General features: G+C 46.9%; 96 protein-coding genes. 41 read left to right on the top strand and 55 right to left on the bottom strand.

Translation table 11 applies throughout. The annotated features are described in order from the left end of the window. Positions 1-29: 29 nt before the first annotated feature. Positions 30-176: a lmo0937 family membrane protein gene (locus tag JT717_RS16915; RefSeq protein WP_205511687.1), complete on the top strand. Its 147-nt coding sequence runs from the start codon at positions 30-32 to the stop codon at positions 174-176. A gap of 164 nt (positions 177-340) precedes the next feature. Here JT717_RS16915 and JT717_RS16910 read toward each other — a convergent pair whose 3' ends face one another. Both JT717_RS16910 and JT717_RS16905 read right to left on the bottom strand, forming a co-directional pair. Next, positions 341-685, bottom strand: coding sequence for a hypothetical protein (locus JT717_RS16910; RefSeq protein WP_205511686.1), 345 nt, complete (start codon positions 683-685; stop codon positions 341-343). A 230-nt stretch (positions 686-915) separates the two neighbouring features. Further along, entirely contained in the window at positions 916-1,383 is a 468-nt protein-coding gene (locus JT717_RS16905) for a ferritin-like domain-containing protein (protein WP_205511685.1), read from the bottom strand. A gap of 340 nt (positions 1,384-1,723) precedes the next feature. Between JT717_RS16905 and JT717_RS16900 the strand changes: the two genes are divergently transcribed. Further along, the gene (locus JT717_RS16900) at positions 1,724-1,999 is read left to right on the top strand and encodes a DUF6496 domain-containing protein (RefSeq protein ID WP_205511684.1); all 276 of its coding nucleotides are present in this window, start codon (positions 1,724-1,726) and stop codon (positions 1,997-1,999) included. A gap of 545 nt (positions 2,000-2,544) precedes the next feature. Here JT717_RS16900 and JT717_RS16895 read toward each other — a convergent pair. From JT717_RS16895 to JT717_RS16885, 3 genes are all read right to left on the bottom strand, one after another. After that, positions 2,545-3,636, bottom strand: a complete 1,092-nt coding sequence (locus tag JT717_RS16895) for a DNA topoisomerase IB (RefSeq protein ID WP_205511683.1) — start codon at positions 3,634-3,636, stop codon at positions 2,545-2,547. Further along, the gene (locus JT717_RS16890) at positions 3,636-4,109 is read right to left on the bottom strand and encodes a low affinity iron permease family protein (RefSeq protein ID WP_205511682.1); all 474 of its coding nucleotides are present in this window, start codon (positions 4,107-4,109) and stop codon (positions 3,636-3,638) included. Before JT717_RS16890 ends, JT717_RS16895 begins: the two co-directional genes overlap by 1 nt. Before the next feature lie 210 nt (positions 4,110-4,319). After that, a complete protein-coding gene (locus JT717_RS16885; protein WP_205511681.1) occupies positions 4,320-4,979 on the bottom strand; it encodes a YciE/YciF ferroxidase family protein in 660 nt (219 codons plus the stop codon). A gap of 182 nt (positions 4,980-5,161) precedes the next feature. On the opposite strand from JT717_RS16885, the gene JT717_RS16880 reads away from it, so the two are divergent. Continuing rightward, complete coding sequence (locus JT717_RS16880; protein ID WP_205511680.1) at positions 5,162-5,674, top strand: pyridoxamine 5'-phosphate oxidase family protein; 513 nt, start codon at positions 5,162-5,164, stop codon at positions 5,672-5,674. Between the two features lie 253 nt (positions 5,675-5,927). Here JT717_RS16880 and JT717_RS16875 read toward each other — a convergent pair whose 3' ends face one another. After that, positions 5,928-6,974: an AraC family transcriptional regulator gene (locus tag JT717_RS16875; RefSeq protein WP_205511679.1), complete on the bottom strand. Its 1,047-nt coding sequence runs from the start codon at positions 6,972-6,974 to the stop codon at positions 5,928-5,930. Positions 6,975-7,492: 518 nt separating this feature from the next. Between JT717_RS16875 and JT717_RS16870 the strand changes: the two genes are divergently transcribed. Both JT717_RS16870 and JT717_RS16865 read left to right on the top strand, forming a co-directional pair. Further along, complete coding sequence (locus JT717_RS16870) at positions 7,493-10,456, top strand: T9SS type A sorting domain-containing protein (protein ID WP_205511678.1); 2,964 nt, start codon at positions 7,493-7,495, stop codon at positions 10,454-10,456. 266 nt (positions 10,457-10,722) lie between these two features. Next, positions 10,723-11,904: a glycoside hydrolase family 5 protein gene (locus JT717_RS16865; protein ID WP_205511677.1), complete on the top strand. Its 1,182-nt coding sequence runs from the start codon at positions 10,723-10,725 to the stop codon at positions 11,902-11,904. Between the two features lie 220 nt (positions 11,905-12,124). Here the strand turns inward: JT717_RS16865 and JT717_RS16860 are convergent, their stop codons facing one another. Together JT717_RS16860 and JT717_RS16855 are read right to left on the bottom strand one after the other, a co-directional pair. Beyond that, complete coding sequence (locus JT717_RS16860; RefSeq protein ID WP_205511676.1) at positions 12,125-12,571, bottom strand: nuclear transport factor 2 family protein; 447 nt, start codon at positions 12,569-12,571, stop codon at positions 12,125-12,127. A 99-nt stretch (positions 12,572-12,670) separates the two neighbouring features. Next, positions 12,671-13,555: an alpha/beta hydrolase gene (locus tag JT717_RS16855; RefSeq protein ID WP_205511675.1), complete on the bottom strand. Its 885-nt coding sequence runs from the start codon at positions 13,553-13,555 to the stop codon at positions 12,671-12,673. Between the two features lie 239 nt (positions 13,556-13,794). Here JT717_RS16855 and JT717_RS16850 point away from each other — a divergent pair, with 239 nt between their 5' ends. From JT717_RS16850 to JT717_RS16820, 6 genes are all read left to right on the top strand, one after another. Further along, a complete protein-coding gene (locus JT717_RS16850) occupies positions 13,795-14,202 on the top strand; it encodes a winged helix-turn-helix transcriptional regulator (RefSeq protein WP_240348175.1) in 408 nt (135 codons plus the stop codon). Positions 14,203-15,056: 854 nt separating this feature from the next. Further along, positions 15,057-15,710 (top strand): hypothetical protein, encoded by a 654-nt coding sequence (locus tag JT717_RS28970; RefSeq protein WP_240348173.1) that lies wholly within the window; start codon positions 15,057-15,059, stop codon positions 15,708-15,710. Positions 15,711-15,858: 148 nt separating this feature from the next. Continuing rightward, entirely contained in the window at positions 15,859-16,719 is an 861-nt protein-coding gene (locus JT717_RS16835; protein ID WP_205511672.1) for a hypothetical protein, read from the top strand. Positions 16,720-16,869: 150 nt separating this feature from the next. Beyond that, positions 16,870-18,636, top strand: a complete 1,767-nt coding sequence (locus JT717_RS16830; RefSeq protein WP_205511671.1) for an OmpA family protein — start codon at positions 16,870-16,872, stop codon at positions 18,634-18,636. Between the two features lie 13 nt (positions 18,637-18,649). Continuing rightward, positions 18,650-19,432 carry an ABC transporter permease gene (locus JT717_RS16825; RefSeq protein WP_205511670.1) on the top strand — a complete coding sequence of 261 codons (783 nt, stop codon included), beginning with the start codon at positions 18,650-18,652 and terminating at the stop codon, positions 19,430-19,432. Beyond that, entirely contained in the window at positions 19,429-20,220 is a 792-nt protein-coding gene (locus JT717_RS16820) for an ABC transporter ATP-binding protein (RefSeq protein ID WP_205511669.1), read from the top strand. The genes JT717_RS16825 and JT717_RS16820 overlap by 4 nt, the downstream gene beginning before the upstream one ends. A gap of 92 nt (positions 20,221-20,312) precedes the next feature. Here JT717_RS16820 and JT717_RS16815 read toward each other — a convergent pair whose 3' ends face one another. Next, a complete protein-coding gene (locus JT717_RS16815) occupies positions 20,313-20,828 on the bottom strand; it encodes an outer membrane beta-barrel protein (RefSeq protein WP_205511668.1) in 516 nt (171 codons plus the stop codon). 362 nt (positions 20,829-21,190) lie between these two features. Here JT717_RS16815 and JT717_RS16810 point away from each other — a divergent pair, with 362 nt between their 5' ends. Further along, positions 21,191-24,259 carry a glycosyltransferase family 117 protein gene (locus tag JT717_RS16810; RefSeq protein ID WP_205511667.1) on the top strand — a complete coding sequence of 1,023 codons (3,069 nt, stop codon included), beginning with the start codon at positions 21,191-21,193 and terminating at the stop codon, positions 24,257-24,259. A 122-nt stretch (positions 24,260-24,381) separates the two neighbouring features. Here JT717_RS16810 and JT717_RS16805 read toward each other — a convergent pair whose 3' ends face one another. Next, on the bottom strand, positions 24,382-24,834 hold the full coding sequence (locus JT717_RS16805; RefSeq protein WP_205511666.1) for a hypothetical protein: 453 nt from the start codon (positions 24,832-24,834) through the stop codon (positions 24,382-24,384). 206 nt (positions 24,835-25,040) lie between these two features. On the opposite strand from JT717_RS16805, the gene JT717_RS16800 reads away from it, so the two are divergent. From JT717_RS16800 to JT717_RS16780, 5 genes are all read left to right on the top strand, one after another. Continuing rightward, a complete protein-coding gene (locus tag JT717_RS16800; protein ID WP_205511665.1) occupies positions 25,041-25,628 on the top strand; it encodes a peptidylprolyl isomerase in 588 nt (195 codons plus the stop codon). A 300-nt stretch (positions 25,629-25,928) separates the two neighbouring features. After that, positions 25,929-26,135 carry a hypothetical protein gene (locus JT717_RS16795; RefSeq protein WP_205511664.1) on the top strand — a complete coding sequence of 69 codons (207 nt, stop codon included), beginning with the start codon at positions 25,929-25,931 and terminating at the stop codon, positions 26,133-26,135. Between the two features lie 277 nt (positions 26,136-26,412). Further along, positions 26,413-26,889, top strand: a complete 477-nt coding sequence (locus tag JT717_RS16790) for a (2Fe-2S)-binding protein (protein ID WP_205511663.1) — start codon at positions 26,413-26,415, stop codon at positions 26,887-26,889. Between the two features lie 42 nt (positions 26,890-26,931). Further along, positions 26,932-29,103, top strand: a complete 2,172-nt coding sequence (locus tag JT717_RS16785; protein ID WP_205511662.1) for a xanthine dehydrogenase family protein molybdopterin-binding subunit — start codon at positions 26,932-26,934, stop codon at positions 29,101-29,103. Positions 29,104-29,369: 266 nt separating this feature from the next. Then, complete coding sequence (locus JT717_RS16780; RefSeq protein ID WP_205511661.1) at positions 29,370-31,073, top strand: DUF2341 domain-containing protein; 1,704 nt, start codon at positions 29,370-29,372, stop codon at positions 31,071-31,073. A gap of 107 nt (positions 31,074-31,180) precedes the next feature. Here the strand turns inward: JT717_RS16780 and JT717_RS16775 are convergent, their stop codons facing one another. From JT717_RS16775 to JT717_RS16740, 8 genes are all read right to left on the bottom strand, one after another. Continuing rightward, a complete protein-coding gene (locus JT717_RS16775; RefSeq protein ID WP_205511660.1) occupies positions 31,181-31,840 on the bottom strand; it encodes a Rossmann-fold NAD(P)-binding domain-containing protein in 660 nt (219 codons plus the stop codon). Between the two features lie 227 nt (positions 31,841-32,067). Then, positions 32,068-33,087: an LLM class flavin-dependent oxidoreductase gene (locus tag JT717_RS16770; protein ID WP_205511659.1), complete on the bottom strand. Its 1,020-nt coding sequence runs from the start codon at positions 33,085-33,087 to the stop codon at positions 32,068-32,070. Positions 33,088-33,150: 63 nt separating this feature from the next. Beyond that, positions 33,151-33,693: an RNA 2'-phosphotransferase gene (locus tag JT717_RS16765; RefSeq protein ID WP_205511658.1), complete on the bottom strand. Its 543-nt coding sequence runs from the start codon at positions 33,691-33,693 to the stop codon at positions 33,151-33,153. A 12-nt stretch (positions 33,694-33,705) separates the two neighbouring features. Beyond that, on the bottom strand, positions 33,706-34,650 hold the full coding sequence (locus tag JT717_RS16760; RefSeq protein WP_205511657.1) for an ADP-ribosylglycohydrolase family protein: 945 nt from the start codon (positions 34,648-34,650) through the stop codon (positions 33,706-33,708). 58 nt (positions 34,651-34,708) lie between these two features. Further along, positions 34,709-35,536, bottom strand: coding sequence for a TIGR02452 family protein (locus JT717_RS16755; RefSeq protein WP_205511656.1), 828 nt, complete (start codon positions 35,534-35,536; stop codon positions 34,709-34,711). Positions 35,537-35,552: 16 nt separating this feature from the next. Continuing rightward, entirely contained in the window at positions 35,553-36,992 is a 1,440-nt protein-coding gene (locus tag JT717_RS16750) for a nicotinate phosphoribosyltransferase (protein WP_205511655.1), read from the bottom strand. Positions 36,993-37,035: 43 nt separating this feature from the next. After that, the gene (locus JT717_RS16745; protein WP_205511654.1) at positions 37,036-37,935 is read right to left on the bottom strand and encodes an NUDIX domain-containing protein; all 900 of its coding nucleotides are present in this window, start codon (positions 37,933-37,935) and stop codon (positions 37,036-37,038) included. A gap of 638 nt (positions 37,936-38,573) precedes the next feature. Continuing rightward, on the bottom strand, positions 38,574-39,266 hold the full coding sequence (locus tag JT717_RS16740; protein ID WP_205511653.1) for an NUDIX hydrolase: 693 nt from the start codon (positions 39,264-39,266) through the stop codon (positions 38,574-38,576). 234 nt (positions 39,267-39,500) lie between these two features. Between JT717_RS16740 and JT717_RS16735 the strand changes: the two genes are divergently transcribed. From JT717_RS16735 to JT717_RS16725, 3 genes are read left to right on the top strand one after another with little or no spacing between them, the layout of a single operon-like run. Then, a complete protein-coding gene (locus JT717_RS16735; RefSeq protein ID WP_205511652.1) occupies positions 39,501-41,093 on the top strand; it encodes a class I SAM-dependent methyltransferase in 1,593 nt (530 codons plus the stop codon). A gap of 44 nt (positions 41,094-41,137) precedes the next feature. Continuing rightward, positions 41,138-42,154, top strand: a complete 1,017-nt coding sequence (locus tag JT717_RS16730) for a hypothetical protein (protein WP_205511651.1) — start codon at positions 41,138-41,140, stop codon at positions 42,152-42,154. After that, positions 42,111-44,369 carry a hypothetical protein gene (locus JT717_RS16725; protein ID WP_205511650.1) on the top strand — a complete coding sequence of 753 codons (2,259 nt, stop codon included), beginning with the start codon at positions 42,111-42,113 and terminating at the stop codon, positions 44,367-44,369. The genes JT717_RS16730 and JT717_RS16725 overlap by 44 nt, the downstream gene beginning before the upstream one ends. A 72-nt stretch (positions 44,370-44,441) precedes the next feature. Here JT717_RS16725 and JT717_RS16720 read toward each other — a convergent pair whose 3' ends face one another. The 5 genes from JT717_RS16720 to JT717_RS16700 all read right to left on the bottom strand — a co-directional run bounded on the left by JT717_RS16720 (position 44,442) and on the right by JT717_RS16700 (position 51,811). Continuing rightward, on the bottom strand, positions 44,442-45,581 hold the full coding sequence (locus JT717_RS16720) for a VWA domain-containing protein (RefSeq protein WP_205511649.1): 1,140 nt from the start codon (positions 45,579-45,581) through the stop codon (positions 44,442-44,444). A gap of 3 nt (positions 45,582-45,584) precedes the next feature. After that, positions 45,585-47,840, bottom strand: a complete 2,256-nt coding sequence (locus tag JT717_RS16715; protein WP_205511648.1) for a DUF5682 family protein — start codon at positions 47,838-47,840, stop codon at positions 45,585-45,587. Positions 47,841-47,930: 90 nt separating this feature from the next. Further along, positions 47,931-49,010 (bottom strand): ATP-binding protein, encoded by a 1,080-nt coding sequence (locus tag JT717_RS16710; RefSeq protein ID WP_205511647.1) that lies wholly within the window; start codon positions 49,008-49,010, stop codon positions 47,931-47,933. 14 nt (positions 49,011-49,024) lie between these two features. After that, positions 49,025-50,479, bottom strand: a complete 1,455-nt coding sequence (locus JT717_RS16705; protein ID WP_205511646.1) for a DUF5691 domain-containing protein — start codon at positions 50,477-50,479, stop codon at positions 49,025-49,027. Positions 50,480-50,509: 30 nt separating this feature from the next. Further along, positions 50,510-51,811, bottom strand: coding sequence for an SWIM zinc finger family protein (locus tag JT717_RS16700; protein WP_205511645.1), 1,302 nt, complete (start codon positions 51,809-51,811; stop codon positions 50,510-50,512). Between the two features lie 409 nt (positions 51,812-52,220). On the opposite strand from JT717_RS16700, the gene JT717_RS16695 reads away from it, so the two are divergent. Then, positions 52,221-53,495 (top strand): hypothetical protein, encoded by a 1,275-nt coding sequence (locus JT717_RS16695; RefSeq protein WP_205511644.1) that lies wholly within the window; start codon positions 52,221-52,223, stop codon positions 53,493-53,495. Positions 53,496-53,569: 74 nt separating this feature from the next. Here the strand turns inward: JT717_RS16695 and JT717_RS16690 are convergent, their stop codons facing one another. The 3 genes from JT717_RS16690 to JT717_RS16680 form a co-directional block, all read right to left on the bottom strand. Further along, on the bottom strand, positions 53,570-54,043 hold the full coding sequence (locus tag JT717_RS16690) for a Dps family protein (RefSeq protein WP_205511643.1): 474 nt from the start codon (positions 54,041-54,043) through the stop codon (positions 53,570-53,572). 13 nt (positions 54,044-54,056) lie between these two features. After that, on the bottom strand, positions 54,057-54,911 hold the full coding sequence (locus tag JT717_RS16685; RefSeq protein WP_205511642.1) for a pirin family protein: 855 nt from the start codon (positions 54,909-54,911) through the stop codon (positions 54,057-54,059). Between the two features lie 179 nt (positions 54,912-55,090). Beyond that, positions 55,091-55,609 carry a DinB family protein gene (locus JT717_RS16680; RefSeq protein WP_205511641.1) on the bottom strand — a complete coding sequence of 173 codons (519 nt, stop codon included), beginning with the start codon at positions 55,607-55,609 and terminating at the stop codon, positions 55,091-55,093. Between the two features lie 282 nt (positions 55,610-55,891). Between JT717_RS16680 and JT717_RS16675 the strand changes: the two genes are divergently transcribed. Both JT717_RS16675 and JT717_RS16670 read left to right on the top strand, forming a co-directional pair. After that, positions 55,892-57,670: a PQQ-dependent sugar dehydrogenase gene (locus tag JT717_RS16675; protein WP_205511640.1), complete on the top strand. Its 1,779-nt coding sequence runs from the start codon at positions 55,892-55,894 to the stop codon at positions 57,668-57,670. A gap of 84 nt (positions 57,671-57,754) precedes the next feature. Beyond that, the gene (locus JT717_RS16670; RefSeq protein WP_205511639.1) at positions 57,755-58,450 is read left to right on the top strand and encodes a carbohydrate-binding family 9-like protein; all 696 of its coding nucleotides are present in this window, start codon (positions 57,755-57,757) and stop codon (positions 58,448-58,450) included. A 73-nt stretch (positions 58,451-58,523) separates the two neighbouring features. Here the strand turns inward: JT717_RS16670 and JT717_RS16665 are convergent, their stop codons facing one another. From JT717_RS16665 to JT717_RS16655, 3 genes are all read right to left on the bottom strand, one after another. Next, positions 58,524-59,030 carry a DinB family protein gene (locus tag JT717_RS16665; RefSeq protein ID WP_205511638.1) on the bottom strand — a complete coding sequence of 169 codons (507 nt, stop codon included), beginning with the start codon at positions 59,028-59,030 and terminating at the stop codon, positions 58,524-58,526. A 14-nt stretch (positions 59,031-59,044) separates the two neighbouring features. Next, entirely contained in the window at positions 59,045-59,470 is a 426-nt protein-coding gene (locus JT717_RS16660) for a VOC family protein (protein WP_205511637.1), read from the bottom strand. 102 nt (positions 59,471-59,572) lie between these two features. Continuing rightward, positions 59,573-59,782 carry a hypothetical protein gene (locus JT717_RS16655; protein ID WP_205511636.1) on the bottom strand — a complete coding sequence of 70 codons (210 nt, stop codon included), beginning with the start codon at positions 59,780-59,782 and terminating at the stop codon, positions 59,573-59,575. A gap of 351 nt (positions 59,783-60,133) precedes the next feature. Here JT717_RS16655 and JT717_RS16650 point away from each other — a divergent pair, with 351 nt between their 5' ends. Further along, positions 60,134-61,120, top strand: coding sequence for a GlxA family transcriptional regulator (locus tag JT717_RS16650; protein WP_205511635.1), 987 nt, complete (start codon positions 60,134-60,136; stop codon positions 61,118-61,120). Between the two features lie 45 nt (positions 61,121-61,165). Continuing rightward, on the top strand, positions 61,166-61,372 hold the full coding sequence (locus tag JT717_RS16645) for a hypothetical protein (protein ID WP_205511634.1): 207 nt from the start codon (positions 61,166-61,168) through the stop codon (positions 61,370-61,372). 39 nt (positions 61,373-61,411) lie between these two features. Here JT717_RS16645 and JT717_RS16640 read toward each other — a convergent pair whose 3' ends face one another. Further along, positions 61,412-61,750 (bottom strand): ArsR/SmtB family transcription factor, encoded by a 339-nt coding sequence (locus JT717_RS16640; protein WP_205511633.1) that lies wholly within the window; start codon positions 61,748-61,750, stop codon positions 61,412-61,414. A 301-nt stretch (positions 61,751-62,051) separates the two neighbouring features. On the opposite strand from JT717_RS16640, the gene JT717_RS16635 reads away from it, so the two are divergent. Both JT717_RS16635 and JT717_RS16630 read left to right on the top strand, forming a co-directional pair. Continuing rightward, entirely contained in the window at positions 62,052-62,423 is a 372-nt protein-coding gene (locus JT717_RS16635; RefSeq protein ID WP_205511632.1) for an SWIB/MDM2 domain-containing protein, read from the top strand. 404 nt (positions 62,424-62,827) lie between these two features. After that, entirely contained in the window at positions 62,828-64,453 is a 1,626-nt protein-coding gene (locus JT717_RS16630) for a L,D-transpeptidase family protein (RefSeq protein WP_205511631.1), read from the top strand. A gap of 55 nt (positions 64,454-64,508) precedes the next feature. Here the strand turns inward: JT717_RS16630 and JT717_RS16625 are convergent, their stop codons facing one another. Together JT717_RS16625 and JT717_RS16620 are read right to left on the bottom strand one after the other, a co-directional pair. Further along, positions 64,509-64,967: an SRPBCC family protein gene (locus JT717_RS16625; protein WP_205511630.1), complete on the bottom strand. Its 459-nt coding sequence runs from the start codon at positions 64,965-64,967 to the stop codon at positions 64,509-64,511. 28 nt (positions 64,968-64,995) lie between these two features. Next, entirely contained in the window at positions 64,996-66,066 is a 1,071-nt protein-coding gene (locus JT717_RS16620) for a WG repeat-containing protein (RefSeq protein ID WP_205511629.1), read from the bottom strand. A gap of 168 nt (positions 66,067-66,234) precedes the next feature. Between JT717_RS16620 and JT717_RS16615 the strand changes: the two genes are divergently transcribed. The 3 genes from JT717_RS16615 to JT717_RS16605 all read left to right on the top strand — a co-directional run bounded on the left by JT717_RS16615 (position 66,235) and on the right by JT717_RS16605 (position 69,500). After that, on the top strand, positions 66,235-67,254 hold the full coding sequence (locus JT717_RS16615) for an alpha/beta hydrolase (protein WP_205511628.1): 1,020 nt from the start codon (positions 66,235-66,237) through the stop codon (positions 67,252-67,254). A gap of 3 nt (positions 67,255-67,257) precedes the next feature. Continuing rightward, on the top strand, positions 67,258-68,280 hold the full coding sequence (locus JT717_RS16610) for a pectinesterase family protein (RefSeq protein ID WP_205511627.1): 1,023 nt from the start codon (positions 67,258-67,260) through the stop codon (positions 68,278-68,280). A gap of 839 nt (positions 68,281-69,119) precedes the next feature. Then, entirely contained in the window at positions 69,120-69,500 is a 381-nt protein-coding gene (locus JT717_RS16605) for a response regulator (protein ID WP_205511626.1), read from the top strand. Positions 69,501-69,503: 3 nt separating this feature from the next. Here JT717_RS16605 and JT717_RS16600 read toward each other — a convergent pair whose 3' ends face one another. After that, a complete protein-coding gene (locus tag JT717_RS16600; protein ID WP_205511625.1) occupies positions 69,504-70,001 on the bottom strand; it encodes a GNAT family N-acetyltransferase in 498 nt (165 codons plus the stop codon). 223 nt (positions 70,002-70,224) lie between these two features. Between JT717_RS16600 and JT717_RS16595 the strand changes: the two genes are divergently transcribed. The 3 genes from JT717_RS16595 to JT717_RS16585 are packed head-to-tail and all read left to right on the top strand — an operon-like array spanning position 70,225 to position 73,785. Next, positions 70,225-70,713 carry an acyl-CoA carboxylase biotin carboxyl carrier protein subunit gene (locus JT717_RS16595; RefSeq protein WP_205511624.1) on the top strand — a complete coding sequence of 163 codons (489 nt, stop codon included), beginning with the start codon at positions 70,225-70,227 and terminating at the stop codon, positions 70,711-70,713. A 24-nt stretch (positions 70,714-70,737) separates the two neighbouring features. Then, entirely contained in the window at positions 70,738-72,222 is a 1,485-nt protein-coding gene (gene accC, locus JT717_RS16590; protein WP_205511623.1) for an acetyl-CoA carboxylase biotin carboxylase subunit, read from the top strand. Positions 72,223-72,240: 18 nt separating this feature from the next. After that, positions 72,241-73,785 carry an acyl-CoA carboxylase subunit beta gene (locus JT717_RS16585; protein ID WP_205511622.1) on the top strand — a complete coding sequence of 515 codons (1,545 nt, stop codon included), beginning with the start codon at positions 72,241-72,243 and terminating at the stop codon, positions 73,783-73,785. Between the two features lie 64 nt (positions 73,786-73,849). Here JT717_RS16585 and JT717_RS16580 read toward each other — a convergent pair whose 3' ends face one another. From JT717_RS16580 to JT717_RS16515, 14 genes are all read right to left on the bottom strand, one after another. Next, positions 73,850-74,716, bottom strand: a complete 867-nt coding sequence (locus JT717_RS16580; RefSeq protein WP_205511621.1) for an ester cyclase — start codon at positions 74,714-74,716, stop codon at positions 73,850-73,852. A 143-nt stretch (positions 74,717-74,859) separates the two neighbouring features. Next, positions 74,860-77,436, bottom strand: coding sequence for a ShlB/FhaC/HecB family hemolysin secretion/activation protein (locus JT717_RS16575; RefSeq protein ID WP_205511620.1), 2,577 nt, complete (start codon positions 77,434-77,436; stop codon positions 74,860-74,862). A gap of 99 nt (positions 77,437-77,535) precedes the next feature. Continuing rightward, positions 77,536-78,480 carry an endonuclease/exonuclease/phosphatase family protein gene (locus JT717_RS16570; RefSeq protein ID WP_205511619.1) on the bottom strand — a complete coding sequence of 315 codons (945 nt, stop codon included), beginning with the start codon at positions 78,478-78,480 and terminating at the stop codon, positions 77,536-77,538. 13 nt (positions 78,481-78,493) lie between these two features. Continuing rightward, positions 78,494-79,891 carry an FAD-dependent oxidoreductase gene (locus JT717_RS16565; RefSeq protein ID WP_205511618.1) on the bottom strand — a complete coding sequence of 466 codons (1,398 nt, stop codon included), beginning with the start codon at positions 79,889-79,891 and terminating at the stop codon, positions 78,494-78,496. A gap of 60 nt (positions 79,892-79,951) precedes the next feature. Beyond that, positions 79,952-81,229, bottom strand: a complete 1,278-nt coding sequence (locus JT717_RS16560) for an MFS transporter (protein WP_205511617.1) — start codon at positions 81,227-81,229, stop codon at positions 79,952-79,954. Positions 81,230-81,248: 19 nt separating this feature from the next. Then, entirely contained in the window at positions 81,249-82,325 is a 1,077-nt protein-coding gene (locus JT717_RS16555; RefSeq protein ID WP_205511616.1) for a metallophosphoesterase, read from the bottom strand. Between the two features lie 103 nt (positions 82,326-82,428). After that, entirely contained in the window at positions 82,429-84,090 is a 1,662-nt protein-coding gene (locus JT717_RS16550) for a RagB/SusD family nutrient uptake outer membrane protein (protein ID WP_205511615.1), read from the bottom strand. Between the two features lie 19 nt (positions 84,091-84,109). Continuing rightward, the gene (locus tag JT717_RS16545) at positions 84,110-87,142 is read right to left on the bottom strand and encodes a SusC/RagA family TonB-linked outer membrane protein (protein WP_205511614.1); all 3,033 of its coding nucleotides are present in this window, start codon (positions 87,140-87,142) and stop codon (positions 84,110-84,112) included. A 455-nt stretch (positions 87,143-87,597) separates the two neighbouring features. Further along, the gene (locus JT717_RS16540; protein WP_205511613.1) at positions 87,598-88,683 is read right to left on the bottom strand and encodes a hypothetical protein; all 1,086 of its coding nucleotides are present in this window, start codon (positions 88,681-88,683) and stop codon (positions 87,598-87,600) included. Between the two features lie 114 nt (positions 88,684-88,797). Continuing rightward, positions 88,798-89,118: a hypothetical protein gene (locus JT717_RS16535; RefSeq protein ID WP_205511612.1), complete on the bottom strand. Its 321-nt coding sequence runs from the start codon at positions 89,116-89,118 to the stop codon at positions 88,798-88,800. 328 nt (positions 89,119-89,446) lie between these two features. Beyond that, a complete protein-coding gene (locus JT717_RS16530; RefSeq protein ID WP_205511611.1) occupies positions 89,447-89,944 on the bottom strand; it encodes an SRPBCC family protein in 498 nt (165 codons plus the stop codon). Continuing rightward, on the bottom strand, positions 89,941-90,261 hold the full coding sequence (locus tag JT717_RS16525) for an ArsR/SmtB family transcription factor (protein WP_205511610.1): 321 nt from the start codon (positions 90,259-90,261) through the stop codon (positions 89,941-89,943). Before JT717_RS16525 ends, JT717_RS16530 begins: the two co-directional genes overlap by 4 nt. A 180-nt stretch (positions 90,262-90,441) precedes the next feature. After that, positions 90,442-92,826 carry an ABC transporter permease gene (locus JT717_RS16520; protein WP_205511609.1) on the bottom strand — a complete coding sequence of 795 codons (2,385 nt, stop codon included), beginning with the start codon at positions 92,824-92,826 and terminating at the stop codon, positions 90,442-90,444. Between the two features lie 187 nt (positions 92,827-93,013). Next, positions 93,014-94,051, bottom strand: coding sequence for a helix-turn-helix transcriptional regulator (locus JT717_RS16515; RefSeq protein ID WP_205511608.1), 1,038 nt, complete (start codon positions 94,049-94,051; stop codon positions 93,014-93,016). A gap of 531 nt (positions 94,052-94,582) precedes the next feature. Here JT717_RS16515 and JT717_RS16510 point away from each other — a divergent pair. The 4 genes from JT717_RS16510 (at position 94,583) to JT717_RS16495 (ending at position 99,576) form a co-directional block, all read left to right on the top strand. Beyond that, positions 94,583-96,811: a hypothetical protein gene (locus JT717_RS16510; RefSeq protein WP_205511607.1), complete on the top strand. Its 2,229-nt coding sequence runs from the start codon at positions 94,583-94,585 to the stop codon at positions 96,809-96,811. Positions 96,812-96,938: 127 nt separating this feature from the next. After that, complete coding sequence (locus JT717_RS16505; protein WP_205511606.1) at positions 96,939-97,700, top strand: nucleotidyltransferase domain-containing protein; 762 nt, start codon at positions 96,939-96,941, stop codon at positions 97,698-97,700. Further along, positions 97,690-98,748 (top strand): DNA polymerase beta superfamily protein, encoded by a 1,059-nt coding sequence (locus JT717_RS16500; protein ID WP_205511605.1) that lies wholly within the window; start codon positions 97,690-97,692, stop codon positions 98,746-98,748. Before JT717_RS16505 ends, JT717_RS16500 begins: the two co-directional genes overlap by 11 nt. Before the next feature lie 150 nt (positions 98,749-98,898). Then, positions 98,899-99,576 (top strand): TIGR02117 family protein, encoded by a 678-nt coding sequence (locus JT717_RS16495; protein WP_205511604.1) that lies wholly within the window; start codon positions 98,899-98,901, stop codon positions 99,574-99,576. A 36-nt stretch (positions 99,577-99,612) separates the two neighbouring features. On the opposite strand, the gene JT717_RS16490 is transcribed toward JT717_RS16495, so the two are convergent. From JT717_RS16490 to JT717_RS16475, 4 genes are all read right to left on the bottom strand, one after another. Next, complete coding sequence (locus tag JT717_RS16490) at positions 99,613-100,704, bottom strand: SGNH/GDSL hydrolase family protein (RefSeq protein ID WP_205511603.1); 1,092 nt, start codon at positions 100,702-100,704, stop codon at positions 99,613-99,615. A gap of 35 nt (positions 100,705-100,739) precedes the next feature. Continuing rightward, positions 100,740-101,960, bottom strand: coding sequence for a YdcF family protein (locus JT717_RS16485; protein ID WP_205511602.1), 1,221 nt, complete (start codon positions 101,958-101,960; stop codon positions 100,740-100,742). Positions 101,961-101,965: 5 nt separating this feature from the next. Then, positions 101,966-102,835, bottom strand: coding sequence for an exodeoxyribonuclease III (locus JT717_RS16480; RefSeq protein WP_205511601.1), 870 nt, complete (start codon positions 102,833-102,835; stop codon positions 101,966-101,968). Positions 102,836-103,016: 181 nt separating this feature from the next. Then, positions 103,017-105,410, bottom strand: a complete 2,394-nt coding sequence (locus JT717_RS16475; RefSeq protein WP_205511600.1) for a hypothetical protein — start codon at positions 105,408-105,410, stop codon at positions 103,017-103,019. Between the two features lie 174 nt (positions 105,411-105,584). On the opposite strand from JT717_RS16475, the gene JT717_RS16470 reads away from it, so the two are divergent. Then, positions 105,585-107,828 carry an ATP-binding cassette domain-containing protein gene (locus tag JT717_RS16470; RefSeq protein WP_205511599.1) on the top strand — a complete coding sequence of 748 codons (2,244 nt, stop codon included), beginning with the start codon at positions 105,585-105,587 and terminating at the stop codon, positions 107,826-107,828. Between the two features lie 56 nt (positions 107,829-107,884). On the opposite strand, the gene JT717_RS16465 is transcribed toward JT717_RS16470, so the two are convergent. Continuing rightward, complete coding sequence (locus tag JT717_RS16465; RefSeq protein ID WP_205511598.1) at positions 107,885-108,385, bottom strand: CAP domain-containing protein; 501 nt, start codon at positions 108,383-108,385, stop codon at positions 107,885-107,887. Between the two features lie 234 nt (positions 108,386-108,619). On the opposite strand from JT717_RS16465, the gene JT717_RS16460 reads away from it, so the two are divergent. The 3 genes from JT717_RS16460 to JT717_RS16450 are packed head-to-tail and all read left to right on the top strand — an operon-like array spanning position 108,620 to position 112,708. Continuing rightward, complete coding sequence (locus tag JT717_RS16460; protein WP_205511597.1) at positions 108,620-110,419, top strand: tetratricopeptide repeat protein; 1,800 nt, start codon at positions 108,620-108,622, stop codon at positions 110,417-110,419. Between the two features lie 41 nt (positions 110,420-110,460). Beyond that, positions 110,461-111,741, top strand: coding sequence for a vanadium-dependent haloperoxidase (locus tag JT717_RS16455; protein WP_205511596.1), 1,281 nt, complete (start codon positions 110,461-110,463; stop codon positions 111,739-111,741). A 7-nt stretch (positions 111,742-111,748) separates the two neighbouring features. Then, a complete protein-coding gene (locus JT717_RS16450) occupies positions 111,749-112,708 on the top strand; it encodes a homocysteine S-methyltransferase family protein (protein WP_205511595.1) in 960 nt (319 codons plus the stop codon). 91 nt (positions 112,709-112,799) lie between these two features. On the opposite strand, the gene JT717_RS16445 is transcribed toward JT717_RS16450, so the two are convergent. From JT717_RS16445 to JT717_RS16435, 3 genes are all read right to left on the bottom strand, one after another. After that, on the bottom strand, positions 112,800-114,041 hold the full coding sequence (locus tag JT717_RS16445; RefSeq protein ID WP_205511594.1) for an MFS transporter: 1,242 nt from the start codon (positions 114,039-114,041) through the stop codon (positions 112,800-112,802). Positions 114,042-114,125: 84 nt separating this feature from the next. Further along, complete coding sequence (locus JT717_RS16440) at positions 114,126-115,070, bottom strand: helix-turn-helix domain-containing protein (protein WP_205511593.1); 945 nt, start codon at positions 115,068-115,070, stop codon at positions 114,126-114,128. A 72-nt stretch (positions 115,071-115,142) separates the two neighbouring features. Further along, positions 115,143-115,343 (bottom strand): hypothetical protein (locus JT717_RS16435; protein ID WP_205511592.1); only part of this gene is annotated, 201 nt, incomplete at its 5' end.

The raw sequence follows: 115,343 nt of genomic DNA, 5'->3' as shown, positions 1-115,343 counted from the left end.
ACATATTACGCAACCTAAAATTGTACACCATGAGAAGTATATTGTATCTTATCGCAGTGATCTTAGTAATAGGCTGGTTGTTAGGTTTCTTTGTATACAGTGCAGGCGGCTTGATACACGTGTTGATCGTTCTGGCTGTTATTTCACTGATCCTTGGCTTAATGCGTAGCACCTAGTTTTATCCTTTATATAGTAAGGTTTCAATCAAAGCCAGCCCTGACGGTTCCGTCAGGGTTTTTTGTTTGCTTGCCGCTGAGCACGGCTGAAAAATAAAAAGGCTGTCCCGACAAAAACCGGGACAGCCCTGTATCATGGTGTATATATAATGGAAAGTCTTTGTTTAATTGATCAGGACCTTCTCGTTCCGCGCTTCCACATCCAGGATAAACTTATAAACGAAGGGATCGGCTAAACTTCCACAACCATCGATCAACGTTCCTTTTACCCCATCGGCTGTTTCTATCACATATAATACGGCGCTATCGTGTGGATCGGAAAAACCTTCAAAGCGAAAAGAAGTGATCACTTTAACTTCATTGGGTCCGTAGAGCTTTCGGGTACTGGATGACTCTAATCCCTCACGAGTGGCTACAAAGTCTTCCTTGTAACCATCATCCACCACTTTACTCAAACACGACACCATACTTTGGATGTAAGGGGTTGAGCTATTTATGTCTGCTTTCATACCGTTGAATTTGCTTGAACATTATTAGAAAATTGTTTGCCAGCGCATTTCAGGGCCATTTTAGCCAAAGAGTGCATTTATTTCCACACACACATACCGGTTTTCCGTTATATTTTCAACAATTTGGTGTTACTTCAACATCTATTACACAAACAGGCCAGGTAAGAGATCTTACCCGGCCTGCGTTTTTGCTCTACAGTACTAAAGCCACTATTTTAGTTATTTTAGCATTATTTAGCTATTTCATGCATATCTCTGTACTTTTTGATCATGTCGTGGGCATTTTTGAGGGATGCCTTCTGACTGGTGATCAACTGCCTGATATCGGTAGGCAATGGAGCGTCGGAAGCCAGTGCGTCTTCGTATGCGCGCTGTGCGGCATCTTCACCATACTCGCAGGATGCCAGCAGTGAATGCCGGTCCTTACCTGTAAACATATCTTTAACATTCATCCAGGCTCTGTATAATTTACCAGATGTAGTGGTACCAGTTGCAGGTTCACCACCCAGGCGGCCTACCTGCGAAGTTAATTCAATTGCGTTCTGACGGCTGTCGTCGGCCAACCGTTCAAATATGGTTCTAAGGTCAACGTCAACAATTTTAGTATCTTCTGCGGCTCTTGTGTAACCTGCAGTACGATCATTATTGATTTGAATAAGATCGTTCAATACTTCGATTACTTCCTTATTTTGTGCCATATTAAAACATTTTAAGTTTCAAATAATTTGTTTGAATATGTAAGGATTATACAACGTGATGCATCAAACGTAAATCCTGCCAGCTTTCATCTGCCGCTGGTATTCATGAGGTAAACACCACGTAAGCATAATGACCCAATAGTTAATTAAAAAATTATTCCGCCCTGTTTTACAATCCGGTATGATACAGGGGTATTTTGAATGGGAAACCGCTTCTACACTTTGCACCTTCATTGCAACAAACTTCCTTTAGGAACATTGATGCCGCAGGAACAGTTGATGGCATGGTAATTTTCGCCGCTATAAGTAGTATTTGTATTAGAAAAGTAAATAGTAGATTATGGCTAAATACTCAAAAAAATCACAGGAGACGGTTGGAAGCGCTATGCGTCGTAAAAAGAAAGGCACGTTGCGTAGTGGCAGCAGTGGCAAGAAGGTGACCAGCCGCAAACAGGCAATTGCCATTGGATTAGCTGAGGCAAGAGAGAAAGGCGCCAAGGTGCCCGCACCAAAGAAAAAGAAAGCCGCTAAAAAACGAGGTACAACCGCCAGAAAGAAAACGGCGAAGAAAAGAAGTACTTCCAGGAAAAGAAGCACTGCAAAGAAGTCGAGTTAACCAGTTGACTAATTAATGTGGTTTATAAAGCTGAAAGCGGAAGCAAGGCATTAAATGGTCATTGACCATTCACCAATGACCATCCATTGTCCCAACCAGCTCGAGATTCCCCATTGACCATTAAACAGAAAGTCCGGAAACATGCATACACGTTGTTTCCGGACTTTTCCTTTTTAAAGCGTTCGGGCTACATTATCCTTACTGACAAATTTGAGATCAGGCGTATTGAGCAGACGCAAATTTCAACGTTGCAGCATTGGCGTTGCCGCTTTCGAATGGGCAATGCAGCCCCGTATATTTCGTCAGTGACAAGTAACTGGTATAAAAGAAAAAACCCGATGTAGAAACATCGGGAGTCCTTGGTTAAGGCCTGATTTGTAGCGTAAGTTTATAATAAGTTTAAATCGTCAAAGTTTTTACCGGCATTCTCCTATTACTTTCTTCTCTTTTTCAGTGGCCGGCTACATATATATTTTTATAAAAACTATGCCTAAAATTTTAAACGGGAATATTTTGTGTCTGTAGAAAATAGTTCCCAATATTGGTCAGCTTTTGTGGAACGACTGTAGAATTTTCATCAAAACTTCTTCATCTGGATGCAAACCGAGCGCAGGTGCCGCTGTTCCTTCCTCACCATTGAGTTCAGTCAGGTACTTGTTCAATTTATTCTCTTCGTACAGGGCTATCAGTCCCGGGTGTACGTAATATTTCTTGCACACAGTGCGTGTATTCCCCAGCTTTAGGCTTACCGCGTCGAGCGCCGCCACAATATTCCTCTTCGCATCCGCCGCTGTAACTGCTTCACCCATAGACTTCAGCGATCGCAGCAGGTTTAACGAACCGGCCCAGGTCCTGAAATCCTTCGAGGTGAAGTCCATTCCCGTGGTCTCTTTGATATAACTGTTAATCATGCCCGAATCGATCGGCTGCCGGTTGCCTTGCTCATCATAATACTGAAAGAGTTCCTTTCCCGGCAATTCCCGGCAATTCTTCACAATGCGGGCAAGCCGTTTATTTCTCAGCGTTATGTCATGACATACCCCTTTTTTCCCTGTAAAGGAGAAGCGAATGGTGTCGCCGGCAATTTCTACGTGCTTGTCTTTCAAGGTAGTAATGCCATGAGAGCCATTTTGTTTTTCATACTCACAGCTGCCTACCCGAATATAGGTACGCTCCATTAAACTGATCACTGTAGCGATCACCTTTGAAGCGTTCAGTGTTTTTTGGTTCAGATCGCTTTCGACCTTGCTGCGCAAAGCCGGCAATGCTTTTCCAAATTCATACAGGCGGTGAAATTTAGTTTCATTCCTGAAGACCGACCAGAGCGGATGATAGCGGTATTGTTTGCGTTTCCGCAGATCTAAGCCGGTTGCCTGAATATGTCCGTTCGGCAAGGCGCAAATCCATACCGAAGACCAGGAAGGCGGAATGGCCAGGCTGCGGATGCGCTGCATATCTTCTTTTTTACGCAATGGCTTGCCCTCGTACATATACACGTAGCCACGGCCTTTTTTATATCGTAAAATCCCTGGCTGAGTATCCGATACATAAATGAGATCGGCCACCGTGGCTGCTTTAGCATAATCCCGGTACAACTTCAAAAATTGCCTGTGCGTCACTTTAGCCACTTGTCCCATCACTTACTCATTTTACTGTGACTTTGTCTTTTTATCCTATGCAATGTTTCCGCCTCACTTAGTGAGTGGGAAACCCCAACACCGTCTTCTTTTTCTGCCAGATCAGCCAGTTTTATATAGAATCTTTTGATCAAAGCCAGTTCTTCTTCGGTGAGGTCTTCCACATCGATCAGGCGGTTGCTTGCCCTCTCATGGCAGGCTATCAATTCGTTTAATTTCAATTGAATAGCCATTGTATCTTTATTCTGCGACTGTTGAATGATAAATACCATCAAAAAAGTTACGATGGTAGTGCCGGTATTTATCACCAACTGCCAGGAGTCTGAATAACCAAATATCGGCCCTGTTACCGCCCATACAATTACGATGGCAGCAGCTGTTATAAATGCGTAAGGCGAACCAGTAGCCCGGGTCGCTTTATTGGCCAGTTTCTGAAAAAGTATGGACAGCTTATTCCTCTTCTTTTTTCGCATAACTTATTTTTTTTAAAATATTGCGGGAATAGAAATGCGCCGAAATAAAAAGGAGGAGTATAGGCAAAAAAAAGTCAGGCCAGGAATGGCCCGACACCAGTAGACCTTAAAAAACCCCTAAATCTATAACCAGAACTAAAAAAGTTGTACCAGCCCCCTCGTTCAGGGTTATCACTGGCTGTTTTTAATCATTCTTTAATGACATACCGCTTATTCTTCCTCTCCTTCATTTCCTTCTTCCTGGGCGCCTGCTTCATTGACATAACTTTCGGCAATATCAGTAAGTAGTACGTCTGCTTCTTTTTCTTCCTCCAGCGTTTGCTGCAAAAGTTCGGCTACATCGGTTTGCCCGAGGGTTTTTGCCAGTTGCACCAGACTTCCGTAAGTAGCAATTTCATAGTGTTCTACCTTTTGGGCAGCCATAATGATCGCTACATCGCGGGTGGCAGATCCATCCTCTGTATCTTCAATCACCGTATGTGCTTCTTTGGTCAACCCTTCCATGGCTTCGCATTTCTTGGCCTTGGCGGTTTCTTCCATCATTTCAAATACTTCCTCTAAGCGGGCAACTTGTTCCTCAGTAATGGATGTATGCTCTTCCAGCGCAGAGATCACATCTTCAGATGTAGCTGCCTTTTGTAATTTGGGCAACTCTTTTACCAGGTGCTTTTCGGCCCAGTAAATATCCTGCAGCTGTTCAACGAAAAACTCTTTTAATAATGACTGGTTATCCTTTTTACCTGTTGTTCCTTTACTACCGGCTCTACCTGCGGTACTCCCAGCTTTACTACCCGTGCTCCTCGTATTACCTGTACTGCTTTTTGTAGTTTTTGCTGAACCCTGATTTTTTGAACTCCTTCCTCTTTCCATAACGCATTGTTTTGTGGTGATAAATCGGATTGTAATTGAATTATAAAAAAACAAATGCCACGGATATCTTCGGCCATTCCATGCTTGTGTAGAAAAAACTCTACGTGCAATCAGCAGCCACCACCCCATGGGTATATTCCTTTCTTGGTATCCAATTTGAATTTTAACTCTAAAACACACATATGAAAGCCGCCAATAGCATACCTTTTTTACAGGACAAAATACAGGGAATTGGCAGTGCGTTGTTTTATAATCTGAGCGGAGGCGTGTTAAAATTCCCCACAACCATCGTTTCTATTATAACCGTAGATGAACTGGCGAATATCTGGTTCTTCACCAACCGGCCTGAGCAACAACTGAACGAATTTGACCGTCAATTTCCGGCCCATATGCAATTTTACCGCAAAGGGAAAGGCTACTACCTGCAAATAGTCGGAAAGGCGTATATTATAAATGATCCCGAAGAATTGAACAGCCTGATCGGCCTCTCGGAAGAAGTAAAAGCAAAAGCCTTTAAAGAAATGGTGCTGATCAAATTCAAGATCGGAAGCGCCAAATATTATACATTTCAACCAAAATTTACCTACAAACACAATGTGTTTGGCTGGCTGAACCGTTTCTATAACTGGTTCTTTAAAGAACCCGCCCGTACAGAGCCCTATGTGTTCAGGCCAATGCCGCAACTGGGATTCTAAAATCGATGTGCTGATGTGCTGATTTGCTGATGAAATACACTGGCAATATGCTGACTTGCTGATCCCGACTAAAGTCGGAACGCTTTCCATGGTTGGCGCCATCACTCCCATATAAGCAAGCGCATTACTCCAATACTCCAATACTCCAATACTCCAATAAAAAAGAACCCCACAAAGCACTTGGCTTCGCAGGGTTTTTATTGCACGCCGACTTAGGGGACGAGTGTGAATAATGTGCTGATTTGCTGATTTGCTAATGTGCTAATGGGAACCGTGAATGGCCTGATAGCTCAGGCTGCTTTTTCTTGATAGCGCCCGGCGAACAGCCATGATGCTTTTTAAATATTTCAATGAAATGGCTCACTTTCTCATAACCCATTAATTCAGCCATTTCGTTTACTGAATAGGAATGCTCTATCAATAATGCTCTTGCCATTTCCATCTTCCTGGTGAGGTAATATTCATACACACTTTTACCGTATACCAGCTTGAAATACCGTTTTAACGTAGATTCACTGAGCGCCACCATTTTGGCAATCATTCCCATGCGGGGCGGCGATTGCTGCAGATGGTTCATTAAAATGCGTTCAGCATCCTTTATTTTTTCATAATACAGTTCGAGATGGTTGCTGTTTTTTTCCGGCTCCACCCTGGAGACCGCGTGTAGAAAATCTTTTATCAAAGCACTGGCCACCGGCACGATCTGCCCGGCCTCTATTTTCTTTTCGCCTGTACAATCCATGATACTGGCCACCAGTGAATCCGCCTTCGTTGAAAAAGACCCTATCAGCACCGGCATGGCATTCTCGTCGGCAATGCCATCCTCGAAATACCGGGCAACCGAAAGATAACCCGGTTGTTGCTTCAACCAGTAAGAAGAAATAGAAAACTCTATCAATTGTACCGGCCAATGCGGATGGAATTGAAGAACCACATTTTCTGAATCCGGCACCAGCGCCGATCGCTTTTCACGTACTTTATTGAATTGCTGATGCTGGTTAATGCTTTTCAGATCTATAGACTGCGGCGTAGCGATACATAACAGGCTAAACCCATTATTGGTGACATATACAGGCAAAGCCTCTTTTATCAACTCCACTGGTTTGGTGAGGCAAAGATCCCAAATCCGCATATACAAACCCGCTTCAAGGTGCCACTCTTTCACCTGCCCGCGGCCGATATCAGCGGCAAAACGGATCAAGGTATTGCTGTCTTCTAATACGCTACCGGTTTCAAGCGCCAGCTGATTGAATACCGCTTCGCGGTCAATACTGTTTACACGAATTGAATAGCATTTCATACTCCTACTACTTTTGTTTTTCGTTTAAGATCCTCAACAAACCGCCACCTGGTGAGGCAATTAAAAGCTGCCTCCTTGTAATATATATACACCCGTGTGATACGTATGCACCTTGCAAACAATGCTGTATTTGACCATTTGAGCAGAAACATTCATTAGAGATAAGCATTTTCTCTTATCAGGTATCGCCATGTAACCATTACTGATATATATCATTATTTACGAGCCCCTATTTCATAGAGAACTAAGGGTTTGTTGACCCGATCCCGGTATTCTTTGAATTAAAAGCGGTAAAAGGAAGATGCATTGCATACTAATTTTACCGTCAGACAATCGCATCGAACCTGCTTCGACCCCCCTTCCAATATTGCAGAAAAGCCTGACCCGGGCTCTCATTTAATTCCAATATTTCTTTTCCATTGATCAATTTACCAGGAATGCCTGCCATGTGAATGCCGGCTGGCGATGCCAGTGCATCGGGCATGATGGCTTTTTGTTTACCTCTAAAATTATTACCATTGAAACTACACCTTTACATAGTGGTGATGGTTATTGCATTGCCATATGCAACCACCGTACATGCACAATTTAATGAGAAGGAGGCCGCCCGTCAACCAGCAGCCAATATCTCCACCGATTGGTATCACCGGGCTTTAAAGGGCATACAAGCGTTCGAAGATCAAATCCAAGCGGCAGATACCGAGGGTTGCTTTAACGCCACCAATATGCGCAGCCATACCGGTTTTACTCTTTCTCCCAGCGGCTATACCGTACAAGCTCCGCAAGCAGGTTGGGCCGTCAATTTCCAACTCAGGGGTATTGGCCGTTCAAGCATTCAATGGGTGCCCGACCAATCCTGCACCATCACGCATGCTGTCGATCAGCTTTCATACAATTTCAATAACATTCAAATAGAATACATTAATAACAAGGAAGGTTTGCGCCAGAATTTTCTGGTGAAAAGGAAAATGCCAGGCGATGGCGATCTTAAGGTTACCATAGAACCCATTACTGATCTGCAACCACGTTTGCTTGGCCCTACCAGCCTGGCATTTTTTAATGCCAGTCATCAACAGATGCTGGTTTATGAAGACCTGAACGTGTGGGATGCGAATAATAAAAAATTACCTGCAGCAATGCATTACAACAATGGTTTGCTCACCATTGAAGTAGATGACAGCGGGGCCAGCTATCCCCTGACCATCGATCCATTGAACAGAACACCCGAGTGGAGCACATCGGCCGACGGGTTGCTGAGCAGCCTCCCTTCCCTGCAAATAAATTCCGCTTTATATGGGTATGCCGTAAGCGGTTTGGGCGATGTAAATGGCGATGGGTATGGCGATGCCGCCATCAGCGCGCCCGGCCTCACCAACATCTTCAGCGGCAACGGATCATTGCTGAGCGTAGGCGCCGTATTTGTATTTTACGGTTCACCAACAGGTTTGTCAACTACTCCGGCCAAAACATTGCAACCGAATACATGCGTTGCAGGGGCCCTCTTCGGCACCAGCGTTGATGCCGGTGATGTTACCGGTGATGGCATCAATGATATCATTATAGGCGCTCCGCTCGATGCTTATAGCACCACCGTTGCAGGTAGCCTGGGGACCGTGAATGTGAAAGCAGGGAAAATATACGTTTATCCCGGTGGCAATACCCCGGCCACCAATCCGGCCGGTTTCATTGAGATCAAATTACAGGGCGCTACCTTTTTCAGTAATGGCATTGCCGGCTTATTAGCAAGCAACATATCGGCGAATGCACTTTTTGGTTTCTCCGTAGCCGCTACAGATGACCTGGATGGTGACAACAGATCAGATATTGTAGTGGGTGCTCCGGGATACCTGGGCGTTGGATTAAATGCTGTACAGAACGGCGCCGCCTTTGTGTATTTCTCCGGAAATTTAAGCACCACCTCGCCAGTGCACCTGCAGGCGCCGGCTGCCTCTTTGTTTGGGCTGACTTCTTTCCCCAACCTGCTGAACAGTGGTTTATTATTTGGCTTTAGTGTAGATGGTGCAGGTGATTATAATAGCGATGGAAAAGCCGACATTGTTGTGGGTGCTCCGGCCGGTATGGATCTCTCCTCCCTGGGTGGTCTTTTCAATGGTCAGGTCCTGGGAGGAACCGCGCATATCTATTATGGGACCGGCGCCGGTGTTAACAATACTGCAGGCACTACCCTTAAAGCCGGCAGCGGCAGCCTGATGGGTAATGCTGCCAACTTATTCGGTTATAAAGTCAAAGGCATAAAAGGAGCAGGGGGCGCCCGCAACGGAAATGTCGCCATTGGCGCCCCTTTAGGTGGATTACTTTCGAATACACTGCATCTAACCATACAAAGTGGCAATGTGCATATCTTTAGGAAGCAGGCAGGCGCACCTGCTGGTGCTGTTACGAGCGACCAGGTGCTGGAATCGCCCCGCTCGACCCATTTGTTATCGATCCTGAATTCGCTCGACCTGAATGTATTGTTTGGCGCCGCCATCGACAACGCGTATGATGTAAATTGCGATGGTTATCCCGATCTGGTAATAGGTGAACCCTTATCATCGGGTGCTACCCTCTTACAGCTGCAGGCAAATGCAGTAGGCGGTGCCGTGTATGTTTTCCTGGGCAATGCCAGCGGTACTTACGGTTCTGCACCTCAATACACCGTATTGGCCCACCATGGCACTGAATTCCTCTCGGTAAATGCCGTGTCGCTGTTTGGCTTTAGTGTGGCCGGTGTTGCGCATACACGGGGCGTTCTCTCTGCGCCCCGCATCCTGGCCGGTTCACCGGCAGCGGCGCTCGATTACGATAACAGCCTGCTGAACCTCGGCAGCACGCTTGGACTGACTTTCAATTTCCTGGCGGGTGATAACGGTACCGGTAAAAGCTTTTTGTTCAATCCTCAATTGTGTATAGGAGAATCGCCTTTGCCGGTTATACTATCGGCATTTAAAGGCGAGGAAAAGAACGGGGTCATTAACCTGTGGTGGAAAACCAGCCGCGAAGAGAACCTGAACCGGTTTGAAGTAGAACGCAGCCGCGATGGCATGAATTATGAACCCATCGGCATCGTGTTCCCCTCGGAAAACGCCACGCATGTTGATTATGCCTTTTCCGACAAAAACGCCCATTATGGCTCGCTTTATTACCGGTTAAAAATGGTAGACAATGATGGTAGTTACAAATACTCGAACATCCTTACATTCAGTGTAACGGAAACAAGCATGGCAAAAGTAGCCGTTGCGCCCAATCCTGTTGTTGACAGGGTCTGTATCCATTTCACAGGGTTAAGCGAAAACACTTACCGTATTGAGCTGCGGAACATAGCTGGTCAGAAAGTTGCAGAGCGGCCGGTTACCATTACCCGGTACAGGCAAACGGAATACCTCATGCGGACTGCCTCGATGGCACCGGGAATTTATTTTCTAACACTCTTCGACAAAAGTTATAAACAAGTAGCTACAAGCAAGGTTATTGTTCCTTAGGTTAACATGGTGAAGTTTAGGCCACCTTCGGGTGGCTTTTTTATTTGTTATCAATAATACGTAAACGTTACCTGCAAATAAGTAACGACAAATATTATCAGCTATCAATACACCAAAGCATTATGACGGTTTGACAAGGCAACAAGGCCCGATTTTTCAATTTACAGAAACCTTGATAATGCACTATTTTGGTACATTTCATGCATATCAGTAAGGCGGTTCCTTATAGCGGAACTTTTTTCACACTTTTAAAATTCCTGGATTGTATGACACTGAATAAAGGCCTGAAGCGCCGTGCATTCCTCAAGCATGTAGGGATGGCTACAGTTGCACAGCTGGCGGCATACACAAAAGTATTACCCGAAATTGCCTCACTCAACCAGAAAAATAATCCCACAAAAAACAAACTTCCCAAATGGAAAGGGTTTAACATCCCTGATTACTTTCAGCCCGATCCCTGGTATGTAGGCGCTCCCACTGCCGAAGATTATTTTAAGTGGGTCGCTGACTGGGGATTCGATTTTATCAGGATACCGATGGCTTATCCTACTTACCTGAAGATGACGCCTCATCAGAAGTTTATCAAGGAAGAAGATGTGTACAAAATAGATGAAAAGAAGGTGAACGCTATAGAGAGAACCATTTACCTGGCCCAGAAGTATAAGCTGCATGTGAGCCTTAACTTACACCGGGCGCCGGGCTATTGTGTAAGCACAGGTTATAATGAACCTTACAACCTGTGGAATGAGAAAAAAGCACAGGATGCATTTTGTCATCATTGGAACTTCTGGGCAAAGCGCTTTAAAAATATGTCAACCAGTAAGATCAGTTTCGACCTGGTGAATGAGCCCAGCTACCGCGATAATGTAAATGATAGTATGTCGAAGACCACCGCGGTTCCCGGTGCTTTGTACCGTAAGGTGGCCCAGGCGGCAACAGCAGCGATCCGTAAAGAAAATCCCAATTTTTATGTGATTGCCGATGGCAACAACGGCGGTGCTGACGCCGTTCCCGAACTGGCTGATCTGAATATCGGCCAAAGCTGCCGCGGTTATTTTCCTTATGAGATCTCGCATTATAAAGCACCCTGGGTATATCCCGATCCGGCCTACCAGCCAAAACCACTCTGGCCTGGCAACATTGGAGGCCGTTTCTACAACCGGGCTGTGCTGGAAGAATATTACAAACCCTGGCTAGACCTGGTGAAAAAAGGAGTGGGTGTTCATTGCGGCGAATGCGGCTGCTGGAAAGAAACACCACACGATGTATTCCTGGCCTGGTTTGGCGATGTGCTCGACATTCTTACGTCTAACGGCATTGGCTTCGCGTTGTGGGAATTGAAGGGAGATTTTGGTATCCTGAATTCGAACCGTGCCGATGTGCAATACGAAAACTGGTATGGCCACAAGCTTGACAGGAAGTTATTAAAGATGCTGCAGAGTAAATGATCTTGGTTGTTGAGTTATTCAGTTATCGATTATTTGCCTATCAGAGGTATTAGTTATTGACCATTCACCATTGACCGGCCGCCAGTTACCGGTCGCCCGTTTCACGGCGATGTGTATTGACCATTGACCATTGACCTTTTCCTGTCCGTTACCAAAATTCAGTGCGAAGGCCGGAGCAATTTTTCTTCCGGGCTATTTATTGTCACCACTTCCTGCACAATTATTTTTGTTTCGCGCTCATCCTTTCCGTTGCCCTTTTGGGAAGATCCATATTCCCGCTTTGCTTTAAAAAATTAAACCTGAATTCACGGATCAGCCACTCATTGCCGGTAAGCACAAGTTTTACGTCATAATTTCCCTCCACCGTCCAGACTTCACTATCGATATAATGATTGGCCGTCCCATCTAAATGAGCCGTAGCCGTGTTCCCCTCTACTTTAACAACAAAACCACCTATACGATGCTGCGTACTGTCAAACCCAGGCAAAAAAGAGCTCCAGCTATCGATAATATCCTGGGCATTTAGCGTAGCGGCAGGATGACCAGACATGGAGGAATAATCCAGCAGCACCTGCTTATCCATTGTTGCTTTCACCCGGTTCCAGTCTCTCGCATCAACGCCCGCAAAGAGGTTATTACATTTTTGTATTATTAACTCCTGTTCCATTTTCTTGTTTTGCTTTGCCTGAGTAATTGTTTGTGCGCATGCTGCCGTAAACGCCGGAGCTATAGCAATCGCAATGTATAATAATATTTTCACCGGGAACTATTTACTGTCAAAGAAATGATCAATTTGACCAACCGCTTCATCGACCTGCTTTCCATCATAAAAAACGAACTGGCTACCGGTTGTCCAGTAAATTTCTTTAGGCGTAGAGGCGATCGAAGCAAAAAACTTTTTCACATTTTCAGGTAAGGCAGCACCCTCGGAATGAACCATCAGCACCGGACAACTGATCCTGGCGGCATATGGGTTGGGATCATAGGTAAGCCAAGGTTCCCACGACATCACAGCGAACTTGCCGATCTCCCACTCAGGGATCAAGCCTCTTTTCTCATCGAGGTAGTAACTGAAATCGCCATACATTGCAGCAGAAGGATCGGTGAGACTTGCTTTGGGAGCATATTCAACCTCACCACTTTGTTCAAACCTTTGTTGTGCTGCTTTTGATTTTCGCAGTCTCTCTGCCACTCCTTCTGCGCCACCATAAAACAATTTCACAGCTTCGGCATCATGCAACCAGGAAGCTACCAGGGCCAATTTCCTGATCTTCGGATTATCAGCAGCAGCCATCACCACATGGCCGGCGCCGGCACAAATACCCAACATATAGATCTTATCAGCATCCACTTCCGGCACTGTTTCTGCAAATAGCACGGCGTTTTTAAGATCGGTCACTTTATTGAGCGGCAGTTCAAGATTTCTTGGAGTTCCGCCGCTTTCACCATAATTCCGGAAATCGAAAGTGAGCGTAGCATATCCCAGCTTTGTGAGCTTTTCAGCGTAGATCGCTGCGAATTGCTCCTTTACATTGATCCAGGAGGGCGCAATAATAACAAGTGGAAATTTTGTTCCGGTATTTTGAGCGGGTGTTCGCAAAACACCAACAATTTGAACACCTTCACTGCTGAATTCAATTCTTTGTTTCATCACAATACATTTCAATACTAGAGAATAATTATAACAAGCGGCAAACTTAAAAGCTTCTCATTGAAATATCAAGTAGTTACCTAAAGGTAACTACCGCATTTTCTTTATCACAACCCTGCAGTTGCCCGGATTACCTTGAGTTAACTAGCTGCTTGGCGCTGCATCTTCCTTTTAATTTGCCGCTTATTTGCACACCGAGGGTGACCATGCGTTATTTTTGAATCAAAATAAGAAAAGACATGGACAGGATAGCATATTTGAAGAGCCTGCAGCAGAGAAAACAATCCGCATCATTCGATCATTTCCTGAGTATGGTGAACAAGGTGGGCAATTGCCCTGTACGTATCACCAACCATGTTATTGGCGGCAAATGGAAGCCTGTCATCTTTAACCTCATCGTTCACGACGTCAACCGCTTCGGAGAGATCTTCCGGATCGTAGAGGGCCTCAGCAAAAAGGTGCTGACCACTCAGTTGAAGGAACTGGAAGCCGACGGATTGATTGTTCGTAAAGTCTACGATGTACTGCCGCAAAAGGTGGAATATGAGCTTACTGAAAAGGGCAGATCCTTTATACCCGTAATTCAGGAAATGTGCAACTGGGCCATACAAAACTTTCAGATCGCAGAACAGTCAAGCCCCAAGTAGTCTGCCACTTAACCACCGATTTCAGCACTTAGCCCTCTATTTTTCCACTTATCACACATACTTTACCGGCTGGCAAAGAAAACTTACCGCTCGTGCCGGATGCGTCAAATGAAATGTTAACACCCTTATACCTTTGTTCCATCAATCAAACAGGAGACCCTTCTCCACCCAACATGAACCACTACTTAGAGTTTCTCTTCGCACGCTACCGCCAAAGAGTGAAACCACCAGCAAATCGCCGATCTTAATCTTCCCAACTTACTAAGCCGGGAAACCATGCCCAGCCATTTACCATGCAGCCCACCAGGTTGCGTGCTGCACCTGCCATGCCCGATGTCGAAACGACGATCGGCATGGGAAAGAAATACAGTTATCTAAAAATACGTCCTGTTATTATCATGCTGAAAAGCAATAAAAAAGATCAGTGATGAAATTAAAAATCTGGATCGGTCCGTTACTGGTTGTAATAATTCTGCTAACGCTGCGACAGATGCTATACGATGCAAAGGAAAATGAACAACAACGGTCAGTTATACCCGCAATAACAACATTGAAAAGATCGGAGCCCGATCCTCCTATGGCCGGTACCCGTTTGCACAGGGATTCACTGCCCTTCTGATTCATTCAGCACAATAACAAGGCAGCACTGCAATAGACATAACAGTATTGACTGTTATAGTGACCGTACTATGCGCAAAGCAGTAAACATGCGGTTTACTTCCCGGCTTGCCGGGGAGAACAGGAATCCCTTGCCCTGACGATATATTGACACATTGAAAATCTTCTCCGCGCAGATCCCTTGCAAAAACGGACAGGGAAGTCTTTTGCCCGGGGAAATCATAAAACAAACAACTATGGCCAGCTTAGGAAAAAAGATCCTGTCGGCTTTCGTGGAAGTGAATGACGACAAAAAACCGGAAGCAGCAAAACCGCTTCCTAAAGAAGAACTGCCGAAAGCAGCGCCGGAACCTGTATTCAGTTTTACCAGCAATGCTGGTGGTAACCCCTATGCCTCAGCGGTAAACAGCAAATTTGCCGCTTATTTCGACAAGCTGTTCCACGAAGCCAATATTCCTGGACCTGACTATTATGAGTTCAGCAAAATGATCGAAGCCATGCAGGCGATCCCTGATGAACAGGTGCGTTACCTCACCGCTTATGCAGGGCTGAGTGTACAGGGGCTCGACAAACAAAAATTGTTAACAACCGCCAGCCAGTACCTGCAATTGCTGGAAACCGATGCCAACAACTTCCTTAACTCCGTTGATGCAGCGCTCAGGGAAAAAGTGCACGAAAAGAAACGGCAGCTGGAAGAAAAAGATAAACGCATTCAACAGCTGGCGCAGGAGATAAGCGCCTTGCAGAACGAACTGCTGACGCTGCAGGGAGAAATAAAAGAGAATGAAGCAAAGATCGAGGCCAATACCGGCGGTTATAAAAACGAAAGTGAAGTGATGAAGAACCGGATCAACCATGATATGGAAAAAATAAAACGCTATATACAATAAACCAACAAAACATGATCAACCCAATTCAAAAAGCAAAAACACCCGGCTGGTTCTCTGAACCCAGGAACATAGCCACAACGGTCATAGGTATATCCTTATTTGCCGGACTGGGCTACCTTTTTTTTTAACCTACGTACTGCCCTGGCTGGTGACTGTGACCTGGAACCTGGTGAACCTCATTATCGGTGGCGTGATCCTCGGCTTCATACTGATGATCGTTACCAATAAAAAATTCTGGCGGGCATTGAAATACCTCTCAGAATTCATCGCCAACTATACCATTGGCATTGCCATCGAGCTGAACCCTTTCAACATCCTGCAAGCCAAAATTGAGCAGGGTTATAAAGACAGGAACACTTTATATCAGCAGGCAGCCAAATTAAAAGGCAAACAAAGTGAACTGGTAGACAAACTGACCGACAAGGAAAAGGAGCTGCAGCTGAACATTCAAAAAGTAAAGATCCTGCAGGCCGAACAGGGCAGAAACAGCCGGCAGATCGACCTGTATGCAAACAATGTATTGCGCTGCCGCGAATACATTGACAATGTAACACCCATCGTAGGCGACCTTAACAAGCTGATAAAATTTGCCGATGCAGCTTATGAAGAGAGCGGTATTATGCTCGAAGACGCCAAACTTGACCTGGAAGCCAAAAAAGACCTCTACTATTCGGTAACCACCGGTCTCTCTGCTGTAACCAGTGCGATGAAAGCGTTCAAGGGCGATGATGAGTTGAACCAGGATGCTGAAAAAGCGCTGGCCATTTTGAAAGTGCAGATCGGCGAAAAGATCGGCCACATCAAATCGGCCATTGACGTCACCTCGCGTTTCATGGACGACAAGGTGCTGGAAGATAAAGCCAAGTCGGCCCAGGCTATTGAGCTTATTAACCAGTTCAATATGGACAACGACTTTAACTATACGCAAAATGCGCTCGATAAAAATAGCGATAGTGGCAAATTGAAAGGCATTCCGGCACCAGATAGATACCGGGGGCTCCTTGACTAGCTAAGCGGGGCGGTTGCCGGTTACCAGTTAGCGGTTACCAGTTACCAGTTGCCGGTTACCCGTTCCGCGGCCCGCGATGTGTATTCACCATTGACCATTGACCATTCACCATTGAACAAGAACTAACAACTAAAAACACAACCATATACAATGGCACTAAAATTAAGACCCGCCGGAAAAGTATTGATCATTGCAGCAGTTGTAACTGCCGGCATATTCGCTGTACGATGGTATCAAAACCGTCCGAAAGATGTAAACGGATCCATTGAAGTAGGTAAAGTAGCGCTGCCCGATGCACCGGAAGCTTCTTTACAAGGCAACGCTGTTAAACTACCATTACCAGGAAATGAAGAGGCCGTGAACGGCGGTACCCAGATCATTTGGGAACGTATGGCCTGGAACAGCCAGTTCGGAGGCATGTATGCGAACGGTGGCGTTCGCACTACCAAAGGTTCCTTATTCGACAAAGCGCATCTGGATGTTACGTATATCCGCCAGGACGATTGTAACAAACAGATGGCCGACCTGGTAAAATTTGCCAACGAGTATAAAAGCAATCCCAACACCCCGGGTGTATTGATCACCTTTATGGGCGATGGCATGCCGGCCTTTATGACCTCGCTCGCCAAAGAGCTGGAATCATTAGGTCCCGAATACCAACCCATAATCATCCCCGTCAGCCACGGTAAATCCTATGGGGAAGACCAGGTGATGGGTCCCGTGTCATGGAAGCAGGATGCGAAGAACGCGCTTGGCAAATGTGTGGCCGGCGTATTGCGCGACGGTGACATCAATATCCTGCTGAAATGGGCCGGCGACAACGGCCTGAAAGTGAATCCCGATGAAACCACCTATGACGGTAATGCCATCAACCTCATTGCCGCCAACGACTTCCTTGACGCGCCTAACAAGTATATCACCGGTTACACCGAAAAAAGGAAGCTGATCGTAAACGGCAAAACCACCGGCAGAGATACTACCGTAGGGGTGGATGCAGTAGCCACCTGGACACCCGGTGACGTAAATGTCGCTACTAAAAAGGGCGGACTGGTAACGATTGCCAGTACCCGGCAGTATGCTTCGCAAATGAGTAATCAAACCATTGCCATTAAAAAATGGGCCTATGATCACCGCACCGATATAGAGAACATGATCATTGCCCTGGCGCAGGCCGGCGACCAGGTACGTTCGTTCAATGAAGCCAAGGAATTTGCGGCCGAAGTGAGCACCAAACTATACCAGGAGCAAAATGCCGCTTATTGGTTAAAATACTTTAACGGGGTGGAAGAAAAAGATATCCAGGGCCTGAAAGTGAATCTCGGCGGCTCTGCGGTCTTCAATCTGAACGATATGGCCAACACCTATGGTTTGGGCGATGATAAGGTAGACCGCTATAAAGCCGTGTACAACACTTTCGGTAACCTGATGGTGAAAATGTACCCGAACATCATGCCCAGCTTTTTGCCTTACGAGAAAGCCGTTGACAAATCCTTTTTGTTCAGCGTGATCTCGAACCACCCTGAATTATTACAAGGCAAGGCCATTGAAACAAAATATGCCGAACAGATCACCGAAGCTGTTTCAACCAAATCCTATGCAATTCAGTTTGAGACCGGCTCGGCCGCGATCAAACCTGCATCCTATAAACTGCTCGATGAAATATTTGAATCGGCTGTTGTTGCAGAAGGTTTAAAACTGGGTGTATATGGCCACACCGATAATAAAGGCAGCAATGACGTAAACGGTCCGCTATCACAAAAGCGCGCAGAAGCGGTAAGAACTTACCTGCTTAGAAAAGGTTTGAAAGAAAACCAGATCGAAGCCAAAGGCTATGGCGCTGAAAAACCGGTGGCCGATAATGATACAGAAGCCGGCAGAAGCAGGAACCGCCGTGTAGAAATTGTGTTGGGAGAATAAACCAATCAAAAACATGAAAAAATTAATCCAGCCGTTTGCAACGATCAAGCGGCAGACTTTTATGCTCCTGGTGGCCGGGCAGGTGCTCACTACCTTAGTGGTATGGCATGGGCTCTCGGCTGGTTTAATACCCGGGCCCGCCAAAGTAGCTGCCGCTTTTTTTCAGTTGCTGGGCAGCAGGCTACTGCTCGACAATATCCTGGTAAGCCTGCTGCTTACTTTAAAAGCCATGTTGTTCTCCATTTTAATAACCCTTGGATTCACTTACCTGTCGGTGCTCCCGTTTTTTAAAAGCGTAGCTCTGTTCATTGTCAAATGCCGCTATTTAACCCTTACGGGACTCATATTCATTTTCACCCTGCTCACCCGCGATGGCAGCGAGCTGAAATTATCATTGCTGGTATTTGGCATTGTGCCCTTCTTTGTAACCTCTTTCCTGTCGGTGATCGTACAGATCGATCCGCAGGAATATGACTTATGTAAGACCCTGGGCTATAACAACTGGCAAACCTTGTATGAGGTGATCATCGTTGGCAAAGCCGACCAGGTGTTTGAGATCCTTCGCCAGAACTTTGCCATCTCCTGGTTAATGATCACGATGGTCGAAGGCCTCAGCATGAGTGAAGGCGGCATCGGCACCTTGCTGATAAAATACAACAAGTACAACGACCTTACCAATGTACTGGCATTACAGCTGGTGATCTTTTTGATCGGTTTGTGTTTCGACTATTTGCTTGGAACCATCCGGCATTGGTTATTTCCCTATAGCAAATTAAAAACGGTGAAAGCAACATGACAGCACATACCAAGGCAGAAATAATATTGGAAGTAAAAGATGTGCAGCTTACATATGAGCGCCCGGTACTGCGCGATATCAATTTTTGTATCCGCAACATCGTGCGGCCCGGATTTTCACAGGGACAGGTGGTCACACTCATTGGCCGGAGCGGCATTGGCAAAACACAGTTGTTTAGAATAATGTCGGGTTTACAAACGCCTACTGCCGGTCAGGTGCTCATTCATGGCAACCAACCCGTAAAAGCCGGTGATATGGGCGTCATCTTCCAGAACTATTACCTGTTCGAATGGCGAACCGTATATCAATCCCTGTTACTGGCCGCCAAAAAGAATAAGCATTTGTTTGGGGTGGAAAAACAAACCATAGAACAGTATGCAGAACAATTCCAGCTTTCCGGTCACCTGCATTTGTATCCGCAACAATTGTCGGGCGGGCAACGTCAACGGGTCAGTATCATGCAGCAGCTGTTAAAGGGCTCCAACTTTATACTGCTCGATGAACCCTTCAGCGGCCTCGATGTGTGCATGCTCGACAAAGCCGTTGAGCTGATATTACAGGTATCGTTATCAGATGAATTAAAGACGCTCATCATTGTTTCGCACGACATCGAAACGAGCGTGGCCATTTCAGATACGGTATTTATCCTGGGCACAGAACCCGGCAAAGCCGGCGCCACCATTAAAAAAGAAATTGACTTAATTGAACGCGATCTGGCATGGCAGAAAGGGATCAAACAGGAGAAACGTTTCCTGGAAACGATTGAAGAAATAAAAGGTTGTTTGTAATTATTACAATGTAGGCGTTGATAAGTTGACTAGCCAACCAGCTTGATTAATCAATTCAACAACAAATGAACTGAGAACTTTGAACTGTGAACTTATAATCCAAACCGCCAACCCGCCTTAAAGGCAAGCCATGAGGCATATCCATCAGCACCAACACGTTTGAATCCATCATAGGCGATACCTACTTCCAGGGGACCCAATTTAGCACCGGCGCCCACATCGGCTGTAAAGCGGGAATAAGAACTGTTGGTGGTTTTATCCTTAATATGACCAATACCCGCATCTGCATGCAGGAACAATAGATTACCTGGTAAAAAATACCTGCGGAAACCTACCTTTACAGGTACATAGGTAATATTACCCAGTTCTTTTGACTTCGCATCGAAAACCGTATAACCGACTGTACCTACCAGTTTGGTCTTACCCGGACCAATACCTACCCCGGCTTCCGCGCCCAATCCGAAATTATAATCATTTTTAAAACTGCTTTGCACCGGCGAGGCGTATTGCCCGTGTGCAAACACAAATAATAATTTTTGCGCGTTCGCACCATGAGCGGCCAAAAGCAGCAGGGCGATTACCACTAAAGAACGAGTACCATTGTTCATATTGGCAGGTTATTGATGTAACAGGAAAAGAAAAATTTATGCCATTGTACAGCTACTGTATGATCCTTAATTCACATATCTGCCTTGTTATGATCTGAATTAGCTGCTTAGGTTGCCCGCTTTGCCAACAATTAACGTTTCTATAGGATATTGATCACATCCCTTGAAATGGAATTGGCAAAATATATTCGAAATTTAAGAATCTGTTAGAATATCATCTTTGATGGAAGTTTAATTAAGAAAGGCGCTTTCTAATTACCAGGAACACAGTAGGGATTAAAGTTCCACCCCGTGAAAACAGGTGGGCCGGATGTGTATTGTATAACCTATATAGGAACACACTCAACTTTAAATCCAACAAAATGAACTTCAACAAAGTGAACAACTGGGCAGGATGGGCAGTATGCGCCATCGCCTGTACGGTGTACCTGCTCACCATGGAACCAACCGTTAGCTTATGGGACTGTGGCGAATTCATTTCAACCGCTTATACCTTAGGCATACCCCACCCACCCGGCGCCCCGCTCTTTCTCCTGATCGCCCGGCTCTTCATCATTCTCTTTGGCAATGATCCGCATACGGCCGCCATTGCGGTAAATAGTATGAGCGCCATTGTGAGCGGGTTCACCATCCTGTTCCTTTTCTGGACCATTACCCATTTTGCCCGTAAACTGGTGCAAAAGAACGGCGAGGCGCTTAGCCGCCAGGCAATATTCACCATTATCAGTTCAGGTGCTGTAGGAGCGCTTGCATATACCTTTTCAGATTCTTTCTGGTTCAGTGCTGTTGAAGGCGAAGTATATGCACTTTCCTCCTTCTTCACGGCGCTGGTATTCTGGGCCATATTAAAATGGGAACAACAGTGCAGGCAGCCGGGGGCCGACAAATGGCTGGTCTTTATCTTTTATATGATGGGTCTTTCCATTGGTGTTCATCTGCTGAACCTGCTTACCATACCGGCCATCATCATGGTATATTATTTCAACCGCTTTACAGTTACCCGTCGAAATACCATCCTTGCTTTCCTGACCGGGTGCATGATCACCGGCTTTATCATGAAGTTCATAATTGTTTATACCGTGAAAGGCGCGGGTGCCCTGGATATCTATTTCGTAAATGAACTCGGCACACCATTCTTTTGGGGCTTTGCATTCTTTTTCCTGCTTATAGCCGCCGGTATAAGCTGGGGCATCAGGCTGGCCAATAAAAGAAGATGGCAATATATGAAACTCGGCCTGTGGAGCACCGCCTTTATGCTGCTGGGTTATTCTACTTATCTCACCACCATGATACGCTCCAATGCCAACCCCGGTGTTGACATGTATAATATCGACAATCCCATTAACCTCGAAGGTTACCTGAGCCGGGAAAAATATGGCGACTGGCCCATCTTGTATGGTCCCGATTTTACCGATAAGGCGCCTTTCGTTAAGACGGGAGAGCAATATGTTAGAGGAAAAGAAAAATATGAAGCAGCGGGTTCCCGGTACAAACAGGATTGGGGCAATACGCCTTCCTCGCATTTCTTCCCGCGGATGTACGATGACAGTAACGAGCGTGGACAAATAGATTGTTACCGGCAGTTTGCCGGCCTGGGCCCTGACGATTCTCCTACCATGGGCGACAATATAGAATACTTTATGAAATACCAGGCCGGTTGGATGTATATGCGTTATTTCATGTGGAATTTTGCCGGCCGCCAAAACGATCTCCAGGGCTTTGGCAACCCACGTGACAGTAATTTCATCAGTGGCATTTCCTTTATCGATAACGCCATGTATGGGAGCCAGCAGAAAATGCCAGACAGTACTCATATCGGCAACAAAGCCCATAACAAACTATACATGCTGCCGCTGCTCCTGGGTGTTGCAGGCATTTTGTTCCAGTTCAAACGCCAACACCGCGATCTGCTGGTAAACAGCTTACTCTTCCTGCTTACCGGTGTGGGCATCGTGATATTCCTGAACCAGGCAGGTTACCAGCCGCGTGAACGGGATTATGCCTTCGTGGGTTCCTTCTATGCTTTTTCTATCTGGATAGGACTCGGTGTATTATGGGTAAAACAGGTTCTGGAAAAAATGGTAAAAGCACCCATGGCAGCTTATCTGGCCAGTGCTATTTGTTTCCTGGCGGTTCCGGCGCTTATGGCGCAGCAGGAATGGGATGACCATGACCGCAGTAAAAAAACCCTTGCCCTCGATCTGGCTAAAAATTACCTGGAGAGTTGTCCGCCCAATGCCATCCTCTTTACGGCAGAAGATAACGACTCCTATGCCTTATGGTATGCACAGGAAGTAGAAGGCATCAGAAAAGATGTACGGGTAGTAGTTACTACCCTTATTGGTACCGATTGGGGCATCGATCAGCTGCGTTACAAAGTGAATAACAGCGCTCCCTTCAATGTTGTGTTCACACCGGAGCAGGTGGCAGGCGATAAATTGAATGTAGTGTACTACCAGCAAATGCCCGGTTACGAAACCGGCAAATACTACGACCTGCACCATATTCTTAAAAATATAATAGGCAGTGATGATCCCAGGTACACCACTATGTCTGAAGACGGCGATGTATACCATTTATATCCCGCGCAAAAATTCAGTGTGCCGGTGGATCTGAAAACGGTGACAACCAATGGCACCGTAAACGCCGGCGACAAAGTAGTGGATGCTTTACAAATAGACCTCAGCAAAAAGAACTACCTGTTCAAGAATGACCTGGCCATTCTGGCCGTTATTGCCGGCAACCAGTGGAAGCGGCCAATATGCTTTACGAACAGCGGCACTGCGCAGGACCTGGGCCTGGAAAAATACACCCGTCTGAACGGGCTGACCTACCAACTGGTGCCGGTAGACAATACGAATACCAGCGGCGTAAATACCGATGTGGCCTATAAGAACATTATGCAAAAATTTGGCTACGGGCATGCGCATCTCAAAGGCGTTTATTTCGATGAAGAGAACCGACGCCGTTTGAATACCATTAAAGGAGCGCATGCGCAGGTAGCCCGCAGCCTGGCCCTGGCGGGCAGAAAAGAAGAAGCCCGCCGCATTTTATATCGCTTCGATGACCATGTTAATGAAACCAATGTTCCATACGGTTTTACATCGAACCGGGGCAATATGCACAATATATTTTCGCTTCAGTTTTTAGAAGCATGTTATCTTTCGGGCGATTGGCAACTGGCCGCTAAAGTAGCCGCATCCCTGAAAAAAGACCTGCAGCAACAAATGCAGTACTATCATTCCCTGGGCGACCGCAGCTTCAACCAACAACAACTTGTGAACAATGCCTGGCTGCTTCTGCAGGGTAAAGGTGCTGAGCTTTCGTACCGTCAATCTGCTTTTGCACAGGACATTGTATCGAGTTACCAGTTGCTGCAGCAAATGGCGGAATGGGAACAGGAGTTTCAGCCTAAAAAAACAGTCATGTAAGCTGCACCGGCAACAGATCGGGTATGCCACACTTAAACATATAAAAAAGAACCAGCCATCCACTGCTAGCGGATGGCTGGTGTCATTTATAACCCTTCAAAAAAGTACGAATTCAAACCCAATTAATATCTGCTGAAGCGGTAACGGCCGATATAGTTATTCGCGTAATTAGTGGCTACGAAGGAGTTGCCATAGATCTTCACATTATCGAAGTACATATCGATGGCATCATCGCCATAATAGCTCGACACATGGATCGACAGGTCCTGGTGTGAATTGGTAAAATAAACGCCGAACTCATCATAATACCCATCGGTTATGGTGCGGATGGTCCAGGTACCTTCCAGCGTTACCCCATTCTCCGTATAGCGGGCCCGGCCATTATTGTAAAAGTGGAAAACGCCATTTTCAATACCGGTATTAACGGCATACCATCCGTAGGCATCTTTGTGAGCAGCATCGGTAAGTACCCAGGAACCGGTAATAGCAGGTTGTACATCTACCACAACTTTTGTACAGGCAGAGAAAGAAGCTATGGCAATAAACAAAAAGGTTAAGCGTAAAATCGGTTTCATGACCAGGTGTTTTAAAAGTGAATAAAGAGTGGTCATATATAAGAAGTGTTATTGTTCTCGCGGTTTATTCAGGGTTTGAAATCACAGGCCATTTGTGAAAGCCTTAACAGCGGCTTGATGATTCTTTAACATGGCGAATAGAAACTGCCTTATTAGTATACAACATATTCTGCAAACCATTTAATTTGCATTGTTAAAACCAACGCATGCGCAAGCTATACCTTCTTATTTTAACCATCTCTTTAATGATGGCGGCCTGTGGACCCAGGTATAAAAACCCGCATATTGAAATACAAACCAAGCTGGGTGATATTGAAGTGGAATTATATCCTGATCAGGCGCCGAAGACGGTAGCGGCATTTCTTTCTTATGTAAAAGCCGGTTATTATAAGAACAGTTCGTTTTACCGTGTATTGAATAGCGATAATCAGCCTTCCAATGCAGAAAAGGCGGAACTGATCCAGGGAGGTTTGTACCGCTCCAATCCCAAAGTGCACGATACGCTTAGCGGCATTCCCCATGAGACCACACAACAAACCGGTTTACAGCATAAGAATGGCGTTATTTCATTAGCCCGCCTGGCGCCGGGAACGGCCACCAGCGAATTCTTTATTTGCCTGGGCGATCAACCCGGTTTCGATTTTGGCGGCGAGAACAATCCCGATAAACAGGGCTATGCAGCTTTCGGTAAAGTGGTAAAGGGGATGGACATTGTAAACAGGATCTATAACCAGCCGGAAGATAACCAGTCATTCGACCCGCCGGTGCCTATTTTTGATATTGTTCAATTGTAATCTGCAACTATTTAACAACTGTAATCGGAAAGCAACAAAGCAGTTCACCATTATTAAAATAAATATCTGATAAACATCGGTAAAAGCTTGCACTATTAAGATTTGGATGCCAAATTTGTAAAGCACACAGGCTTATTGCCCCTGGCCTGTATTTAACTGCCCGTTCTGTTTCCAATTTCCTTACGCACATGTAACCGTTCCATTTCCCGGAACCAACCAGCAAATTGTATTGGTATGTTATCAGCCTGTGCTGATAAACAAATGCGTATTTATTCATTCATCATAAACCAACCGTACCATATGAAAATTGTTTACCTGCTGTTAGAACTGGCCTGCATTGTCGTTAGTTGTATTGTAAGTGCTATCCTGTACCTGAAAGGCGAAGTCAACCTGTCGAGTTTAATGATCCTTACTTCTCTTATTTCACTTACCCTATGGGTGAAATCGAATGGCTTCCTGGAAGACAAAAAGATAAGGAACGATGCGAGCCCGCAAGAAGCTCACTAAAAGGTGCGCAGATTCAGCTTTACCATCTAATCAATATTCATTACCGGTTATGCTTTAGCCCTGTACGTGTTGCAGCTACAGGCGCTAAAGCCGGTAATTGCCTGCGCGTTCCGGCAAGCGCCTGTATTGGGCACATTAAAATTCTCCTCCTGTTTTTTAATGCCTGTAATAATCAGCTCCCTGGTGCGACTCACCTCTTTTGGACATAATTTCCTAACTTATGGGAATTATTGCCATTGGCATACAGCGGCAAAACCGCCTGAAAATTCTTGTCATCATGAACAGCACCATCCAATTGCAGGTAAACGGGAAAAAGCATACCCTTGCTGTTGACCCGGCTACTCCCCTGTTATATGTTTTAAGAGATCAACTGGCCCTGAACGGTCCAAAATACGGTTGTGGATTACAGCAATGCGGCGCCTGCATGGTACTGCTTAACGGCAAAGCGGAACCGAGCTGCCTCGTACCCGTAGCCGCCGTAAAAGACAAGGACATTATTACGCTTGAAGGACTGGTGCGGCCAGATAATACTTTGCACCCGGTGCAGGAAGCCTTTGTTGAGGAACAGGCCGCGCAATGCGGGTATTGTATGAACGGAATGGTGATCTCAGCCGTTGCCCTGCTCAACGAAAAGTCCCAACCCAGCGATGCAGAGATCAGGGCCGGCTTGCAACGCGCCCTTTGCCGCTGCGGCACCCAGAGCCGCATTATTAAAGCTGTAAAAAAGGCTGCCGCCAAACAACAGGGAAAATAGTTCCATATAAACTTTCGTTGCACTAAAACCTACGATGGGGTTATGAACAGAAGAAACTTTTTAAAGAATACCGGGTGCCTGGCCATCGGTTTCACTATCAGCGGATCGTTCATCGATGTGCCGGCGCCGATGTTCCAGGATTTGCCGCAAAGTTTGAAAAGACATCCAAATATCAATGCCTGGCTGGAGGTATTAGCGAACGGCCAGATCCGCATTTTCACCGGCAAGCTGGAATTAGGCCAGGGTATTGGTACCGCCATTGCACAGGTAGCCGCCGAAGAGCTTGACTTTCCAATAAAAAATGTAGAGGTGGTGCTGGCTGATACCGCCCGCACACCCGATGAAGGATATACCGTTGGCAGCGGTTCTATTGAACAGAGCGCCATGGCGGTGCGTTATGCTGCAGCCGCCGCCCGCCAGAAATTACTTGTACTGGCTTCCCAACAGTTCAACATTCCTGTTGATCAATTGACAATTACTGACGGCAAGATCTGCACGCTTTCGGGCGACCGGGTTTTTACCTTTCATCAGCTGTTGAACGGTAAACAGCTCACTGATAATGTGCAGGCGCCTGTTGCCCTGAAACCAAAAGACAAATACAAACTGGTTGGCAAAGCCATTCCGCGTAATGAGCTCAACCATATGGTACGCGGCGAAGCGTATTATGTGCAGGACCTGCGTTTCCCCGGAATGGTGTACGCGAGCATTGTACGGCCGCCAGCATATGAAGCAAAACTGCTTAAGTTCGATGAAAAAGCATTGCAGAAAACGAATCCCGGGGTGTTGAAAACAGTGGTGAATGGAAGTTTTGTTGGCATCATTGCCAAAGAAGAATACCAGGCCATAAAAGCACAGCGATGGTTGCAACAAAACAGTAAATGGTCGGCCGGCGCCAAATTACCTGCAGCCAGGGACCTGATCACTTATTTGAAATCTTTGCCTGAGCAACCAGATGAACCAAGTATAAAAGGAACGCTGCCAGGGAAGGATGCCGCCTGGATCAAAGCCCAATATTTTAAGCCCTACCACATGCATGCCTCTATCGGCCCTTCCTGCGCCGTGGCCATCTACGACAATGGGCAACTGCATGTATGGTCACATTCCCAGGGCATTTATCCTTTGCGCAACTCCTTATCGAAACTCTTGCAATTGCCCACAGAAAAGATCCATGTTACCGGTGTGCCCGGCAGCGGCTGTTATGGGCACAATGGAGCCGACGATGTAGCAGCCGATGTGGCATTGCTGGCCATGGCTTACCCGGGGAAACACATTAAACTGCAATGGACCCGGGCCGATGAACATGCGTGGGAGCCTTACGGCAGCGCCATGATCATGGAGGCTGCTGCCGTGCTGGATAGCGCAGGGAATATAACCAGCTGGAAATACGACCTGTGGTCAGATACCCACAGCATCAGGCCCGGTGGTGAAGCCAACAACCTCATCGCTGCACAAAGTATAGCCACGCCACTCAAAGCAAAACCAGGACATGGCGGTGGCGCTGCGCGCAATTCAGAACCATACTATACAATTCCCAATCAGCTGATCACTGCACATATCGTTCAGGGTCCATTGCGGGCATCTGCCTTACGCAGCCTGGGCGCTTATGCGAATATCTTTGCCATTGAATCATTCATGGATGAACTGGCGGAAAAAGCCGGAAAAGATCCTTTTGCTTTCCGCCTGGCGCATTTGGCTGATGAACGGGCCAAAGCCGTGATTCGAAAAGTGCAGGAACTAACGGCTAACATCAGCTTACCGGCCAATACAGGTTTGGGAATCGCTTTTTCCCGGTATAAAAATACCGCATCCTATTGCGCCGTAGCGGCGAAAGTCTTTGCAGAACCAGCAAAAGGAATAATACAGGTGCAAAAAATGTGGGCGGCTATCGATTCAGGTGAGGTGATCAATACCGATGGCGTGATCAATCAAACAGAAGGTGGTTTGATACAATCGGCCAGCTGGACCCTGCTGGAACAGGTTAAATATGATGCACAACATATCACCAGCCGCGATTGGGTATCTTACCCCATCATGCGTTTTAACGAGGTTCCCGAAGTGGAGGTGGTCGTATTGGATCAGCCCAACGAAAAGGCCATGGGCGCCGGAGAAGCAGCCCAGGGGCCGGCTTCAGCCGCTATTGCCAATGCGGTGTATAAAGCCTGTGGCAAACGGATCAGGCATTTACCGATGTTGGAAAACCTGATGAAAAGCTGATTGCATTACAGCTTATGCAATAAGACATTAAACATATACAAGTTTATAATGCATTCCTGCATCCTGTTCCTGCTTAATACTTTATATACATTTTCCATTACGCCTAGGTACTTGTTGACATATATCAAATAATAAAGGTTTCCCTTTATATTCCGGGCCTTCCGGGCAATTTTTTTATAATTCCATCGGTTATAAACCCTGACTTCGCTTTTCCTGCTACATGAGATTCCGTAACAAAGCAGAAGTTTATTAATTGGTTAAGGCCCATGAAACAGTTCAAAGTAAAGAGTAGCACTTTGAAGAAGGGATTCTTCTGTCTGCTCGTCCCAACCATGCTTTTCACCCAAAAGCTAACTGCACAATTATCAGGTTACACGTATGGAAAAACCATCACCATACAAGGTTCGCGCATAGCCGGTCCAGTAACCAATTTTCCTGTATTGATCAGTTTTACTGATCCTTCTTTAAGAACAACCGGCAATGACGGCCGTGTTCAAAATGCCAATGGCTATGATATCGTTTTCACGCTGCCCGACTGCAGCACTATTCTACCCATGCAAATAGAACGGTATGTAGCCAGCAGCGGAGAATATGTTGCCTGGGTTCAACTACCCTCACTGACAAATGGCAGCAATACGATGATCTATATGTTCTATGGCAAAACGGGCGTTGTTGCCAATCCTTCCACTGCTTCGGTATGGGACGCCAACTATATGGGCGTTTACCATTTTAACAGCAGCGTAACCGATGGTACGGCAAATGGCAGGAACCTGACTGATAACAGTACCGCCAATGTAACGGCCAAGATCGGAGAAGGCCGCCGGTTGAATAATAATTCTTCTCCTTATCCTACAGGAGCTGCCACCCGCCATCTGCAATTACCGAGCAATATATTCAACACCGTAACGAATTTCACGTTCGAAGGATGGGTGTACCTGGAAACAGTGAACACCAGTTGGGAACGTATTTTTGATTTTGGCAGAAATACCACCTTCAATATGTTCCTTACTCCCAGTATGGCTGGTAATGGCGTGAAACGGTTTGCCATCACTATCAATGGCAATGGAACCGAGCAACAGGTATCTTCAGCTACTACAACCGGCACCGGCGCCTGGCACCATTTTGCAGTAACCATTGATGCCAGTACCAATACAGGAACACTTTATTATGACGGCGCTGTAAATGCCACCAATACGGGATTAACCCTGCGCCCAAGCAACTTGGGAACAAATACCGCCAATTATTTCGGAAGATCACAATATGCAGCAGATGAAGGTTTCTATGGAAATTTTGATGAGTTCAGGATCTCCAGCACAGCAAGAAATGCGAGCTGGATCACGACTTCCTATAACAATCAAAACAGTCCGGCTACTTTTTATACAGTCTCTGCCGAAGTAGTGGCAGGAGCACTATGCGCGGCCCTTCCGGTAACCATAAGCGCTTTTGACGCCAAACCCGAAGCTGATGCCGTTACGATCAGCTGGACGGCAGAACAGGAATCGGCAGGTGATACATATATCCTGGAACGATCAGGCAATGGCAGCAGTTGGGAAGCGATCAATACGATCACTGCAACAGGTAGTTCAGCTGCTCAAAAACACATTGCCAAAGATCCGGCGCCTCTCTACCCGGTTACCTATTACCGTTTACAACAGCGGCACGCCGGCGGTTCAATCAGCTATTCACAAGTTGTCACAGCTAAACTGGATGATGTTTACAATAATAACAAACTGGTCGTTCATCCAAACCCGGCCCGTGATCATGTACAGATCAGTTTGCAGGAAAATGTATCGGCGCAACACCTGCAGGTTGAATTGCTGAGCAATACCGGCATCAGTATACCCCTTCAACCCGTGCTTATCGGGAATATGATCAACCTGAAATTGCCGAAACTGGGCAATGGGGTTTATTTCCTGAATGTTTATATCAAAGGCCGGAAATATAGCAGTAAGATATTGATCGCCCAATAACAATTTTATGCGGCACATTAATCCGTTAGAGACCCCTGCACCTTCAATACTCTTTGAAAGCTAACCAATGACAAGCGCTGCTTTTGGATCCCGCCCGGCGGGATCTTTTATTGCGCCAGCTTCACAATATCCTTTACTTCCAACACCTGCTTTTCGTATCCCCGGGTGGCCGCATGAATCATCGCCAATCCCAACTCGCGTAAAGTGGAAACATATTTGGGAAACAGGGGCCTTACTACCGGATATAACCAGCTGATGAATTTGTATGCTTTTAATGTATTCTTCAATCCTTTGGTAGGCTTCATAAAACCCGGCCTGAACATATAAGCGGCTTTGAAGGGCAATCGCAGCAGGTCATTTTCTGTTTGTCCTTTTACGCGGGCCCACATCATTTTCCCATGTTCGGTACTGTCAGTACCTGCGCCGGACACATAACAAAAGGTCATACCGGGATTCTGGTCGGCCAGTATGGTCGCCATATGCATGGTAAGATCATACGTAAGATGATGATACTCTTTTTCCTTCATGCCTACGGAGGAGACGCCTAAACAAAAGAAGCAGGCATTATAGCCCCTCAGCTGATCTTTAACAGGCGAGAGATCGAAAAAATTATTATGCAGTATTTCTTTTAGTTTGGGATGGTGCACCCCTGCCGTTCTTCTGCCAACAACCAGCACTTCCTCTACATCGGGATGCAGGAGACATTCATGCAAAACCCCTTCACCTACCATACCGGATGCACCCGTTACAATAGCTTTAATTTTCATATATTCCTATACGACTAGTTTAATAAAAAAGATTTGCGACTCAGCGTTGTTTTCTCAGTCTACTGGTTGGTTTGGGTTTCACGGGGATAAGGTAATAAGACGTCAGTCAGGTGGTACACTGGCGATCTTCTGTTTGTTTCACAAGGAAATAAAATTTACCAGTAAAAAGAAGAGGCTGTCTGGAATGACAGCCTGAAATGCATTATAATGCAGTACCGGTAAGGAAACTATTTTTCCACATTAGCGGTTAAGCTAAAAATTTCCGCCAGCAATTCATAACTGCGAAACCGGTCTTCTTTGGTTTCTGCAAAAGTAGCCAGGATCACTTCGGGAACATCCAGCTCAGCGGCCAATGCTGTTATCTTCTCCTGAACAATATCTGGTGTGCCTACAATGGTACGTTGCCTGTTGAACAGAACACGCTGCCATTCATTTTCGGTATATTTATATGCACTTGCCGCTTCATATGTAGGGATCTCATCGTACCGGCCTTTTTCAAAGCTCAACAAGCGGTAATCCATAACGGCCTGCACCTGTTCTGCCTTGTGTGCATCTTCTGAGCAAAATGCAAAAACGCCAACACTTGCTTTAGGGGATGTTAATTGGGCCGAAGGTTTAAAGCGTTGCCGGTAGATAGCGATGGCGTCTTTTCCGCCAACCGGGTTTATGAACTGCGCATAACTTAAAGCCATTCCGCTATGTGCGGCCAGGTAAGCGCTTTCGCCGCTGCTGGTGAGCATCCACATTTCCGGAACGGTATCGATCTGTGGAATAGCCCGCACTTTACCCTGGATATTATTGTAGTTAGGATGATCGGTTAAAAAATCCTGCAGATCGCTGATCTGCTGAATGTATTCCTGCGGATCGAATGTATTGGAAGGATTCAGTAACTGGGCGGTGATGCGGTCGCCACCCGGCGCGCGGCCCACACCCAGGTCGATCCGTTGCGGATACAATGCTTCCAGCAATTTAAAATTTTCCGCCACTTTCAACGTGCTGTGATTGGGAAGCATGATGCCCCCTGAGCCCAGCCGGATCCTTTTGCTCTCAGCCGCCAGGCGGGCAATTAATACTTCCGGCGCAGCGCCTGCTAATGTTATGGTATTATGGTGTTCACTGAGCCAGTACCGGGTATATCCCAGTTTATCGGCCAGGCGTACCAATTCAATAGATTCCTGTAAGGCCTCCGCAGCATTGCTGCCCCGGCGAATGGGGGTTTGGTCCAGGACACTTAATTGTAGCGACATGCATATAGTAACAGGGAAGCGAAAAAAAGGTTTACTGGTTTAGTAAGCGGCATTTAACATTTCTTACTCGAACAATATAAATGCGGGCGGCACAAAATCAGTCAGCCATACGCCGTTGGCCGACAAATAAAATTTATGTCCCTGCTCATGCAGGGCCAATGCCTTTATTACCAGAATTACCGGCCTGCCACGGCGTTGTCCCACCTGGCGGGCGGTTTCGATATCAGCCGTCAAATGCACATGGTGCCTTTTCATCTTTTGCAGGCCATGCTGGCGGATGGCGTTTATGTATTTATCGGCGGCGCCATGATATAAAAATTCCGGAGGTGTTTGTTCTGGCAGATTCAGATCAACCTCAACAGTGTGACCCTGGCTGGCCCTGATGCGGGTTTTATCTTCATTAAAAGAAAACCTCTTTTTGTCGTTCGTATCTACTACCAGTTGCAGCATGGCAAAATCGAGTCGTACGCCTCTTTGATTGAATTTTTCGATCAGTTCCGGCACGCTGGCCCAGCCTTCCTCATTAAGCGTGAGTCCCATATGTTGCGGCTCATGACGCAGCACCAGGCTCAAAAATTTACCAATATTTTTTATTTGTTTTTCCATAAAAAATAATCCTCATGTTAAACCCATGGCCTTAGAGAGCCGGTCGCAAAGGTCATGGATCTCATTACTTCTTTTAATTTCTTTTCTCCATTTTTCGGGAATGGATTCAAATCCATAGTACAAACCGGCCAAACCTCCGGTTACGGCAGCGGTGGTATCAGTGTCATCACCCATATTCACGGCCATTAAAACGGCGTCGCTGTAATTGTCTGTTTGCATAAAACAATACATAGCTGCCTGGATGGTAAGAACCGCCTGATGGGTCGTTAGAATGGACGCGCTGCTTCGCTTTGTTATATCCTCGAAAAGCAGTGGTGTTAATACATTCCTGGCCTGCTCACCAAGGCTGCTGCCTGCCAAAAAATCAGCAACTGTTTTTGCGGTATTGTCGTATGCCATTTGCTTCTGGCTGCCCTGTAAGAGTTCGAGCGCAAACTCGAGGTAATAAAAACAAGGCAATATCGTTTGCATGCTTCCATGTGTTATGCAGGCCACTTCCCTGGTTATTTCATAGCGCTTTTCTATTTCAAAGTCCATCACATAAAATAACAAAGGAAGAATACGCATCAATGAACCATTGCCACTGCAACCTTCATCGTAGTTGCCTGAGTCAGCGGGTGAAACGCCATCCCTTAACTTTGTTATTGCGATCTCTGTTGTTTTACCAACACCAAACACAACACCACCGGCCGTCCAGTATGCTTCAAAGAAATATTTTACAAACCGTTCTCCGACATCATGCAGGTCGTATCCGTTGCACAATGACTCGGCCAGACAAAAAGTGAGGGAGCTGTCATCAGAAAAAGTGCCGGCTGGTTGATTATGTTGTTTATAGCCTACAAGATCCCTAACGGGGTCTTGCGCCAACACATCCCGCTTTATCATTTCTACCGGTACGCCCAATGCATCACCGATGGCTACGCCAAACAATGCGCCGTGAACGGGGGTTACTTTCATACTGTTGATTTAAAAATTCGTTGATACTGCAATTAGTTATTTAAACCCTTTGGTTACTTTAATTCCTGAACCTCTTCGCAAACGGTTCAATGATCTCTTCCTTATTCGTCTTAACCGCAAACAAAACCCGGTCAAACTGGTTAGCAAATGGCCCGGTCAACGCTTCGTGGAATAATCCGGCTATCATATCGGGATCATTACGGAATACGCCGCATCCCCAGGCGCCCAGTATCAGGGTAGTATGGCGGTAGTGCATACAGAGTGCTAACAATTTTTCGATTCGCGCCTTCATTGCAGGGATTATTTTATCGGTGCTGCCACCATCATCTCTTTTGATAACACCTGCATTTACGGCCGGAGCAGTAACGATACTGATACATACCGGTTCATCCAGTTCAAGTCCGCCTTCATCTTTAATGATAGGCACGCCGGGTGAATAGATCATATGGTCAGAGTACAAACCGCTCCTATGCATGCGGTGGTATTCGTAATATGCTGCCGCCTGCAGAAGGGTGGGATACAAACCGCTTGCCCGTGCAATACATTCCTCCTGCGCCAGGGCGCCACCCAAAAAACCACCGCCGGGATTCTTCGCCGAAGCAAAATTCAAGCACATGATATGCTGTACGCCTTCTGCTGCCAAACGGCGCGCCGCATCGAGCGTGGTTTCATTGGTCACTTCATATTTCGTTTCAAAGCTGTTATCTTTCTTCAGCCTGTCCAGTAATTCATCCAATTCCTGCGGCCTGAACAAGCGGGTATTCTCTTCTGCTTTCTTTTGAATAAGAGCCAGATCTACTTTTTCGCCTCGTCTATTAGTATAAAATCCTTTTTCTAAGATCTGTAATGTATCTTCTGCTATTGCTTTTCTTTTAGCTTGATTCATAATTCATATTTTTTATCTACATTAACTGCACCTCTTTCGCAACCACCGCTCTTTCCCTGATCTCTTCGAAACTGTTGGTATTGATAATTTCTCCATTCTCGAATACGGTGATCATCTGGTCTTCATAACCGGGTGATGTTTCTTTTCTCACCGTTTGATAGCCGGCATCGGTGCGGATCAATTTTAACTGTCCGGCTTTTGATCTTTTGAATGATTGCACCAGTTTACCATGTGCATCTACTTCAACCGGGTGCTTTTGCACATCTACCGGCTTGCCACTTACTTCGGCATAAGAACATTTAAAAGCAAACTTCTGCGTATCCCTGTCCACCTTTTGCAATAAAGCGCCCCCCATACCCAACAGCAGGTTCTCTGCACTGATGCCATTTACTTTCAATGCCCCGTAAATACTGCGGATGGCCTGCACATTAACGCCATCGCCCTGTAATACACGCACCTGGGGTGGCAATACTTTGTATCCTTTTTCATTGATCGTATAACCGAACTTGTTCAACAAGATGTCGAATACCCGCAATAAGGTAAATACAGGATCACCACTGTCTGGCCGGATCACCAGCACGCCATCCCTGCCTAATACCAGGTCTTTTAATTCAGTGCCCCAGTATTCACTGCAGGCCCTGAAAATGTCGAATGAGTCAGACACACAGGCTACGATACCCGTTGGAAAGGTTCTCAGGATATGTTTGAAGATCTCCAGTTCGCCTTCTTCGCCCAACAGGGTACAAACCGAGTGCTCGGTTGCGGGCACCGATAAGCCGTAGACTTTCTGCGCCTCGTAATAGCGTTGTGCTACAACACTGCCCATCAGGGTGTCGCTGCCCATGAAATTGATCAGGTGGGCCGCACCGCCCAGGCCGGCACTTTCTACAGAACTGGCGCCCCGGAATCCAAAATCGTTCAATACGAAATCAATAGCCGCTTTTGACGCTTCTGACGCAGTTTCTTCGAAATACTCTTCCACGATCTTTCTCACTTCCCGGGAAACAGTAGCTACGGTACAGGGATACCAGACCTGCATCAACAGGGTTTCGAGGAAGTTTGATAACCAGAAACATTCCGGATCGGTATTTTCAATCGTCATTAAGACATTATTTACCGGTACTACGGTTCCCTCGGGCACCGCTTTGATGCGAACGGGTAAACGCCCATTGTATTTTTTCAGAATGTAATCGAACTTGCTGCGGTCAAACACATCGGTTCTGCCAAATACCTGCGTTAAAAATGTTTCGGCCGCATCGATCTTTTCTTTGGTGATCACATTGCCTTCGAGATAATATTTTAAAAAGTATTGCAGCCCGAAAAAAATGGTTTCATTGAATTGTCCACCGCGGCTTTCGAGATAAGAATAGATCTTTGTCGTTCCGGGATAGTATAATTTATGGTGAGAATATTTATAGGCGTCGGCCAGTAAGACAATGTTCTCCTGCGTTTTCATATGATGTAAGTTTAAATGTTATTAAGGGTTATTAAGGGACGCTTTATAATATGTTCAGGTTTTTCAATAACAGGTTTACCAGTACATGGTGTTCTTTGGCAATGGTTCCCTGTTGCATCATTGATGAAAGTTCCCGTACCGGGAACCAGGCCAGTTCTTTCAGATCGTCGTTGGCCTGCGCCTGGCCAAATACCCATTGGGTCTTAAAGAACATAGTAATGATCTTATCTTCCTCAGAACGATATCGCCAGTCATCTATTTTGGCAGAACCCACATATTGCATAGCACTCACTTCGATATCGCCACATTCTTCCTGCAGCTCACGGCGGGCAGCCGCTTCATAATCCGCATCTGTCGGATCTGCAAAACCTCCCGGAAAACGCCATTGGGGCGAATTACTCTTTTTGCCTAACAAGAGCTGCGTATCGTTGTCCTTCAAAACGGCGATATCAACAGTAGGATAGACCTTTGAATACGTGTTCTGGTAAGCATAGTTAACGCCCATTCTGAAATCTGTCGTATCCAATACCTTGTCGCTATTTTCGTTCCGGATAGCGGTAGCGGAATATTCGCCAAATTCCGGCAAGGCCACTACCTGTAAATGCCCGCTGTAATAAGGAATAAAACAGTCGCGGCTGCCGTAGAGTATAAACGATTCCTGCGGAAAGGTATTTTGCAGAAGCGTATCTAACTGTTTGCTCCAGGTTTCATCGGAAGGATGATCGCTCAGGGGCAATACCATCAATTCAGGGGCATATTGTTTTAATAAACGCTCACGGGTATAAAAATCGAATGGATTGCGGCGGCTGCCTTTTACCGGCGATACGCCCAGCACCACCACTACTTTATTGTGTTTGGAACGAATTTCATCCAACAAATATTTATGTCCGTCGTGCAGGTAAGGGGTTTGAAACCTTGCTATAATAACACCAGTTGCTTTCATTTTGCGTTATTTATACGCAAATTTATAACGCGCCATTGGATTATCCAAATTTTGCGTAAAACAAACGCAAAATAAATGTTACCGGTCGTCCTTAATTAGTTGATCCTAAGGAATGCGGAAAGCGTATTCGCAGGAAAGGCGCAATTGAGCCGGGAATTCGCCCTGGGAGAAGATGTGCCAAAAAAATAAACGCACAATTAATAATTTTAAACAATGCGCTAAAAACTATTAACGACCCGCTTCGAGCTATAAACCATACGTCACAAACTCTTAGAGGCCGGTTTCGAGCTCGAAACTGTACGCCACAAACTCTTCAGGCACCTTTTCGAGCTATAAACGGTATGCTAAAAACTATTTACGACGAACTGGCCGATTACGTAGCAGTAACCAGCAAGAGCGACAGAGCGCTGATCCTTAGAAGGTTTTGACGCTAACAACAGCAGCAGCAATGGCTACCATCTGCCACCATCGATCGAAGTTCCCGATGTTCAGTTGAACAGACCAGGAAAGGCTACAACGTGTATTAAGAATGTAACTGGTGTCAAAGGTTACATACATCAAGTAACTAAACCTATCCAATGGCGTTCATCGCTTATTGTACTTCCGGTGTAAGATGCCGCGTTGCGCCAGCAAATATTTTATATCTCAAAATTAATCCCCTCTTTCACCAATTCCTGGTAGCGCTTTTTATTGAACTGGTACATTTTGCCTGGCCGGCCTTTGCCTTCACTTTTTGCCAGCTCATCGGTTTCATCAAGAATGCCCAGGGCCATTACCTTTTTATAAAAATTACGCCGGTCTATTTCGCGGTCAAGCAAACTAACATAGAGCTTTTCCAGGTCGGCAAACGGGAATTTACGGTCGAGTAGTTCAAAACCGATCGGCTGATAGCGGATCTTGGTGCGCACCCGCTCGATGGCCAGGTTCAGGATCTTCTTATGATCAAATGCCAGCGGCGGCAGGGATTTGAAATTGAACCATTGTGCATTCTCGGCATCAGTACTGGCCTTCAATTGCTGAAACTGGCTGCTTTTTACCAATGCAAAATAGGCAACGGAGATCACCCTTTTGCGCGGATCGCGATCAGGATCGCCAAACGTATATAACTGTTCCAGGTAATTTACTTCAATCCCGGTCTCTTCCCGCAATTCGCGGCGAACTGCGTCTTCCAGCGACTCTTCCGGCAGTACAAAACCGCCCGGTATCGCCCATGAATTTTTGAAGGGCGGATACTTCCGTTGAATAAGCAAGATAGATACACCTTCGTTCTTAGAATACCCGAACACGATGGCGTCTACAGCAACTTTGATCTCTGAACCGGATACTGACATGGACTGCAAGATAAAACATTCGGCTATAGTACCAACCTGTGCATAATGCGATAATATGCTATTTGAAAATACAAAGTTTTCCACCCCTCCGGAATTTAGTTAATAACCTCACGAATCAGTTCTGGCATTCGCTTAAGCGTTAAATAGGTGGTATAAATCGCACAGAAAGCATTAGCACATCAGCATATCAGCTAATCAGCACATTAACCCGTATCTTTAACGCAAATCTGATTCATGTACCTGTTGATTCCCGGACGCCACCAATTGCTCACCCGATTTCAGTTTCACTATATTCAACGGCTTATACAAAATGGCCTGGAAAAAGAAAAAGATGTATTTGGCAAGACCATTGGCATTACTGAAAACATTGAGGCCGTCGTTTTTGCCGTTACTTCCGCCAACCACTCCAATACCCGCCGCAACCCATTGCCCTTCTACCTGCGCGCCATAGCCATCGAAGATTTTGGCAATGCCCTGAACTGTCCGACCTATATGTATGGCATCGACGATGTTGGACAGGTTCCCAATTTTGCGGGCTACACACTCAAACGTATTCAGCACGACAGCGAAGGCCTGTTCCATTGCACACCGGCCAATACCATTATCATTTGTTCTACCCCGGTATTAAATATGTACCACCAGCTTGGCTTTACTATCCTGCCGGCTGAGTTGCAGGACCTCACTACCTGGCAGCACCATACGCCCATGCCCTGGGATGTGGTAGAACATATAGCCAACAGCCATCACTGGCAAAAAGATCCCTTCGTCCAGGAACATATGCATGCTTCGGCCTATAATGTCTGGCGCAAATACCGCTGCGGCGAAAAAGTGCAAATGCTGTTCAGGGATGCCATGATCAGCAGTGACGGCGATCTTACCGAAACCCGCGACTACAATGTATACGTTCGCCAGATGGATGAGATCGCTGAAATGAAATACCACGATACAGCCGGTTTCATTCAACCCGGCCGTATCGGCGACATCGGATGTGCAGTAGGGTCATGGATCAAACTCGCCTGTAAAGATGAACGCCTGCGCGAATCTGATTTTTATGGCATCGAGGTGTCGCGTTATTTATATGTGCTGTGCCAGCAACGGAAAGAAAATGGCGAGTTCATTAACCCCTTCGTTTTCTTCTCGCAGAAAAACGCCGTGACCGGACTGGTATTTGAACGCAATTCCATGAACACCATCCACAGTTCCTCCCTCACCCATGAAATTGAATCGTACGGAAGCCGGAATGACCTGCTGCAATTCATTCAAAACCGGTATGAAGAGCTGGCGCCCGGCGGTGTATGGGTCAATCGCGATGTCGTGGGTCCGGCCAACAAAGACCAGATCATATACTGCTGGCTCAACGATGCAGATGGCAGCAACGAAGACCCGTACAAAACATTCAGCGATAAACAGGTCTTTTCGCAATACCTCAGCGGCTTGTCAACCTATGCCAGGTTCCTGCGTTTCGCCCGTGATTTCAGGCAGATAGAAGGGTATGTATTAGAGTACTCAACAGCTACCATCCATCATAAAAACTATATTATAACGAGTTTACGCAACGTGATGGAATTCCTTAGCCGGAAAGATTATACCGACAACTGGCAAAGCGAAATGCATGAAACCTTTTGCTTCTGGGATTTTGATGAATGGAAAACGAACCTGCTGAAAGCGGGCTTCACCATTCATGCTGCGTCGCGGGCCTTTACAAATGATTGGATAGTGCAGCATCGCTGGGAAGGGAAATGCGCTTTGTTCACCATGAATAATGAGCAGCTGGAACCATTAGATTACCCAGTCACCACGATGATTTTAATTGGTGTAAAAGCGTAACAGCCTTTATCTTGCAGGGGCCATTTCCTTAACCCCTGTCGGCAATGAAAAAGTATTGGTGCTCATTGGTGTTCTTCCTGGTATTGATTGCCGGCTGCCGGCATCAGCCCAAACCACTTTCCTTTTATTATTGGAAAACACAGTTCTCCCTCAACGAATACGAAAAAAACGTCTTAAAGGAACATGCCGTTACCTCACTGTATGTACGGTATTTTGACGTCGACTATAAAGAGGGGGAAACGCAGCCCATGCCGGTATCACCTGTCATCCTCGATTCAACCGTACGCTCTTACAGGATCATTCCGGTAATTTTCATTATAAACAGGACCTTCGAAAGGCTCGCCGCATCAGAGATCTCCACATTGGCCCGGAATGTAGCCGGCCTGGTGACCCAGATCAATCGATCCCAACAATTAATGACCCGGGAAATACAATTCGACTGCGACTGGACGGAACGCACCCGCGATAAATTCTTCGAATTCATCCGCCAGTACCGGGCTATAACGAAGGCCCAACTAACCGTCTCTGCTACCATCCGGCTTCACCAGGTAAAATACAAGGAAAGAACCGGCATTCCGCCGGTCGATTATGGAGTACTGATGTATTACAATATGGGCGCTATTACCGGTGATAACAATAATTCCATTTACGAAAAAGCGGTGGCGAACCGGTACAACAGTTATATCAAATCCTACCCTTTGCCCATGGATATTGCCCTGCCCCTTTTCTCCTGGGCGCTAAAAATACGCGATGGCAAGGTGGTGGAACTGCTGAATAAAATTAAGACCGGCCAGTTTGAAAATGATTCTAATTTTATCAGCGCAAACAACGGATCGTATATCGCAAAAAACGCCTGTTTCAAGGCCGGTTATTATTTTAAGGAAAAGGATCTCATTAAACCGGAGCATGTTCCAGCCAATGACCTGCTCGATATTACAACCCAGATCAACCAACATACAAATAATCGTATAGGCAAGTTGATCTTTTATGATCTTGACAGCACTAACCTCGTTCAATATGAAAAAGATATTTTCAAAAAAGTACTTAGTAACATTCGCTAGTTCATTCGCTGTTGGCACCGGCATTATAGTGGCCTGCGCAGGCGACTGGGGCCCTGAATATGGCGATTCAAGTTTCACCCCCGAAGCATTTGTAGCCGATGCTTACCGCCCCTTCTTTTATTCTGATGTGTTTTATTATGGCATCGGTCACGATACTGAACACAATACCCGCTTCAATGGATCCAATATAAACGATTGGACCAGCTACCTGGGTAATGCAACGCCCCGCAGCGAGCTCGAATTCCTGCTGCTCCATGCTCCTGCAGCAACCATCGACAGCCTGGCTGCCTACCAGGCAGGTAAACTGAAAACGTTGCCTTTAACCACGCAATCATTTTCCTTGTTCCGGAAAAACGACAAAAAGACCGCAGACTTTATCAGGTATTTGACACTCGCGAAAAAAAGCGAGGCATTCGCTGTTGTCAACCTCGAATATGCCTGGGATTATGAATCGAAGAAAAAGCCCGTGCAAATAAACACCGCAGCATTGAACAAAGAACTGCTGCAGGAATTTACGCAGGCAAAAGACGCATTTTTAAAACAACGGTACTGGTTCCAACTGGAACGTTCTTATTTCTTTAACGGCCCTGCACAACATGCGCTGGACCTTTTTGAGAAAAACGAGCAATCCTTTGAAAAGAATGAGATCTACTATCGCACGATGGCCTATGCAGCCGGCGCCTGTTATAAATTAAAGAATTTTCCCAAAGGCGCTTATTATTACAGCAAGGTGTACGACGGCTGCGATGCCCTGAAAACAGTCGCGCATTGGAGCTTTGGCCCTAAAGAAGAAAGTGAATGGAAAGCCACCCTGGCCTTATGCGCCAATAACGACGAAAAGGCAACCCTGTGGCAAATGCTGGGCATATTCTATACCGATGAAAAAAGGGCCATACAGGAAATTTATAACCTGAACCCGCGCAGCGAAAAGCTGAACCTGTTATTGACCCGCGCAGTAAATAAAGAGGAACAAAAATTCAGCAGCTGGGACCATGAATACACCAATAAAAGCCTGCAATTCAAAAAAGACACCAGCACCAGCGACCTGCTGGCCCTCGTAAACCGCATTGCACAAGCCGGTAATACCCATCAGCCTTATATGTGGCATATGGCAGCCGGTTACCTGCACATGCTGAATGGTGATTTTAAACAGGCTTCCAGCTCCTATGCCGCTGCAGAAAAGAAATTGCCTAAACAGGAACTGGTGCAATGGCAGCTGCGGTTATTGAAACTGGTAAATACCGTTGCCGGCACGCCGAAGGCAGACAGTAAACTGGAAAATAAAGTACTGGCAGACCTGAACTGGTTGCAAAATATGAAAGCACCGGATGAAACTTTCCGCTATACTACCGCTTATCAATGGATAAAGAACACCCTCGCCGGCCGGTACATTAAACAAAAAGAATTTGTAAAAGCAGTTTGCTTCAATAATTACCCGGCATTTTACACCAGCGATGCCAATATAGAAGGCATGAAAAGCTTTCTGAACAAAGCGAATAAAACGCCCTTTGAAACGCTGTGTGTGGCATTGTATCCGCTTACCGGCAATGATCTGGTGGAATACCAGGCCATCCGTTTAACCTATGACGACAAACTGGAGGAAGCGATCGCTAAAATGGAAACAGTACCGGCCAGCGCCCCGCTGCCGGGCAACCCCTTCAATGGCCGCCTGCAGGATTGCCACGACTGCGACCACGAAGCGCCCCAAAAGATAAAATACACGAAGCTGGACCTGCTAAAAAAAATGAAAGAAATGGAGGACAAGATCAAAGCCAACAGCGAGGTGTACAGCAATGCCATGCTGGTAGCGAATGCGTTTTACAATATCACCCATTATGGCAATGCCCGCGCTTACTATGAAGGCAAAATAACAGGTTCATCCCATTATTCACCTTTTGCCATTGATAGTAGTTATCGCGACTTCCTCATCGATATGAAAATGGCTGAGAAGTATTACAGCCTGGCATTGAATGCGGCCAAAACCAATGAACAAAAAGCAAAATGCCATTTCATGCTGGCCAAATGCGACCGCAATCAATGGTATAACCAAACCTTGTATAAGAACCGGAATTACCAGTATGGCGACCAGGCAAAGCTGCCTGATTTCCTGCCCTGGAACGGATTCAAAGCATTGAAACAACAATACAGCAATACCCAATTTTATAAAGAAGCGATCCGGGAGTGTGGTTACTTAAGTATATACTCGCAACAATAGCGTAATAAACCGTGCCACCGTTTTCCCTGGCGACCCCAACGAACGGTGGCACGGTTTCAAATAAGCTTACATCTATTTCTTCAACACCAGATCTTCTTTCGCCGCCCACAGGCCTATATCCTGTTTGCCCAGGGCTGCCGCCATCAGGTCGGGAAATTTATCGGGTGTACAGGCAAAAACAGGAATGCCCAGGTTGGAAAAGTATTGTGCATTATTATGGTCGTAGAAGGGAGCGCCTTCATCATTTAAGGCGAGCAGTACGACCACCTGTACACCGGCCGCTACCAGTTCAGCCGCCCGCTTACGCATTTTATCTTCATGGCCGCCTTCATACAAGTCAGTGATCAATACCAAAACGGTATCATTGGGTTTGGTAATAATCTGCTGGCAATAGGTAAGCGCCATGTTGATATCGGTTCCTCCGCCTAACTGCACGCCGAATAATAATTCAACCGGGTCATTAAGCTCCTCCGTGAGATCTGTTACGGCAGTATCAAATACCACCATTTTTGTTTTGATAGCCGGAATAGAGGCCATCACCGAGCCAAAGATGCCGGAATACACAACGGATGTGCCCATCGATCCGCTTTGATCGATACATAGAACCACATCTTTTAATGAACTACGTTTCCGTCCATACCCGATCCTTGTTTCAGGAATGATGGTCTTGTAATCGGGCTGGTAGTGTTTCAGGTTTTTCCGGATGGTAGCATGCCAGTTGATCTCGTTATGCCGGGGCCGGCGATTGCGTGCACTTCTGTTCAAACTGCCGATGATCGCCTGCTGTGTTGGCTGCGACAGTTTACGCAATAATTCATCTACCACTTTGCGCACCACCATGCGGGCAGTGTCTTTTGTTTTATCAGGGATCACTTTGCTCAATGTCATTAAGGTGGCTACCAGGTGAACATCGGGTTCAACATGCTGCAACATTTCCTTTTCAAATAACATCTGCGTAAGATTCAATCTATGTAAGGCATCCTGCTGCATCACCTGCACAATCGAAGAAGGGAAAAAAGTACGGATGTCGCCCAGCCAGCGGGCTACATTGGGCGAAGAAGGTCCCAGGCCGCCCTGGCGGGTGCTGTCATATAACGCTTCCAGCGTTTTATCCATTTGCAGATCGCGTTCGTTCAGCGAAATGCCGGTGCCATCGTTTTCCTGTCCGCCCAGGATCAGGCGCCATTTGCGGATATGGTGTTCATTGATCATTGCTTAGCTTTTTATACCCAATAATTGCAAAATAACCGGGATGCCCTGCCTGGCCCTTTCTTCATCCAGGCTGGCATCTGCCAGCGGCCTGCCGGCAGCGCCGGCGCCGCCGGTTTTTACCTTCTCGCCCAGCTTTTTTCTTTCGGGGGAAGAAAAACCCGAAAAGGTCCTGCGCAACAATGGCAAGACGCTGGTAAAGGTTTCTTCATCCAGGATATTCACCCAATTGTTCACCAGGCTCCAGAGCTCTTCGTCAACCAACAAAATAGTACCGCTGCCTTTTAAAAACCCTTCCAGCCAGGCAGCTGCTTTATCGGGCGGCGTTGCGGCCGACATGGCGTAATGAAAGACCCGCACCAGCGCATCGCCTTCCAGTAATCTAAAATCGGCCAGTAACCTGGTGGCATAACCGGCGATCATTGGCGAGGTATTATCTGCCGCTGCAATGGCCTGCAGGGTTTGCTGCCATTGACCGGTAAGGTCGGGCTGCTGTAGAACATTCACCGCATCATTCAATTTGAAGAAAAGCTCCAACAGCTTTTGGGCTGCCTCATCGGTCAGCGCCGTACAGGCGGCAGGCAGGCTAACGTAAATACGGGTGAGCATACTGTTTACAATGCCCAGAACCAGGTCGGCGTCGGTCTTTCGCACACTGCCATAGCGGCTTACCTGCACCAGGCCTGGCACCACTTCCATCAGCTGTATCACATCGCCGCTGGCGGCTGCCAGGTTATTAATGCTTTGTATGCATACTTCTACCGCCCGGTGTAATTCTGCGGGGATGGTATGCTCCAGCAAACCGGTAACGGTACTGAGGGTGCCAGCCTCACCGGCTTTTGCGATCACAAATCTCTCCGCCGCTTCTGCCACGGTATTACCCCAATTGCCCTTTTCAATGATATTGATCGACAATTCAGGATTCCATTGCAAACGCCATAATTCTTTAAAGGTGCCTTTGCCCGACACCTCATGCTGTTCGCCCCAGTTTATATCGAGTAACTGCAGGCGGTGTAAGAAGATGCTTCGCTCCAGATCGTTTTCCTTACGCAGGTCAAGCGTATAATCTTTAAAATCGGCGGTTGCCGGCAAGCGCAGTCTCTTCTGTAATTTTTCTATATCCAGCTGCAAGGGTGGTTTGGGTATTTGCTGAGGCACTTCACCGATCCGGTTGCTTACGATCAGTTCATCGTTGATCAGCTGCATCAAAATACTTTCTCCATTACAGAGTACGGTTTGGGTAGCTTCGTTCAGTTCTTCCAGTCCCGCCTTGTACAAATTGCGCAGACTGGCCAGCGATTCAGCCAGGCGCACCGCTTCAATAACATGCGCTACGGAAGTGTCCATTTGTTTTGTCCGGAACAATTTGGCCACTTTCGCCATCCAGCGGGTGCCATCATCAGCGGGATGATGCCAGATATGATCGTACCAGCCCGGCGATCCGATACCGGCGCCATAACCACTGTAGTAGCTAAGCCGGCTATAGGTCCAGGGGATCCAGGTGCATTCTACTTTTACTTTAGGCAATCCTTTCAACAGCTCATTGTCTTCTTTGGGCTTCGGCATCGATACCAGCGCCGGGGCGTGCCAGGCGCCGCAGATCACCGCTATATTTTGAAACAACTCCTTTTCCGCCTGCCTGATGGTCTTACGCATCCAGGCTTCCCGCAATTGTTCCATGTGGTCTTCGGGCTGCGGAAAAGCTTCGCGCAAGACCTGCATGGCTTCTGTGACCGCATCAAAGACCTGTTCCCGGTTTTGCCGGTGCTCAAACATGTGTTCCCACCATTTTTCGCCATCGTCATAACCGGCGGCTGCTGCGAGGTAGGCGATCGGGTCTTTTCGCAATGCTGTTGCTGCGGCCACTTCATTATTGCGCCAGGCATAACTATTCACCGATGGACCGGCAGCGCCCGGCGCTTCATTTACCTTTTTAGTTTCGTTTTCGAGGGCAAGATGATGGCCCATGGGCAGGTCCATAAAGCGCACATGGACCTTATTCCTGCGGGCATATGTTATGGCCTGCCACTCAGGTGAGAATTCGGCAAAGGGATAAAAGGAAGAACGTTGCAGATCATCGGGTTGATACACCAGGATAGCAACCGGCGGTTTCAATTCCGCATGGGTTACCCATTCCAATAATGGATCTGCTTCGGGCGGCCCTTCTACCAATACGATATCCGGCTTTACTGCTTCCAGAAAATCCTTTACATTTTTGGCCGAGCCGGGTCCGTGGTGCCGTATGCCTAAGATGTGAATCATGGTGAATGGTGAATGGTCAATGGGTAATATTCGTTGCTGGCCGCGAAACGGGTAACCGGCAACTGGTAACCGGTAACTGGTGAATCGGGCTTATATCAGATCCCGGCAGGCGCGATAGATATCTTTCCAGTCTTCCCTTGGCTTTACCACTGTTTCCAGGTATTCCTGCCATACCAGTTTGTCCTGCACCGGATCTTTTACCACAGAACCGATGATACCGGCAGCCAGGTCTGCCGCCTTCAACTGGCCATCACCGAAATAAGCAGCCATTGCCAGTCCGTTATTTACCACGGAAATGGCTTCTGCCGTGCTGAGGGTACCACTGGGTATTTTGATCCTGGTCTTTCCATCGGTGGTAACGCCGCTGCGCAGTTCGCGGAAGATGGTCACGATCCGGCGGATCTCCTGCAGCGCTGGCGGTTCAGCCGGTAATTCCATGATCTTCTCAAAACTTTCCACCCGGCGTTTTACAATATCAATTTCCTCCTCTATGGAATCAGGAACCGGTAAGATAACGGTGTTGAACCGGCGCTTTAAAGCGCTTGACAATTCATTCACTCCTTTGTCGCGGTTATTGGCCGTGGCAATTACATTAAACCCCTTTACGGCCTGCACTTCGGTATTGAGCTCGGGAACCGGCAATGTTTTTTCTGACAGGATCGTGATCAGCGTATCCTGCACATCGGCGCCTATACGGGTAAGCTCTTCGATACGCGCAATTTTCCCTTCCTTCATCGACCGCATGATGGGCGTTTCCACCAGTGCTTTTTCAGAGGGCCCTTCGGCCAGCAGGCGCGCATAGTTCCAGCCATAGCGAATGGCTTCTTCACTGGTGCCCGCAGTGCCCTGTACGATCATCGTTGAATCGCCGGAAACAGCTGCCGACAAATGTTCACTCACCCAGCTTTTGGCAGTACCCGGCAACCCATATAACAACAAGGCGCGGTCGGTGGTGAGTGTAGCCACGGCGATCTCCATCAGCCTTTTGTTACCAATATATTTGGGCGAAACCTCAAAACCATTTTTCAGTTTACCACCGGTAAGGTAGGTGACCACGGCCTGCGGCGTCAATTTCCAGTTGTGCGGGCGTTTGCCCGTATCCTGCTTCTGCAGCTCTTCCAGCTCCTGGGCATATAATTGTTCGGCGTGCTGACGTAATAAGGTTGACATAATGATATAATTGTTTAGTCGTTGAAGGATTGAATGGTTTGTTTCTTCAGCTCAAGGAGCCGGGTGATATATTCACCGGTATTGCGCCAGGTGGTAGCCAGGTATTCTTCCGGCGGCGCACATTTCTCCAGTTCGGTAACAATACCTACCGGTATGCAATGGATATAACGGCTGTAAAAGGACCGATTATACTGATAAACACTTCTTGCGGTATGGATAAAAATGGCCCGGGTAAGATCGATGCTCCAGGTATCCTCCCGTTTAATGGCATGCTCAATAATATTCTCCGCAAACTGATCGATAAATTTGATACTGTAAAATTCCTGCTCCTTCACCGGCAACAGCGGGATGATGTCGATATAAAATACCTGGCTGTTCTGCATGAAAGCGGTTGCCCATCGCTGATCCTTGAAGGCCACTACCGCCTGCACCAGGGCAGGCAGGAACTTTTTATTCGTTGCATCTTTTTGCATCGTGCGGATGATGAGATCCGGCGTACTGTTCAACCGGTTTTCCCAGAAGAGGGGTGGAACCGATTGCATCAACTGCATTACAATGAATTCTTCATCGGTGAACTCTTTGCTGTTGCTTAACTTATCGATGCCCGTTTTAAAAATACTTTCATCGAGCCCTGCCGGTAATTTGATCTGAAGTCCTTTTTTACCAATGGTCACCGTCTTTTGCAACACCTGCTGGTATTGTTGAACAATCGGCGATCCCGGGATCTGCTTCAACAGCCAAAGCGCCAGGTCCCTTACCTTTTTGCTTTTCTCTTTTGATAAACTTTCGAGGAAGGCAATATCACCTTCGTTGACGTTATTAGCCAGGATCAGCAGGAACTCTACTTTTGTGGCGGCATCTTCCTGCGCCCAGGTCTGCAGCACCCATTCCCTGGCGGTGGTGGCATCTGTTTTACGCAGCTCCTCCAACACGCCCTTACGCTGTTCTATCGAACCGGTTTGCCATAATTCAGTATCGGTAGTGGCCGTAGAGAAATTCCATTCGGGATTGAACCTGGCCAACCATTCGCCACGTTTGCCACAACAGGCTGCCACCAGGTTCTGCAGCTTTTTTTGCGGAATACCAAGGTTCAATAATTCCGGCACAAACTCCGGGGTTACGATCCTGCCTTTTGCTTCGCACAATTGCAACCAGAACTGCAGTAGTGAAATGCTTTCCGAATCGAAGATATCTTTCAGGGTTTGCAAGGCTAAAGGCGAACAGTATTGTTTTTCTTCCAACTGGGCTTTTGTGATAGACAGACCTTCCTTTTGCAAGGGTTTTGCGCCGCACTGGCGATAGTTAAACGCCAGCGCTGCTGTTTGCAGGAACAGGTCTTCCCTATCGGTGACCGATGCTTGTAACTGTGCAGCCACTGCAGCCAGTTCAGGCGGCCATTCACTGATAGCAAGGGTTCTTTTATCAGTGCCCAGTAAAGCCGTGTTTATGATTTGTTCCCAGGTTTGCATATCCCTGTTTTAATTTAGCATCTTGATCCTTTACAAAATCTTATACTCCTGCTGATACCAAACGCCAAAGGGTTCGTACAATTTTTCTTTCCCTACCACCGCTATATTCAACGGTTCGCCGCCGCTTAACGATAATAATTTCCAGATGCTGTTGAATCCGCTTTTGATTGGCATCATGGCATGGTTGCAGTCCTGCAACCACCATTGCTGTTCAAAGTAAACCGGGCGAAGTTGTTCTACAATAAAAGGTCTTTCGCTGCGCACAGGCCATGCCGCACTAAGGGCTGTCTCCGCTTCCACCACCTCCTGCCAGTTGGCAAAGCCTTTATACTGTTGTGTTTTTTCCGTAGCGATCTGGTTTTTTACGATCGCGCGTAAAGGAACCGTTGACGGATAGAAGACCAGTTCCGCCTGCACAAAGAGGCCGGGTGTCAGGCTCAGTTGCCCGCCCTGCCCCCTTATCAAAAACTGCAGCACCAGCGCATACCGGTTGCTGGTTACGCCGTATAACCAATTCCGTTCAATGGTTAAATTATCTTCTTCGGTAAGCTGTTTGCCCAGCACCAGCCATGTATCGGTGATGCCCGTCTGCTCTTTCAGCTCATCCTGGTTTTGTGTAAAACCGATCCAGCTGCGGAGATCCTGTTGTAATAGGGGAGAAAGGGAGGCGCTGTTCCTGTAACCGGTAGCCACGATATAGAGGCGCAGCAACTGGTCAATGAATTCCGACTGCCAGCCCTCGCGATAGAAATTTATGGCGGCGATGTTTTTGAGCATGCCTGCCAAACCGGGGGCCTGTGCATCTACCAGTCGCCGGGCCATATTCTCAAACCAGGCTGATCCTTTTTCCGGAATATTGATAATGCCGTTTCGAATGATATCTTTTATCCATTGTAACAGTTCTTCAATACCATCACTCACTTTCTGCTCACGGGCCTGGCGCCTTTTTGCCTGCGCCGCTTCATCAACCGCTCTTTCTTTTTGCACCGCCTGTTTTTCCTGGCGCTCCGATCGTTTACTGATCCATTCGGAGACCCAGGCCGGCATCGCAGTGCTGGTAAATGCTGTTTTATAACGCGCGTATAACAAGAGTAAGCCTATTCCATGTTTACAGGGAAATTTCCGGCTGGGACAACTGCATTTAAAAGCGATATTCACCAGGTCGACCTGCGCCTGATAAGGTTTGCTGCCGCTGCCCTGGCATTCGCCCCAGAGCGCCAGCTCATTTACACCCCTGCTTACCCACTTCGCCGGGTTACACAGCTCTTTACCTGATTTTTTGGAAGATTCATCAGGCGCCAGGGCAAGCACTTGTTCTTCGGATAATTGCAAGCGAAAAAAGTTTTAATGTCGTTGTATAAGATAATACTTATTGGCAACAGCATGCAAAGTTACCTGCGGGAACTGTATAAATTAATTTAATTTGTCACTCCCTGCCATTACAGGCTCCCAAACACCTTATAATAATTTTACATCTATTTTCCAGGCACTTGCAGCTTTCTGCCGATGCATTGCGAATAATCCGGGCGTTTTTTGAAAAAGATTTCACATACACTTAATATGCGGAGAAGACGCCATGTGCGCAAGGGTTTTGTGGAAAAAACATAGCGGGATGACCGGTAGTTCTTTTGTTACTCTTATGGAATTTTTATAACTATGATCAGGAAAACCTGAAATGTCTGCGCGCACCATTTTTTCCATTCACTCATCAACAATATTCATTTAACCAAAAAGCAGTCCTATGAGCTTGCGCAATTATTGTGTTGCTGCAATAGCAGCCACGACCCTGCATGCCTGCGTAAAACAAACGCAGCCGTCATCTGCCGACGGATCAGCTACCACTAACGATACGCGCTTTCCTGTAGAAAACGCCCCGGCAACAAATGTAACAGTGACCTATACTGATGAAAGCAGCTTTGTTAACAGTCTTTCCTCTTATGGTTTTAATACGCCCGACCAGGTGAACCTTAACCGGGCTGGCACCAGCACCGGATACACGGCCGTATACGGTTTCAATATTCCCAGCGACCGCCAGGTAAAAGGGTTTAAATGGAATAGCGGCGACCAGCAAACGAACGAATGGCGCCCCCAGGGCATCACCGGTTTCACCTGGGGCGGCAGGAACTTCCTGCTGATCACCTGGTACGGGGTGGGGCCTTCGAACATCCCGGGGGTGAACAACCAGCATAAAGGCGTTCGCATCTCACTGGTTGATATCACCAGCATGAGCAATATTACTTACCGCCATATTCTGCTGGTGCAGAACAAGGCCAATATGTCGAATGGTGAATTGTATGATCCTTCCAACAGCTATGTACAGCTGGCCAGTTATGCGCCGGTAACCATGCATGCCGGTGGCGTTGCCTTTTTTGCCGGTAAAATATATGTAGTTGACACCGGACTCGGCATCCGGGTATTCGACCTCACCAAATTCATAGCTGCGGAAGGGGATGCTACAGAAACGCGCATCGGCAAAGAAACAGATGGCAGCCTGAAAGCATTTAACTATGCTTATATTTTACCGCAGACCGGTTATTATAAGATCACCAATGCAAAACCTTTCTCCTGCATCGAGACGGGCACAGGCCTTACGGCTTCCGATAAAATGCTTTGGACAGGCCAGTACATTGAATCATCCAGCACCACCGTACCGAAAGTGTATGGCTTTCATTTAAATGCTTCCGGCCAGATAGTAAGCTCGCCGTTACCTGAAGTAATTACTCCCATTGACAATGATAACACGAACGTAAACGGCATCCAGGGCGTTTACCGCACCGGCACCAAGACCTTTATGGCCACCACGGGCAACAGCAGTTATGAAGGCTCCACCGCCCGGCTGGTGCGGTATAATGACGGCACCGCTGCCGGCGTGCGTTATCGCTGGCCACATGGCGCCGAGGACCTGTATCTGGAAGAAAGCACCGGTTATTTGTGGAACCTGACCGAGTATGAAACGGAAAAATATGGCACCGATAATCGCTGTGTGTTTGCCGTGAGGTTATCCGACTATGATTAACACGGGCAGCAATCAATAAAAAAAAGTGGCACCCCTCAACCGAAGGGTGCCACCTTTTTTATGATGAGAATCAATTAGCGCAAATGTGCCCGCAGCATCCAGGCCATTTTTTCGTGCAGTTCCATGAGGCCGGTAATAAAATCACTGGTACCGGCATCCTTGAACTCATTGGCAAAACGGTCGATATTCTCCCGCATGGTAATGATGATCGTTTCATGATCGGCCAGCAGTTCACGAATGAATCCGGCACTATCATTCTTTTCACGCATCTGCTCGGTCAAATGGGTCAGCTTCAAAAAATCTTTCAGGGTGCCGGGTGCATAATGGCCTAAAATACGGATGCGTTCAGCTACTTCATCCATGATCTCATCGAGCTGCTCATACTGGCTTTCAAAGAATTTATGTTTATCATGGAAATCGGGGCCTTCTACATTCCAGTGTGCGTTGCGTGTTTTGGTGTACAGCAAAAACTCATCTGCTAAGATGCCATTCAAAATGTGCGATACTGCACTCAGGTTCTCTGGTTTAATGCCAATGTTGGGTTGCATATGTAAAACTGTTTTAATAGCTTAATTGTCCGAATTCTCCGTTTTTATAATCCTCCATCGCCTGATCGATCTCCTCCATGGTATTCATTACATAATTATCCTTTGCTGCAATAGGTTCATCAATGGGTTCAGCACTTAGAAATAAAACCTGAGCCTCTTCTGCAGCGGAAAGCAGGATATCGGTTCCGGCCTTATCAAATACCACCAGGTGATGCATGGCTACCGGCTGCTCATTCACCACCACTTTTCCTTTTATTACGTACAGCAAAGTCCAGTAATCAGGCGTGGCATGTAATTCAATTTCCCTGCCAGCACTTATTTCGCCAACCATCGAAATAACCGGTGTAAAGTTTTGAATGGGTCCGGTTTGGCCATCATAATCGCCGCTGGCCAGCCTGAACTGAACGCCTTCCTGCGCTATCACCCTAGGCAATTGTTCGGCAGCCGCTGACTGATAAAAAGGCTTATCCCATTTGTTGGCCCTTGGCGCATTGATCCAAAGCTGAACCAACTCCTGCACACCACCCTGCTGCAGCATTTCTTTGGTAGGCCCTTCGCTGTGTAAAAGGCCACGGCCGGCAAACATCCACTGTACGCCGCCGGCTTTTATCACTTCGTCATTTCCGGCATTATCGCGGTGGAAGCCTTCGCCCTGCAACATAAATGTGTATGGACTGAACCCGCGGTGCGGATGCGGGTGGATCCGCGCCTGCTGACCGGCTTTATAAGTAACGGGCCCAACGTGGTGTATTACAATAAAGGGGTTGGCAAAGCGAAAATCCTTGTGTGGCAGTGGCTGACGCACGGTATCCTCCTCGGTGATCTTTTTCTCGCGGGCATCCAGTATATAATCGATCTTCTTTTTCATCTGCAGCTGCTTTAATGGGTGTATAACCAGGTTAACAATCAGGCTTCACCCTTTCAAAATATGTAAAAGTAAATGGCTGAAGGTAGTTTCAGCCATTCAAGTTAGGAAAATATACAGGAGTTACTGCCAACCGGCAGCAAATCGACTGCAGAAAAAATGATTTATACAACTTTACCAGCTTATTTCTTAGGCCTGCAGTAAAGCAGCTGACCGTAATGTAAGCTTTGATGATTGGTTCTGTTGATAAGCACATTTAACTTGTTACGATGCGGTTCTTTGGCAAAATCCTCAGCCGATACGGCTGTATGTTTAGCAAACCATTCACCGGGCGGTATTGCCGCTATGGCCGCTGAAAATTTTGCATTTACTTCTTTCCAGTATTTTCTCAGCTCCTGCAGCGGTGGTGTTTCCAGGCCCGACTTATCAGGGTTTGCTAAAAATGCATTGTCGAGCTCAGGGTGCAAACGTTCGCCCAAACCCAGTAAGGGCAACATTCTGTCGGTAACGGCCACCAGGTGCCCCAACAGATATTTACCGGTATTTCTGCCCGGCGAAGCTTCAGCAGCCAGTTGGTCATCGGTCAATTCATCAAATAGTTTGGAACATTGGTTCGTAGAAGCATCCCAGGCGGCCACTGCCATTTTAATAAACAGTTCCTGGGCCGGTTGGGTGCCGGCAGTTAAGGCAACATCACTCATTGTAGATCTTTTGGTTTTAAAAGAACAATAACCAACCGGGCAGCCATTTTGTTTAAAACCTGCTTTACCCGCAGCAGTTCACTACCGGGCGGCTTCCCGCTAAGATGATATGGCCGCGGCTCAAAAATTTTTGTAAATTTAAGTTACAAACTACACTTAACGACCCACTTGATAAGACGGGGAATAGCATTCATTTTCGTCTTCTGTAGCACTCAAAACCTGCTGTAATACTATCGTCAGATCATTCATCTGACAAGGCAATTATTCACTAAACCAAAGGCCATGCCCTCATTATTGATTCGCCGGTATTGCACCTCGTATTTGTTTTTTATATGTATCCTGATGGTTTGCTGTAAATCGCCCAAAAAACAGCCGCTGCCACCAGGTGACCCCGATAATGGCGGACTGTTCTTACCCGATCGTTTTGAGGCGGTGGTAGTGGCCGATAGCCTGGGCCGGGCAAGGCATCTTACCGTAAATACCAACGGCGACATCTACGTTAAGTTAACCTACAACGACATTATGCATGGCAGCGGCGGAACGGTGGCCCTTCGGGATGCTGATCAGGATGGCAAGGCCGACATCATAAGCTATTTTGGCGATTATAAAGATGAAGGCGGCTTGCCCGCAGGCATTGCCGTTCACAATGGCTATTTGTACACGGCCACTGTTAAATCTATTTTCAGGAACAGACTGAAAACCGGTCAACTCGTGCCCGATAGTAAAACGGAGGTGATACTTATTGACGACGACCCGAACCTGAAAAAACACTGGCATACGGCCAAGCCATTTGCTTTTGACCGGCATGGCAATATGTATGTACCCTTTGGCGCCCCCACTGATGCGGCACAGGATATCAACCTGGTGGGACCAGCCGGTATTCCCGGCGGTAAAGGGCTCGATCCTGCCCCCGAGCTGGAGAAATATGCCGGCATCTGGCGGTTCAGGGCCGCTAAAAGAAACCAAACCCAGAAAGATGGTTATAAATATGCCACGGGCATCCGGAGTGTACTGGCTATCGACTGGAACCCTATGGACGATTGCCTGTATGTAGCGATGAATGGTATGGATAATTTTCATACCCGCTATCCCCAGGTATTTACTGCCTGGCAGGCGGCTGTGCTGCCATCGGAGCCTTTGTTAAAAGTGACCGAACATTCCAATTTCGGGTGGCCCTATGCGTACTATGATCATATGCTGAAAAAAAATGTTTTACAACCGGGCTATGGCGGCGATGGCAAGATCGTTGGCAGAGCGAGCCGCTTCGATGTGCCGGTAATGGGTTTCCCGGGTCACTGGGCGCCGATGGACCTTTTGTTTTATACCGGTGATCAATTCCCGGCGCGATACCGTAAAGGCGCTTTTATTGCTTTTCATGGCTCTACCGATAGGTCACCTTACCCGCAGGCTGGATATATTGTATGTTTTGTTCCGTTCGAAAATGGGAAGCCAACCGGCGCATGGGAAGTGTTTGCCGATGGTTTTACCGGCGTAGACACCGTATTCAATACCAGCGATGCGAAATACCGGCCTATGGGACTTGCCATGGGCCCGGATGGCTCCTTATATATCTCCGAATCCAATAAAGGAAAGATCTGGCGGGTAATGTATAAAGGCGATAAAAATGCATTTGGTGCGCAACAACTCGCGGCCATGGAAAAACGCAAATCACGCACCTATATCAAAACGCCTGATGAAGTGAAAGACTACCTGGGCATGGGTGGTGAAATGAACGGACTGATCCTGTATAATAGTTATTGCGCCGGCTGCCACCAGCGGGATGGGAAAGGAGATAATAACCGTTACCCGCCACTGGCGGGGTCTGACTGGTTTGCGGGCAATAAAAAAAAACTGATCAATGTGATCCTGTATGGCCAGCAGGGAGAAATTAAAGTGAACGGCAAAACCTATAACGGCGTCATGCCGGCGCATGGCGGTTTTTTAGATGATCATGCCATCGCTTCCATTGCTACGTATATTAATAAGCGGTTCAATAATGAAAAAGGCCTGGTAGCTGCTGAGGAAGTAGCAAAGTTGAGAAAAAAGCCTCCAACCCCTTAAAGGGCAGCATAAGCAAAATGCCACAAGCTGCAAATGCAATAACTTGCTGTTAACCTGATGCTGACAGGTTCTAATATACATATCATGAAACTGTCTTTTTTTATTTCCCTGCTTACTGCTTTATTCCTGCATATGGCAAATGCGGATGCGCAAACGTATACCGTTAAAAGAATACCTGCCCATGTAATGGAGATCAACGGCCGAGGCGATCATCCCGGCTGGAAAAAAGCGGAGCTGCTTACCGGCTTCTCTTATCCCTGGGAAACAGCGCAAGCGCCTGCCACTTCGTTTTCGGCGCTTTGGGATGGAAACTGGCTCTATTGTCTTTTCCGGGTGAACGACGATTCGGTTATTACCCTCGTAAACAAAAATGATAAGTTAGAGGTAGGCGCATCGGACCGGGTGGAAATATTTATGGCCCGCGACACCGGTTTATCGCCCTACTATTGTCTTGAAATGGATGCTAGCGGCAGGGTGCTTGATTACCGGGCATCTTACTACCGAAAAATGGATTACGCCTGGAAATGGCCCAATGAGCAGCTGATCATTAAAACGTCAAGATCCAACAACGGGTATGTAGTTGAGATCGCCGTCAGTATACGATCGCTGAATGACCTGGGCCTTTTGCAGAACAAGCGCCTGCTGGCTGGTTTGTTCAGGGCAGAACGTAAAGGCGGAGAAGCAAGGGCTAATTTACATTGGATAAGCTGGATACAACCCAATGCTGCAAAACCCGATTTTCATATTCCTTCCGCATTTGGCACCCTGATGTTTGAGTAAAGACCGTTGCCGTTCAGGACGGGCATACCATAACTGGTATGGCCATCTTATAGTCAAAATAGCCATCTGCCGCTTACGCTGCAACCAGCTTCTCACAGATCTTTTTTACCTGGTTGGTATGGCGCAGGGTATGGAAGATCACAAAAGTGATCAGTTCCAACCGGGTGGGCTTACCAAATATGGGCATATGGCAGGTAGCGGTGAGGTCGAGCGTTTTAATGGCTTCGCCCAGCTGTTCACGGCCGGCTTTGAAGGTACTAATGAGGCTGTCTTTGTCAAAATTTCCTTCGGCCGGTATGATAAATTCCGGCGCCGGCAGTTTGGTGCTGAAATCAAGAAAGATCTCCTGCAGCTTAGCTACCCCTGCATCCGGCGGCCTGTTGGTTGGCTGAACAGGGCCATTCAGCGCCGCAATCATGGCGTTATCTGATTTACTGAGATGTTCCGTTACCTGGGCAGCCGTCCAGCTGCCTTCGAATGGAACGGTATTAATTTTAGCCTGGCTTAAAGCAGCCACCTTGTCGAGATACGCATCGGTGGCCGCTTTGAATTCCAGGTATAATTCGTTAGCAGTTTTCATAATCTGTCTGTCAATTACTGTTGTCTGTTTTCTACATTGATCATCCAGTTGATACCATACTTGTCTACGAACATGCCAAAATAGGCGCCCCAGAAAGCATCTGCCATTGGCATGATCACGTTACCACCGGCTGATAGACCAGCAAACAGTTTGTCGGCTTCTTCTTTCGTAGTGGGGTGCAGGCTTAGATTTACATTGTTGCCCGGTGTGGCCTTTTCCATGGCTTCCGGCACATCGCTGCCCATTAAGATATTGCCGCCTTCGAGGGGCAGTGAAATATGCATGATCTTGTTGTCTTCATGAGCACCTCCCCTGTATTCCTTTGGCATATCACTGAAGCGGGCAACCATGATGAATTCACCACCGAATACTGATTTGTAAAAATCGAATGCCTCCTGGCAATTGCCATTAAAGTTCAAGTAAGGATTCAATGCAGGCATGGTCTTTTTATTTAATAGTTAAGAAATAGCGTAATCATTTGCAGGGCAGGCGGGGTCTTGAAGGCAGCAGCAAGATGGTTGCTGCTCTGGGCAAACGGGTATTCAGTCCAGCACCTTGCAAAGGAAACCTTTTCCGGTCACAATTGTCATAACCTTTTCTATTCTCAGGTCATTGCCTTCTACCCGCAAGACCTTGTCACAGTCATCGAGGTCGAAATTTATTTTCGTGCCCGGAAAATGCCGGCTCAATAAAGCTACCAACTTTTGAGCTTCTGAAAACTCCTGTACATTCGTTTTGAAAACCTCAATCATAGTGCTTGTTTTACCCGATTGTACGTTTATAGTTTAATACCCCTGACTATCAGATCGCATTTTTTTAGTACAAAATGTACTTTTTCACTGCCATCACTAACAGCCTGCCTCAATCGTTTTCAAAATTACATGGGGTCTTCGAAACCCAAAGGGTGCAATCACGACCAATTGAGGGGCTGATTGCGACAATTGTTTTTTATCTTTATGAGCAGGGAAAGCTAGCATAAAAGATCATCATTGCATCCATGCGTTTTCACCCTTTGTCAGGGTAATCTCCCTGTTTGTCGGAACCGGTTCATATAAGTTCAAAATGATTCCCAAATTGGGCGCTCAGCTCATAAAAAATAACAGATGAAACACGTTTCGATCCTTATTCCGAAAGGACATACCAGCCTGGTGAATATAGAAGGAACGCACCAGATCCTCTCTGAAGTAAATCACCTGCGAACCAGCCGGGGCAAAGCTCCTATGTTTGATATTCAGCTGGTTGGCCTTGCTGCAGCAACAACCCAGCGCGACGGGCTCTTTACCATTAAACCCGATTGTTTGCTGGCTGACATCAGCAAAACCGACCTCATCATCATACCAGCCATACATGGCGATTTTAAAAAAGCGGTACAAGACAACCAGCCTTTTCTTCCCTGGATAAGAGAACAGTTTGAACAGGGCGCCGAGGTGGCCAGTTTATGCATAGGCTCTTTTTTCCTGGCAGCTACCGGCTTGCTAAAAGGGAAACAATGCGCCACCCATTGGCGTTACGCCAATGAATTCAGGGCGATGTACCCGGATGTGCAGTTGGTAGATGACAAGATCATTACCGACGATGATGGCATTTATACCAGTGGCGGGGCTTATGCCTATTTAAACCTGCTGGTGTATATGATCGAGAAATATGCCGGCCGTGATCTTGCCATTCTCATTTCGAAGGCGTTTATGATCGATATAGACCGCACGCTGCAATCGCCCTTTATCATTTTCCAGGGGCAGAAATCACATGAAGATGAGACGGTGAAGAAAGCGCAGGAATATATTGAAAAGAATTTTGAGGAGAAGATAACGGTGGATCACCTGGCCGACACCTTTGCGGTAGGCCGCCGCAGCCTGGAACGCCGCTTTAAAAAAGCCACCTGTAATACAGTGACGGAATATATTCAAAGGGTGAAGATAGAAGCTGCCAAAAAGGACCTGGAGACGGGCAGAAAGAATGTGCACGAAGTGATGTATGATGTGGGCTATAGCGATGTAAAGGCCTTCAGGAGCATCTTTAAAAAGATCACGGGGCTTTCTCCCGTCGAATACCGGAACAAGTACAATAAGGAAATGCTGGTGCTTGACTAATAGGGGAAGGGTGGTTGCCGGTTACCGGTTACTGCCGGTCGCCGGTTGCCGGGCGCCGCGCGCATTGCCCATTCACCATTCACCCTTGACCATTCACCGGTTACCAGTTACCAGTCGCCGGTTACCCGTTTCGCGGCCAGCGTTGACCATTCACCATTGACCATTCACCATTCACCGGTTACCAGTTGCCAGTCGCCGGTTACCCGTTTCGCGGCCAGCGTTGCGCATTCACCATTGACCATTCACCATTAACCAAATGCGTTTACAGCACACACGAACCGCGTAAGACGCTCATTTCTTCCTGACGCTCCGCTTCTTCTTTGTCTCCAGTTCGTCGAGGTAATTTTCCAGGTTGTCGAAGCGTTCGGTCCAGATCTTCCGATACTGTTCTACCCAGTCAGCCACCTCTGTGAGCCCTTCCAGGCGGGCCTCACAGTAGCGTTCACGGCCAAACTGTGTAATTACTACCAGTCCGCATTCGGTAAGCATTTTAATGTGTTTATAAATGGCGGTGCGGCTTACTTCAAAGTTCTCGGCCACCGCATTTACATTCAGGGGGTGGTGGGCGATCATATTGATGATCTCCCGCCGGGTGGGATCGGCTATCGCCTGAAATACATCTCTTCTCATAAAATAAATAGGAAACCTTTAGGTTGCAAATTTAATGTAACCTAAAGGTTGCACAATAAAATTGTGATAAAATACCTCGTACAAATGGGGGTATTCATAAAAAAGGTGTCTTATGTTTGCATCAGCTTACTTAATTTCACTTAGAGAAACGGCCCTGTACAGGCGAGGAACGGAAAGATTTTAACAGCTGAATATTTCGTTAATTCGCTTTGTTATCTATAAATTTGATATATTCACTGTGATTTGCTTTCAAACAAATATTCAAAACGCTTCATTATTCACTTTTAAATTTTAAAACACTATGGCAAAAACAGCTAAGAAAGCTGCTAAGAAAGCAGTAAAAAAAGCAGCCAAGAAGGCTCCTAAAAAAGCAGTAAAGAAAGTAGCTAAGAAAAAAGCAGCTGCTCCTAAAAAGAAATCTGCCCGCAAACCAAACGCCGCTTTCATGGCTCCTTTGAATGCAAGCCCTGTATTAGCTGAAGTAGTAGGCAGCAAACCATTACCAAGAACAGAGATCGTTAAGAAGATCTGGGATTATATCAGAAAGAACAATCTGCAAGACAAAAAGAACAGAAGAATGATCAATGCCGACACTAAACTGAAACCATTGTTCGGTAAAGATCAGATCTCTATGTTCGATCTGGCAAAGATCGTTTCCAAACACGTGAAGTAGTTCGTATATGCGAATTGAAGGAATTTCAACTTTTACAGGCACTCGGTGGGTTACAAAGCCTGTAAAAGCCCGGGTTAGTAAGTACCTTATTATCACAGATCTCTGCTCCTTCATTTCTTAAGCTTGTAATGGCCCTATTCAGGATCAACAGGGCCTTATACTACCTCAGCGAATTCATTCAGATCCAGATGACATTATGCATACGATTGCTAATCTGCCAATAGTTACTGCTTTTTAACTGTCTGGTTATTGCTTCGTATGAAATTACCTATCATATACGTTCAGGGCGTACAGTAAGGGGTTTACGGGTATAACTGGCAGTTTAACTTAAACTACAACGAGAGAATACACCAGTTCTATTCATGAACCCCATTTTTATTTGTAGCGTTTTACTTCCTTTTTAGATGAGCAACCAAATTATTCAAAGGACCATTTGTTTCCTAGCCCTCCTGTGTATTTGGGGATGTAAGGAATCTGATAACCGGACAACGGACAATCGCAAAAAAGATTCCATCGATAACCTGGTAAAAGAAGCGGCAAAGGATATTGCCGGTAATTTCAGCGAGCAGAATTCCCTGCGTTTTTCTTCCTCCCGTTTACCCGCCTTCTTTGCCCGGTACGATTCCCTCCGCAGCTTTCAAACCGATCTGGATAGCTTTTACAAAACCCGGAATTATGCATTTGCCTGGCATAATGAAAGTGGCGCCCTGACCGAGCAGGCCACCCATCTGCACATGCGGCTGGAGAACTTACCCGAGGAAGGACTTAACGCCGTGCTGCCCTATAAGCGCACCCTCGACAGCCTGATCAATAGCAGCGGCACCCAAAACATCAGCCAGAAAACGGAAACAGAATTATTGCTAACCTCCCTCTACTTTTTCTTTGCGCAAAAGGTTTGGGGCGGACTGGAAGAGAGCGCCAGCCAGCAGGTCAACTGGCTAATGCCCCGTAAAAAACTTTCTTATAGCGCCCTGCTGGATTCCATTTTAAAACCGGGCAATTCCGCAACGGTTAAAGAACCGCTTTACCGGCAATACAACCTGCTAAAAGAATATCTCAAGAAATATAAAGCACTGCCGTCCGATAATATCACCATCCGCCTGCCTGATAATAAGCCCATCCGCCCGGGCGACAGCTCGCCTTTGATCGTTCAACTGCGCAAAAAGCTGTTCCTGCTGGGTGATCTAACCAATGCAGCAGATACGGCCTCGCCTGTTTATGATTCGATCACATTATTGCCTGCTGTCAAAAGGTTTCAACGGAGGCATGGCATGAAAGAAGACGGTGTAGCCGGCGGCGGAATGATCAGAGAGCTGAATGTACCCATACAGCAGCGAATTGAAAAAATAATGGTGAACATGGAACGGAACCGCTGGCTGCCCACTGATGTGCGTGGCCGCTACCTCGCCGTAAACATTCCTGAGTTTGTATTGCACGCCTATAACGACGATTCGCTGTTATGGAACATGAACGTGGTCGTGGGTAAGGATGTAAATAAAACCGTGATCTTCGCCGGTACCATCAGCCAGGTCGTATTCAGTCCCTACTGGCATGTACCTGCCAGCATCCTGAAAAAAGAGATCCTGCCGGGTATTGCGAAAGATCCCGATTACCTGAACAAACACCATATGGAAAGGGTTGGCGACGGTGTGCGGCAAAAACCCGGTCCCTGGAACTCGCTTGGCGCGGTAAAATTCCTGTTCCCTAACAGCCATAGCATTTATTTACACGATACTCCTTCCAAAACCCTGTTCCAGGAAAGTAAAAGGGCATTCAGCCATGGCTGCATCAGGGTGGCCGAACCGAAGAACCTGGCCATGTACTTGTTGCGTGAAGATGCTGCCTGGACCGAAGAGAGGATCACCAAAGCAATGGAAAGCGGCAGGGAACAATATGTGGCGGTTAAAAACCCAATGCCGGTTTACATCACCTATTTTACGGCCTGGGTCGACCGGCAGGGCGACCTGAACTTCAGGGAAGATATTTACAAAAGGGATGCGCAGTTGGCGAACCTGCTCATGAAGCATTAAACGCGCAGGAAGCGGCTGAAAACAGGCGGACAGCACCAAAGACTGTCCGCCTGTTTTATTTAAATATACGTTCTATAGCGGCTTTACGGTAGGCAAAGAGATCTTCGAGCTTTTTGCGTACCAGCAGGGCATGGGTCAGCCGGCCCAGGGGCCCGAAAGGTAGCTGGTACTTCACCAGGTCCTGCATCAGCACGCCATCTTCAGTTTCCTGGAAGGTATGGGTATGTTCCCAAAGCCGGTAGGGCCCCTTCAGTTGAACGTCTTTAAAAGAGAATGGCTTTTTTACATCTATGATCTCGGTTCGCCAGTGCAGGGGTATACCGAATAAGGGCTTAACCGTATAATCGATCAGCATACCGGTATAGATCTCCTGTTCCCGGATATCGGTAAGGGTCTTAAAATCCATGGCTGGCGGTGTGATCCGGGCCAGGTTACCGGGCGATGAAAAGAAGGCCCAGGCCTGCTGGATATCTACCGGCAGCAACTGCTCCGTTTTAAGATAGTATATGCTCATATCACCCGATTTCATGCACCCGCATGTATTATGAACGCAGGTAGCGCATGACCGTTTCAATATCGCTTTCTTCGTATTTGCCGCTGTATTTTTCTATGTCATAGCCATAGAACCCAAGCGCCGCCGGAATGCTGGCGGCAACCGTGCTTCCCTTGCTGTTGAAATTACCCGCCTTTGATATAGTCACATTCAGCACCCACAAAAACGCGCTGTATTGAGACCATTTCTGCTGATATTGGGTACCGCAATGTTCACAGCTGAAGAGGTCGTTCCCGAGTACCTGCAGTTTTTTCCGGAATGCCGAAAAAAGCAATTCCTGGTCAATAAAGCCAACCGGCTTATTCCATTGAATAAAATCCCTGAACCGCCCGTATTCGCAGGGGCAACCGGTTGAATACATTTCCTGCACCAGTTGCTCGCAGGCTGCTATAAACTGCTTTTTCTTTTGATTGAGCTCATTCAGGTAGTCAAGATTATTGTTCCAAACAACTGCTCCGCCAATGGTGAGCTCGCCTTCCCTGTACAATTCCCCTTCCTGCACCTGCACGGTTACTGTATTCCTGTATACCCGGCCAATGGAGATGTACTGCTGGGGAACGACGATATTGCCGGCTTTATCGATCAGCCCCCAGGTCTTCATATCGCCGAACCTGGCATAGCCGTTCTCGAAATTCGTGAGCACGAAAAACCGGTAATCGATGACCAGCTCACCATGTTCGTCAATAGCGCCATGCTGCTCTTTTTCATTTCGTACAATGGCCCTGCCATTCGAGAATTCCTCTGTATAATGAAATTGCGGCGGTATCACTTCCCGGCCGGCTTTGTCAATAAAGCCCCATTTGCCCCTGAATAATACCCTGGCCTTTCCTTCCGTGAAATGGCCATAGGACTCGTATTTATTGCTGAACGGCAGCACCTCATTCCCGGCTTCATCAAAATAAGCGGTATAATTCCCTTCGGTAACGGCGAATAATCCGTCGGAGAGCGAGGAGACAAAATCATAAATGGCAGGAATAATAATTTCTCCCCCGGGTGTTTTGATGCCCATCTTATTGCCTTCGTAATATTGGATATATTCATCGGGAACCATAAATGCCATGTGTATATTTAATGCTTGATGCGTACTGCTTTTCTTAACGTTACCGGTACAAGTTACAGGAAAGTAAGGAATACGGATTTTTATACCTCTATGAACATATTTCAAACCCGCGTACATGGCCAAACCTTTACATTTGTAGCACTACACTTAGTTTAAAACAGTTATTCAATGGCCGGAAATTGCTTTGCCGCTTATTGGTATTCCCTTGCCACAGGAATACTTTCCTTGTTTTTTTCAATAGTGTATGGCCAGGCGCAGCCGGTAAATGGAATAACAGGCCGCCGGGATACCTCGTATACAACCTGGAGTGCCTTTGTTAATACGCGCAAAACACATCCTGAGGTCAGGATCGTACCAGCACTCAAATCAAAAAAAATAGCTTCCCAAAAAGATCTCCTGTACGCGGAACGCGGCAAAATGGCCCTGTACATCGACGCCTTCTACCCGGCTGGCCGGTCAACCGGAAAAAAGCCGGCCATTATGATCATTCATGGCGGTGGTTGGCGTTCGGGTAATCCTGAACAGCACCATCCGCTCGCCCAGCACCTGGCAGCGCGGGGCTATGTTTGTTTCACGCCTGATTACAGTTTGTCGACACATGAGCTGTATCCTGCAGCCATATACGATCTTAAACGGGCTTTGCGCTGGGTAGTGCAACATGCCCATCAATACCAGGTTGATACCAGTAAGATCGCTGTATTGGGATTTTCGGCCGGTGGCCAGTTGGCCGCTTTTCTGGGTACTACCGCTGGTCACCCGAAATTTGAAGGCCCGGGATCTGCCGGTGAACAGGTGCCGCCAGCACCGGCCCCCGTACATGCTATTATAGATATTGACGGAACGCTTTCCTTTGTACATCCGGAGACTGGCGAAGGCGACGATAGTAAAAAGATCTCGGCCGCCACCTATTGGTTCGGCTATAAAAGAGCCGATAGTCTGGCATTATGGGAAGAAGCTTCCCCGCTCACCCATGTCGGCCCGCATACACCACCGACGCTGTTCATCAACAGTAGTGTGGGGAGGATGCATGCCGGCCGTGATGATTTTATAAAAGTGCTTGATAAATACAAGATCTATTCTGAAGTCAAAAGCTTTGAGAACGCGCCCCATTCCTTTTGCCTCTTCCATCCCTGGTTTGGGCCTACTGTAGATCATATTGACGATTTCCTTAAAAAAGTATTTAAATAACACATGAAACAGTTTGTTCTTTTCCTGAGCCTGCTGGCCGCAGGGATCAATGGCAGCCTGGCGCAAACCGCCAATCCCCAACAATATAAATATGTTTTTACCGTAGCAAAGGACGGTTCAGGCGATTACAAATACATCCAGGACGCTATTGACGCCATGCGGGTGTATCCGCTGGCGCCCATCACGCTGTATATAAAAAATGGGGTGTACAATGAGAAAATTGAACTGCCCGCCACAAATACCGATGTAACTTTTATTGGTGAAAGCGTCGATAAGACCATCATCGTGTTCAATGATCATTCCGGCCGGGGTAAACTTACCACCTTCACCTCTTACACCGCCCGCATCAGCGGCAACCGCTTCCGCACTGAAAATATCACATTCTCCAACTCCGCCGGACCGGTTGGACAAGCTGTAGCGCTGTATGTGGATGCCGACCAGGCGATCTTTGTGAACTGTCGCTTCCTCGGTAACCAGGACACTATATTCACCGGCGGCGAAACGGCCCGGCAGCTGTTTGTGAACTGTTATATCGAAGGCACTACCGATTTTATTTTCGGTCCCGCCACCGCCGTTTTCCAGCAATGCGAGATCCGCAGCAAATCCAATTCATACATAACAGCGGCCAGCACTACGCAGGGCAAGCGATATGGCTATGTGTTTATAGATTGTAAGTTGACGGCCGATAGTGGCGTGAACAAAGTATACCTGGGGCGGCCCTGGCGCGCGCATGCGAAAACGGTATTCCTGCGCTGCACGATGGATAAACATATTGTACCCCAAGGATGGAATAACTGGGGCAACCCGGGCAATGAACAAACGACTTTCTATGGCGAATATAAGAACAGCGGGCCGGGTGCTGATATAAGCAAGCGGGTGAAGTGGAGCCACCAGCTTACTGATAAGGCGGCAGCTGATTATTCACTAAGCACCATATTCAGCAATGAAGGTTCGGCACTGCCGGTAAATGCCAAATGGTACCAGGAACAGGGCACCAGGTCCTTTGAATGGCCGGTAAAGAAGTAAACAGCTTGTATTAAAACTGCTGTAGTTAACATGGCCGCCTACCTGCTTTTGGCGAAAGGTTAAACGCGGCCACATACAGCCGAACATATGCAGCTGGGAGAAAGATCAGTTCGGTTTATCATTGCAGAACGGCGCTATGGTTAATGGGATGTAGAGCATGTTCCCCAGTTGACTTACAGTTCTACAATTAAAGGTTTTCAAGCCCTAAGTATAACCATGTACGATAAATATGAACAAAACACTTACTATCAAATTCATACGTAAAAAATTCAAAAGCGGTCCTCAGCCGCTTTTTTCGTTAACAGGGATGATTTCCTGTTCGTTGCAAGGGTACAGGAATTGTAATATGTTACAAAACTTGTGTACCACGCGAATTTGTGCACATGAAAGATTTTACATCGGACTACCTTATGCACCTGCATAAGCAATACATGGCAGAGGTTGGGAAATTTATCAAAGCATTACAGGAAAACGCACCGCGTAATGAGTTAATTCTCATACGAACAAACGTGAAAAGGTTGCTCGCAGAGATCCGCAAATACCCCGTCACCGTAAATAAAACTGAGCAAACCACCCCCTAAATAGCGCTCCGGATATTGCTCCTGGCGGCCCCTCACCGCAGTTAAAGATTCTTCCCAACCATAAGTACAATTATTTACCAGCCTGCCTGGTTTATATTCATTTTGCCCTGAAAAGGTGATTTGTTCTTAAGCATAAGAATGGCATTTGCTGTTTTACCTATAACCACCGGTTCTTAAATAGCTGGCATAATAATTTTCTTTATTAAGCTGGTTTATTTTTCGCTGAATGATAAACCCCCAAATATTAATGAAGAATCTATGAAAAATCCAACAATTGCTGTAGTAGACGATCATGCTTTATTGCGTAAGGCCGTAAATTACCGGCTCACCGGTTTAGGGTATGACGTTGTTATGGAAGCTGAGAACGGCCAACAATTTCTCGAGAAACTGGAAAAAGATACTGATTCTCCTGATCTGTGCCTGCTCGATATCAATATGCCTGTTATGAACGGATTTGAAACCGCTGTTCAGTTAAAGAAGAAATGGCCGGGCATCAAGATCCTTTTCTTCTCCATGCAAAACGGCGGTTCATATATGCAGAAAGCCCGCGAATTGGGCGCTGACGGATATCTCTGTAAAGATGCTTCCTCAGAAGAATTTAACAGGGTATTATACGCTGTGTTACCTCCTGCTGTTTAATGTTCATTTCTTTATCAGCCATTCATAATAAATGTGGGGGACGGTTTTATAAACGACATGTCCCCTGTCAGTGAACCCGCATTTCTCGTAAAACCCGCCGGCGCCGGCCGCACCTGCATAAGCATCCAGCCTTATAGCATCCCCTGCCAATGCAGTGGATAATACTTTTGCCTGTTCAATCAAAGACCTGCCCACACCCAGGCCCTGATAAGCCGGGCGAACGGCCATATCAACCAGGTACACAGGGCGCTGAACGGGTGTAAAGTATGCGGGATCGATGACCCAGGGCCTCGATGATGTCAGCCGCAGTGTACCGATCACCTCAGCGCCATTCCGTGCAACCAGCACTTTCGCTTTATTCATACCATTTAACACACCTTTTTCTGTAGCCACTGCACTCCAGTGCCCCTGGCCATGTTTCACCGTAAGATCATGTGCAGCCTGGCTGATCACTTCTGCAATAGCCGCCGCCTCCTGGGGAGTTGCCAGTGATATAGACACATTTATACTATTCACCAGATAAAAATACGCAATCCACTCAATTACTGCTTCGGCTCCATTGCAAGTTATTCTGAAAAAACCAATGCAGCTATCTCTGTACATTCAACAGATAACATCAACGTTTAGGCGGCAACGTTTCCTTGTGGCTATACATTGATGCCGGCAGAAGGCTTTTGTTTTTATGGCATTTCACAATTGCTTAAATTACAGCAAAATGCCGCTAATGCCCGCTACCGAAACGTTTAAGATACTGGTCAATGGGTTCGTTTTCCATTTCTCCCGCTCCGAGCTGGAAAGCCTTGACCTGGTTGCTATATCTCCCACTGAATTCAATATGCTCAACGGTCATCAGTCGGTCAATGCACGGCTGCTGAAAGCCGATCTGCTCAATAAAACATTCTCCATTGAAACCGGCGGTGAAACATTTGAAGTGGTCATAAAGGATGCACTTGATCAGCAGCTTGAACAAATGGGTTTTGGCACTGCCATGGGCAAACAGGTAAAAGAGATCAAAGCGCCCATGCCCGGCCTGGTACTGGAAATAGCAGTTACCGATGGGCAGGTGGTAAGGGAAGGCGACAGGATTCTGATACTGGAAGCGATGAAAATGGAAAACAGTATTCTGATACACGCCGATGCAACCATAAAAAAAGTAGCAGTAGTGGCAGGACAGGCAGTTGAAAAAGGACAGGTACTGGTAGAATTGGAATAATGTAAATCAATAGAACCTCCAGCGATGCAAAAAATATTAGTTGCCAACCGTGGCGAAATTGCCCTGCGGATCATGCGAACCATTCACCGGATGGGTATTCAATCTGTGGCAGTTTATTCAGAAGCCGACCGGCATGCCCCTCATGTTTTATATGCCCATGAAGCCGTTTGCCTGGGACCAGCGCCTTCCAGCCAGTCGTACCTGAATGGCGATGCCATCATCGCATTTGCCAAAAAGCTTGGCGTAGATGGTATTCATCCGGGTTATGGGTTCCTGAGTGAAAATGCAGCTTTTGCCAAAAAAGTGGAAGAAGCTGGTATCACGTTTATTGGTCCGGGCCCCGAAGCCATGCGCATCATGGGTTCAAAACTCGCGGCCAAGGAATGTGTGAAACAATACAATATACCCATGGTGCCGGGTATTGATAAGGCCGTTGATAATATCGACCTGGCTAAAAAGGTTGCCGCTGAGATCGGTTATCCCGTCCTTATAAAGGCATCCGCGGGCGGGGGCGGAAAAGGCATGCGCATAGCAGCCAAAGAAAGCGAAATGGAAGAGCAAATGGAAAGGGCTACCAGTGAAGCGCTGTCATCCTTCGGCGATGGATCGGTGTTCATTGAAAAATACGTGGCTTCGCCCCGGCATATCGAGATACAGGTACTGGCCGACAATTACGGCAATACTGTTCATTTATTCGAACGCGAATGCAGCATACAACGCCGGCATCAGAAGATCATAGAGGAATCGCCTTCTTCTGTTCTAAGCCCGGAAATACGGCAGAAAATGGGTGAAGCGGCTGTTCTCGTCGCCAGGTCCTGTAATTACAGAAGTACCGGCACCGTGGAGTTCCTGCTCGATGAACAGCAGAACTTTTATTTTCTGGAAATGAATACCCGGCTGCAGGTTGAACATCCGGTCACGGAAATGATCACCGGTATCGACCTCGTGGAAGAACAGATAAATATTGCCCGCGGCGAAAAACTCAGGTACAAACAGGAAGAGATCCCCATGAACGGCCATGCGCTGGAATTGCGGGTATATGCGGAAGATCCACTCAATGACTTCCTGCCTTCTACCGGAACGCTAACCAAATATAAAAAGCCTGCGCTTGATGGCGTACGGGTCGATGATGGCTATACAGAGGGAATGGCCATCCCGGTATACTACGATCCCATGATCGCCAAATTGATAACACATGGACGTAACCGAAAAGAGGCCATTCAGAAAATGAAGGACGCCATTATCGAGTACCAGATAGAAGGTGTACAAACCACGTTGCCCTTCGGGAACTTTGTATTTGAACACGACGCATTTTTAACAGGCCGGTTCGATACACAATTCGTTCAAAAATATTACACACCGGAAAAGCTGTTGGCCCGCCAAAAAAGCAAAGCTGAAGCGGCCGCACTGGTTGCCTTGCGGTACTGGCTCGAAAAACAAAAAGAAGTAAAACCGGTTGCCTCAGTGCCTACTAACTGGACCAACCGCCATGGTAACGCTAACCGATAATTTGAAAAAGATCGCTGCATGAAAAAAAACAAATCGGAGATATTACAGCAAAAGATAGAAGAAGGAAAGCTTGGCGGTGGTGTGCACAGGAATGAAGCGCAGCATAAAAAAGGAAAACTCACTGCCCGCGAACGTATCACTCTTTTAATGGACCCCGGCTCTTTTGAAGAGATCGGCGCCCTGGTCTTACACCGCACCAAAGATTTCGGCATGGATAGCCAGCAGTATTATGGCGATGGCGTCATTACCGGTTATGGCACTATCAATGGCCGGCTTGCTTATGTGTTTGCCCAGGACTTCACGGTATTTGGCGGCGCCTTGTCAGAAACGCATGCAGAAAAGATCTGTAAGGTAATGGACCTGGCGATGAAAACAGGCGCCCCTATGATCGGGTTGAATGATTCCGGCGGCGCCCGCATCCAGGAGGGTGTACGTTCATTAGGCGGTTATGCCGATATCTTTTACCGCAATGTGCTTGCATCGGGCGTAATACCCCAGATCTCCGCCATTATGGGCCCCTGTGCCGGAGGTGCGGTATATTCACCGGCCATGACCGATTTTACATTGATGGTAGAGAATACCAGTTATATGTTTGTAACTGGTCCAAACGTAGTGAAGACGGTTACCAATGAAGAGGTAAGTCCGGAAGAATTGGGTGGCGCTTCCGCCCACTCTACCAAATCAGGCGTTACCCACCTTACGGCCGCCAATGATGTGGAATGTATTGCTGAAGTAAAAAAGCTGCTAAGTTATATCCCGCAAAACTGCGAAGACCTTACGCCCAGGGTTCCGTATACATTGGGCGATGAAACCAGGCCGGTGCTGGAAACCATTGTACCGGAAAGTGCTAACCAGCCCTATGACATGCGGGCGGTGATCGAAGGCATTTGTGATGAAGCTTCCTTTTTTGAGATCCACAGCGAGTATGCCACTAATATTGTGATCGGTTTTGCGCGGCTGGCAGGCAGAAGCATTGGTATTGTGGCCAATCAACCAATGAGCCTGGCGGGCGTGCTCGATATTGACAGTTCAAAAAAAGCAGCGCGGTTCACCCGCTTCTGCGATTGCTTTAATATTCCGTTGCTGGTGCTGGTTGATGTACCGGGCTTTTTGCCCGGCACCGACCAGGAGTGGCATGGCATTATTACCAATGGGGCCAAGTTGTTGTATGCATTCAGCGAAGCCACGGTGCCGCGGGTTACGGTGATCACGCGAAAAGCCTATGGCGGCGCTTATGATGTAATGAACTCAAAACATATCGGCGCCGATATGAATTATGCCTGGCCTACGGCAGAAATTGCAGTCATGGGCGCCAAGGGCGCGAGTGAAATCATTTTCAAAAAAGAGATTTCAGAAGCGGCTGATCCGGCAAAGAAGCTGGCCGAGAAAGAAGCCGAGTATGCCGAGAAATTCGCAACCCCTTACCTGGCTGCTGAACGTGGTTTTGTGGATGAAGTGATTGAACCCAGGTTTACCCGCACCAAACTCATCAAGGCATTTGCCATGCTGGAAAACAAAGTGGCTGCGCTGCCAAAGAAAAAACATGGGAATATACCGTTGTGAGTAAACAGGCAAAAGCCACCGCCTGAACGGATGGCCTTCGCATAGATTAACTCACTGCTTTGCCTTACTCTTGCACCTGCGCATATACGCCACGGTCGGCAGTAATGCCCAGCCTTTTAAACATGGCAGGGGCATCGAAACCTTCTTTTTTATACGCGGCCTGTACCGCCTCCTTTGCTTTGTTCAAGGCTTCCTGACTTTGCCATAAAGCAACTGTTACGCAAATTAAATTTCCATCAGCATCCTTGTATTCATAGGCAGCATCTTCCATGAAACCCGGCAACTGTTTGATCATCTCCCGGTTTATTTTCACTCTTTGCCGGAATTCCGGAATGGCAGCTGCCGGCACAAAGAACTTGTCTATAAAGTTCACCTGCCCATTATGCGCTTTTTTGTTGAACAGCAGATTAATGTCCTGTGGTAGCACATCCAATGCCTGCAGGAAACCCAGGCGGTCGGTAAGTACCTGTGCGCTGATCACTTTGCCATGCTGTAAGGTAAGCACGCCTGTTCCCTCGTTTGTTATTGTTTTGCCGGTTGCCGGTAACGCCAGCCAGGATGCTTTTTGCGTTCCGTCCCATTTCCAGCGAATGACAACTTTGTCGTCAGCGGCAATCAACTCAACAATTTGCCATTGAATGTCTGGAAAAGCGGTGATCAGCGGCAGCAAGGGTGCTACGAAGCCGTCCGCTCCCTGTTTCCCCTGCAACCCTGTAAATTCATCGGCCACCAGCTCCTTCAGCAAATCGAATTTCCGCTTATTCAATGCCTGTTCAAATATCTTTTGTACTACTGCTTTGTTCTGTTGAATGGTGTTCATATGTATCTCCTTGCTTTTATTGTTCTTTACATGAGCATTAGCTGTCTGCGCGTTAACAATGCCGGGTATCAGCATGCTTAACAGGTAGAGTTTGACGGGTAATAGTTTCATGGTGATCTGTTTCACACAAAACTATTAAGCCGGGCAAGCCCGGAATTGTAAAAAATCATTGATTTTTACAGCAGGGAGAATGAAGAACCGCGCTTATCAGCCGGGAAGGAAATTACAGTAAGAAAAAAGTAAACTGGATAACATTAGAAATTCCGGCCATCTGACAATATCCTGTTCAACCGGAGCTGGATCAGCTTGTTCTCTTTTGCTATACCGTAGGAAACCGAAATGTAGTATTTTTTAAAAGGGGAGATCATGATACCGGGGCCATAAGCCATATGCCAGGTATTCGACTGCTCGCCGGGCATCCACACGCGGCCCTGATCGAAGAAGGCAAAAACGCCTATTTTACCGGTCATCAGGTAACTGCGGAAATCCGTAATGAATCGCAGTTCGTTACTATTATATACGGCAGTTTTACCCCAGAACCGCTCGCGGCGAAAGCCCCGAATGGTACGTGGCCCACCAATGATCGCATGTTCATAGGCCTGGCCGGTGCCCAATACATTGTCGTTTACAATGGTCTCACCACCAAAGCGGATGGCCATTGAGAATTTATCGAGCAAGGGCACATATACCTGTGCGTGGGCATTGTAGCGGTGGAAGAATTCGTTTTGCCGGAAGTTCTTTGAATAGATGGCATTCACCAAAAAGGTAAACCCTGAAACCGGCACTACAGAGTCTTTCAGCTGTACATATGAATATGTTACATGTAAGCCGGCGTACGGGTGGGTTTCAAACACTTCATTGTTATGTGAAAACAGTTTCGAAAAAAACCGCTCACTATCATTGATACTTCTTACCTGCTGGTAATAGGCGGTAGCGCCGATCGTGTTCTTCCCAAATGAGCGGCTTATGCCGGCGCCGGCATACCACTCTTCACTTCGCATGCGGTAATAATTGATATCAGTTGTCACCTGCTTGGTTTCGTTACCGGTACCATAAAAGTTTGTCCAGCGGATCATATCGTATTCTGCCCGCCAGGAAACATCCCAACGGCCAATGAGGTGGGGATACATTCCTTCACCAAATGCACTGAATGCGTTCTGTGAAATAGAATAATGAACACCGAATTCATGGGCTGAAGCAAAGGGCTCGCGCCGCCATTTATAGTTGGTAAGCCGGTACCGCAAGCCTGCATACAATCTGTCGGGATTATTATAGAATACAAGCGGCAGCATTCCCCTCTTATCATACTTGAACCACTTGTAATTCCAATTGTGTATTGCCGTATCCTCCGACAGATGCATTCGTGCCGAACTGGTTTGAAACACATTGTTGGCGTTATCGTATATATGCACTTTTTCTTTTGCCTGAATGATGGAATCTTTAGCAGGGCCGCCGATGATGCGAACAGTGATATCGTCTACCTCGTTATTCACGACATATACGTCTTCACCCTTAATGCCAAACAAACGAATTTCCTTTGTTTCGGCCGGCTTGAAACGACGTTGATAATATGGCCTGGCGGCTCTTTCGCCGTTCTTCGCCATGTGATACACAGATACCACCGTTTCATTATGCTCACTGCTCACTTCAAAATATTCGCGCTGCCTGGTGCCGGTAACTTCCACCTCTTTCGCTATAAAAAGATAATGCTGCTTTGCAAAAGCGGGAAGTTGATTACGCCGCGCTTTTATTGTAGCGATCAACTCTTTGCCTTTGACCGCATAAATTTCTGCCGGCATTTGCGCCACGGATTGTGCGATCACGGTATCTGAAAGCGCTTCCTGTAATGCTGATGCTTCGCGTAACCAGTCTTCCAGGGTGAGCTGGTTGGTTAAGTACCGGTCCATAAAGCGGGCAGCATGGCCTATTTTGGAGATATCCTTCACTACTGAATCGTAGCGCTGCATATAAAAAAGCCCGGCTGCTTTTATAAGTTTACTGGCAATAAAACCGTCATGATAATAGAATGCCTGATCCCGGTCCTTGGGCACCGGCTTAAATTGGGTGGCGCCGTCAACCGTTGCTTCACCCCAGCTCCAATTGCCTTCATGCCGGTCCCAGTCGCCAATGAGCATATCGAATAATCTTGCCTTTGCAAAAGCGCGCTGATCTACACTGTAGGTACTGTTTACCTGCAGCTTTGTCAACATTTCTTCTGTATCATTAAAACTGCGGAAATTGCCGAGGTTATCTGCTTCCCGCCAGTCGCCTTCCGGTTTTTCTTCCAGCAGATAAAGATCGTTCGCAAATTTTTTATTGAACGAATCCAATGCTTTTTGTTGAGGCAGGTACACCGGTTTCGGCCAGGTATGATAAATACCGGCGCGTTCCAACATATAGGGTATTGCAAAGGCTCCGTAAGGGTGCGACATCGAAATTGCGTCATTGACGATATCCACAGCAAATGTGCCTTTTAAATTATCCGGTATTACTTCATCTCTTGATTTATTAATGGAGCGAAGCGCATATTCTTTTCCATTCTTTGATCGCAGTTTGAGTGATCTTGATTCATGACCACCAGCTGCTTCATAAGGGATCAAACCGCCAAAAGCGGTATCCAAGTTCAATACAGGAACACGAACAGGAGTAGTCCATTCAACGCGATGATTGCGTCCCCAAAGCTTTTGATACATGGCAGGCCGCTTGTATGCTGGTCCGGCCACCACCTGTTTAAATGCAGCGGTATCTGCTCTTTTTGATTGAGCTTTGGCGTTCAGGGTCATTAATAATATCAGCCCCAGGTATATGTATGATCTGACGTAGCAGCGCATATATATACCCCTAATATAAAATTGTGCCACGGGGTTTAGCGTTGGCCTAAGGTCTTTGCAATACCTTATTTGCCAGCAAGTACCATCGATTCTACAACTTTATAACAAGGCTATTTCAGCCGACACAAAAAAGTGATCACTGGGGAAAATACCTTTGGGTTTGTCTTTAATAATGCCCGCTGCCAGTGGCTTGCAATTTCCTTTGCAAAAAATAAAATCGATCTTTCCTTTATTACTGAGCTTAGGGCTATCAATCGGTTCGAACCCATGCGCCGTAACACCCGGATCAACTTCACCATGCAGTGCCGCATAGCTATCGAAAAAGCCGGCTGCTTTTACACTCTCAAATACGTTGCTGGATGCTCTTGCATTGAAATCACCGGTAAGTATCTGCGGAAATGCAGGCTGGTACTGACTGCTTTCTGTTGCCATCAGTTTTGCCTGCTGCACTTTTGCTTCGGCTGATTTATGATCGAGGTGCAGGTTCACTACCCTGAATTCTTTGCCGGTCTTTATTTCCCGCAACCTTACCCAGTTCACATGCCGTGCCCGGGCTGTATTCCAGGAACCGCTGCCGGCCACCAGGGGCGTTTCAGACAACCAGTAGGTGCCGCCGGTCAACAGTTCATACCGCTGCTTCAGCCACATGATGGGATTCTTGGCAATGCCATGATACCCTGTTGGATGTGCATCCATTTCGGGGCCATCAAAACCAAACAACGCGTATTTAGGCATTTGTTGCTGCAGGTAAAGAGCCTGTTCTTTCAAAACTTCCTGCAACCCGATAATATCAGGCTGCTGATCTTTGATCACCTGTACACATACTTCCCGGCGGGTATTCCAACCAAGGCCCTTGGCCTCATCTTCGGGTAGGGCTACGCGTATATTACAGGTAAGCACTTTATGGCGGCCATTGCTTTTTCTTACTTCATTATCTATCGCGGCTATTCCGCTCGCAGGCAGGAAAGGAGCCAGCGCAATGGCGCCCAGCCCCTTTAAGATATTCCTGCGCGAAGCCGCGTTCTGCGTGCTTTTGTTTTTCATCGGGATAAATATTTTAAACAGCTGCTTCCTTACCCATACGCAGGTAAGCGCCATTACTGATCAATTCCTGTTGCAGTTGCTGTACATCAATATCAGCAGGCTGTACATTTCTTCTTACAGCCTGTTTGGCCGCACGGCCGGCGGCTTCGCCCATAGCCATACAGGGCGCCATTACCCGGATGGCAGACATGGCTTCATGTGTGGTGGAAATACAACGTCCGGCCACTAACAGGTTCTTCACTTTCTGCGGAACCAGGGAACGGTAAGGAATATCATAACAATCGCCACACCATTCGAGCGTACAGCCTCCCCCTTGCGGGTGATGTATATCAAGTGGATAACTGGCCACGGCAATGGCATCATTGAAATGGCGGCAGCTCATAATGTCTTCGCGGGTCATGGTGTAGGCGCCAATAATGCGTCTTGTTTCCCGGATACCGAGGAAAGGGGCTGTTTTCAGGAAGTAGGCATTTTCAAATCCCGGTACATATTCTATCAGGTAGCGTTGAATATCGTAGATCTGTTTTCGGCCTTCTATTTCACCGTGGGTCAAACTTTCAGGATCGGTTCCATTCACCCCGTTAACGCGGGTCATGTTCACCCATACTTCACCTTTGCGCAAACCGGTGATGAGGATCGTTCGCTCGGTGGTCAATGTTAGTCCGTCTTCCTGTGCTTTTTTCACGAGGTTACGCATGCCTACCAGTACAAACTGGTTGTTCTGCCCGAAATATTCTGCCGGAATAAAATCAGTTAAATAGGTTCTCGGTTCCTGCGCCACACTGAGCCGCAGCTTTTCGGTATCTACGCCACCCAGGCAAAACATCAGCGTAGGTGGTTGTACGCCCCCATGTTCGTTACCATATTCACAAGGCACGCCACTGCGATAGGCAACATCGGCATCGCCGCTGCAGTCGATGATCACTTTGGCCATTATGGCTTCGCGCCCGGCCTTACTCTCTACAATAACGCCTTTCAGTTCATCGCCTTCCATGACCACACCGGCGCAAAACGTATAGAACAATACTTCTACGTTGCTTTCCCTTAGCATTTCAAGCGCAACGGTTTTTACGCTTTCCGGTTCTACCAGCGTAAGGCTCATGTGCAGGGGACAGGGCCGGTGTTCGCTGGCCGCCTGACGGGCAGCAAGTCGGTCAATCAATTTTTGGGGCAAACCTTTAATGATCTGATTGCCTTTTTGCCCAAGGAAACCCAGTATCGGTAATCCAATGGTCATGTTACCACCCACGAAGCTGCGGCTTTCGATCAGTAATACCCGAAGACCGTCTTCTGCGGCTGCCATGGCTGCCGTAATTCCTGAAGGGCCACCACCGACTACCAGCACATCTACCTGGGTACGGATGGGAATTTCTCTTGCGGGCTCTTTAACAGTTCCATAATTAAGGTTCATGTGATATTATTTTTATCGCGTTTATTTTTCAAGTATTTTCTATTGCTTTTTTTCTACCAGCTACCCACCATTTACCGCCAGCGCTTTCCTACTTGTTACCCGCTCTCTGCGCACCAGGGTCCATAACAGTAAGGCGGCCAGCGGATGCAGGATCGACATCAGCATAAAGATCTTGCCCGCTCCCAGTTCGCCTATTACCTGGCCCACATAATAGTTGAACAACACAGCGCCTAATGCGCCAAATCCGCCCGCGATGCCCAGCACACTGGCTACGTTATGCGTGGGAAAGGCTTCTGCCACTACCACACTCAGCGAGACCAGCCAGCTTAAGGCCATAACGGCAACCAGGCTGAATACGATGAGGGTGCTTACTGCGCCCGGCAGGTAATTGATCAATGCGCATAAAGGCGCCATGGCAACAGTGGCCGTTAACATGAGCTTACGCGCGTACAGAGGCTGTTTACCATTACGTACCATCTTATCGCTCCAGGCGCTGGTAGCAATACTGCCTATATCGGCAATTAAAAAAGGGATCCAGCCAAACAAACCAATTTGCGCCAGGCTAAGCCCCGATCCTTCCTGCAGATAGCCGGGCAACCAGAACAAGCAGAAATACCAAACCGGATCACTCACAAACCGGATCAATAAAATACCCCATAAACTCCTGGTTGTCCACAGCTGCCGCCAGCTAAAGCGTTCGCCGGCATCGCGGGCTTCTGACTGCATCACTTCTTTGGTAACTTCCACCGGTGGTTTGCGGTAAATAATTTTCCATAACAGGGCGATCAGCAAGCCAACACTGCCACAAATGATGAAAGCGGTCTTCCAGTTGAATTGCAGGGTTAACCAGGCAATGAGGGGCGGCGCTATAATAGCGCCAATAGAACTGCCTGCCACACATAAACTGTTGGCGGTAGCTCGCAGCCTGCCCGAAAACCATAGGGTGACTGTTTTCAACTGCGCCGGAAAGTTTGCCGGTTCCGCCATGCCCAGCAAACCGCGGAAAAAACCAAACTGCGCTACCGTTCTGCTGAGTCCACCGCCGATACAGGCTACAGACCATAAAATGATGCTGTACAACATGATCTTGCCGGCGCCAAATTTATCGACCAGCCAGCCGGATACGGGATACATGATGGCATAACAGATAGTGAATATGTTTACGATGAATGCATAACCACTGTCGCCGAGGGTGAATTCTTCTTTAAGTAATGGTTTCAGGATCGACACCATCTGGCGGTCGACATAATTAAATACGATCGTTACAAAGATGACCGCCACTATCAACCAGCGGCGATTGTTTTCAATCCAGTTTTTTTTAGGTTCTGTGGCAAGCATTCCATTCGCTTTTAGGCAATCAATTCAGTTCAAAAGAAAATTCGTCAAACGATTCTTTGCGCCGGGCCAGTTGTTTTGTGCTGGGTGACATCGCAAAAAATGGGGAAAAGGTCTTCACATGTACGGTTTTGCCATCGGGCATAAATTCCAGTAAACGCAGCCAGCCATCGCCGCCATTGCCATAATGCCCACCGCCCATGGCCTGCGCGTTGAATGTCATTTGCTGTACCTTTTTACCGGCTGCATTTTTATCGGTGCGAAAACCCACATGTTTACGGGCATTGTCTTTTTCACCGATATGGCCTGAGATCACGAGTTGGATATTGCCGGCAGGCTTCACCAGTTTCTCCCATATAGCCGCTCCATAGTTTGCATCCCTGAGGTCGTATTTGGCGCTTTTTGTTTGTTCGTTCCTGTAGTTCAGGTAAACATGCGTCAACAGCACTACTGTATGATCGCGATATTTTGGTTGGGTCACTACCTGCTTGGCCCATTGCAAAATGGCATCGCGCGGTGCAAATTCAAGGGTCATAAAGAGGAAAGCCTTGCCCTGGGGTGAACTCCATTCCAGGCAGGAATTTTCGAGGCTGGGCACATTGTCGGGATTGGTGGTATATTCCCGCAGCAGTTCTTTGTTCAGCGGGTTCTTTTCTGGGGTAAAGAATTTTGGGTAATTGGTGTGTTTGGGTTCATGCGTGTAGCTGAAGATATTGTAGTCGTGGTTGCCGGCGGCCGCTACATACGGGATGCGGCCATCGAGTTTGCCAAAGGCTGCAGCAATGGCTTCCCATTGCTGCAAACCGGTTTGGTCCATTTTTATTCCATCGGGTTTCTCAATATCGTTGTGCTCTACCAGATCGCCCGTGCATAATACCATCTTTATACGAAGCCGTTCACGGTTCTCATTGATCCAGTTCATCATGATGTCGAGCAGGGGTTGATTGCGTTTGTACTTCACATAGTTCTGCGGATCGGGCAATACAACTACCGACCATGCATTGGGATCGCTAAGCACCGGCTGTATGCTGTCCTGCTGCTGTGCCGGGGCTGTTAGAACGGTTAGCAGCGACAATAACCAAAGGGCGAAGATCTTCATCGTATTCACTTATTATTTGTGTTCAGTATCACATTATCGAATTATCCCATTATCAAATTATCACATTATTAAATTATCACATTAGCATATCAGCTCATTTGCCCTACCAGTTATCATTTTGCCTTATAGCTCCTTTCGTGGTTTGTACTTCAATGTTTGGAATTGGCCACAGGTAATCGCGATTGGGATTGAACACCATGTTCTCAATAACCCGCATTACACCGGCGTTTGATACATTGCTGTAATCAGGCGTACTGTTCTCATCGATGGCGGGAGCCGACGTGAGCCAGGTGGTGCGGCTGCGGCCATAGCGCGGCCCTTTCATTGTTTTCTCAGCGATTTTCCAGCGGCGGATATCGAACAAGCGGTGTCCTTCATTGGCCAGTTCTACTTTACGTTCGCGGCGTACGAGGGAACGCAGGTAAGCCTGGGTTTGTGCCCGCGGCACTGCCGGCATGCCTGCCCTCAGGCGAACCGAGTCGAGCGCCTTGTAAACAGATTCATCGATCTGGTTGGCCTCGATCTTAGCTTCGGCATAGGTCAGCAAAAGCTCGGCATACCGGAAGAGAACGATATCGCCTTCGCAGTTCTCGTCATCGGTTCTGTCTTTCGGGTCGGTCCATTTACGCCACATATAACCGGTGAAGGTAGCGTACACATTGGTGGCGTCGGTATTAGGTACACGCGTGGCGGGGGATACATTGTAATTCCAAACGCGCAGGCTATCGGGATGCGTTTCGAACTGAAAGCCATAATACACACTGCCTGGTAATGCAATGCTCATGGCCAGGCGCGGATCGCGGTTGGCAAATGGCTTTGATGGATTATATAAGGGTGATTTATCGATCGTAAGGCCGTCGGTGCATTCATACGAATCAACCATTTGCTGGGTGGGCACTTCGTTTGCCACACCGCCTGCGAGGCGCGATGACAGGAAATTGCTATTAGAATGGGTGATGATCCCTTTCATGTATTGCAGGGAGAAAATATGCTCTTTGCTGGTTTCGCCGGTATAGTTGAAAAGGTTGCCGTAATTCTCATACAAGCCATATTTTCCGATGGCCCTTGCCGCATTCGCTGCATCAGCCGCTACCTGCCATTGTCTGTTAAAGAGGGCCACCCGTGCTTTCAAAGCATATGCAGCCACCCTGGTTGCCCTTCCTGTTTTACCAACGTTTGCCGCCGGCAGGTCGGGCGCCGCTTCGTCCATTTCTTTCAGGATGAAATTCGCCACCTCTGTTTTTGATGTTCTTTCCAGCTGCGCCTCTTCCAGCTTGATGCTGTTTGTTACCAGCGGCACGGCGCCAAACAATTCTGTGAGCAAAAAATAATTGAAGGACCTTACCCAGCGCGCTTCGGCGATTACCTGTTTTTTATAATCGTCGCTGAGGTCGGTGGCGCGGTCGATATTGTCTAACAAAAAATTGGCACGGCCAATGGATTTATAACATTGGGTCCAGGCGATCTCTGCAGAAGAATTGGTACTGATAGCGGTACCATTGCCCAGTTCCTGCACGGCGTGGGCGCTTCTGTTCCAACTAATGTCTGTGGTGTTATCAAGCATTACGGGCCAGGGACGGGTAGCTTTTAATTCCCAGTTCAGGGATTTATAACAACCCTGTATGCCCATTTCCACTTCCGTGGCATTTTTATAGAATGTTTCGGAAGACGGACTGTCGAGCGGCAGTTTGTCGAGCGATTTGCTACAGGCCGCCATTCCAACTGTTATACCGGCAATCAATATGATGGTTGATGTACGTTTCATAATTTGTAAATGACGATGTTTAGAATTTAATGTCCAGGCCCACGGTGTACACTTTTACCTGCGGATAAGCGTTGCCCGTACCCACTGCTGTTTCTACATCATAACCTTTCCAGAATTTATCACGGGTCAGCAGGTTTTGTCCGCCTACATACACTTTCAATGCATTCATGCCCCATTTGCTGATGAGCGATATTGGTAATGAATAAGCCAGTGTAATGTTCTTCAGGCGCAGGTACGCGGCATTCTTCATCCAAAAGCTGGAAGGCTGGTAATTGTTGCCGCCGTCGTTGTAGGTAAGGCGGGGAAAAACGGCATTGGGGTTTTCCGGTGTCCAGTAATCCTTATGTTGTTCATGGGCGGTGCCACCGCTATAGAAGGGCTGGATCGCATAGGAATACAAATAACCATTGGCCTTGCCCACGCCCTGCAGGAAGGCATTAAAGCTAAACCCTTTATACGCTGCATTCAGGTTGAGGCCATAAGTAAAGCGGGGAATGGTACTGCCGATCACTTTGTAATCCTCATCATTGATGATATTGTCTTTGTTCTGGTTTACATATCTGATATCGCCGGGCGCCAGCACACCTACCTGTGTTGCATGGTTGTCGATCTCATCCTGTGACTGGAAATAACCATCGGCTTCCAGTCCGTAAATAGAGTTGATGGAATAGCCTTCCCGGCTTTGCAGCAAACTGGAGGCACTGATGCCTTTCAGATCGAGCACTTTATTCTTTACATCAGAGATATTGAAGTTGATGCCATAGGTGAAATCTTTACCGGCACGTCCATTATAGTTTACGCCTAATTCCCATCCTACGTTGCTTACTTTACCGGCGTTCTGCACCGGTGCGTTCAAGCCAATGTATAAAGGAATATCAAGCGTAAGCAGGATGTCGTCGGTGATCTTGCGGTACCAGTCGGCGGTGATAGAAAGGTTTTTGAACAATACCAGATCCACACCCACATTGGTCATGGTCGTAGTTTCCCAGGTGATCTTTTCATTGTTCATATCGTTCAGCGCACCTAATGAAACAACCTGCCCGTTCTGTGCATAAGAACCCAAGGCAATGCTGGAAACAAATCCATAATTGGTACCGATATTCTGGTTACCCAATGTTCCCCAGGAAGCGCGGAATTTGAGGTCGGTCAACACACTGCGGAGGTCCTGCATAAAATGCTCTTCACTGATACGCCAGCCGGCAGAGAAAGAAGGGAAGAAACCATATTTGTGGCCCTCGGCAAAACGCGATGAGCCATCATAGCGGGCATTGGCTTCTAACAGGTATTTACCCATGAAGTTATAGTTGAAGCGGCTGAAAAAGCTTTGCAGGCTCCATTCGGTAGCACTGCCCGTTGTCTGCTGGTTGCTTTTGTCGCCTGCATTGATCACGGTGTAATCGGGGAAGAGGTAGTTATCGCGAAAGGCGGTGAAGTCAGAGTAATAATAGGTCTCTTGCGAAGCGCCCACCATCCACTTGATGCTATGTTCACCAAAATCTTTGTCTGCGGTCACATTGGCGCGGTAATTACCATAATAAGAACGCGCATTGGAATTTGTTTTTTCACTCTTGGCCGGCTGCGTAAAGGCAACCGAGCCTGCGCCGGTATAGGTAGTGACCGCTTTTACAAAATTGTCGTCGTATGCATTCACAAAGCGGGGTGCTGCTACGAGGTCGGCCGTTAACCAATGAACGGGTTTATAGCTCAATTGTAAATTTCCCTGCAGGCTGAGCGTATTATTCTTCTGGAAACCGCCATCCTCTACCATGGCGATGGGATTGTTGCCATTCCAGCCTTCGCCCCATTTACCATTGGTGAGGCGGCCCAGCTGGGTGGCGGGAATACGGTTCATTTGTGAGAAGACATTGGTCATGCCCCGGCCCGGCTCGGTCGTATTCCGGTTGATCAGCTGCAGGTCGAGCTTCATGCTTACTTTATCGCTGAACTTCACATCGGCATTATTACGCAGGGTGTAGCGTTCGTACGAAGATGTTTTAATAATACCATCCTGTTTCAGGTAACCCAGCGAGGTGAGAAACCGCAGTTTACCCGATGACCCGCTGATACCTACGGAATGGTTTTGCATCAAACCCGATCCTTTCAATACTTCTTCCTGCCAATCGGTATTGGGATATTCATCGGGGTTGTTAAACATTTCCTGGCTATACTTTTCAATTTGTGCATCGGTGAAAACAGGTGTTAAGCCGGTGTTTCTATAGGCGAGGTTCAAAAGGCGCATATGATCGAGCGCATCTACCTTATCGGGCAGGTTGGTAGGCGTTTGTTTGCCCATGTAGCCATTGTACGTAATCGTGAGCTTTTCGCCCCTGGCTCTTTTTGTGGTTACCAGTATTACACCGTTGGCGGCCCGGGAACCATAGATAGCGGAAGAAGCGGCATCTTTCAAGACGGAGATGCTTTCGATCATATTTGGATCGAGCTCGTTCATGTTGCCTTCTATACCATCGATCAGAACGAGTGCATTGGCATTGTTCAAAGTGCCGATGCCACGGATGCGAATGGTGCCGGCATCACTACCCGGTGCGCCGGTGGTGGTAGTTACGGTAACGCCGGGAGCTACGCCCTGCAGGGCAGCTGAGAGCTGGGTCACAGGCCGGTCGGCCAGGCGGGCTGAACTGATATTTTCAACGGAACCGGTAAGGTTTACTTTTTTCTGCGTACCATACCCAATAACTACCACATCATTCAAGGTGTTAGTGGATGATTGCAAACGAATGGACAGGTTTTTGGTGGCGCCTTTTACAGCCACTTCGCGGGTCACATAACCTACGGACGAAAATACCAGGGTAGCATTTCCGGCTGGCGCCTGGAGGGTGAAGCTGCCGTCGGCGCCGGTGGCTACACCGCCCTGGGCGCCTTTGATCACTACGTTTATCCCCTGCAGTGGCGCGCCTTTATCGTCCAATACCTGTCCTTCTATTGTTACAGGGGAATTGGTTTGGGCAAATGCGGGGATCCCTGACAGGAAGAGAGCATAGACCGTTAAAGTCGTTGATAGCAATAGTTGCCTGAATAAAGAACTTGATCTCATATAGCAAGTTTAGACAGTGAGAAAATCAGTGAACAATCGTTTAGGCGTACCTGGTATTTGCTGTCTTAGTTTTTTCTTCATAACAATACATTTAGTTGCCGGCAAAGAAATTAAATGTATTTTAAGAAAATTAAAGCACAATGTTAAGTAAATAATATCAAATTAAAACGCAAATGTTAACATTTTTATCTTACTGATAAATAATGACTTACATTGTTATCTTCGTATACAGGCCCCTTTTCCCCGGTTTTTCAAGGTTTAAAACTAGGGAAACTCTGGCGGTTGAAAACATTAAAAACGCATTAAAGCGGCATAAAAAGAAAGGAAATTAAAGATAATTAAACATCAAAGGTGGAGTAGGAGAACGCCAGATGGGCATAAAATAACAAAGGCTGGCTTACACCAACCTTTATTAATATCTGATTTGCCTCTTAATTATTTACGATACTTATAGACTATAGTTGTTTTGCCGCACCGGCCAGTGCTCTGAAATTCGCTCTCACATTCAGGAAGCCGAACAGGTTCCCATTTTTAGGATCGTACTTTATTTCGAAAGGCACCCAGATATCATTCATGATCCTGACCCTGATGGTGCCATTGAGGAAAAAGCGGTCCCGCTCTTCGCCAACATATAAAGTGCTGACATTGCGATAATACGCAGTACTGAATTTCAGTTCCAGGTAACTTTTTTGCGTGGTCCTGGTTTTGAATACCAGGTTGAACGCCGGTTCTATGCTGAACAAGGCTCTTTTCAGGTCGCGGCCGGCGTTAAGCGTGTCATCCACCAGCTGCAGGGCTGCCCTTGCATTAAATTCCAGGTCATTCCTGCTTTTTGCATACTTGTTCACTCCTTTCAGGAACTCGGCCTGGAATACCACATTGGAAAAAACAAACTGATCTCTATAGGTAGTGTCGGTAACCCCGATCGTAAGCAATGCATTTTTATTGAAGTTGGCTTTCAGGTCCTGATAAACACTATCAGCCGTTTTGGCCATGTTAAACTGTTTATTGTTTACCAGGATGCCGGCGAGTTTACTGATATTCCCATTAGCTCTCATAACTGCCAGGATGGTATCCTGCAGCTGCTGGCTAAGACCGCCGAAATTCTTTGCGCCGGTCACAAATGCATCATATTCCGCAGCGATCTTGTCCTGTACATCTGCCGGACTGATCGCTGAGATCTTACCACCTATGATCGTATTGAGGGTAAGCAGCTGCTGCGCCAATGTATCGGCCAGCACCATATCCAAGAAGGCCTGCGAAACGGTCTCATCCCGTTTATTGATCAGGGCATACTTAATACCCGATGAAAAACCATTGAATTTAAAAGCCGTATCGAGCCGTAATGCGAATTGATAATTTATTCTGCGGAGCGTTTTCGACTCAAGGTATTTTTTATCGAGTAAAAAGGTGCTGTCGAGTTTGGCCATAACGGCGAAGGGAGTACCCGTGAACCGGACCTCCTTATCGGGACTGGCCAGTTGGTCGAAGGCGAGCTGAAAAAAACTATTCAGCACATCTTTATAATTTCCCGTTGCCAAAGAATCTGCCGTTAAGATAGGGTTCGGTTTCTTTTGGGCCGTCGCTGGAAAAGATAAGCACAAGAGTATTAGCAGGACAAGCCCTGAAAATTTTGCAGTCATATTACCAGGTTGTTATTTGATTAAAAAGTTCGCCATCATGAGCCCTGGATTGAATGTTTTGGGCGATGCAGGCGTGGTAGTGGTGCTAACGGTAACCTGGGCTTTGCCGGTACATACCCCATTCACCGAAATTACATCGCTGCTTTGTACTTCTGAAAATGTTACGCTACCGGTATTACTGATGCTTTGCATATTGATCAACACGCCTTTCCTGAACAGCACTGCGGTGGCCTGCCCTATGCCGCCAATGAAGGTAAAGGTTACGTCTACTGGTTTTGAATGGGGGGCTCCTTCCGCCACCAGGGCATTTGCCGAAAGTTCTGGAATAGTCATGGTTTTAGTTTTGGCATTTGATGTAGGAATTGATCTGGCCCTGGATGCAGGTTTCTTGTTTTTTGCACTTTTAGCCATGGAATGGTGTTTATTGGTCTAAAACTACAAAACAGAAGCGGTGTGTGATCCCGTTAAAACACCTATTTATTCATTATTTTTTCACAACGGTAACGCGCACATTAAGCGACCAATTGAAAAGACCCTTCTGGCATTGGTTCCCCGGGGCATATTGCTTAACAAATTAATAATAAAACAAAGGGCTGAACGGCGATTAAGTGCATAATCTTCCCGTTCAGCCCTTTTACAGCGTGGGTGTAACTTATAAATCTTATTGGTTTGCCAGCAATTCGTCGAGATTGGTATGGGCGGCGGCAAAACCTTCTTTGAAGCCCATTTCCACAATTTTCTCCAGGTCGGCCTCTGAAGCAAAAGTGATCTCCATTTCTATCCTTGTTGTGTTGCCAACAGGAATGAATACACAGGTCCAGTCCATGCTCGGCATGTCAGTATTCAGGTTTCCGTTCTCATCGGTAAAACCATCAACCCCTCTGAAAGACTTATTGGTGTCAATGGTCTTATAATTCAGGATGCAATGATGGCGGCTGCCGTCGGGGCCTTCCATATAATACAACCATCTGCCTCCTTCCCGGAAATCCATCGATTTGGTATTTGCCTTCCAGGGTTTGGGCGCCCACCACTGGTCTAACAGATCACTTTGTGTCCAGGCTTTCCAAACCTGCTCTACCGGTGCATCAAAAACTCTTTCTACTTTGAGCTTCTTGCCGGAAGCATCTTTCGAATAGATCGTTTCTTTTGTCAGCATCATGATTTCTTGTTTTTAATGGTTTTTAATAATGTGTCTAATTGCGTAAACCGGGTATCCCATTGCGCCCGGAATTGTTGTAGCCATTTGTCCACTTCTTTTAATTTTTTTGAGTTAAAATGATAGTAGATCTCTCTGCCTGTTTGTTCCTGGGTAACCAATTGGCATTCGGTCAGAATTTTGATATGTTTTGAAATGGCCTGCCGGCTGCTGTCGAAATGATCGGCCAGTGCATTGGGGGTCATGGCCTGAACGGCCAGCAGACTGAGAATGGCCCGCCGGGTAGGGTCTGCAATAGCCTGAAATACGTCGCGTCGCATGAAACTAAACGGCTCTTTTAGCAACCGTTCGGTTGCAAATATAAGCGCAACTGATCGGTTGCGCAAATTAATTTTTTGGGATTAGCGCGGAAGGCGGAATGCAGAACGCTTAGGCGAAGGGCCTAAGGTAAAAATGCGGAACGCAGAAGGCTGAAGGCAAATGGCGGAACGCGAACCGATCTATTCCGCCCGCAGGCTCGTCACCGGGTTGGCCAATGCTGCTTTTACTGCCTGCACACTCAGTGTGGCAAAGGCGATCAGGATCGAAACAATTCCTGCCAAAGCAAAGATCCACCAATGCAGCTCGATCCTGTAAGCAAAATCTTCCAGCCATTTATTCATCACCAGCCAGGACAATGGCACAGCCACCAACATCGCAATGGTCACCACTTTCAACAGGTTTTTAGTCAGGAGAAAAACGGTGATGCCTACACCGGCGCCCAGCACTTTCCGGATGCCAATTTCTTTTACACGTTTTCCAACGGTAAATGTGATCAAACCAAACAAGCCTAAACAGGCAATTACAATGGTAAGCATGGTAAATGCCAGTAAGATCTGCCCCTGCTTTTCTTCTGCTTTATATTGGGCTGAAAAGTTTTGATCGAGAAACCGGTAATTAAAAGGCGAACTTGCATCGAATTTCCTGAAAGTTTTCTCCAATGATCGAACAGCCTCAGCAAGGTTGCTCACTTCCAGTCTTACATAGATATTATCGCGGTCCAATGCCCGTTTGGGCAGTTCCATCATCAGCGGCTCTATCCTGTGTTGCAGGGAATAGATATGATAATCCTTTACAACGCCAATGATATTAGCGTAATGAATTTTACCGGTTGAATCTCCGCCCCTTGCAATTCTTTTACCGACACCGGATGCCCAACCCTGCTTTTTAATAAAAGCTTCGTTCACGATTACATCCCCACTGTCTGATGCAATATGCTTTGTGAAGTTCCGCCCTTCCTTCAACCTGATCTGCATGGCCGGAATAAAATCAGCGTCTATATTTAAGTAATAAGCCAGCTTGGTATGTTTGTCGAAAACCCCATCCTTTTCCACTGAATACTCTGTTTTCCCGATATCGTTATTTCCAATCGGGTTGCCGGCAGAAGCAACCGCTTTCACCATCGGGTCTTGTAATAATGCCGTACGAAGCGCTTCCACCTGTTGCCTCACATTTCTGGAATCGAGATGAAATGTGAGCAATTGCTTTTTATTAAATCCCAGGTCTGTGTTCCGCATGAAATTCAGTTGAAGATAAATAACCAGGGAAGTGGTGATCATAACAACTGTTACGGCAAACTGAAAGGTGACCAAGGATTTCCGGAAAACCGTCTGCATTTTAACATCGCCCAATTGGTTTTTCAGGGCCGGGATTGTTTTAAACCTTGACAGGAAAAAGGCGGGGTACCAACCGCCAATGAATCCGGTAATCAGGGCGAAACCAAGCAAACACAACAGCGTGCGAAAAATGCCAAACTCCCAAACAGATAATTGCCTGCCGGTAACATAATTGAACAGCGGCATGAACAAAACGACCAACAGGAGGCTGATGCTGGCTGCAAAAAGTATCGTGATGACGGATTCAGTAAGAAAAAGACCAAAGAGATTGTTTCCGCCTGAGCCCACGATCTTTCTTACAGCAACCTCGCGTAACCGGTTCGAAGCGCGGGCAGTGGTAATATTGATATAATTGATCAGGGCGATCATGAGAATAAGCAACCCCACAATAGAGATCACATAGATGTATTTTATATCGCGGTTCTCGCCTAATTCATATTGCAGATGGGAATGTAAGTGAATGGAAGTTAAAGGCTGCAGCTCCAGCTTAAAATGTATATTTTCAGCATTGATGGTAAGGTATTTTGTTACAAAAGCCGGCAACTTGGCCCGCAGTCTGTCTATATCTGCATTCTTTTTTAACAGCACATAGGTGTATGTATTCAGCACTCCCCAATCGCCTTTAATATCGCCGGGTAGCGCTCTGATAGCACTGCAGGAAAAGTGGGTATTTTCCGGTATATCCTCAATTACACCGGTAATGATAGCCGGTTGTTTATCGATGTTTATGGTTTTGTTCAGCGCCGAAAGCGGGTCTGTGAAAAGTTTGGCTGCAAGCGTTTTCGTAAGTACAATGCTGTTAGGCCTTTGCAATGCTGTCGCATTTCCTGCCAGAAAATGATAGGTAAAGACGGTAAAGAAAGAAGGGTCTGAAAAAAAGATGGCGCCTTCTTTGATTGTTTTATCCTCCCATTCAATAACGCCACCCCCTTCGATATTGATGCGTACCGCATCTTCCACTTCGGGAAAATCTTTTTTGAGCGTTGGGGCTGCCAGGTTCGAAGTGCCGGTGATATCAAATTTTTCGGTATCCCATTGACCATGTGATACCAGCCGGTAGATCCTGCCGGCGTTCTTATGATACTTATCGTAGCTTAGCTCATGCGCAATGTACAGCGCAAGTAACCATACGACTGTAAGGCTCAATGCCAGTCCGGCAATATTGATTAAAGAAAAGACTTTATGCCTCGAGATGTTCCGCCACGCTGTTTTTAAGTAGTTTTTAAGCATGATATATCGCTTTTTGCAATACTTCGATCAGCAGTTTGCACTTTTATCCCGGGCACACCCTGAAGTACAGGAGAAGCCGGCCAAGCTACATGCCAAATGTAAAACGATTTGCCGGTCAGCATGTTAAGTGACCGGCCGCTTTTGATAGTTGTTCGTATTCGTACAGTTGGTGTACGACTGTAAGGGTTTATTCCGCATCCGATTTATCCGGTGCTTTTGCATAATTCGCTGCGCACTTAATTAACCTTTTGTGGATCCTTGACTTCAATAAACGGGGCGCCAGCACTTTTACACATTCGCCAAAACCAAGGATCTCTCTTTCCAGTTCGAAATTGATCACCACTTCCAACCGGACAATGATACCATTGGCATCTTCCTTCAACAGTTGTTGCGAATGGTGTATGGGCTTTGTAAGCACATAGGGCGCATTGTACTTATCGACAAAGAGCACCACCCCGGCAGCTTTTTCCTGTTCATTTTTGGTAACGCCGATCAGGTCACTGAAGTAATGGTCGAAATCGATGGCGGGTTCTTCGAAGAAAGATTCTTTTGGCAGCTCCTGGAAATGAATAATGCGGTCGAGCGCCATCGTAAGCAGCTGCTTCTTTGTTTTGGCCCGGGCGATCAGGAACCAGCGGTTGCGGTGCTCTTTCAATAGATAGGGGTAACAAATGACCTGTTGCGAGGCGGCGGCTTTAAAAGATTTGTATTCTACCAGCAACGACCTCTTTTGTAGGATGGCCTGGTACAATGGATTTATGTGTTCCAGGCCCTTCAAAAGTCCGTTATTCTCAAACTGAATATAGTTCCGGCCCGGGTGGGTGCTGCGGTACAGGTTGTTCTCTAGCCGGGCGATCATTTCGCTCATTTGATCAAAATAGGTAAACCCGTTAAAATGCTTCAGCAGGCCCACGATCTCTTTCATTTTATCGATATCAGCCTGGTTTACCGGGGCATGGGTAATGCTGTAATCAGGTTCACTGTAGGTGTAAAACTTCCTGTCAATAACGACGATCGGTGCATTATAGCCCAGTTTATCGCTGCGCATGACCTGGATATCGGCCTGAATGGTGCGTTTGCTCACCCCGGTAGTTATACCTTCCAGTTCGTACAGCACCCCGGCTACTTTCTCGATCAGGTCTTCCAGTGTCCATTTACGATACCGGTTGCGCAAACAGTCATCGATGGTCTTGTAACGAATAAGGGCTAATTTATTTACAGACATATAAGGTTTTTCGGCCCTTAAAATAATAAGCCCATTTTTACTACGCAACTGTTCTGCGCAGTTAGGCGCGGTTTTTCCTTTTTAAAAACATTTCCACTGCTAATAAACTGTTTTACAAACATTTAAAACAAACTGCTGAAATATTTTTTTACTACGCAAATACGCTGCGCAGTCTGCTATGCATATTTGCTGTATCAAGAACAGGTCAAGAACAAGTTACTTCATCATTGGAATAAACTTATTCAATTACCGTTATTGATTATCGAAGCAGTAGCTCAGTTGGTAGAGCAACAGACATGAAGTCTTAAGATTATCAGGGTCAACTCAAACATACTTCTCAATTAAGATTCCCCCTGGGGGTTTCCAGATGTATGGAGATTATCGTGGTCAATTAATACTTACTCCCTAAGTTACTCTGAAGGTCGTTGGTTCGAATCCAACCTGCTTCGCTAAACTTTGGTCAATTGTTGCTTACTTCAACACACTTTATCAAGTCCAGCAACAGCATTATCAGGTTTTAAAATGAATGTTATGAATCCGTTATTAAAAGTAAGCCTCCGGCAACAGGCAGTATTTATTCCCGAAGCAGCCCTTACCAGCAAACATACCCTAAACGAAAGCACCGGCCTGTTGATAGCTAATTTATCCAATCTGGGTTTTGGTGTTTCCGAATCATTATTGAAAGCATTGAACAATACCGCACCTGGTTTCCAGTTCACCCTGCTGGAAATGCTGCGTGATGTTACAGGTGTGAGTAAGAACTGGGCACCCCTGGTAAAAGGCTGGAATGTTCCTACCGGCGAATCAGTAATAGATCACATAGTCACCTTCTTTTCCAATATATTTAAAAGCAAAGGTACTAGGCTGCCATGCGGGCATATCATTCCAGACAATACATTTCCATTGCAGCGTTACAATGGTTGCCCGTTTTGCGGAACACCGTTCACATTCGGTGCTATTGAAAATTACAAACAGGGCAGCGAGCAAAAGATCCTGGAATTATGGACTATCGAGGATGCAAATGAATTCCTGAAAGACCTGCTGAGCTCCAAAACAGCCCTTGATGCTACGCAGATGGACAGCCTGAGAATGCTGCTGACCAAACTGCCTTTGCCTGAAGTATCCATAGCGATGAAGGAAACGCTGATGGCGGTAATTGATATCTATGTAAGCCAGGAGCAGGCAGCCAAAGCACAAGCACTGTTCACTTCGCCAACCGATGTTTTGCGTTATCTATGGTATAAACATACAGGGTATCTTCAGATCATTGAGCCGCGTACTGTTATTAAGCGGAAAGCAATCAATAACAGACACCTCTTACCCATGCTTGATAATAGCGGCAGCGCGAACTTACAGGCAAAGGCCGCTTTAAAACTGAAATACAACCGTAAAGACTGTTTAATGGTTGCTACGTGGTTAAACAAGCTGAACCTGGATACCGCGAAAATGTGTGAAATGATGCACTCCAAGCGTGGCATATGGGTAAGGTTCATCAGGGCTCTACGCCTGGCCGAGTACAGTAAACGGAAGGGATTTGAAAAACTTCGCAAGCTGCTGGATACATTCTATAATGAAGATTATGAAGTATGGCAGGGAATGGTACAACAGTACAAGTTGCGGTATGATGCAGAAACAACGCTTACATTGTTGCAACAAAGACCCGGATTATTTGCACGCTCGCTGTTCGCGAATATGTTATGGTTCGGCAACGAGGTTACTATTGCCGCTTTTATGAATGTGATCGATCAAGTGCCGGCCCGCTTGTTATTCACACTGGCCATGTATGCGGAAAATTATTTTGACAGAAACAGTACCCGCTCGGTAAAACCACTGGGTGGTGTAAACAAGATCATTGCGGCTAACCGGTTGTTGCAGCTGTACACCGACCAGCAGCTGCAGGAAATGCAGGCTGCGGTCATCAGCCTGTGCCTGCAGATCACGAAAAAACGTTTTGCGAAGACAGCCAACACCTGTAAGACAATGTATATCGATCCCCTGCTGTTCAATATACCGCTTTCAATTGGTGATAGAAGCGATACGGTGCAGGATATGTCTTCCGCCCTGATGGGAACGCGGTTCAAAGTGGCTGGGGATACTGTGAGGTTATTTATGCAATGGGGAAGTGGTTTACCCGCCCAGCATATGGATATGGACCTGAGCTGTTTGATCGCGCTTCCAACTGGCACAGAACGTTGTTCCTACAGCAACCTGTATACAACCGGTTGTAAACACAGCGGTGATATCAGGAGTATTCCAAACAAGATTGGCACCGCAGAATATATCGAAATGGATCTGCGAACATTGCAAAAAGCAGGCGCCAAATACGTGAGCTTTACCTGCAATGCCTACAGCAATGGCAGCATTACACCAAACCTCCTACTGGGTTGGATGAACAGCCGGCATCCAATGACCATTTCTGAAAGCAGCGGTGTAGCCTACGATCCTTCCTGTGTACAACATCAGGTGCGTATTATAAACGACCTTAGCAAAGGATTGGTCTTCGGTGTGCTGGATGTAAAAAAGAGTGAGATCATTTGGCTCGAATTACCATTTAGTGGTCAGGTCGTGCAGCATCTTGATACCCGGAATGTGGAAGCCCTGTTGAAAAAACTAAGTAGTAAATTAAGCATTGGCCAGTTATTACAAATAAAAGCGGAAGCCCAGCAACTGCAGTTGGTAGAAACGCCGGATGCCGACGAAGTGTACAAGCTTTCATGGGCAAAGAACACGGCAGCGGTGACCCGGTTATTGATAGACTGATCAGGGCTGAAAGACTTTCAATTTTTAAAAAGGCTAAGTTAAAAGTATGCGAAGTAAGAGGGAGGCGACAAAAAGATGCAAACACCTCGTACTTCCTGCTTCTTAACTCCTGCTTCAAACTTTATTTATGCGAGCTAGTATAATCGAAAGACTGGCGTTTGTAGCCCAGGAACATCAACTAAAAATCCTGTTCGCCTGTGAGTCGGGCAGCAGGGGCTGGCAATTTCCTTCGCCCGATAGTGATTACGATGTACGCTTCATTTACGTACGTCCCTATCGCTACTACCTGTCTGTGATGGACCGGGCCTATGACCTGAATTTCGCCATCAATGGCGACCTCGACATGTATGGCTGGGACATTCGCAAGGTGCTTCAACTCATGAGGAAGTCAAATACCACCCCTTTCGAATGGTTGCAGTCACCCATTATCTACAGCGAGGAGCCAGGCTTTAAAAATGAACTTTGGGCGCTGTGTCCGTATTATTTCGACCAACGTTCCAATATTCATCATTACCTTGGTATTGCCAAAGGGGCCATGGAAACCATCGCCAACGACACGGAGATAAAGATCAAAAAACTTTTCTATGTGCTTCGGCCATTATTGGCTGCCAAATGGTGCCTCGAAAAGCAAAGCATTGCACCTATGACCATTGGACCGTTAATGACCTTATTGCCTGCGCCTTTAAAAAAGCAGGTAAATGAGTTGATCGCTTTAAAAGCCCGGGCGGCAGAAAGTTTCGTCATTAACATCAGCCCTGACCTGAAAACATTTATTGACTCCGAATATGGCCGGATCAACACAGCATCTGTTGCTTTGAAAAAAGAACATTTTGATGCGGATAAACTCGATGAATTTTTTATAACCACTATTACACGGTATGACCATTAAGGACATAAAAGAGAAGGGCTTTTTGTTGCTGGAGTGCATCAGTGGCAGTAAAGCCTATGGGTTGAACACCTCCACGTCTGACATCGACCTGAGGGGTGTTTATTACCTGCCTAAAGCGCAATTTTATGGACTGGATTACATTCCGCAGATCAGCAATGAATCAAGTGATGAAGTGTATTATGAGCTTGGGCGCTTTGTAGAATTGTTAATAAAGAACAATCCCAATATCCTTGAACTGCTGGCCTCGCCGGAAGATTGCATATTATACAGGCATCCGATTATGAACAGCTTGCACATGGATCTGTTCCTGTCGAAACTTTGTAAAGAGACCTTTGCGGGGTATGCACTCACACAAATAAAAAAAGCAAGGGGTTATAAAAAGAAAATAGTGAACCCCATTGATCCGGTACGTAAATCGGTGCTTGACTTTTGTTACGTCCTGCATGGCTATCATTCGGTACCTTTAACAGAGTGGCTTGCGAAAAATAATTTTGTACAGGAACAATGCGGACTCATCGATATGCCACACACGAAAGGATTGTATGCCCTGTTCTATGACACAAACAATACACTCCGTTACCGCGGCATCATGAGCAGTGATCTTGCGAATGAAGTATCCCTGTCTTCAATTCCCAAAGGAGAAAAAGAAATAGCCTACCTGTTTTTTAACAAAGAACATTATTCTTCCTATTGTAAAGATTATAAAGAATACTGGGAATGGGTGGAAAAACGAAACGAGCTTCGCTACCAGGGCAATAGCGAGCATGGCAAAGGCTATGATGCCAAGAATATGATGCATACGATAAGATTGCTGCAGGTGGCAGAGGAAATACTAAGCCAGGGATTGCTGCAAGTGAAACGGAGCAACCGGGAGGAATTATTATCTATTAAAGCAGGTGATTTTGAATACGAGGATCTGTTGCTGATGGCCGATGCGCTGATGAGCCGCATTGAAAAGGCGTATTATGCCAGCCCCTTACCCACTCACCCCGACAAAGAAAAAACTGAAGCCATCCTGGTTAAAATGCGGGAAGAACTTTACGGGTAAACTCGTACCTGCTCCAGGGGTGTTTACCCATCTGGATAACTATCTCCCATTGATGACCGCTTTTGCATACCACTAACTGGCCATTTTGCGAAAGAACAGGTTACTTTCATGTAAGTTTAGGAATTAAAATAAGATCAATAACCTTACTACATGAGAAAATTCCTGAAATACACAGGTTATACCTTATTAACCTTTGTGCTGCTTTTATGTGGGTACCTCGGCGCTGCCTGGATCTTATCACGGTTAACAGTAGCACCCGAAACCAATGCTCCCCGACAGGTTACGATCTATATCAAAAGCAGTTCGGTGCACACGGATCTTGTGCTGCCGGTAAAAACGGCCACTAAAGACTGGAGCCAAACGATCCTGTTCGAAAATACGCTCACCGGTGATACTGCACTTGATTACATTGCATTTGGCTGGGGCGACAAAGGCTTTTACCTGCAAACACCCACCTGGGCCGATCTGAAGGCAAGCACTGCTTTGAAAGCTGCATTCTGGCTAAGCTCATCCGCTGTTCACGCCACTTATTATAAAAAGATCAAAGAAGGGAAGAACTGTATAAAGCTGGTTATCTCTAATGAACAATATCAGCGGCTGGTGACCTTTATCGAAAACAGTTTGCAAAGGTCGGCTACCGGCGCTCCTATTGCCATAAGAACAGCGAAGCCTTATGGCAAACACGATGCTTTTTATGAAGCCAGAGGCCGGTATAGCTTATTTCACACCTGTAATACCTGGGCGAACAACGCGTTGAAGGCCTGCGGGCAGAAAGCCTGCTGGTGGACGCCTTTTTCCACCGGCATCCGGCATCAGTATATGCCATAAAAACCGGCAATAAGCTCAAGAGGGATCGTAATATGACTATTTTCTCTTCAGTGCTTTTTTTATAACGGGCAATAGTGCATCAGCGATGCGGGTAAAACCAAGATCGGTTAAATGGATGCCATCGACCGTTGCTTCGTGGTCATTTCCGATGAGCTTGTCTGTTTCAAGATAATATATATTCTTATATCCTTCCTTTAAGAGGCGCTCGTAAGTCTTCCTGATCTCATTGTTTTGATCTTTTACCGTTTGGCCAACCTGTTGATCCCAGTAACCATTTTGCCGGAAGACTGTTTCAACTATGATAATAGGGATATCCGGCTGATGCTCCCGCAGGTATTTAATAAAAGGATATGATCTTTCTTTGATCTGCTGCGGACTGGGATTGGGAATACAATCCAATATATAGCAGTCGGCTTGTACAGTGGCCAGGTATGCTGCCAATGCAGGTTCCATTTTGGCGCTGCCGCTGAAACCGAGGTTAATGACATCATAACCGGTCCTTCGCTGTAATATGGCCGGGTATGCCATACCGGGGCGGCTGGCTGATGCTCCCTGTACCACACTGGAGCCATAGACCACAATACGCTTTGCTTTATTCACAGCCGGGTGAGCAGGCGGCTGTATAATGGCATTTCTCTGTACGCCAATCTGCAATGAACCAACGCCGTTATACAGGGGCAGGTAGAGCATGAATTGTTTCATAGTGCTATCCATGTTCCGCACGATCAGTTGGTCCTGGTGAATGCCTTTGCCGGTTCTGGCAACACCCACAAACTGCCATTTGCCGTCTTTTAAACAATAGAGATCCAGACCGCTGTGCGCAATGGGTGTCATGTTATGCATGTACACTTCTTTGGGCAGGCTCCATTTTGCCCTGATGGCCGTTGAATTGGTTTCAAACAGCACCGCAATGCCGGCACTTTGTTTGGCCAGGCCAATGACAGCCGGCGGCATGCCTTTCCTGTCTATCGTATCTATGCGCTGATAAATGGAATCTGTCGTTTTTGCTTTGCCCGTCATAAGAAGGGTCGCAGCATCTACATACAGGATGCTATCCTGTGACCAGGCCAGTTGCATCATCAGCAGGACAACAGCTGCAAGGAAGAATTTGCGTTTCGGGATCTTCATAAGCAATAAATTTTGATCAGTATTGATTAAGGGGATTAAGGGTCGAGCGGCTCCAGGGAATTTATCTGGCAGGAATTTTCTGAAGGTATATATTCCGTTTCGTTGGCACGTACCTTTTTAATTGCACTGTAGGGCGTATAACCAAGTTCTTTTATCACCTTATTATGCATGGCGCCATTAATATAGGTATTCTGGCCAGGATCGGTCACGATCAGCACCGGCTTATCGGCTGGCATTTTAAAATGAAATACGATGCGGCTGGTATTGCGCAGGTTCGTGGTCGTGTGCCGGGCATGCGGCTCGATGATCACGGCGGCTGCAGGAATATGCAACACCTCTACCAGGTATTTTTTCATTTCAACTGCTTCGCAATAGGGTGTCTTGTATGGATGAACATGGCCGCCAGAAACAACAATGAAAGGCGCTTTACCGGCGCGATAGCGAAGAGCGGCGCTATCGCATCTTCTTGCGCCATTGGGATCGAGCTTTACATCCGGTTGTTCAGGCCCCAGCCCGGGCACCAGTATTACGCTATAGGGATAGGATCTCCATTTTATTTTCTTCGATCGCCGGTATGCTTCGGCATTTTCTTTTTTGAATAAGGGTTCGTACCGGGCGGCTTCATTGCGGCCATTTAAACGCAGCGCTTCCAGCGTAAGCAGGAGGGGAATACTGAAGAATGCGGAAGATGTATCTTTCATCAGCCTGGCCAGGCCGGCAGCGACACTGTCGCGAAAGGCCGGATCATTTTTCGAAAAACTGATGGAATCGATCTTTGGATACAGGGGTGCACGCCCTTCGAGATAGATGCCCAGAATATAATTAATGCCCTTTGCATCTGCCTGCCAGGCTTTGCGCACAAAAACAGCGTCCGTCTCTTTTGCAAAGAGTGGATAAGGGCCACCGGTTTTTATTGCGTGCACCAGTTTCCTGATCTTTTCATTGCCTAACACCAAACCTGCCAATGCATCGCCGATGGAATCAATCTCACCAGGGGTGAATTGCAGGCTGCCGCTGAAGCAGGCCGCCGTTTGGCATTGTTTTGCATCCTGTGCAGCAGACGCCAGCCTCTTCCTGATGCTTATAAAAGTTGCTGGTTCTTTGTGTAGTTTCTGCAAGGCCGGCTCTAACATATACAGAAAAGGAAAATTCTTCATGAGCAGGATCTGGTCTTCTTCAGACAAGGCCAGGGCTTCTGAAACATGGAGGAATAACAGGAAACAACAGCCAATAATTTTTACAAACACTTTTTTCATCGTCTTTATTTCAGGTCAAGTAATACAGGGTAATGGTCTGAATAATTATCGGTGAAAGTATCCACCAATACCCGCGCTGCCGCGATCTTTTTCACCAGGTCTTTACTAACAAATATAAAATCGATCCGCGATGGCACATCGGTACCGGTCTTTGGCTCAAACCGTTTTGGATGCACTGTTTTCACAAAGGAGGGGGTTGTTGTTTTCAGCGCATCGATGAAGCCGCTGGCGGTTATTTTTTCAATGACCGTATAATCGAGCCTGCCATTGACCAGCTTTTGAACGGGTGCATACTTTTTTTCATAGGCCTGGTAATTGGCCACCATGCGCCCATCGCTGTAACTCGCAGCATCATCCGGCGATACCGTATTGAAATCGCCCATGATCACCCACTTTTCTTTTTTGGCTTGCGCATTGATTTGCGCCAGCAAGAGGTCTACTTCCTGGCGGCGTTTGCGGTAATCGAAGGGTGTAAAATGCAAGGAAACTATGTTCACGTCTTTTACCCGGGCTGTGATAAAACCCCGGTCCATATTATCACTTATCTTCTGTACGTTCACGATTGGGTATTTGGATGTAATCGCCACCGGGTATTTCTCACCTTCGATCAACAATACTGCATAGGGATGTCCATACTGCTGTGCCAGCTGCTCCAGGGAAGCCTGTGTAAAACCTGTCACCTCCTGCAGCGCCAGCACATCGGGATCCATCTCCTTCAGCCATTGAACAAATACAGGTTTGCCGGCAGCGGTATCCAACCGCATACCCTGCAGGATGTTATAGGTAATGAACCGCAATCGATTGCTTTGGGAATAAACCGGATCTTGCACCAGTAAGCCGAAAATAAAAAGGACCGCTTGAAAAAATCGCCGCATAACAAATATTTAATTACAATTTTAACCGACTGCTTAACTGATAAAGACACAAAAAGGCGAAAAAGGGAGAGCAGGAAAACGAAATAAATTTTAAAAGAAGTGGAAATCATCAGCGCGCCGGCAAATGGCCAGGCCTTTGGCAGTGAATGGCCATTGCCATGAAGGTATAACCCAGCGATCTTTATTTCACGTCAAAGAAAGAAGTGGCATAGAATAAATTATTCCCGGCTACGCCATTGATCACAATGCGATAGCGGCCGCTGATGTCGCTGGTGTAAAAACTGGCGCTGGCTTTTCCATCTTTATCAAATGTGAACATGGGCGACCAATAAATCGTGGAAATGTATTTTGGAACACCCGAAGCTTCACTAAAATCGTCTACATAAAATTCCTTTCCCAGCTTTATTCCTTCATACTCCTTGTTATTCTCACCCATGCCGCACCCTGCATAAACAATTACGCCACCTCCATTCATGCGATAGGTCTGCCCTTTCACTGGAGGACGATTGCCCGGGTCACCCACATGGCCATAACAATTCAATTTATTATAGGAACAAACAAAATCGCCGCAGGCATTGGTAGCGGAGAAAGTGCTGTTAGCGCCCCGATAGCCTTTTACAGTAACCACCGCCAGCTGTTTTACTTTTTTCAAATCCGCTAACATCATATCCTGCGCATATTGCAGATACTTGTCCGGATCTGTTTTGTTGAATGGTATGACCGATGCCAGTTTTTTATTTAACGCTACATATGGGTCCTCGATGACCACTGTATTTTTTTCAATTTTATCTCCTGTCAGTAAAAACAATTTCTTCTCCTGCGGTACCTGTAACTGATCGAAGGAAAATTGAAAACGGCCCTTCGCATCGGTTTTCACAAATGTAACACTGTTTTGGCCGCCTAACAGGGTTATGGAAACCGGCTTCCTGATCTTACCTTCTCCCGGCACAACGTATCCTGTTATCGCAGGTGAATTAAAGACAGGCGGGTTATGGTTCCCGGCCAGTAATTCCTGCCAGCTGTATCTTCTCCAGCCCCGCACCAGCAACAGATCTTCCAGGTAACCAGCATCGCGGAATCCATCACCCGTACGATAGGGCGGCGCGTCCTGCAATTCGGTATACAGGTAAGCAAAGGATTCAAGATCCTGGTGTTTGCTATGCTCAAACCGGTTCGCCTGCGCACAGCCAACCGCAGCGAAACCTGTAACCGGCTGTTGGTTATTGCTGAGTTGAAAAGAGACTGTTACTTTCTGCCGCTTCTCATATACTTTTTGATCTGGGGTAATGGTGCAGACTGCTTTATGGTTGTAATGCGCAAAGAAAAGGCGTTCTGCCAGTGGCCGGCCATTACTATCGAGCAGGGTAATGGCGGTAAGTCCTTTCGGAATTTCGTTTAACAACACCAATACCCGCACACCACCTGGTTTTACGCTAAGTGCCTGTTGATTGAACACCCTTCTGAAATTATGCACCACCATATTTACCTGTGAATAGCCATTTGCGAAAACACTCAGTCGAAGAGAATCGCCGGTGATGGCTTTTGGTACGCTGCAGGTCATTCCTTGCACTAATACGGTTGGCAATGTATAGGGCGCTTGTTTCAATAACATGCCGGCCGGCCATTTTATGGGTTTAACCTGGTAGGTAGCGCCTGCACGAGGCACCAGTACAAAGCGGCCCAGGCCTTGCTCATTTGTCTTTATAGTGTCGATGGGTCTTTGACCTTCAAACAACACTGCCTGTGTGATCACCGCTTCGCCAAAGCTGCTTTTCGATTCCCAACCTATAGTACAGGGAATCTCTGATACCAGGCTCCCGCCTTCCGGATAAAATCTCAAATCGAGTTCCCGTACCAGGGCCGCTCCCGGCCATTTATGCTGCAGGTACTCCACATCGCCCTTGTGTTTGATCTTTGCGATTACAACGGCTGGTGAAGCAGACGCTGCAGTGAATACCAGCAAATTCTGTCGATACATCCCATTTTTATCCGTTCGCGCATTGATCACTTTGCTGTTTCCGCACCATAACGACAATTCCGCATCGCGAACCGGCTGCCCGCTGGTTTTGTTCCTAACAGTGATCAGCAGGTCTTTTCTGCCGGCAGTGTCTTCCAAAAGGGTGGCGGCAGCCACAAATTCAGATTGCCGGAGCGACCGCACCCTGATATCCTGCGTAAACAAAGCCAGCGGCAAACTATCAGCTCCCATTATATTGGTGCTTGCCACCAGTTTATATTCACCCGGTGCTATGGAATCGGGCAATTGCAAACTGCCATAACTATACCCATTGTTCATGGCAAACTTTTGTTGCTTTACTGGTACCTGTAAGTCGGCAGGCACCAGCATTAGGGATAGAAAATGGTGAAGCGGTACAGAATCAGACCCGCATTGCAGCATCCAGGCGCTGAACCAAATCTGTTCATTATTGGTGTAAATATGTTTATCGGTATGTAGGTAAAGCTGATCTGAATTCTTTGCCAATGCATACGCGGCCATTCTAGACGATATGTCATCGGTTTGACCGTATGCATGTTGGAGACACAAGAAAAGAATAAAGGTCAGCAGGTATTTCATAGCTACAATATTAAATGTCATTGTTTATCTCTGCAAGGGAAGGGCAGTTAAATCAAATTAATTGTCGTTTCTGTACAAGGTAGAAAAGCTATTTTTTCCGAAATTACATGCCCTTTTCTTGTTTCGGCCTGCGCGTATTGTATTTACATCAATTACAGATATCTAAAATAAATTATGCAAAAGGAGTATATCGAAATCAAGGGCGCCCGGGAAAATAATCTCAGGAATGTTTCCCTGAAAATCCCCAAACGAACTATCACCATATTTACCGGTGTATCAGGTTCGGGTAAATCATCAATTGTTTTTGACACCATTGCAACGGAGGCGCAGAGGCAGTTATATGAGAACTTCAGCATGTTTGTGCGCAATTTTCTGCCCCGCTATGCGCCGCCGCAGGCAGAGGCCATTGAAAATTTAAGCATGGCCATTGTCGTTGATCAAAAAAGACTGGGCGGTGGTTCAACTTCCACCGTGGGCACCATCACCGATATTGCGCCGGTGCTGCGTTTACTGTATTCCAGGGTAGGACAACCGCATGTTGGTTATTCCAATGCATTTTCATTTAACGATCCGCAGGGTATGTGCCCTGAGTGCAGTGGCCTGGGGAAAAAGATGGGTGTTAAAGCCGAATCTTTTCTCGATATGGATAAATCGCTGAAAGAAGGCGCTGTGCAGGTGCCGGTTTTTGCGTCGTGGGAAATTGCCATGTATTCGAGCTCCGGCTTTTTTGACGTTGATAAAAAACTGCGCGATTACACAACAGAAGAAATGGACCTCTTGCTGTACAGCAAACCGCAGAAAGTAAAAATGCAATTTGGGGGTGGTATTATAAATGTTACCTATATGGGTATCATTGAAAAATTTACCAAAGCCTATATTAAACGCGACCTGAAAACCCTTTCTGAAAGAACGCAAAAGAAAGTGGCGCCATATATCGGGTTGCAGCCCTGCCCTTTATGCAAAGGCGCCCGCCTGAGCCAGGCAGCCCTTAGCTGCAAGATCAATGGAAAGAATATTGCCCAATTAAGCGCTATGGAAATTACCGACTTGATAGGTGCGCTGGAAGCGATCAAAGAACCGGTAGCAGCGCCGATCTTAAAAACGCTTCTTGAAAGATTACAACACCTGGTTGATATCGGCCTGGACTATCTCAGCCTTGATCGCGAAACCAGCACCTTGTCGGGCGGTGAATCGCAGCGCATCAAGATGGTAAAACATTTAAGCAGCAGTTTGGTCGACGTGATGTATATTTTTGATGAGCCAAGCGTAGGCCTGCATCCCCGTGATGTGCATCGCCTGAACGACCTGCTCAAAAAACTCAGGGATAAGGGGAATACCGTGATTGTTGTAGAGCACGACCCCGATGTTATAAAGATAGCCGATCATATAGTGGATGTTGGGCCACACGCCGGAAACCGTGGCGGCAATATTGTTTTTGAAGGCAGCTTTGATAACCTGTTGAAAGCGCAAACGCTTACCGGCCGCTTCATGAAACAAACGATCCCTGTCAAAGAAGCTTTCAGAAAACATACCGGTAAACTACCAATTCGAAAAGCGCGGGTGAATAACCTGCAAAATGTAAATGTAGATATTCCAACTGGGGTATTAACTGTAATAACCGGCGTGGCAGGTTCAGGAAAAAGTTCCCTTATACATCATGCATTCCTGCAGCAACATCCAGATGCGATTGTAATAGATCAGTCAGCCGTTGGCACTACTTCGCGGTCTAACCCCGCTACTTATACGGGCATAATGGACGATATCAGAAAAGCGTTTGCCTCGGCCAATAAGGTCAGCGCTTCCCTGTTCAGCTTTAATTCAAAAGGCGCCTGCGAAAACTGCCAGGGCGCCGGGGTGGTATACACCGATCTCGCATTTTTGGATGGTATTAAGATCCCTTGTGAAATCTGTGAAGGCAAGCGATTTAAAGAAGAAGTGCTGGCTTATCAACTCGACGGCAAATCCATTGCTGATGTATTGAACTTAACCGTTCAGGGCGCACTCGATTTCTTTAAGCAAAAAGAAATTCAAAAAAAGCTGCAGGCGATGAGTGATGTAGGCCTCGATTACCTGACGCTGGGACAACCATTAAGCACTTTATCGGGCGGGGAATGTCAACGCATTAAACTGGCCAGCGAGCTGCATAAAAAAGGAAGTGTATATGTAATGGATGAGCCTACAACCGGTTTACACATGTCTGATATAGGCCACTTGCTGGCGATCATCAACCGCCTGGTAGATGCAGGCAATACCGTGATCATCATTGAACATAATATCAGCATTATTAAAAATGCCGACTGGATCATTGACATGGGCCCTGAGGGCGGTCATAAAGGCGGACAGGTACTGTTTGAAGGAACGCCGAAAGACCTGTTAGAAGCGAAGCAGTCGATCACGAGTGCGTATCTGAGGGACTGAAGAAGTAAAAGAAATAAACCCGGCCGATGATAACCGGCCGGGTTTGTTGAATATATTTAATTGGAAGCAAAGATCTGCGTAAAATAAAGAGTTCCTTTTCTGTCGGCAGCCACGCCGATACCGGTCAGGTTATAATCGCCTTCAATATTCTGCCGGTGCATCGGGCTCTTTAACCAGTTATCAACCACTTCCTTTGCAGTGGTGCTGCCCAGGGCAACATTTTCGGCTACGCCGGAAGCACCATTGATAGCAGGGGAACTCGTGATCCGTTTCATACGGCCCTGAAAGCCGTTGTGACCAAAGGAAGTACGCCGGGCCGCCATATTTTCACTGTGCTTTTGTGCCTCTGCACTAATGGTGGCATTCATCGTGAGCGGGCGCAATCCTTTCTTTTTGCGGTAAGCATTAACATACTTTAGAATATCATCCTCCATACTTGCCCGTACAGCGGCAGCGGTAACATATGCAGGCGCCTTTTTAACAGGCGTTTTTAAGGGATGTGAACTGGCCTGAAGAACGATACAGGACAAGAGGGCAGGGAAAAAAATTGGTTTCATACTTTAATAGGGTTGACTGGCGACATTATAGCCAATTTCAGGCCATAAAAATATAAAGGATTATTAATACTGATTGCTGAATTCCGGATAAGTTTGTGATTACCCGCCCGTAAACTTTCCATAGTGAAAACCTGACCACCGTCATGTCAAATGTTAATTTAAGAAAGTACCCGCTTTGTGTTATTGGCGCCTTTCTTAAATAGGATACTTTTGCAGAACCAGTAAAGAACGGGGATGCAAGCCAATGACCATATAACCCTTACGATCTTTCCATTTGAAGATCTTTCTTTGCAAAAAGAACTGGGTATTTTCTGCAGGTCTTTCAGCACTGATCTCACAACCGAGCTGTCGCGATTCCGGCAGTTCCGCATCATCAAATTACCTGCTGCCCAAATAAATGCTGATCCCTTTTCAAACAACTTACTCGACTCTTTAACAACAGATTATTTTATCCAGGGTACTTTCCGTTGTGAAAAGGAACTGGTGCGTATCAATGTTCAATTATACAATAGCAATACCCGGCACATGGTTTGGGGCAATCGCTTCGAAGGTACGCTTAGCGGCCTGCATGCCATGCAGGATGATCTGCTGGCTGCGGTAGCAGGGGTGTTGCAGCATCAGATCAATAACGACCTGCTTACCAGGATGCGCAAAAGACCCAGCGTAGCGTTCGGCGCATATGAACATTGGTTATATGGTATGGAGGAGGTTAAAAAAGGTTCGGTAGAAAGTGATCTGAAAGCCCGTGAACATTTTCAAAAAGCGTTGGAGATACAACCCGATTATGCCCTGGCCTATACCGGCATGTCGATGACCTATTTCAATGAATGGAGCTGCCAGTTATGGGAACGTTGGGATGTATCGCGCACCGGCGCTTACGAATGGGCGCAGAAAGCCATTGAGCTCGATGATCAAAACCATGTTACCGCCATGGTCATGGGTAAAATATTCCTGTATGAAGAATCCTATGATACGGCCGAGTTCTATTTCAGGAAATCATTGGTACTGAATCCCAATGACCCTGACACCCACATGCAGATCGCATTGTGCTTTTTATTACTGGGCAAAGAGCAGGAAGCGCTGGAGATCTATGAGAAGACCCTTCAATTGCTGCCTTTTAATACAGACAACTACTTTATCATTGGCGTATTGATCTATTTCAGACTGGGCGATTATGCGAAAGCCGCCTCGCTCATTAAGCCAGAGCAGAAAGCGAAAATTGCGAATGCCGATGCTTATTACGCCGCCATTTATTATTACCTGCAGCAGCCGGAACGTATGCAGTATTACTGGAATTTATACCTGGAAACTTACCGCAAACTGATCAGCAGGGGAAAAGACTTCACCGCCGAGGAAGCTATTGATTGGATAACGAAGATCAATCCTTACCGATATAAAACCAACCTCGATGAATTTCTGCAGTTTATCAGCAACGGCCATTTCAGGATCAGGCAGGAACCTGAAATCGTCCGGCCCGTTCAACCAGCCATGGAAAATTATTTCCTGAAAGAAGCGGCCGCATGGAAGCTTTCTTACGATGGCACCCTGGTGCAAATGCCCGAACTGAAAGGCTTTTATGACATTCAAAAAATGTTGCGCGAACCGCGCCAGTTATTTCATTGTGCCGAACTCATGGGCAGCAGCGTGAATGACCAGGGAGAAAAGCTGATCGATGAAAAAGCCAGAAAGGAATATCAGCGAAAGATCCTCGATCTGCAAATTGACCTGCAGGAAGCAGAACAGCGCAGTGATTTTGCCCGTATTGAAAAATTACAGGCGGAATATGACAAACTGGTGGATCACTTATCCAGGTCCTTGGGCCTGAAAGGAAAAGCGAGGGAAAGCGGCAGCACGGTAGAAAAAGCAAGGTCGGCACTCACCTGGCGCATCCGCAATGCCATTGCACGTATTGAACAACACCACCCCCTGTTGGGCGCGCATTTATCGAACGCCATTAAAACCGGGATCCTTTGCGCTTATCAACCCGACCGTGACATTAGCTGGACTACGGAAGCCGCCGCCCTCACATTGTAAGGCGCCAACTTACGCTTCATTGGTTATAAAACACATAAAAAATGAAGCACGTAAGAAATTTCGGATTGATGGCGGGAATGTTGATTTCCCAGTTTACACTGTCCTGTTCAAGGAACAATTATCCTGCTGATCCTGTCAAAACGCTACGCAATGATGTAGTATTACAATGGAATGAAGTGGCCTATGAAAGTTTTGGCGGTGCCAAATACCAGCATTCGCTGATGGCCTCCCGCATTAATGCTATGGTGCATATCGCCATGCATGATGCATTGAATGGTGTGTACCCGCGGTACACTACGTATGCATTCAGCGGTAAAGATGCGGGTGCAGATCCGGTAGCGGCAGCTGCAACAGCAGCACATACCGTGTTACTGCATGAACTGCCGGCCAAAAAAGGGTTTCTTGATTCTGCATGGCAGCAATCACTGGCGCCTGTTTACGATGGTGATGCAAAAGAAAGGGGCATAAAGCTCGGCAAAGAAGCAGCCGGGGCCATTATTGCTCAACGTACCGACGATGGTTCGGCAGGCAATCCAATGGTGCCCATACCCGTTACAGATGTTCCCGGGAAATACCAGGTAGTGCCGCCCTTCAACTTTTGCTTTGCGCCTTATTGGGAAAATCTACGGTTGTTTGGCCTGCAAAAGAAAGATCAGTTCCGCGTAGCAGCGCCGCCTGCCTTAAACAGCGCAGCCTATGCTACTGCCTTTAATGAAGTAAAGGAAAGCGGCCGATTGAACAGCGCCACCCGTACCACCGACCAAACAGCTTATGCAAAATTCTGGTATGAATTTTCCGAAGCCGGTTGGAACCGTGTAGCACGCACTGTGGCCGTGAATAAAAAATTAAACCTGCTGGAAACCGCCAGGCTCTTTGCCCTGGTCGATATCGCACTGGCCGATGCGTATACAGCAGGCTGGGACTCGAAGGCGTATTATGATCTCTGGCGGCCCTATACAGCCATTCATCACGCCGCCACCGATGGCAATGATCAAACAACAGCTGATGATCAATGGCTGCCCCTGGAAAACACCCCGCCTGTACAGGATTACCCAAGTACCCACAGCGCTTTAGGCAGTGCCGCAGCAACGGTGATGGCGAAGATATTAAGCGATAATACAAGCTTTACCATGACATCACCTACCGCATTCCCTGCCGGCAGCACCAGGAGCTTCAGCAGCTTCAGCCAGGCGGCCAAAGAAAATGCCGACTCCAGAGTAAGAGCGGGTATCCATTTCCGCTTTGCCTGCGAAGCCGGATTGGAATTGGGAAACAAGATCGGCGACTGGATCGTAAACAACTATTGTAAACCTTTAAACTGATTCAATAATGGAAAGCACCGATCGCCCCTCATCTGTTTTTAAGCAGCCATTGTATGGTACAGATGGCGGACTGGAAACAACCCTGATCTTTAACCAGGGCATTGCATTGAATTCTTTTGCCGCCTTTGAATTGTTAAGCACTGAAGAAGGCCGCCAGGCCCTGACTGCTTATTACCAGCCATACCTGTCGATCGCAGCAAAGTACCGGTTGGGCTTTGTAATGGAGTCGCCTACCTGGCGGGCCAGTTCCGATTGGGGCTTTAAACTGGGATACACCCACGATGAACTGTTTGCATTGAACAAACAATCCATCAAATTCATTCGCGGGCTGGCAAGTCCTTATGCATCCACATTGTCGCATATCATTATCAGCGGAAACCTTGGCCCGCGGGGTGATGGTTATAAAGCAGACAATCGAATGACGGCTGAGCAGGCAAAAATGTATCACCTGGAACAGGTAAAAGCATTTGCCATGGCCGATGCAGATCTCATAACAGCCGTTACCATTACATACAGTGATGAAGCGATCGGTATCATTCAGGCAGCCCGGTCATTCGGGTTACCTGCTGTTATTTCTTTTACGGTGGAAACCGATGGCCGCTTACCCAGTGGAGAATTATTACGGCAGGCCATTGAAAGAACAGATCAGGCAACGGCATCTTATACCGAGCATTATATGATCAATTGCGCCCATCCGCAGCACTTTTTACACCAACTGGAAAGTACCGGTGACTGGAAAAACAGGATCTGCGGCATAAGGGCCAATGCCTCCCTTAAAAGCCATGCCGAACTGGATGAATCGGAAACCCTCGACGCCGGTGACAAATGCCTGCTGGCGGAAGGATACATGCAATTGTTTCAATTGTTACCAGCACTAAAGGTGATCGGCGGTTGCTGCGGAACCGATCATACTCATATGGAAGAGATATGGAAAACACTGGAAGCGCAGGAAGCATTAAAAGTATAGGGACGGTATAGCCATAAATTGTGACCTGTTACAGAAGCGAAAAATGCCCCTGGCCGAGCCGGGGGCATTTGCATCTTCGCATAATATGATCTTATGCCGCCGCAACGGCTGTCTCCCTTTCTTTTACCGCTTTATTCTTGTGTACCGTTTCCTGTACCACCCATTTGGTTTTTACAATGATCAGCAGCGTTCCGACGGCCAGCACGCCATAACCGATGCCCAATACGGTTTGGTTGGTTATTGTTAAGGTATTTACCAGTAAAGAACTTAAGATAGAAGTCACTACTGAAAATCCGCCACCTACCAAACCGGCCGCTTTACCCGCATACTCGGGAAAACGTGTTAGCGTGTACGACATCAGGTTATTGAATATAAATCCACCGGTACTGTGCAAAAGGAATACATACAGTAACAGCGTAGGTAAACTTTGATGATAAAAACTAAGTATTACCAGGGCTAGTACCGCTATCATTTGCAGGCTGGAGGCAAAGATCAATTTCTTTACAAATGGTTTTTTGATCAATAACCTGGAAAGCGTACCACCTGTTAATACCGAAAGCCCTGAAAAAAGCGCACAGTACCCGGTGACTTCGGGAGAAAAATGTAAACGCTGTTCGATCAGGAAGGGACTGGCCATTCCGTATAATAAGATCATCGCATAGGCAAGGCCCAATACGATCATCCCGGCACTGAAATCGGTGGTTTTTACCATCTTGCCATAGCTACCCAGGATATTTTTTATACTGAAAGGCTGTGCCTGTTTCTGCGATTCGCCCCCGATGAAAATTTCTATTAAAAAGAAAACAAAGCTGAAAATGCCCAGGAAAATAAAATTGGAGGTCCAGCCCCAGGTGGTTTGAAAGAAGCCGCCCAGGAATGGCGCTACAATAGGACCGATCGCCCAGATCACGGAGAACAGGCTGGTATATTTCTTTAATTGCTCGCCTTTGTATACATCAACGAAGAAGGATCGCTTGCTCACCACTATTACTGCTACTGTAAAGCCCTGGATGATACGCATTGCATAGATCACCGATAAACTGCCCGACCAGGCAATGGCAAAACTGGCAGCGCTGAATACCAGCATCGAGATGATCGTTGGCCAGTAACGCCCGTAACTATCCAGCAGGCCGCCCACAATTAACTGGGAAACACCATAGCTGATGATGAACAGGGAAAGCGTTAATTGAATAGAAGCAGGGGTCGTATGCAATTGCACGGCCATATCAGGCAGTGATGGAATAAAAACATCCATAGCAAATCCAGACAAAGGAATCAGGCTCAATGCAACATAGGTGTTAGCCCGTATCCGGGATTCTGTTAAATTCCTCATTGGTAATCTGTTTAATTGGCCATGTAAAGGTAGGTGAGCCGGCGCCTGCCATCATTATACCAATCAAACAGATTATTATACAATTCAAAGGTGGGTGGCAAGAACGGCATTTTGCTGCCTGAACTCCAGTGGTGTAATGGAAGCAAACTGTTTAAAGTACTTGTTGAAGTGGGAAGGATATTCAAAACCAAGGGCATAACCGATCTCGGCAATATTCCAGCTGGTATTGCGCAATAATGCCTTTGCCTCGGTAACAATGCGTTCCTGGATAATCGTGCGGGTGGATTTGCCGGAATGTTTTTTCACCATGCTGTTCAGGTGGTTCACATGCACATGCAAGAGATCGGCAAAATGAGCGGGCGTTAACAATTTCAAGGAGTTCTCAGGAGAATCAACCGGAAATTGCTGATTCAGCAGGGAGTAAAATGCATTTACCAGTCTGTCGTGCACCACAGTAGGTTGAATAAGCTGTTTTTGTTGCAGTCTTACGCCTTCATGAATGATCAGCTGCAGAATATTCCGCACCATATCCCATTTAAAAGGGTAATCCGACTCCTGCAGGCGCTGCATTTCTATAAAGTAATTATTCAAGCGGTCTTTTTCTTCCTCAGTCAGTGCAACTACCGGAAACAAAGCCGGATTGAACAAAGGGCTGGCATACTGCACATCCGGTTGTAGTTGCCCTTCAATGAACTGCTTGTTGAATATGCAGCCATAGCGGCTCACATTGGTAAAGGAAATTTCAATGGAAGCGGGCACTGATGGATGGGTAAAAATAAGACAGGGCGGATGCAGGTTGATCTCCTGGTCGTTATAGATGAGCGTTCCCTTACCCCGGCCGGTACCACTGCTTAAACAGATCTTGTAATAATCGCGCCGGTTAAACGGTGTTTTACGGGTTGGGCCGGTCGTTGGCTTTACACAAAAATGACTGGCGCCGGTGGCTACCGATAACAGGCCTTTAGGGACCGGTTGGCCCGTTCTTTCATAATACTGTACAAGACTTTCGGTTGGAATCTGTTTATCCATGGTATCACGATGAAATGATAAAAGATTGGGCTTATATAATTCAAAGGTAATAAGATCCGGGAATATTAAATGTTAAGGGTGCCTGAACGGTATTTTAGACACCCCGTTTGCAATTGCAAACCATACTGTACAAATTTGAAACACCCCGTTTGCAATTGCAAACCATACTGTACAAATTTGAAACACCCCATTTGCAATTGCAAACCATACTGTACAAATTTGAAACACCCCGTTTGCAATTGCAAACCATACTGTACAAATTTGAAACACCCC

The sequence above is a fragment of the Longitalea arenae genome (assembly GCF_016924755.1).
GTDB lineage: Bacteria > Bacteroidota > Bacteroidia > Chitinophagales > Chitinophagaceae > Niastella > Niastella arenae.
This window is presented reverse-complemented; position numbering and strand designations above follow the sequence as displayed.

Excerpts from the sequence above, each read along its gene's own strand:
- JT717_RS16915 (WP_205511687.1), top strand. The coding sequence starts at position 30 with ATGAGAAGTATATTGTATCTTATCGCAGTGATCTTAGTAATAGGCTGG.
- JT717_RS16910 (WP_205511686.1), bottom strand. The coding sequence starts at position 685 with ATGAAAGCAGACATAAATAGCTCAACCCCTTACATCCAAAGTATGGTG.
- JT717_RS16905 (WP_205511685.1), bottom strand. The coding sequence starts at position 1,383 with ATGGCACAAAATAAGGAAGTAATCGAAGTATTGAACGATCTTATTCAA.
- JT717_RS16900 (WP_205511684.1), top strand. The coding sequence starts at position 1,724 with ATGGCTAAATACTCAAAAAAATCACAGGAGACGGTTGGAAGCGCTATG.
- JT717_RS16895 (WP_205511683.1), bottom strand. The coding sequence starts at position 3,636 with ATGGGACAAGTGGCTAAAGTGACGCACAGGCAATTTTTGAAGTTGTAC.
- JT717_RS16890 (WP_205511682.1), bottom strand. The coding sequence starts at position 4,109 with ATGCGAAAAAAGAAGAGGAATAAGCTGTCCATACTTTTTCAGAAACTG.
- JT717_RS16885 (WP_205511681.1), bottom strand. The coding sequence starts at position 4,979 with ATGGAAAGAGGAAGGAGTTCAAAAAATCAGGGTTCAGCAAAAACTACA.
- JT717_RS16880 (WP_205511680.1), top strand. The coding sequence starts at position 5,162 with ATGAAAGCCGCCAATAGCATACCTTTTTTACAGGACAAAATACAGGGA.
- JT717_RS16875 (WP_205511679.1), bottom strand. The coding sequence starts at position 6,974 with ATGAAATGCTATTCAATTCGTGTAAACAGTATTGACCGCGAAGCGGTA.
- JT717_RS16865 (WP_205511677.1), top strand. The coding sequence starts at position 10,723 with ATGACACTGAATAAAGGCCTGAAGCGCCGTGCATTCCTCAAGCATGTA.
- JT717_RS16860 (WP_205511676.1), bottom strand. The coding sequence starts at position 12,571 with ATGGAACAGGAGTTAATAATACAAAAATGTAATAACCTCTTTGCGGGC.
- JT717_RS16855 (WP_205511675.1), bottom strand. The coding sequence starts at position 13,555 with ATGAAACAAAGAATTGAATTCAGCAGTGAAGGTGTTCAAATTGTTGGT.
- JT717_RS16850 (WP_240348175.1), top strand. The coding sequence starts at position 13,795 with ATGGACAGGATAGCATATTTGAAGAGCCTGCAGCAGAGAAAACAATCC.
- JT717_RS28970 (WP_240348173.1), top strand. The coding sequence starts at position 15,057 with ATGGCCAGCTTAGGAAAAAAGATCCTGTCGGCTTTCGTGGAAGTGAAT.
- JT717_RS16830 (WP_205511671.1), top strand. The coding sequence starts at position 16,870 with ATGGCACTAAAATTAAGACCCGCCGGAAAAGTATTGATCATTGCAGCA.
- JT717_RS16825 (WP_205511670.1), top strand. The coding sequence starts at position 18,650 with ATGAAAAAATTAATCCAGCCGTTTGCAACGATCAAGCGGCAGACTTTT.
- JT717_RS16820 (WP_205511669.1), top strand. The coding sequence starts at position 19,429 with ATGACAGCACATACCAAGGCAGAAATAATATTGGAAGTAAAAGATGTG.
- JT717_RS16815 (WP_205511668.1), bottom strand. The coding sequence starts at position 20,828 with ATGAACAATGGTACTCGTTCTTTAGTGGTAATCGCCCTGCTGCTTTTG.
- JT717_RS16810 (WP_205511667.1), top strand. The coding sequence starts at position 21,191 with ATGAACTTCAACAAAGTGAACAACTGGGCAGGATGGGCAGTATGCGCC.
- JT717_RS16805 (WP_205511666.1), bottom strand. The coding sequence starts at position 24,834 with ATGAAACCGATTTTACGCTTAACCTTTTTGTTTATTGCCATAGCTTCT.
- JT717_RS16800 (WP_205511665.1), top strand. The coding sequence starts at position 25,041 with ATGCGCAAGCTATACCTTCTTATTTTAACCATCTCTTTAATGATGGCG.
- JT717_RS16795 (WP_205511664.1), top strand. The coding sequence starts at position 25,929 with ATGAAAATTGTTTACCTGCTGTTAGAACTGGCCTGCATTGTCGTTAGT.
- JT717_RS16790 (WP_205511663.1), top strand. The coding sequence starts at position 26,413 with ATGAACAGCACCATCCAATTGCAGGTAAACGGGAAAAAGCATACCCTT.
- JT717_RS16785 (WP_205511662.1), top strand. The coding sequence starts at position 26,932 with ATGAACAGAAGAAACTTTTTAAAGAATACCGGGTGCCTGGCCATCGGT.
- JT717_RS16780 (WP_205511661.1), top strand. The coding sequence starts at position 29,370 with ATGAAACAGTTCAAAGTAAAGAGTAGCACTTTGAAGAAGGGATTCTTC.
- JT717_RS16775 (WP_205511660.1), bottom strand. The coding sequence starts at position 31,840 with ATGAAAATTAAAGCTATTGTAACGGGTGCATCCGGTATGGTAGGTGAA.
- JT717_RS16770 (WP_205511659.1), bottom strand. The coding sequence starts at position 33,087 with ATGTCGCTACAATTAAGTGTCCTGGACCAAACCCCCATTCGCCGGGGC.
- JT717_RS16765 (WP_205511658.1), bottom strand. The coding sequence starts at position 33,693 with ATGGAAAAACAAATAAAAAATATTGGTAAATTTTTGAGCCTGGTGCTG.
- JT717_RS16760 (WP_205511657.1), bottom strand. The coding sequence starts at position 34,650 with ATGAAAGTAACCCCCGTTCACGGCGCATTGTTTGGCGTAGCCATCGGT.
- JT717_RS16755 (WP_205511656.1), bottom strand. The coding sequence starts at position 35,536 with ATGAATCAAGCTAAAAGAAAAGCAATAGCAGAAGATACATTACAGATC.
- JT717_RS16750 (WP_205511655.1), bottom strand. The coding sequence starts at position 36,992 with ATGAAAACGCAGGAGAACATTGTCTTACTGGCCGACGCCTATAAATAT.
- JT717_RS16745 (WP_205511654.1), bottom strand. The coding sequence starts at position 37,935 with ATGAAAGCAACTGGTGTTATTATAGCAAGGTTTCAAACCCCTTACCTG.
- JT717_RS16740 (WP_205511653.1), bottom strand. The coding sequence starts at position 39,266 with ATGTCAGTATCCGGTTCAGAGATCAAAGTTGCTGTAGACGCCATCGTG.
- JT717_RS16735 (WP_205511652.1), top strand. The coding sequence starts at position 39,501 with ATGTACCTGTTGATTCCCGGACGCCACCAATTGCTCACCCGATTTCAG.
- JT717_RS16730 (WP_205511651.1), top strand. The coding sequence starts at position 41,138 with ATGAAAAAGTATTGGTGCTCATTGGTGTTCTTCCTGGTATTGATTGCC.
- JT717_RS16725 (WP_205511650.1), top strand. The coding sequence starts at position 42,111 with ATGAAAAAGATATTTTCAAAAAAGTACTTAGTAACATTCGCTAGTTCA.
- JT717_RS16720 (WP_205511649.1), bottom strand. The coding sequence starts at position 45,581 with ATGATCAATGAACACCATATCCGCAAATGGCGCCTGATCCTGGGCGGA.
- JT717_RS16715 (WP_205511648.1), bottom strand. The coding sequence starts at position 47,840 with ATGATTCACATCTTAGGCATACGGCACCACGGACCCGGCTCGGCCAAA.
- JT717_RS16710 (WP_205511647.1), bottom strand. The coding sequence starts at position 49,010 with ATGTCAACCTTATTACGTCAGCACGCCGAACAATTATATGCCCAGGAG.
- JT717_RS16705 (WP_205511646.1), bottom strand. The coding sequence starts at position 50,479 with ATGCAAACCTGGGAACAAATCATAAACACGGCTTTACTGGGCACTGAT.
- JT717_RS16695 (WP_205511644.1), top strand. The coding sequence starts at position 52,221 with ATGAGCTTGCGCAATTATTGTGTTGCTGCAATAGCAGCCACGACCCTG.
- JT717_RS16690 (WP_205511643.1), bottom strand. The coding sequence starts at position 54,043 with ATGCAACCCAACATTGGCATTAAACCAGAGAACCTGAGTGCAGTATCG.
- JT717_RS16685 (WP_205511642.1), bottom strand. The coding sequence starts at position 54,911 with ATGAAAAAGAAGATCGATTATATACTGGATGCCCGCGAGAAAAAGATC.
- JT717_RS16680 (WP_205511641.1), bottom strand. The coding sequence starts at position 55,609 with ATGAGTGATGTTGCCTTAACTGCCGGCACCCAACCGGCCCAGGAACTG.
- JT717_RS16675 (WP_205511640.1), top strand. The coding sequence starts at position 55,892 with ATGCCCTCATTATTGATTCGCCGGTATTGCACCTCGTATTTGTTTTTT.
- JT717_RS16670 (WP_205511639.1), top strand. The coding sequence starts at position 57,755 with ATGAAACTGTCTTTTTTTATTTCCCTGCTTACTGCTTTATTCCTGCAT.
- JT717_RS16665 (WP_205511638.1), bottom strand. The coding sequence starts at position 59,030 with ATGAAAACTGCTAACGAATTATACCTGGAATTCAAAGCGGCCACCGAT.
- JT717_RS16660 (WP_205511637.1), bottom strand. The coding sequence starts at position 59,470 with ATGCCTGCATTGAATCCTTACTTGAACTTTAATGGCAATTGCCAGGAG.
- JT717_RS16655 (WP_205511636.1), bottom strand. The coding sequence starts at position 59,782 with ATGATTGAGGTTTTCAAAACGAATGTACAGGAGTTTTCAGAAGCTCAA.
- JT717_RS16650 (WP_205511635.1), top strand. The coding sequence starts at position 60,134 with ATGAAACACGTTTCGATCCTTATTCCGAAAGGACATACCAGCCTGGTG.
- JT717_RS16640 (WP_205511633.1), bottom strand. The coding sequence starts at position 61,750 with ATGAGAAGAGATGTATTTCAGGCGATAGCCGATCCCACCCGGCGGGAG.
- JT717_RS16635 (WP_205511632.1), top strand. The coding sequence starts at position 62,052 with ATGGCAAAAACAGCTAAGAAAGCTGCTAAGAAAGCAGTAAAAAAAGCA.
- JT717_RS16630 (WP_205511631.1), top strand. The coding sequence starts at position 62,828 with ATGAGCAACCAAATTATTCAAAGGACCATTTGTTTCCTAGCCCTCCTG.
- JT717_RS16625 (WP_205511630.1), bottom strand. The coding sequence starts at position 64,967 with ATGAGCATATACTATCTTAAAACGGAGCAGTTGCTGCCGGTAGATATC.
- JT717_RS16620 (WP_205511629.1), bottom strand. The coding sequence starts at position 66,066 with ATGGCATTTATGGTTCCCGATGAATATATCCAATATTACGAAGGCAAT.
- JT717_RS16615 (WP_205511628.1), top strand. The coding sequence starts at position 66,235 with ATGGCCGGAAATTGCTTTGCCGCTTATTGGTATTCCCTTGCCACAGGA.
- JT717_RS16610 (WP_205511627.1), top strand. The coding sequence starts at position 67,258 with ATGAAACAGTTTGTTCTTTTCCTGAGCCTGCTGGCCGCAGGGATCAAT.
- JT717_RS16605 (WP_205511626.1), top strand. The coding sequence starts at position 69,120 with ATGAAAAATCCAACAATTGCTGTAGTAGACGATCATGCTTTATTGCGT.
- JT717_RS16595 (WP_205511624.1), top strand. The coding sequence starts at position 70,225 with ATGCCCGCTACCGAAACGTTTAAGATACTGGTCAATGGGTTCGTTTTC.
- accC (WP_205511623.1), top strand. The coding sequence starts at position 70,738 with ATGCAAAAAATATTAGTTGCCAACCGTGGCGAAATTGCCCTGCGGATC.
- JT717_RS16585 (WP_205511622.1), top strand. The coding sequence starts at position 72,241 with ATGAAAAAAAACAAATCGGAGATATTACAGCAAAAGATAGAAGAAGGA.
- JT717_RS16580 (WP_205511621.1), bottom strand. The coding sequence starts at position 74,716 with ATGAAACTATTACCCGTCAAACTCTACCTGTTAAGCATGCTGATACCC.
- JT717_RS16575 (WP_205511620.1), bottom strand. The coding sequence starts at position 77,436 with ATGCGCTGCTACGTCAGATCATACATATACCTGGGGCTGATATTATTA.
- JT717_RS16570 (WP_205511619.1), bottom strand. The coding sequence starts at position 78,480 with ATGAAAAACAAAAGCACGCAGAACGCGGCTTCGCGCAGGAATATCTTA.
- JT717_RS16565 (WP_205511618.1), bottom strand. The coding sequence starts at position 79,891 with ATGAACCTTAATTATGGAACTGTTAAAGAGCCCGCAAGAGAAATTCCC.
- JT717_RS16560 (WP_205511617.1), bottom strand. The coding sequence starts at position 81,229 with ATGCTTGCCACAGAACCTAAAAAAAACTGGATTGAAAACAATCGCCGC.
- JT717_RS16555 (WP_205511616.1), bottom strand. The coding sequence starts at position 82,325 with ATGAAGATCTTCGCCCTTTGGTTATTGTCGCTGCTAACCGTTCTAACA.
- JT717_RS16550 (WP_205511615.1), bottom strand. The coding sequence starts at position 84,090 with ATGAAACGTACATCAACCATCATATTGATTGCCGGTATAACAGTTGGA.
- JT717_RS16545 (WP_205511614.1), bottom strand. The coding sequence starts at position 87,142 with ATGAGATCAAGTTCTTTATTCAGGCAACTATTGCTATCAACGACTTTA.
- JT717_RS16535 (WP_205511612.1), bottom strand. The coding sequence starts at position 89,118 with ATGACTATTCCAGAACTTTCGGCAAATGCCCTGGTGGCGGAAGGAGCC.
- JT717_RS16530 (WP_205511611.1), bottom strand. The coding sequence starts at position 89,944 with ATGATGCTGACAAAAGAAACGATCTATTCGAAAGATGCTTCCGGCAAG.
- JT717_RS16525 (WP_205511610.1), bottom strand. The coding sequence starts at position 90,261 with ATGCGACGCGACGTATTTCAGGCTATTGCAGACCCTACCCGGCGGGCC.
- JT717_RS16520 (WP_205511609.1), bottom strand. The coding sequence starts at position 92,826 with ATGCTTAAAAACTACTTAAAAACAGCGTGGCGGAACATCTCGAGGCAT.
- JT717_RS16515 (WP_205511608.1), bottom strand. The coding sequence starts at position 94,051 with ATGTCTGTAAATAAATTAGCCCTTATTCGTTACAAGACCATCGATGAC.
- JT717_RS16510 (WP_205511607.1), top strand. The coding sequence starts at position 94,583 with ATGAATCCGTTATTAAAAGTAAGCCTCCGGCAACAGGCAGTATTTATT.
- JT717_RS16505 (WP_205511606.1), top strand. The coding sequence starts at position 96,939 with ATGCGAGCTAGTATAATCGAAAGACTGGCGTTTGTAGCCCAGGAACAT.
- JT717_RS16500 (WP_205511605.1), top strand. The coding sequence starts at position 97,690 with ATGACCATTAAGGACATAAAAGAGAAGGGCTTTTTGTTGCTGGAGTGC.
- JT717_RS16495 (WP_205511604.1), top strand. The coding sequence starts at position 98,899 with ATGAGAAAATTCCTGAAATACACAGGTTATACCTTATTAACCTTTGTG.
- JT717_RS16490 (WP_205511603.1), bottom strand. The coding sequence starts at position 100,704 with ATGAAGATCCCGAAACGCAAATTCTTCCTTGCAGCTGTTGTCCTGCTG.
- JT717_RS16485 (WP_205511602.1), bottom strand. The coding sequence starts at position 101,960 with ATGAAAAAAGTGTTTGTAAAAATTATTGGCTGTTGTTTCCTGTTATTC.
- JT717_RS16480 (WP_205511601.1), bottom strand. The coding sequence starts at position 102,835 with ATGCGGCGATTTTTTCAAGCGGTCCTTTTTATTTTCGGCTTACTGGTG.
- JT717_RS16475 (WP_205511600.1), bottom strand. The coding sequence starts at position 105,410 with ATGAAATACCTGCTGACCTTTATTCTTTTCTTGTGTCTCCAACATGCA.
- JT717_RS16470 (WP_205511599.1), top strand. The coding sequence starts at position 105,585 with ATGCAAAAGGAGTATATCGAAATCAAGGGCGCCCGGGAAAATAATCTC.
- JT717_RS16465 (WP_205511598.1), bottom strand. The coding sequence starts at position 108,385 with ATGAAACCAATTTTTTTCCCTGCCCTCTTGTCCTGTATCGTTCTTCAG.
- JT717_RS16460 (WP_205511597.1), top strand. The coding sequence starts at position 108,620 with ATGCAAGCCAATGACCATATAACCCTTACGATCTTTCCATTTGAAGAT.
- JT717_RS16455 (WP_205511596.1), top strand. The coding sequence starts at position 110,461 with ATGAAGCACGTAAGAAATTTCGGATTGATGGCGGGAATGTTGATTTCC.
- JT717_RS16450 (WP_205511595.1), top strand. The coding sequence starts at position 111,749 with ATGGAAAGCACCGATCGCCCCTCATCTGTTTTTAAGCAGCCATTGTAT.
- JT717_RS16445 (WP_205511594.1), bottom strand. The coding sequence starts at position 114,041 with ATGAGGAATTTAACAGAATCCCGGATACGGGCTAACACCTATGTTGCA.
- JT717_RS16440 (WP_205511593.1), bottom strand. The coding sequence starts at position 115,070 with ATGGATAAACAGATTCCAACCGAAAGTCTTGTACAGTATTATGAAAGA.